The sequence below is a fragment of the Polaribacter gochangensis genome (assembly GCF_046224025.1).
In the GTDB taxonomy this organism is placed as follows: domain Bacteria; phylum Bacteroidota; class Bacteroidia; order Flavobacteriales; family Flavobacteriaceae; genus Polaribacter; species Polaribacter gochangensis.
Window position 1 is genome coordinate 57,672 of sequence record NZ_JBJXRF010000002.1, and the last position, 115,343, is coordinate 173,014.

The following is a 115,343-nucleotide window of genomic DNA, read 5'->3' on the forward strand; positions in this document are numbered from 1 at the left end:
TTTTTTATAGATGACACGAAAGAAAATACGGAAGCAGCAAAAGAGTTAGGAATACAAACTTGGCATTTAATTCCGGGTAAAGAAGATGTCGTTAATTTATTAACTAAAAAAGAATTCACAACGTGATTTATCTAGTTTTAAGCATTCTTATTTCAAGTTTAATATTTGTGGTTTTTAAGTTGTTTGATGTTTTTAAAATCAATACACAACAGGCAATTGTTGTAAACTATGCAATTGCATTATCGTTTGGTTTGGGAACTTCAAATGTATCTGTATCTATTGTAGAGATTCCACAACAACCATGGTTTTTAGGAGCCTTTTTTCTAGGTTTTTTATTTATTTCTATCTTTAATGTGATGGGAATTACGGCTCAAAAAAATGGCCTATCTGTAGCTTCAGTTGCGGGGAAAATGTCTGTGGTAATTCCAATTATTTTCGGAATTATTGTGTATAATGAAGGTGTTGGATTGGTTAAAGTTATTGGAATTTTAATGGCGTTAATTGCAGTGTATTTATCATCAGCAAAAAGCGATACAAATCCTGTAAAATTTAAAAATTTATTATTTCCGTTATTACTTTTTGTTGGGTCTGGTATTTTAGATACTGGATTAAAATATGTAGAAACTACATCGGTTTCTGAAGGAGAAGAACCGTTGTTTTTAGCAACTATTTTTGGCTGTGCTTTTGTGTTGGGTTTTTTTGTGGTTGTTTCTCAACTTATAAATGGAAAATTTCAATTTCACTGGAAAAATATTTTAGGGGGAATTGTATTGGGAGTTCCAAATTATTATTCGATGGAATTTTTACTAAAGGCTTTTAAAACCGATATAGAAAGCTCCACTTTATTTACCATTAATAACGTAGGAATTGTAATTCTTACCACCGTTTTTGCATTGTTGTTTTTCAAAGAAAAACTCATTAAAAAGAATTGGATCGGAATTGCATTAGCAGTTTTTAGTATTTTATTAGTTTCCTTTGCATAATTATGGAGTTAAAAGACAGCTACAAAACAATAGAAAAGCCATCGGAAGAAACGCTGTTTAAAGATCGAAATAGTAAGTTTTTTGGATATGCTTTTCCGGTTTTAAATGAAGATGATATTAAAAATGCTTTAGAAGAATTAAAAAAGAAGCATCATGCTGCGCGTCATTTTTGTTACGCTTGGCAATTAGGAACAGAAACAATTTCTTATAGAGCAAATGATGATGGAGAGCCTAACAATTCTGCAGGAATGCCAATTTATGGTCAGATTCAATCTTTTGAAGTAACCAATATTTTAATCGTTTCTGTGCGTTATTTTGGCGGAACAAAATTGGGAGTTGGCGGATTGATAAATGCCTATAAAAATTCTGCACAATTAGCTTTGGAAGCATCAATAATTGTTGGTAAAACCATTGATGTGCATTTTCAAATCTCATTTGGTTACGAATTGATGAATACAGTAATGCGAATTATAAAAGAGAAACAAATCAATATTGTTTCTCAAACTTTAGAACTAGATTGTCAATATATAATTTCTGTCAGAAAAAACGAAGCGGATGCTATTTTTGAAATCTTTACCAATATGTATAAAGTAGAGATTAAAAAACTAGAGTAAGTTGGTTTTTTAATTTATAAAATGTCAGTTCGACTGATTATCTTGATAATAGAGTATAGTCGAGGTTAAATAAAATTGTATCGAGAACTAATCGAATCAAAAATTATTCTAATTTCTCTAAAATATACTCTGGACAACGCATCGGTTTTTTTGTTTTTTTATTGATAAAAGCCAACATTGTACTTCCAGTTGTTAAAAGTTCGTTTTTTTGATTATAAATTTCGTACTCAAATTCAATCTTAACAGTAGGAATTTTTTTTAATGTAGTTTTTACCGTAATTTCATCGTCGAACTCAGCAGATTTTTTAAAATTACATTGTAAAGTTACAACAGGAAGCATCACATTATTTTCTTCCATTTTTTTATAAGATATGCCGAAAGACCTTAGCCAGTCTATTCTGCCGATTTCGAAAAACTGTGCGTAGTTGCCGTGATAAACAACACCCATTTGGTCTGTTTCTCCGTAACGTATTCTAAATGAGGTGGATTGTGTGAACAAGAATTGAGGTTTTTTTTTATGGGTTTGATTTTACGAAAAAAAAAGTTAATAATCAATAGCAAATTCATTTTTTTATACTGAATTTTATTCACACTTTTGTAAAGCTTTAGAAAAAGGGTGTAGTGATCCCAAAAGGAACAATTTATTAAACATTAATATCTGCTAAATTTAGAATGACTAAAACTGCTGACTCAGTTTGGAACGAGTGCCTCTCTTTTATTAAAGACAATATAAAACCGCAAGCATATAAAACTTGGTTTGAGCCTATCAAGCCGATTAAAATATTTGGCGAAGCTTTAACAATTCAGGTGCCTAGTAAATTCTTTTATGAATGGTTGGAAGAGCATTATATTAAATTACTTCGAGTTGCTCTAGTTAGAGAGTTAGGAAAAGAAGCTAAATTAATTTACGATGTGCGTATGGAAAATACGTATAGTAGTAACAGTCCGCAGACAGTAAAAATACCAAGTTCTAATAGAGATCCTTTAAAACCACAAAAAGTTACAGTTCCTTTAGAAACTAAAGACAGAGAATTAAGAAATCCATTTGTAATTCCAGGATTACAAAAAGTAAAAATAGAATCTCAACTAAATGCAAATTACAATTTTAATAATTTTGTTGAAGGAGACTCAAACCGTTTAGCGCGTTCTGCAGGTATGGCAGTTGCTAATAAACCTGGCGGAACCTCTTTTAATCCATTGTTAATTTATGGTGGAGTTGGATTAGGTAAAACACATATTGCGCATGCAATTGGTGTTGATATCAAAGACAAGTATCCTGATAAAACCGTTTTGTATATTTCGTCAGAAAAATTCACACAACAATTTATAGATTCTGTAAAATCGAATACTAGAAATGATTTTATTCATTTTTATCAAATGATAGATGTGTTGATTATTGATGATGTTCAATTTTTATCAGGTAAAACAGGTACACAAGATGTATTCTTCCATATTTTTAATCATTTACATCAAAACGGTAAACAAGTTATTTTAACTTCGGATAAAGCGCCAGTTGATATGCAAGATATCGAACAACGTTTGTTATCTCGTTTTAAATGGGGATTATCTGCAGAATTGCAAGCTCCAGATTATGAAACTAGAATTTCTATTCTTCAAAACAAATTGTATAGAGATGGTGTAGAAATGCCAGAAGATATTGTAGAATATATTGCAAAAAACATCAAATCGAACGTGCGTGAATTAGAAGGCGTAATTATTTCTATGATTGCACAAGCCTCTTTTAATAGAAGAGAATATACCTTAGAATTGGCAAGACAAATTGTAGATAAATTTGTTAAGAACACAAAGAAAGAGGTTTCTATTGATTACATTCAAAAAGTAGTTTCTAAATACTTTGATATGGATGTAGCAACATTGCAATCTAAAACGAGGAAACGTCATATTGTACAAGCGCGTCAATTAGCCATGTTTTTTGCGAAAAGAATGACCAAATCATCATTGGCAAGTATTGGTTCTCAAATTGGTCACAGAGATCACGCAACGGTTTTACACGCTTGTAAAACAGTAGATAACTTAACGGAAACTGATAAGCAATTCAGAAAATACGTAGACGATTTAACAAAGAAGTTAACATTCTAAACTTCAAAGCATGAGAATTTTAATGGTTTGCTTGGGAAACATTTGTCGTTCTCCATTAGCAGAAGGTATTTTACAATCAAAAGTAAATGCAACTATAAAAGTAGATTCTGCCGGAACAGCTGGTTATCATGTTGGTCATTTGCCAGACGATAGATCTATTGCGGTTGCTAAAAAACACGGCATTAATATTTCTGATCAGCGTTGTAGAAAATTTGCAGTTAATGATTTTGATACTTTTAATATGATTTATGTAATGGATCGTGGTAATTACCAAGAGGTGCTTTCACTTGCTAGAGATAAATATGATGAGCAAAAAGTGCAATTAATTTTAAATGAAGTTTCTCCTGGCGCAGATCAAAGTGTTCCTGACCCATATTTTGGTGGAGATGCCGGTTTTGAAAATGTATATCAACTATTAGATGAAGCTTGTGAAATCATTGCTAAAAAAATAGAAAATGATGAAAGGTAAATTATATTTAATTCCGACTACTTTAGGCGATAATGAACCGTTAGAGGTGATGCCAATTTCTGTAAAAAAAGTAATTGAGCAAGTTGATTATTTTATTGTAGAAAATGAAAAAACAGCTAGACGATTTATCAAAAAAATATCACCAAAAAAATCGCAACCATCATTAACAATTATGATGTTAGATAAGTATGCAGATGAACTAGAAACAAGATCGTATTTAGATGTTTGTAATGAAGGAATTTCTGTTGGATTATTATCAGAAGCTGGAGTTCCTGCGGTTGCAGACCCAGGAGCAACCATTGTGAAATTGGCGCACGATAAAAACATTCAGGTGGTTCCGTTAGTTGGTCCTTCATCTATTTTAATGGCAATGATGGGTTCTGGAATGAACGGACAAAGTTTTGCATTTAACGGGTATTTACCGATTGATAAATCCGACAGAAAAAAGGCAATTAAAGAATTAGAGAAGTTGTCGAAAGAAAAAAATCAATCTCAAATTTTTATCGAAACTCCTTATCGAAACGAAAAATTATTAGCCGATTTAAAAGCAACATTAACTCCTTCTACAAATTTATGTATTGCTGCCGATATTACACTACCAACAGAGTATATTAAGACAAAAGATATACGAGCTTGGAAAAATGAAAATCCAGATTTACATAAAAGACCTGCAATTTTTATCATCCATAAAGAACATTAAAAATACAAAAAGTGGAATTTAAAATTTCCGTTGCTGTTGTATTCTAAAGTCGGGGCAGGAATTTTGATAAAATTAATGGTAGAAAACACCGTTTTTAAAAACTTTGATTTCGTTTCTATCTTCGTTAAGTCTAAATCTAAACTCAAATAAAACTGCCGATAAGGATCTTGAGAAAACTGATTATTAGGATTTGTTTCTCCATATAACATTCCTTCTGCACCATAACCAAAAGCAATATTTAACCATTTCGGAAAATTACTTTCTTTAGCAAAAGACCAAATATTTGCAGAAAGCCAATAGGTTTGTCCGTTGTAATCTTTTAACGCTTGTTGTAAAAAAGTATCTCCTAAAGTATTCGGTCTAATTTCAGCGAATTCTGTTTGATGAAAAGAATATTTTAAAGTAATTCGTTGTTCTTCCCAAAGGATTTCTTGCCCGATTAACAATCCTGTTCCGCTTGCATTTGCTATAATATCACCCCAAGAAGCACCCCATTTTTTTGAAAAACCATCTAAAACTTCAACAGCAGTTAAAAAAGTAAATCCAAATGTTGCACCATAAATCAATTGATTTTTTTTAGAGACTCCTGCCCAATCCAACACTTCCATTCCAGTTTTTCCAACATAATAAGAAGTCATTAGGTGTCCCATTTTATCCATCTGTTTCCATTGCTTATTGTCATTGATAAAATGAAAACTAGAACGCGGATGTTCTGAATACCATAATTTATCCAATCCAATTAAAGCTCCGACAGCTAATGTAGATTTTGTAATAATTACAGCGTTTCTTCTTTTAATATTTAAGGTGTCAGATTTTGTGTAGAAAGTTGAAGTTTGTGCTTGAATAGTACATCCAATTAGAAAAAGTGTAAAAAAAAGATACTTTTTGATCAACATCATTATCTATTAATTCCTTGATTGCTAATCCAAAGTTGATATTTTCTTGCGTTTCTATTGTGTTGATTTAAAGTATTTGCAAATTCGTGATATCCGATCTTATCAACACTTGCACACATATAAAAATAGTTGTGTTTTTTTGAAAATAAAACAGCATCAATAGATGAAATATCTGGCATTGCAATTAATGTAGGCGGAATGCCTTTGTTTTGATATGTGTTGTAAGGAGAATTTATCGTTAAATCTTTTAATAAAACTCGTTTAACAACAAAATCTTGTCCGTGCTTTTCTTTCAGCGCATAAATAATTGTAGGATCTGCCTGTAACGGCCAACCTCGTTTTAATCTGTTTAAATACAAGCCTGCAACAATTGGTCTTTCAGAAATTTTAGCTGTTTCTTTTTGAACGATAGATGCCAAAGCAATGACTTTAGTTCTGCTTAATTTTAATTTTTTAGCTTGTCTTTCTCTTTCTTCGTTCCAAAAACGATTGTATTCTGTTAACATTCTGTCTCTAAATTGCTCGGCAGTTGAATTCCAATACAACTCGTAGCTATTCGGTACGTACATTCCTAAGGCAGATTTTGAAGTAAATTGATGTTCTTTTAAAAAAGTTTCATCTTTCATTGCATTTAAAATTGAAATACTGTCCGCTTCAATTTGAACAGCAATTCTACCGGCTAAATCTTCTAAAGAATGTTGGTTGTTAAAAATAAGTTGTACAGGTGTTTGTTTGCCACTTCTTAAAAGGTTGATTAAATCATTATTAGAAATTCCTTTCGGAATTTTAAATTTACCAGCTCTTATGTTTTTGTTATATTCTTTTCTGTTGGCTACCCAAACAAATGATTCTACACGTTTTAGAAATGGTCTTACTTCATTTTCTAAATCTTTTAAGTTGCTATTTGTTTTGATAAATACAAAGCCTTCTTTAACGGTGTTTGGTGCGTAAATTTTGTTGTAAGTGTTGAGTGTAAAAACACCTCCAATAAGAAGTATTAAGCCAATAATTACTACGATAAATCTCTTTTTATTCATTGATAATTTGATATAAAATTTCATCTTTAAAAGTAGAGTTAGAAAAAATCCAATCTTTTTTTACGCCTACTTTTACAAAGTTATGTTTTTTAAATAAAGCAATACTTTTTGTATTGTCTGAAGTGATATTTGCAAACAATTGATGCAATTGTAAATGCGTAAAACAATAGTTGATTAATAACTTTAATGCTTCTGAAGCAAACCCTTTTTCTTGATGTTTCTTGTGAATTAAAATTCCAATTCCGACTCTTTTATGTTGCGGATTAAAATCAAAAAGATCAATAATTCCAGCTGGTTGATTGTTTGTTTTTTCTTCAATAATTAGGCGCAATTGCTTGGCTTCAAAAATATCTAAATGGGCATTTTCTAAATATTGTTTTAATACAAATTTAGAAAACGGAGTTTGTGTATCGCTAACTTCCCAAAAAGATGTATCATTTTCTGTGTCAAACAAAAACTGTAAATCTTCTGGCTCTAAAGCACGTAGATTAATTTTTTGACCACATAGAGACATAGTTGACATAGCTTATTTTATTGGTAATTCATTAAAAAAATTATTCACAAAAGTTTTTTGCCCTTCTTTAAATATATTCAAACAATTAAAATTAACGATAATACCTTTTGGAGCTCTTAGTAAATGCATGTAAGTTAATAATTGAGCTTTAAAAATAGGTTTTAATTCTTGAACAGATTTTAATTCTGCAACTAAACAGTTTTCAATTAGTAAATCTGCCCTTAAATTAGCATCAACTTTAATATTTCTATAAGAAACTGGAATATTTATTTCTGTTGAAAAAGAAATCTTTTCGTATTTTAATTCTTCAATTAAACATTGATGATAAATACTTTCTAATAAGCCAGGACCTAATTCTTTATGAACATTAATGCAACAGCCTAAAAAAGAATAGGTTAAATCATCAAGAAATTGTTTAGTTATATTCATGTCAAATTTTCTGAAACAGTTAAACTATGCGTCTATGTGGTCAATATTTATAATTCCTTTAAACACAAAAGTAGCTGGTCCTTTTAGAAAAACATTTTTGTATTGGTTGTTTTCTACACTAAATGAAACTTCTAATTCTCCTCCTAAAACGGGTAATTTAATAACTCTTGAGTTGGTTTTATTGGTTTTATGCATGGCAATTGCAACGGCAGTAACTCCCGTTCCACAGGCCAATGTTTCATCTTCTACACCACGTTCGTATGTTCTAACTTTAAAAGTAGTTTCGTTTATTTGTTCTACAAAATTAATATTGCTTCCTTGGTTTCCATATTCATTTCTTAACTTTCTCCCATTTGTAACAACATCATAAGTATCAATATTTTTTACAAGTTGAACATGATGTGGAGAGCCAGTATTTACAAAAACATGATTGGTATGAACTTCGGTCTTTTTAACATCAATCATTTGCAAGGAAACCAAACCATTTTCTATGCTTGCGTGATGCAATCCGTCAACAGCATTAAAGGTGGTTTTTTCTGAAATTACGTTTAATTTGTATGCAAAAGCAACAATACATCTTCCGCCATTTCCACACATTGTTCCTTCATTTCCATCAGCATTAAAGTACACCATTTTAAAATCGGTTTCAGCATCATTTTCTAGTAGAATTAACCCGTCTGCTCCAACTCCAAAATGTCTATCACACAATTTATTGACTAGGGCAATGTTGTTTTTAGGAAATGAATTATCTCTATTATCAATCATGATAAAATCGTTTCCAGTTCCTTCGTATTTGTGAAAAGTGATATCCATAAGCCACAAAGATAACAATTTATCTGCTGAAAATAGTTTGTTAAAACACGGTTAAAAATCGTTAAAATGCAGTTAAAACATATTTGTGTAAAATGTTAAAATCGTATATTTGATAAGTTCTAAAAAATGATAAGAAAATGAAAAAAACAGCTAGTTTATTAAGTATTGCAATTTTAGGAGGAATCTTAACTCTTGGCGGTTATAAAATGTTTTTAGAAAAGCCTCAAGTTGTTATAGAACGAACGGTTGAGCCTTCTTCACAGATTGTGAAAACCAGTTTTACAAATACAAATTTACCCATAACAAATTCGCCAACTAATTTTACTGAAGCCGCAGAAAAGACCATCCATTCTGTTGTTCACGTAAAAAACACGGCAATAAAAACACAATCTGATCCTTGGGCAGAATTGTTTTACGGAAGAGGAAGTGGAACAAGAAAATACGAACAAGTAGGAACCGGAAGTGGTGTTATTATTTCTGAAGATGGTTATATCGTTACAAATAATCATGTAATTGCCGGAGCATCAGATTTAGAAGTAACCTTAAACAATCAAAAAAAATACAAAGCAGAATTGATTGGAACAGATACAGAAAATGATATTGCTTTGTTAAAAATTGATGCAGATATTAAACTGCCATACATTACTTTTTCTAATTCTGATGCGTTAAAAATTGGTGAATGGGTGTTGGCAGTCGGAAATCCTTATAATTTAACTTCTACTGTAACAGCAGGAATTGTAAGTGCTAAAGGAAGAGATTTAAGAGGAAATGGAAACATTACAGATTCATTTATACAAACGGATGCTGCTGTAAATCCTGGAAATAGTGGTGGTGCATTGGTTAATACACGTGGAGAATTGGTGGGGATAAATACAGCAATTACTTCTAAAACGGGTTCTTTTGTTGGGTATTCTTTTGCTGTTCCATCAAATATTGCTAAAAAAGTTATCGAAGATTTAATGCAGTTTGGTAGAGTACAACAATCTGTATTGGGAATTTCTATTGATTTAGAATATTCTGAAGAAGGTGTTAAGATTGGCGGTTTCCCAGACAATAGTGGCGCAAAAAAAGCGGGATTAAAATCGGGTGATATCATCACAAAAGTAAACAATATCAAGATTTCTAAATTCTCTGATTTGGCAGGGCAATTAAGAGCAAAACGACCAGGAGATTTTGTAGATGTTACTATAAATAGAAATGGTTCATTTTTAAATAAAAAAGTAAAACTTTCTAAAAAAGATGTATTTAGATCTGATAGTTATCACTTAGATCTTAAAGATTTAACAAAACCAGAAATGAATAAATTAGGAATTTCTTATGGAGTTAAAATAGTACAAGATTACGCTCAAAGGGCAGATGGTTCTAGTATAAAAGGGTTCATCATTACCAAAATAAATAATAAAAAAGTAACGAGTGCTTCTCAAGTCGCAACGTTTTTAGATTCTCAAAAAAGATATTCTGTCACCATAGAAATGTTAGATTTAAAGGGAGAAAAAGTAAAATTTTACCTCAGGTAAAATCATTTAAAAATGAATTTATACATCTCGCTTTAAACAGATAAAGCGAGATTTTTATTTTTGAAAAATAGCAATCAAATCGATAGAAATAAGTATTTTTGCACCAAATTTGAAAAACCAACAGATATAACACAACTATGTCAACAACAACAAATTATGAAGATCAAGTATCTTCTCAAGTTCAAACTCGTAGAGCTACTGTAGAATTTATCAATATTGTAAACGATTTATGGTTTGATAAATCTATCGAATTGGTCTTATTTAGAAATCAATTAATAGACAAGCAAACGAGCGAAGTTTTAAATTTAATTAGCTACGCAAAAGAATTTGTAGCAAAACCAATTACCATCTTTGATGCTTTAGACATTGCAAAAGCAATTCAGAAATTAGAGTTGCCAGCATCTAAATTAGATATTGGAAAGTTGGCATACGAATGTCAATTAAACGAAGCAGATTGTGCTGATAAGTTAGCATTTGTAAAAAATCAATTAAAAGGAGCAATTGCATCAGAAAATATTAAACCAAAAGATGTAGTTCTGTATGGTTTTGGTAGAATTGGTCGTTTATTAGCGCGTGAGTTAATGAACAAAATGGGTAAAGGTGCTCAATTGAGATTAAGAGCTGTTGTTACTCGTGGTAAAATAGATGAATCTGTTTTAGAAAAAAGAGCTTCATTATTAAGTATAGATTCTGTACACGGAGATTTTATGGGAACTGTAGAAGTTGATGTAGAAAACAATGCATTAATTATAAACGGAACAACAGTGTATATGATTTCTGCAAATCAGCCAGAAGATATCGATTATACAACTTACGGAATTAACGATGCTTTGATTATTGATAACACAGGAGCATTTAGAGATAAAGAAGCGTTAAGCAGACATTTGGTTGCAAAAGGAGCAAGTAAAGTATTGCTAACTGCGCCAGGGAAAGGTGTTCCAAATATTGTTCATGGTGTAAATCACGAAGAAAATAATCCAGACAATGTTGATATCTTTTCAGCAGCTTCTTGTACAACAAACGCAATTACACCTGTTTTAAAAGTATTAGAAGATAGTTTTGGAATCAACAAAGGGCATTTAGAAACCATTCACGCATACACAAACGATCAAAATTTGGTTGATAATATGCATAGTAAATATCGTAGAGGTAGAGCAGCAGCTTTAAATATGGTAATTACTGAGACTGGAGCTGGAGCTGCAGTTGCAAAAGCATTGCCAGCTTTGGCAGGTAAATTAACTTCAAATGCAATTCGTGTTCCTGTTCCTAACGGATCTTTGGCTATTTTGAGTTTACAATTACATACTGATGTAACTGTAGAATCTGTAAATGCAATCATGAAGAAATATGCTTTAGAAGGCGATTTAGTGGAACAAATTAAATATTCTGTTGATAATGAATTGGTTTCTTCTGATATCGTTGGCTGTTCTGCGCCATCAATTTTTGATAGCAAAGCAACAATAACAGACGGAAATAGCATTGTAATTTATGTGTGGTATGATAACGAATACGGCTATTCTCATCAAGTGATTCGTTTGGCAAAACACATTGCAAAAGTAAGACGTTTTACGTATTATTAGTAGATAGAAATCACAAAATAATTTTTAAAAACCGAAACAGATTTGTTTCGGTTTTTTATTTTGTAGCTGTTTCCTGCTTTCCGCACTCGCTTTTTTTCATTCCTCAAAAAGAGCTCAAACAAACGCTTCAATCAGGGCTAAGCATTTTTATAATTTGGAGTGTAATTTTCTAAGGTTTTTTATTATCAATAGTAATAAGAAAAACAAAAATTAGCGCAACTATTCTTCCTCGAAAAAGATAATTTTAGCTTCAAACTCTTCATTTAAAAACTCGTCTTTGCTTATCCAATAATCAGAAGTTGTCATGCTGTAATGAGTGTTCTTTTTTTGAAGTTCCCAAATTACATCATTGGCTTCATCAAAAGGATCAACGGCATTTACTTGATCTCCAAACAAACGCAATACAACCGCATGATTGTCTAAGTTTTTAGCAAAACATTTTAGCACAATTTCTTTGGTTATCGTTGCGTCTGCATTTTGTAAAGGTGTTATTTCAAAATCTACTACGGTAGCTTTTGTGTTATGAAATTTACCATTATACGCTTTGTATAATAATTGGTTGATGTTAAAAAGTTCTTTGTGTAAATTTATTTCTGGATATTCTTCAGAAATCTTATCCAACAACATTTCATGTGATAACTGCTCAATTTGTCCTTCGTTTAAATGATTAGATAATTTATAATCTAACACAATTGCAGCAGCTTCATTGGGTTCGTAATCTGTAATTGCCATAAAAAGCAATTCCCTTAATTCGGTCATATCATTACTTTCTGCATTCGGAAAATCAAATCGTTCTAAAAGTTCTTTATAATCTTTAAGGTTCCAAGAATTTTCTAGTTCTTCAACTGTAGAAATTTTATGTATTTTTATAGCGTATTTCATTTATTTAAATCATTTTTGAATGAATATAAAGGATACGAAATTTTAGCACCAAAAACAAGTTTTATTATTGATAATATGACCGTTCAAGAAAGAATACAACAACTTCGCGAAGCGTTAAATTTGCACACATATAACTATTATGTTTTAGACAATGCAACAATTTCTGATTTTGAGTTTGACATCAAATTAAAAGAATTAGAAAAGTTAGAAAGAGAAAATCCGCAGTTTTTTGATGCCAATTCGCCAACACAAAGAGTTGGCGGAGAAATCACCAAAAATTTCGAAACGGTTACGCATAAAAACCGAATGTATTCTTTGGATAATTCGTATTCTAAAGAAGATTTATTAGATTGGGAAAAACGAGTTCATAAAGGTTTGGGAACAGATGATGTAGAATTTACGTGTGAACTAAAATACGACGGGGCTTCTATCAACTTGACTTTTGAAAATGGGCAGTTTGTAAAAGCGGTTACGCGAGGCGATGGTTTTCAAGGTGATGATGTTACTGCAAATATTAGAACTATAAAGTCGATTCCTTTAGTGATAAATGGAAACTTTGTCTCCGATTTTGAAATGCGAGGAGAAATTATTTTACCGTTAGATGGATTCAATAAAATGAACCAAGAACGCGTAGAAAACGGAGAAGAAGAATACAAAAACCCAAGAAATACAGCAAGTGGAAGTTTAAAATTACAAGACAGTGCAGAAGTTGCAAAACGACCTTTAGATTGCTTGTTGTATCAAATTGTTACTTCAGGACGAAAATACAAAACACATTTTGAGAGTTTAGAAAACGCTAGAAAAGTAGGGTTTAAAGTTCCAGAAACAATGGCTTTAGCAAAAAGTATTGATGATGTTTTTGACTTTGTAAATCATTGGGATACAAAGCGTCACGATTTGCCGTATGAAACAGACGGCGTTGTTATTAAAGTAAATAATTTACAGCAACAAGAAGAATTGGGTTATACGGCAAAAGCACCACGTTGGGCAATGGCATACAAGTTTAAAGCAGAACAGGTTGCTACAATTTTACACGAAATTACGTATCAAGTTGGGCGAACAGGAGCGATTACTCCTGTTGCAAATTTAGAACCAGTGCAGTTAGCGGGAACTATTGTAAAACGGGCTTCGTTGCACAATGCAGATCAAATTGAAAAGCTAGATATAAGAATTAACGATACTGTTTTTGTTGAAAAAGGCGGAGAAATTATTCCGAAAATTATTGCAGTTGATTTTACAAAACGTCCGCAAAACTCTACACCAACAAAGTACGCAACACATTGTCCGGAATGTAATACAGAATTGGTAAGAACCAAAGGCGATGCCAAACATTATTGTCCGAATGAATTTGGTTGTGCGCCACAAATTACCGGAAGAATTCAGCATTTTATCAGTAGAAAAGCAATGGATATTGATGGTTTGGGCGGAGAAACTGTTGATTTATTGCGCAAAGAAGGATTGATAGAAAATTATGCAGATTTGTATGATTTAAAAGTGGAGCAAATTATCCCATTGGAAAGAATGGCAGAAAAATCTGCTCAAAATATGATTGACGGAATCGAAAAATCAAAAGAAATTTCGTTTGAAAAAGTATTGTTTGCCTTGGGAATCCGATTTGTAGGAGAAACCGTTGCAAAGAAGTTGGCAAAACATTTTAAATCGATTGATCATTTAATGGCGGCAGATTTTGAAACCTTAATTGCTGTGGATGAAATAGGTGATCGAATTGCACAAAGCATCATCGATTTTTCGAATGACTTAGGAAATGTTCAATTGATAAATCGATTAAAATTAAGTGGTGTGCAACTAGAAGTATCAGCAGAAAGTTTAGAAAATCAAACAAATAAATTAAACGGAAAAATATTTGTAGTTTCTGGAGTTTTTCATCAATTGTCAAGAAATGAATTGAAGAAAGCTATTGAAGATAACGGCGGAAAAGTAAGTTCGTCGATTTCTAAAAAAACAGATTTTGTAGTTGCAGGAGATCAAATGGGGCCAAGTAAAAAAACAAAAGCAGAAGATTTAGGTGTTGCAATTATTTCTGAACAAGATTTTATAGATATGATTTCGTAGAGGAGTTTGTAACATTTAGTTAACTTAAAAGTCTAAATATTAAATTTATCAAAATCAACAATGACCAAACAACTTAAAATTACTCTCGTAACTGCATTATTTTTCATTGCAGCAGTTGCAGATATTTGGGGAATTATTACCCTAAATGAAACGATAAAAACTATTGCAAAACCAATGTTGCTCACTTTGTTAGCTTTGGTGTATTTAGCATCCGTTAAAAAACCAATTTTTTGGTATGTTTTAGGAATGTTTTTTAGTTTTGTTGGCGATGTATTGTTGATGTTTAACGGTGCAAATTTTTTTATGTTTGGACTTTTGGCATTTTTATTAGCGCATGTTGTATACATTAAAGTTACTGTTGGTTTTTTGCCAGGAGATTTAACAGTTAAAATGATTTCATCTGCTTTTCCGTTTGTTGTTTTCTTCGGGGTTTTAATGTATTTAATTTACCCAAACTTAGGCGAAATGCTAATTCCTGTTGTTGTATATGGAATTACAATTTCTACCTTTGGCTCTGTGGCTTTATTGAATTATAGAAGCGAAAAATCAACAGAAAATTTATGGTTATTTATTGGAACTGTGATATTTATTTTATCAGACAGTTTAATTGCATTGAATAAATTTTATAAACCAAATGAAATTTACGGAGTTGCTATTATGATTACTTATATTTTAGCGCAATTTTTAATTTGTAAAGCACTAATTGTAAAGACAAATAGTGCAGCATAAAAAAGACGGTTTTTATTCAAAAACCGTCTTTTCATCTTAATAAAAAACTTCATTTCATAACATTTACTTTTGTCCTAAAAAAGGAATTTCTTTTTTGTTTAATATCAATAAAATAAACGCTGATAGGAATGTAATTACTGCACTAATAAATAATGCACCTCCATCACTGTTAAATTCAATTCCAAGAATTGTTAAATGTGATACAATTGCTCCGCCCATTAATCCAAGAGTTAAAAAAGCGCCTAACCACGTTTTGTTTGGAACAAATAATAAAACAGCAGCAATTAATTCTAGAACTCCAGTTCCAATCCTCATTAATGCTTCATTTTCTCCAGCAATTATAGTAAATAAATGGATGCTTTCTTGAGTGCTAGAAAATTTAAAGAACAAGGTTTGCCCCATGATAAATGCAGCAATTAGTTTTAATAGAATAGGAACTATTTTTTTCATCATCTAAAGTTTTACATGTTTAGACGCCTCCTTTTTAAACTACTTACACTAAGATGCTTTTGCTTTGGGTGGTAATGTTTTTTTCTTCGTCAAAATAGAAATCGATTCGCCCAACATTTATTCCGTAACAACCCACTTGATTGACCAACATATTTTGATGGTCCGCATTTTTCACAATCGTTGGTTTTGGTAAAAAAGTATGTGAATGACCACCAATAATTAAGTCGATGTTTTTTGTGACTTTAGCTAGGTTTAAATCAGAGATTCTTTTAGGGTTTCTTTTGTTGTAATACCCTAAATGTGATAAGCAAATTACCAAATCACATTGTTGTTCATCTTTTAAAATTCTACTCATATCTTGAGAAATTTCAACAGGATCTAGATACTTAGTTTCTTTGTACATTTTTTTACCAACCAACCCTTCTAACTCTATTCCTAAACCAAAAACTCCAATTTTAATTCCGTCTTTTTTAAAAATTTGATAAGGTTTTATATGTGTGTCTAAAACCGTATTTTTAAAATCGTAATTGGCAGAAACGAAATTAAAATTTGCATTTGGCAATTGTTTATATAAGCCTTCAATGGTATTGTCAAAATCATGGTTCCCAATTGTGGCTAAATCATATTTTAACATGCTCATTAACTTGAACTCTAGTTCTCCGCCAAAATAATTAAAGTACGGAGTACCTTGAAAAATATCACCTGCATCAAACAATAAAGTATTCGGGTTTTCCTTTCTTATATTCTCTACTAAAGTTGCTCTTCTGGCCACTCCGCCTTTATTAGCAAACTTATAATGAGAAGGTTCAAAAGGTTCAACATGACTGTGCGTGTCGTTGGTATGTAAAATGGTAATATGTTTTTTCTTTTTTGTTGTAAAAGAAGGCAAAGTTAATCCGCCAATTGCTGTTAAAGAAGCTGCAGCTGATGTTTGTAGTAAAAAATTTCTTCTATCCATTTTATTATCTTTTAAAACGATTGTCTAAAACAGTTTTGATGGTGTCTACACTTTTAAAGTAATCTACAATAGCATCACGCATTTTGTAATCTTGTTTGTAACTGTTTTTAGGATTTTTAAAAAACACCATTTTATCTCCGCCACCTTGTAAATAGTCAGTGGTTAGCACATAATAGTTTTTCTTTTTATCAAACTTTTTGCCTTGTATAAATAATCTATAACCATTTTTTGTAATCGATAATTGAATGTGCTTAGATAAAGGATGTGCCGTTTTATTTGTAATTAAATAATTGATAAGTGCTTCCATTTTATTACCAGTTAATTCAACCACAACAAACATATTATCAAAAGGCATCAATTCGAAAGCGTGTTTATTGGTGATGTTTCCTTCGGGAATCCCAGCTCTTATCCCGCCATAATTAAACATTGCAAAATCAATGTTTTTACCCGTTTCATTATAAAATATTGGATTTGCTCTTTCGTAAGATAAATCTGCCATTAAATTTCCTAAACTACTTTCTAAATCGCCATCGGTTCTAACAATATCTTTTGGGGTGTATGAAATTATGGTATTTATTTCTTTGATCATTTTCTCTTTAAACGGAGCAATCGTTTTTGTAATATTGGTGTCAGAAGCTAAGCTAGAGTCAATAGAAATGGTGTTTGCCGTAATTTTTGTGACTGCATATTTTTCATTTTTACAAGAAAAAATCAAAAAGCTTAAAAAAAATAAAAAAGCAATTCTTTTCAATGTTCTACGCATGTTTTTTTAGTTAAATTTGTAAGTAACGAATATACAATTTTAGAATATAGAATTTTATGGCTTTCGGGAAATTTAAAAAACAATCTTTGTTAAAGAGGTTTCAAAAGGAATTAAAATTAATTCCAGAAACGAGAACGCCTAATTCTAAAGAAATTCATTCTGTAGCAATCTTAACCAATAATGAGTTGTTTGAAGAAATAGATATTGCAGAGCATGTAAAAAGCAGTATAACATCTGTTAGAAATGTACATATTTATAGTTATAGAGTGTTTAAAAAATCAGATCCCATAACGTATAAACACTTTACAGAAAAAGATATTGATTGGAACGGTAAGATAAAAGATCCAAGTTTAGAAAGTTTTTTAGAAAATCCTTTTGATTTGCTCATTGGGTATTTTGACACAAACAATTTGTATTTAGAATATTGTGCATTAAAATCGAAAGCTACTTTTAAGATTGGTTTTTCTAAAGTAAATGATAAACTATTTGATTTAGTAGTTTCTGAAAACCCAAAGAATATTAATAGTTTTATTGCTGTTATCAAAAAATACTTAGCGCTACTTCATAAAATATAACAATCAGTTTTATTATTAACAACTTCGAGTAAATCAGTTATATTTCCTTTTAAAGAGTATTTTATAACCAATAATTAACGGAATCTTCTATTGAAAACTTTAAATTTGTAGAACAATTATAAAACCTAAAAGAATGCAAAAATTTGTGGGTACTGGAGTTGCTTTAATTACTCCATTTAATTCAGATCTAACGGTAGATTTTGATGCGCTTAAAAAGTTAGTTGCTTTTAATATTGATAATGGAATCAATTATCTTGTAATAAACGGAACAACAGGAGAAAGTGCAACAATAACACCTGAAGAAAAAAAAGAAATTATCAACGTTGTTGCTGAGGTAAATAAGAAAAGAGTTCCGTTAGTTCTAGGAGTTGGAGGTAACAATACTGCTCATGTTATTACTGAATTACAAGCAGCAGATTTATCGCAAATAGATGCCATTTTATCTGTAGCTCCTTATTATAGTAAACCAACTCAAGAAGGATTTTATCAGCATTTTAAAGCAATCTCTTTAGCAAGTCCAAAGCCAATTATTTTATACAATGTTCCTGGTAGAACAGCTAAAAATATGGATCCAGCAACTACAATTAGGTTGGCAACAGATTTTGAAAATATAATTGCAGTAAAGGAAGCAGGAGGTAATATTTCACAGTATTTAGACTTAATTAAAAATAAACCACACGAATTTTTAATTATTTCTGGTGATGATGATTTGGCATTAACAACTGTTTTAGCAGGAGGTTCAGGAGTTATTTCTGTAATCGGACAAGCTTTCCCAAAAGAATTTTCTACATTAATAAATTTAGGGCTAGAAGGCAAAAATAAAGAAGCGTATCAGATTCATTTTAAATTAATGGAAATCATCAATTTAATTTTTAGAGAAAATAATCCGGCAGGAATTAAAACAGTATTAAATGAATTAAAAATTACGACTGATGATGTTCGTTTACCTTTAGTGAAAACAAGTAGCGAATTGCAAAAAGAAATCGCTAATTTTGTAGCTAATTTTTAATACCATAATTATGTTAACAAGTACCATAGAAAAAGCATTAAACAACCAAGTAACAATTGAAGCAGCATCATCGCAAATTTATTTAGCAATGGCTTCTTGGGCAGAAAAACTAGGGTTTGAAGGTGTTTCTCAATTTATGTATGCACATTCTGATGAAGAAAGACAACATATGTTAAAGTTGATAAAATTTATTAATGAACGTGGCGGACATGCAAAAGTTTCTCAACTTTCTGCGCCTCCAACAGAATTTGGTTCTTTTAAAGACATGTTTCAAACATTATTTGATCATGAAGTAATGGTTTCTAAAGCGATCAACGATTTGGTTGATGTTTCTTTACAAGAAAAAGATTATGCAACGCATAATTTTTTACAATGGTATGTTTCTGAACAAATTGAAGAAGAAGCATTGGCAAGAAATATTTTAGATAAAATAAACTTAATTGGCGATGACAAAAGTGGCTTTTATTTGTTTGATAATGACATCAAACAATTAGTAGCAAACGCAACAAATCAGTAAGTTGAACATTAACAAACTTTTAGTAAAACTATAAGAATCATTTAAGGGTTTTTATACTTAATTGCGCCTAACAATTTTACTGTGTAAAAATCGTTTTAATAATCCATAATTAATCACTAATTTTGCCAAATGTTTAGAATGAAGAATTTAATATATTTTGCTTTTGTAGGATTGCTCTTTACGTCATGTAGCGAGTATCAAAAAGTATTAAACAAAGGTACTGTAGAACAGCAATATGCGATGGCTACAAAAATGTATGAAGCAAAAAAATTCAATAAAGCTTTAGATTTATTTGAAAAAATAACGCCAACATACAGAGGGAAACCTCAAATGGAACGAATCCAATTTATGGTTGCTCAATCTAATTTTAACACAAAAAATTATGATTTAGCCGGATATTATTATCACAGGTTTACTCAAAATTACCCAAATAGTTCTAAGAAAGAAGAAGCGGCCTTTTTGTCAGCATATAGTTATAAACTTGCTTCTCCTGTATTTAGTTTAGATGCTAGAGACACGTATAAAGCTTTAGACGCTTTTCAAACTTTTATTGACACCTATCCAGATTCTGAAAGAATACCTGAGGCAAATAAATATTATCAAGAGATAAGATATAAATTGCAAAAGAAAGCTTTCGAAATAGCAAAAGTATATTATACGACAGCAGATTATGATCCTAGAAGAAATTACCAAGCAGCAATTCAGGCTTTTGATAATTTGTTAGAAGATTATTTGGGGTCAGACTTTAAAGAAGAAGCATTGTATTATAGACTAAAAGCATCTCACGATTTAGCACTTAGAAGTACAACTAGAAGAAAAGAAGCGAGAATTAAGGACGCGATAAAAGCATACGAAAAATTAAAAAGAAACTTTCCTAAAACTAAATATTTAGAAGATTCTAATGAAATGTTAGCAACTTTAGAGAAAGAACAAAAACAATTAATAAAAAGTTAATAATGGATTATAAAGAAACCAATGCACCTGTAACAACTATTACATACAATAAAGATGCAATTGAAGCTCCAACACAAAATATTTATGAAGCCATCAATATTATTGCAAAAAGAGCAACTCAAATTAATGCAGATTTAAAAACAGAATTGTTAGATAAGTTAGATGAATTTGCTACTTATAATGACAGTTTAGAAGAAGTTTTTGAAAATAAAGAGCAAATTGAAGTTTCAAAATTCTACGAAAAATTACCAAAAGCGACTGCAATTGCTATTGAAGAGTGGTTAGATGGTAAAGTTTACCATAGAACTCCAGAAACAGAGTAATGTCTATTTTAAGCGGTAAAAAAGTCTTATTAGCAATTAGTGCTGGTATTGCCGCTTATAAAACGGCCAGTTTGGTTCGTTTATTTATAAAATCTGGCGCAGAAATTAAGGTCGTTATGACACCTGCGTCAAAAGATTTTATCACTCCGCTTACACTTTCCACACTTTCTAAAAATCCAGTTTCATCTACTTTTTATGATAAAGAAGAGGAGAATGAATTGTGGAACAATCATGTAGATTTAGGTCTTTGGGCAGATATGATGTTGGTTGCGCCTGCAACGGCAAATACCTTGTCTAAAATGGCAAATGGAACGTGTGATAATTTAGTTTTAGCAACGTATTTGTCTGCTAAATGTCCAATTTATTTTGCGCCTGCAATGGATTTAGACATGTATCAACATCCATCAACAAAAAATGCAATAGAAAAATTACAAAGTTTTGGAAATGTTTTAATTCCTGCTGCAAGTGGCGAATTAGCAAGTGGTTTGGTTGGTGAAGGAAGAATGGCAGAACCAGAAGATATTATTTCTTTTATAGAAAACGATATCTTATCAAAACTTCCTTTAAAAGGTAAAAAAGTATTGATTACTGCTGGCCCAACCTATGAAGCAATTGATCCAGTTCGTTTTATAGGAAATCATTCTACCGGTAAAATGGGATTTGAAATTGCAAAAGCTGCAGCAAGTCTTGGAGCAGAAGTTGTTTTAATTTCTGGTCCATCAAATCAACAAGTTCAGCATTCATTTATCAACAGAATAAATGTTACTTCAGCTTCAGAAATGTACGATGCGGTTCATAAAGAGTTTGCAAATGTTGATATTGCAATTTTATCTGCTGCCGTTGCAGATTATAAACCAAAAAATGTTGCCACTCAGAAAATAAAAAAGACCGAGAGTTCGTTAGAGATTCAGTTAGCACCCACAAAAGATATTTTAGCTTCTTTAGGAGCCATTAAAAAACACCAATTTTTAGTTGGATTTGCTTTAGAAACTAATAATGAAATTGAAAACGCAAAAGGAAAATTACAGCGAAAAAATTTAGATTTAATTGTCTTAAATTCCTTACAGGATAAAGGTGCAGGATTTGCAAAAAGTACCAATAAAATAACTATTATTGATGCTGATTTAATTGAAACGCCATTTGAATTAAAATCAAAAACTGCAGTTGCAAAAGATATTATAAACCATATTTTACAAAAAATCAATGCGTAAACTTGTTGTTTTATTTATTTTCATGTTAGCATTTACAACAACAAATGCCCAAGAATTAAACGCATTAGTAACTGTAAATTCTGATCAAATTTCGGGTTCAAACAAACAGGTTTTTACCACACTTCAAACTTCACTTACAGAGTTTATCAATCAAAAAAAGTGGACAAACAAGAATTTTAAGTCACAAGAAAGAATAAGCTGTGCGTTTACGATTACAATTAACAAACAAGTAAATTCTAATCGTTTTGAAGCGAGTATTCAAGTTCAGGCTGCTAGACCAGTGTATGGAACTTCGTACACCACGCCAATTATAAATATCAACGATTTAGATTTTAATTTTAAATACGATGAGTTTCAGCCATTTAATTATAATGAAACTGCATTTGAATCTAATTTAATTTCTACAATTGTATTTTATGTACATGTAATTTTGGGTGTTGATGCAGATACATTTAAATTAAACGGTGGAAATTCTTATTATCAAAAAGCGAAGAATGTGTTACTATTAGCACAACAAAGTGGAGGTTCTGGTTGGGCAGACGAAGTTGGTAAACAAAACCGTTACGCCCTAATAGATAATTTAACTTCTGCTAAATTAATAGGATTTAAAAATGTTTTATATACGTATCATAGACTAGGTATGGATGTGTTTTCTAAAGATGAAAACAATGCTAAATCTACGATAGAGAGAGCGGTTTTACAATTAGAAGAATTGCATAATGTAACAATTGGAAACCCTATTATTAGGTTTTTCCTAGATGCAAAGGCAGATGAGATTGCTACCATTTTTTCTGAAGGACCAAGAACCAGCAACGCTTCTAAAATGCAAAACTTGCTACAAAGAATTTCTCCAACAAATAACGATAAGTGGCAAAAAATTAAGTAATTTTATTTTTTAAAATTAGTTGAATTTGTTAACATCACTTTCCATACAAAATTACGCATTAATCAATCAGTTGTCAATTGATTTTAATAATGGTTTGTCTATTATTACGGGAGAAACTGGCGCAGGAAAATCTATTTTGTTAGGCGCTTTAGGTTTGGTTTTGGGAAACAGAGCAGATACTTCTACTTTAAAAGACACTTCTAAAAAATGTGTGGTTGAAGCTCATTTGGCAATTTCTAATTATAATTTAGAAGATTTTTTCACTTCTGTTGATTTAGATTACGAAGCACAAACAATCATTAGAAGAGAAATTTTACCTTCAGGGAAATCACGTGCTTTTGTTAACGATACACCTGTAAAGTTGTCGGTTTTAAACGAATTAAAATCAAAATTGATTGATGTACATTCTCAACATCAAACATTAGAATTATCAGATGCTGGTTTTCAGTTTCATATTTTAGATGCTTTAGCTAAAAACGGACAGAAATTAGCTTCTTATCAACGTGGATTAAAACAACTGAATTTTTATCAAAAGGAGTTACAAGAATTAGAAGAACAACAGCGTGAGGCAAATCAACAATACGATTATAATTTACATTTATTTAACGAGTTAACTGAAGCTAATTTAATAGCCGATGAACAATTAGAATTAGAAGAGAAATTAGAAAAACTAAACAATGTAGAAGAGATTGAATTAAACTTATCGGAAGCGGTGCATATTGCTTCTGCTGATGAAATTGGAATTCAGACATTGCTAAATACGTTGGAAAACAGATTGCAGAAAATTGCGCCATTTTCTAAAGAATACGAAGAAGTTTCTAACAGAATTACAAGTGTAAAAATTGAATTGGACGATATTATTTCTGAACTTGAGGACGCAACTGAATCAATAGATTCTAATCCGAATGAGTTAGAAAAACTAAACGACAGATTACAAATAATTTACAATTTACAGAAGAAACATTATGTAAGTTCTATTCCAGAATTGTTAGAAATTCAAGAAGCATTATCAATAAAAGTAGATCAAGTAGAAAATGCAGAAGGAATCATCAATCAAAAGCAAAAACAAATTAAAGAAGTTGCTACGAAATTAGACGAAGTCGCAACACTCATTTCGTCAGCTAGAAAAAAAATAATTCCGAATTTAAAAAAGGAATTAGAATATTTATTGTCAGAACTCGGAATGCCAGAAGCACGTTTTTCAATAGAATTATCAACATCTGATTCTTTTTTATCAAACGGAAAAGACAACTTGAGTTTTTTATTCTCAGCAAATAAAGGTGGTAGTTTTGGAGAATTGAAGAAAGTAGCTTCTGGTGGAGAATTGTCTAGAATAATGCTAGCAATCAAGAAAATATTATCAGATAATACACAACTACCAACTATTATTTTTGATGAAATTGATACGGGTGTTTCTGGGGAAATTTCTAATAAAATTGCTAAAATTATGCAGCAAATGTCAACACAAATGCAAGTAATTACCATTACACATTTACCACAAATTGCTGCAAAAGGAAATCAACACTACAAAGTATACAAAGAAGATGTTGCTGGTGTTACCACAACCAACTTAAAACAATTATCAGAAGATGAACGCATTGTAGAAATTGCAGAAATGTTAAGCGGAAAAGAGATTTCAGATTCTGCAATTACACACGCAAAAGAATTATTGAATTAGAATATTATTAAGGTTCTTTAATTTTTCCTGAATCAAAACTTCTTAGTTAAAATTTAATTATTTCATTTTTTTAAGTCAATTGCAAGAAAATGTATCACAATTGGATGCGGTTATTAACGAATATTTATTTATACCAAGTATAAATTAGTGTTGTAAGCTAATTTGTATTTGTTTTTGTTTCTGATATTCTGTAATTTAATCGTAACAAATATTAAATAGATAAATTATGAAAAAAGAATTACTCTTACTCATTTTCTTCTTTGTAGCCGGAATGAGTTATTCGCAAACTTTGAATCAAGCCGCAAATTGGCCAAATGCTAATTGGACCGTAACTGGTACGTATACTGCAGCTGGTTTATTGTCAAATCCAACTACAGGAGCCCAATTTAAATTTGATGATAATGCCGTTAATTCAGGAGGGGACAACAATGATATTGCTGCAGAATCTCCAGTAATAAATTTAAAACCAGCATTTGATAATGGAGAAATAGCTGTCGAAATACAGTTTAGTATTTCGTACCGAATAGAGAACACAGAAACACTAATGGTTCAGTATTATGATGCCGATGCTTCAACTTGGGTTACACCAAATGATGCTACAGCTCCAGTTAATAACGATACTAATAATGATTATAAATCATGTACCATGGGCGAAGATTCTAATGCAAAAATTGTATTTGATGTTTCTTCGTTTACAACAAATCAATTACAAAACTTTAGGTATAGATTTGTTTATAATGATAATGATACAAATGGATGGGGTTTTTGTGCTACTTCACCAACAATTACTTCTTTTAAGTGTTCAACTTCAACTAATTTAAGTGTAAGCAATTTAGAGGAATATTCTGCAGATTTAACTTGGTCGTCAACAAATGGTAGTGACACCGAATGGATTGTTGAATATGGAATTCAAGGTTTTACCTTAGGAGCAGGAACAAAAACTCAAGAAACAGGCCTAAAATTAATCACAATTGGTAATTTAACTCCAAATACTTCATATGATTTTTATGTTCAAGACAAATGTAGAAGAAGTATCGTGAGCGGTTGGGCAGGGCCATTTAATTTTACAACTAAAGTTTTAAGCATAGAAGAAAATTCTATTGAAGGGTTTACATTATTTCCAAACCCAGCAAAAAACACCTTACAATTAGATGCTCAAGAAAAAATTAGCGAAGTTGCAGTGTACAATATATTAGGACAGCAAGTGCTACTTAAATCTCCTAATAATAAGTTGTATAATCTTGATATTTCTTCATTGAATTCAGGGTTGTACGTGTTAAAAATAAAAGTTGCTGATAAAACAGGTTCTTATAGATTAATTAAAGAATAGAGAATTTCAATATTAAAAAAAAATGCAAATCAATTCGATTTGCATTTTTTGTTTACATTAGCAAAAAACAACAAATGTTAGGACTTAGAACTACAATTTATAAAGTTTCTGATTTACAAAAAGCAAAAGAATGGTATTCTAAAGCTTTTGAATCAAAAGCCTATTTTGATGAAGCTTTTTATGTTGGATTTTCAATTCAAGGATATGAGTTAGGTTTATTACCAGAAGAAGACAATACTGAAAAGACAGATAATGTGTTGAGTTATTGGGGAGTTCAAAATATTGAAAAGTCCTATCATAAATTAATAAAATTAGGAGCAACAGAACACGAAAAACCTAACAATGTTGGTAGCGATTTAATGGTTGCCTCCGTTAGAGATCCTTGGAATAATGTAATTGGATTGATTTACAATCCATATTTTAAAATCCCAGAATAATTTGAAACTCCATTTTTCTATCATAATTCCCGTATATAATCGTCCGAATGAAATCGACGAGTTACTAGAAAGTCTTACTCTGCAAGATTTTACAGATGATTTTGAAGTGTTGATTGTAGAAGATGGTTCTTCTGAGAAAAGTGAAGTTATTGTAGAGAAATACCAAAAACAACTCAATTTAAAATACTTTTTCAAAGAAAATAGTGGAGCAGGAGCAAGTCGGAATTTCGGAATGCAAACTGCTAGTGGAAACTATTTTATCATCTTAGATTCTGATGTCATCGTTCCGAAACAATATCTAACAGAAGTCAAAAAGAGATTAGAAAATAATTTTACAGATGCTTTTGGTGGGCCAGATGCTGCTCATCAAAGTTTTACTTCGTTGCAAAAAGCCATTAATTATTCGATGACTTCTGTGTTAACAACAGGAGGGATTCGTGGTAAGAAAAATGCTGTTGGAAAATTTCAACCTAGAAGTTTTAATTTAGGATTATCGAAAGCTGCTTTTGAAAAAACCAACGGTTTTGCTGATTTAAAAGTCGGTGAAGATATTGATTTAACCTTTCGTCTATGGGAAAATGGATTTGAAACTCAATTGATTGAAAAAGCATTTGTGTATCATAAACGCAGAAGTGCAATTCGACAGTTTTTTAAGCAAACGTTTGCTTTTGGTACTGCAAGACCACAATTGAATAAACGGTATCCAGAAACTGCAAAATTGACGTATTGGTTCCCGGCCTTATTTATTATAGGATTTGATATCAGTGTTATTGCTGCTCTATTTGGGTTTTGGCAATTCATTGCTTTTTATGGATTTTATTTTATTCTGATATTTTTAGATTCTCTTTTTCAAAATAAAAATATAATTGTTGCTTTTTTAAGTATGATAACTTCTTTTACACAGCATTTGGGTTACGGTTTGGGTTTTTTAGAATCGAAGCTTTTGAAGAAAAATTAGAGTTGTCATATCGAGTGAATTTATTTTTGAAAAAATAAATTTGTATCGAGATATCTTCTAAATAGTTCTTGATACAAAATTGTTCATACTTCTCAATTTCACTCGAACTGACAATTACCTTAACTGATTCAATGTTTTAATCTGTAAATCATCCAAAGAAGTTCCTTCTGATTTAAATTCAATAGTAGTCGATTCATTCGGTAACAAATCAAAGAAATTGTCAGAAAAATGACCTTTTTCTTTACTGAATAAGAAAACATCTTTTTGTAATACGTTACTTTTTAAAGTGATTGAAAATCCAGTTTTTGTTTTTGTAATTTCTTTCTGAATTTCTCCTTTTGGTAAATTCAATTCTTTTGGGCTCTCAAAGAAATGAAGTGATTTTACACCGTTAAACGTTGTGATATACAAGTGATTTTTTCTATCAATATCTACATTCGGAATGCTATATACTTGCTGACTTGCATTTTCTTTTACAGAAATATCTTTAGAGTTTGACCAAATTTCGTTTCCATTAAAATCGATAATTTTTACATTTAATTCTCCAGAAATAATATCAAAAGTGTCGTTGATAATGTGCGTAACAATGTTGAATTTATCTTCTTCGTATGTAATCAATACATTTTCAAAAGCTTTTTTTGCTTTGTACTGCAAGGCTTTCCAGTTGCCAAAATAATCTATGCTCGACCAAGAAATTGATGGCCAACAATCGTTTAATTGCCAATACAAGGTTCCCATATTGTATGGTTTTGCTCTTCTGTGCGCTTCAATTCCCATCACAATTCCTTTGGCTTGTAACAACTGACTAACATAGACATAATCTTCATCTGAGGTCGGAATGTTGTAATCACGTTGCATGTATGCATCAATCAGTTGAAAACCTCTAATGTGTTTTTGATGCGATTTGATGCCATCTGTTTTTAAATCAATTTGTTCTTTTTGATTGATGTATTTAATCGTTTCGTAAGACGGAAAAGATTGAAAACCAAATTCGCTCATAAACCTCGGAACTTGTTTTTCAAAATGTTCAAACGGTCTTGCATCATGCCAAACCCACCAATCGTGTGCATCGCCTTCAAATTCGTATTTCGGATTTCCTCTTCCAAATTTTGGAGAACTTTCCCAATAACTTGTTTCACTATATTTTGCAACAGTTTGTGGTAAAATAGTATCAAAAACTGCTAAATAATCAGACCAAATTGCTGCTTTTTCGTTTTCACTTCTTCCATCTTGCCAACCCCAACGATGCCAACCTTCAGAGTTTTCATTGTTTCCAGCCCACAATGCAATACTAGCATGATTTCGTAAACGTTTTACTTGCTCTTCTGCTTCTTGCTGTACGTTTGCTAAAAATTCATTATCACCAGGATACATCGCACAAGCAAACATAAAATCTTGCCAAACTAAAATTCCTTTTTCGTCACACAAATCGTAAAAAATGTCATTTTCGTAAATTCCGCCGCCCCAAACGCGTAACATAATCATATTAGAATTTGCCACATCAGAAAGTAATTTTTGATACTGTTGATTGGTTACTTTATTCTGAAAACTGTTTTGCGGAATGTAATTGGCACCTTTCATATAAACAGGTTTTCCGTTCAGTTCAAAATAAAATGATTCTCCAATTGAATCTTTTTCTGTAATTAATTTTATCGTTCTAATACCTTTTTTAATTGATTTTTCGTCTTTTACGATGTTGTTTTCTATCAACTTAAAATCAAAATCATACAAATGTGGTTTTCCTAAATTGTGTGTCCACCACAACATCGGGTTTTTAATATCAAACGGAACAGAATAGCTGTGTTTTCCTTTAGCAACTTTAAGGTGATTTGAAAAAGTTTGTTTGTCAGCCGTTGTAACAAGCATGATGTTTTTATCTTCATCACTGTCAATAGTAACCTCAATTTCTAAACTAGCATTATTTTCTGTAATGTTTTTTTGTTTGATAAAAATGTCATCAAACTTGATGTCGTTCCACGCTTTTAAAGAAATACTTTTCCAAATTCCAGATGTATTGAGTTTTGGCCCCCAATCCCAACCATATTGAAATTGTGCTTTTCGAGTGTAAATTCTCTTTCCTTCAGGTAAAGAATATTTTGAATTTAATTTAGCTGAATATTCAAAACCTTTTGTTGGCTGAAAAATAATTTTTAATTCATTATTCTTTGAATGTGGAATGTCTTTTAAAGAAATAGAGTACTCTCTAAATGCATTATCTGTATCTAATTGATAATTTCCATTGATGTAAATTTTCGCATAAGTATCTAAACCCTCAAAATGTAATTCAATATTTTCTTTGTTTAAGATATCTTCAGTTAATTTAAAAGTAGTTCTATAAACCCAAGTTGAATCTGATACCCATTGCACTTTTTCTTCGTTGGTTTCTACAAACGGATCTGGAATGAGTTTATGATCCAATAAATCGGTAAAAATAGTTCCAGGAACAGAAGCCGATTTCCAATCAGCATCTTTAGCGGATTTGAATTCCCAATTTTCATGAATATTGAAAACGATTGGTAATTCTGAAGTTGTTTTTTTACAACCAACAATACTTGTTATTAGTAAAAGAAAAAGAAGGCATTTATGTTTCATTCGAAATGATGTCTAAACAGGTTTTTATATGTTTAATATCTGAAGTTGCAATTTGAGTTTCATCAAAATGGGTATTGCTATTCATTGATATTGCAGGTTTTTCAATGGTTTTGTTTTGTGTAGTTGCCGATAAATGCACTTCTTTAAATCCGTTTCCCTGAAACAGTTTGATGTTCTTTTGATTGATTCCGCCGCCAGGCATCATCGTAATTTTAGAAGTTGTTTTTTGAAATTCAATCAAATTTTTGAGTCCAATTTCTGCCGAATTTTCTTGCCCCGAAGTTAAAATTCTAACCACGCCTATTGCTTCTAGATTCTTGATTTCATCCATCGGATTTAACACCCAATCAAAAGCTCTATGAAAGGTAAAATTCATAGGTTTAGCAATCTCAACAAGTTCTTTTGTTCTTTCTAAATCGATGGTGTTATCAAGATTTAAAACACCAGATACAATTCCCAAAACACCCAATTCTTTACAAATTAAAATGTCTTCTTTTAGAATTTGAAACTCAGCATCAGAATAGGTGAAATCTCCACTTCGAGGTCTTACCAAAACATGAACAGGAATTGTTAAATCGTTCATTACTTTTTTTAGCAAACCGTAAGAAGGTGTAATTCCGCCAACAGCTAATTCCGCACACAATTCAATTCTGTTTGCTCCGGCTTTTTCTGCATTCATTGCAGATTGATATGAGTTTGCACAGATTTCTAATAACATATACTTTTTTATGTGTTCTCGATACAAATTTTTTCGTTTCTCAAAAATTCACTCGAACTGACAGTTTTTTACTCCACAATAATTTCATCAATAAATATCCAAGGTTTATGTCCAGCTCCTTGTCTTCCATCAGGAATTACGCCATAGTTGATCAATTTTAATTTGATAAAACGTGTAGCTATTTTTGTTTCTAATTTTAAATCAACAATTTTTTCTTCGCTTTGCTCCAATTCGATTGGAATAAATTCATCGGTACCAGGAAAGCTCACAATAACTTGAGACGGAGCGTAAATCCAACTCCCAATTTGATTATTAAAACGTGTAGCAATAGAATTTACATCCATTTCTTTTCCTAAATCAATCGTGATTTCTACATCTTTTCCATCAAAACCTAACCATTCATTATCTCCATAACGTTTGTCACTTCCACTAATTCCGTTGATGAGTGCAGCATTTCCGCCAGCATTGTATTTTTCACTCGGAGCAACATCAAAAGTTATTTTTTTTCCAACCGCTTTGTGCATTTTAATAGTTTCATTAAAAATTCCACTTACTTGTTTTTCGGCATCAAAAGAAGCTGCGTTTACAATAACACTTTTATTAATAATTATTGGGTTTTTATAAACAGCAGAATTGATGTTCGGTGCCGTGCCGTCTAAAGTATAACGGATGGTTTTTGTGTTTGATGAAGTTTTTAAATTCATGAACAAAACACCTTCTTTTATTTCTGATTTCCCCTTAACTTCATACAAATGATTGGCATAATTTACATCTCTAGCATCTAATCTTTCTTGATAAAATTCCAATCGATTTTTAAAATTTTCGAAATCTTTGTTTTTATTTTCAGACCAAACAACCTCACTCAACGCAACCATTCTTGGAAAAGCCATGTATTCAACTTGCTTAGAATCTTTCATATATTCTGTCCACACATTTCCTTGCGCTCCCAACACATATTTTGATTCTTCTTTGGTTAATTCTTTCGGAATCGGATTAAAACTGTACACTTTTTCTAAAGGTAAAAATCCGCCAATCGCCAAAGGTTCATCTTCTTTTGTAGATTGATAATGATCAAAATAACAATAAGCGCCTGGCGTTAAAATTACATTGTGATGTTGCTGTGCAGCAGTAACTGCTCCTCCCATTCCTCGCCAAGACATTACGGTTGCGTTTGGTGCCAAACCTCCTTCTAAAATTTCATCCCAACCAATAATTTGTTTTCCTTTAGAGTTGATGTATTTCTCCATTCTGGTGATGAAATAACTCTGTAAACCGTATTCGTCTTTTAAACCTTCTTTTTTTATCAAAGCCTGACAATGCGCACAGTTTTTCCATCTCGTTTTCGGAGCTTCATCGCCACCAATATGAATGTATTTTCCAGGAAATAACGCAATAACTTCATCAATTACATCTTCTAAAAATTTAAAAGTTGCTTCTTTCGGACAATAAATATCGTCAAAAACGCCCCATTTTGTTGCAACATCAATTGGTTTTCCGGTGCAACCTAATTCTGGATATGCAGCAATTGCAGCTTGTGCATGACCTGGCATTTCTATTTCTGGAATGATGGTTACTTGTCTTTCTGAAGCATATTTTACTACGTCTTTTATTTGTTCTTGCGTGTAAAATCCGCCGTATTTTTTTCCGTCAAATTTGTGAGGTTGATCAGAATAATGACCAATCAACGTTTCTTTTCTGTAGGCAGCAACTTCTTGTAACTTTGGGTATTTTTTTATTTCGATTCTCCAACCTTGATCTTCAGTTAAATGCCAATGAAAGGTGTTCATTTTTAACATGCTCATCAAATCGATGTATTTTTTAATAAAATCAACCGGAAAAAAATGACGACCAACGTCTAAATGCATTCCTCGGTATTTGAATTGTGGCGCATCTGTAATTTCTAAATTTTGAATAGAAACAGAAGACTGTTTGAATGTTCCGTTTTCAAATGAAGCGGGCAATAATTGACGTAAAGATTGTACACCATAAAATGCTCCTTTTGCAGAACTTGCTGCAATGGTTATTTCGTTTGATGTTATGATTAAATGATATCCTTCTGGATTTGTAATAGATGTATCTTTCTTAAAACTAATAACATTTTTAGACGCTTCGGATTTTAATTTTATGTTGCTTCCATATTCGATGTAGGATTTTAAAAAATCTGCAACTTGCTTAAATTCATCATCAGAAAAAATACCAGTTGCATTGCTCACTTCAAAAACACCATCATTAATTTGTTGAAAAGATGGAGCAGGAATAATTGCTGGAATTACAGCTAGTTGCTTCTCATCTGTACAAGAATTAAAAAGTAAAACGATGCATGCGCAGAGAAATAAAAACTTAATGCGTTTAAAATTCCACATAAATAAATAGGTTGATTATTGTTATCTTGCTAATTTAGTCAAATAAATAAATCCAAACACGGAATGAAAAAATATTTTCTGCTTTTAGTTTTACTTTCAATCTTCTTAAATTCATGTAAACCGAAACCATTAATTTCTCCAGTACAAAAAGACCAACAATTAATTTCTTATGTAAATCCATTTATTGGAACTGGCGGTCACGGGCATACATATCCTGGAGCTACGAGTCCGTTTGGAATGATGCAATTGAGTCCAGATACTAGATTAGACGGTTGGGATGGTTGTTCAGGATATCATTATTCTGATACTGAAATTTTCGGATTTTCGCATACACATTTAAGCGGAACAGGAGTTTCTGATTATGGAGATATTTTATTGATGCCCACTAATAAAGTAGTGTTTAATAATGGAGCAGACGGAAAAGAAGGTTACAAATCTAAATTTTCTCATGAGAATGAAGTTGCAGAACCAGGTTATTATAAAGTGCATTTAGACGACACCAATATTGAGGTTGAATTAACAGTTACAGAACGTAGCGGAATTCACAAATATAATTTTGCAGAAGGCTCTAAACAAATTATCATTTTAGATTTAGAACATCGAGACGAAGTGTTAGACTCTAAACTAACCATCAATTCTAAAACAGCAATTTCTGGATATCGTTTTTCTAAAGCTTGGGCTACAGATCAACGATTATTTTTTGACATGTTATTTTCTAAACCCTTTACAAAGGTTACTTTTTTAGATGATAAAACAGCAGGAAAGAAAGTAAAAGCTGCATTTGAATTTGACAATACTATCGGAAACGAAATAAATGTAACTATTGGAATTTCGCCAGTAGATGAAGCTGGAGCAATGCACAATTGGCATTTAGAAATTGGTAGTAAATCTTTTGAAGAAATCAAAAAAGAAACGCAAAGTGTTTGGGAACAACAATTAGAAAAAATTGTGATAGAATCTGAGAATTCTGATTACAAAACTAATTTTTATACCGCTTTATATCACACGATGATTGCGCCAAACTTGTACCAAGATATTGATGGCCGTTATCGGGGAATGGACATGAAAATTCATAAAACTAAAGATTTTGATTATTACACAGTTTTCTCACTTTGGGATACGTATAGAGCGGCACATCCATTATATACCATTATAGAACAAGACAAAACCAACGATTTTATCAATACGTTTTTAGCAAAATATGATGAAGGTGGCATTATGCCAATTTGGGATTTATCTGCAAGTTATACAGGTTGTATGATTGGTTATCACGCGGTTCCTGTAATTGCTGATGCGTATTTAAAAGGAATCCGAAATTACGATGTAAACAAAGCTTTTGAGGCAATGAAACATTCTGCAACTAGAGATAAATTAGGATTGGATTCGTATAAAAAATATGGGTTTATTCCTGTTCAAAAAGAATCAGAATCTGTTTCTAAAACCTTAGAATATGCGTACGATGATTGGACAATTGCGCAAATGGCAAAATCGTTAGGAAAAGATGATGATTATAAAACGTACACAGAAAGAGCACAATATTATAAAAACGTATTCGATCCTTCAACACATTTTATGCGTGGACGTTTTAGAAATACATGGTTTTCGCCTTTTGATCCTTTTGAAGTAAATTTTAATTATACAGAAGCAAATTCTTGGCAATACAGTTTTTATGTGCCGCAAGATATTTCTGGTTTTATCAATTTGTTGGGTGGAAAAGAGAATTTAGAAAAGCAATTGGATAAATTATTTACCGCAAAAAATGAAACTTCGGGAAGAAATCAAGCAGATATTACAGGTTTAATTGGTCAGTATGCACATGGAAACGAACCAAGTCATCACATGGCATATTTGTATAATTTTGTAAATAAACCGCACAAAACACAAGAAAAAGTACGTCAGATTTTAACGGAATTGTACACAAATGATCCAGCGGGAATTTCAGGAAACGAAGATTGCGGACAAATGAGTGCTTGGTATATTTTGAGTTCTATGGGGTTTTATTCTGTAACACCAGGGTCTAATCAATATATCATTGGAGCGCCATTGTTTCCAAAAGCAAGCATCAATTTAGAAAGCGGAAAAACTTTTACCATTGTTGCTGATGCTATTTCTAAAACAAATAAATACATTAAATCGGTTGAGTTGAACGGTAAAAATTATCCGTACACATTTTTAAAACACAAAGATATTGTTGCTGGCGGAAGTTTGCGATTTGTAATGACAGACAAACCATCAACTTGGGGAACAAACGATGAACACATTCCAGTTACAGAAATTAAAGAACATTTAATTGTTGCTGCTCCGTTTATTGAAACTGGAGAAATCGCTTTTAAAGGGAAAACTACGGTGACGTTAAACTCAGTAAATAAAGACGCAACTATTTATTATTCTATCGGAGAAGAGTTTCAGAAATATGAAAAACCAATTGTAATTGTAGATAAAGTTGCTCTAAAAATGTATGCACAAAAAGGAGAAACAAAAAGTGCCATTATTACTACTGATTTTTTTAAGATCAATCCGAATATTAAAATCGAATTAAAAACCAAGTATGCAAATCAATACAATGCTGGCGGAGATAATGCGTTGATTGATGGAATCATAGGAGCGCAAGATTTTAGAACCGGAACTTGGCAAGGTTATGTTGATACAGATGTAATTGCGATTGTAGATTTAGGAAAACAAAAAGAAATTAATGAAGTTGCTGTTGGGTTTTTACAAGACCAACGTAGTTGGATCTTCCTACCAACAGAAGTTACTTTTTATAGTTCTAAAGATGGAGTGAATTTTTCAAAATTAAAAAAAGAATATACATTCCCGCCCAATAAAAATGAAACTGTTTTGATTAAAAGAGTTTCTTCTCCAGAAAAAATAACAGCAAGATATGTAAAAGTAGTTGCAAAAAAATTAGGCGTTTTGCCAACGTGGCATTTAGGATATAGTCATGACGGTAGAAGCTGGTTGTTTGTTGATGAAATAGAAATTAAATAAAAATTGTCATTCCTACGTAGGCAGGAATCTATATAATTAAAAAGAGACTGAACTAAAATTAGCATAAAATGAAAAGAAGAAATTTTATAAAAAGAGCTTCCTTAACTGGATTAGGTTTGGCGGTAGTACCATCCATCATTTCTTGTGAAACAGAAGCTAAAAAAGAGAACAAAGCAATTGCAACTGAAACTCCGGTTTTACCAATTGTAGTGGCAACTTGGCGTTTTCATAATGCAACAAAAGCAGCTTGGGAAGTGTTAGAAAAAGGCGGAACATCGATTGATGCCATCGAAGCGGGTTGTAGAGTAGAAGAAGCAGATTTAAAGAACACAACTGTAGGAAATGGCGGAGCGCCAGATAGAGACGGAAACGTAACCTTAGACGCTTGTATTATGAACAAAGATGGCGGTTACGGAGCAGTAGTTTGTATGGAAAATATTGCACATCCAATTTCTGTGGCTCGTAAAGTGATGGAAGAAACTCCGCATGTGTTGTTAGCCGGAAAAGGCGCAGAACAGTTTGCTGTTGAACAAGGTTTTAAAAGAGAAAATTTATTAACCGAAACGTCTAAAAAAGCGTGGTTAAAATGGAAAGTAAAATCAGAATACAAACCCATTATCAACATCGAAAATCACGATACCATTGGCATGTTAGCCATTGATAAAAATGGTGATATTTCTGGTGGTTGTACCACAAGCGGAATGGCCTATAAAATGGCTGGACGCGTTGGAGATTCTGCAATTATTGGTTCAGGATTATTTATAGATAATACAATTGGCGGAGCAACAGCAACCGGAATGGGAGAAGAGGTCTTAAAAACTGTTGGAAGTTATTTAATTGTCGAATTAATGCGTCAAGGAAGAACGCCACAAGAAGCCTGTGAAGAAGGCGTAAAAAGAATTGTAGCATCCAATCCAAATTATCAAAATTTTCAAGTAGGATATGTTGCGCTAAATAAACAAGGAGAATACGGCTGTTATTGTATTCATGGCGGATTTGGAATTAGCAAATATCAAGAAGGAGAACAAATTTATGTAGAGTCTAACGCATATACTAAAAAAGTGTAAAGAAGTTGCAAGGTCGCAAAGTTGCAAAGTTGCAGAGGTTCAAAGGTCTCAAAGTGGCAAAGAAACAAAGGTTCAGAGTTGCAAAGTTGCAGAGGTTCAGAGGCTCAAGGTGGCAAAGAAACAAAGGTTCAGAGTTGCAAAGTTGCAGAGGTTCAAAGGTTCAAAGGTCTCAAAGTTGCAAAGGTGTAAAGTTGCAAAGTGAAAAGTAATAATTTAAAAAGGTAAAATCAATGAATACATCAACGAATAAATCATACAAATCGGCATTTATATTTTTAACTTCTTTATTCTTTTTATGGGGATTTATTACCGTGTTGGTAGATTCTTTAATTCCCAGATTGAAAGATGTTTTTGAAATGTCATATGCAAAAACAGTCTTGGTGCAATTTGCCTTTTTTGTGGCGTTTTTTGTATTCTCATTACCTGCCGGATTCATCTTATCAAAAATTGGATATAAAAAAGGAATCGTATTAGGTTTGGTAACCATGGCTGTTGGTTGTTTGTTATTTTATCCTGCAGCAGAACACAGAATGTTCTCTGTTTTTTTAGTGGGTTATTTTACGTTGGCTGGCGGAATTACTATTTTACAAGTTGCAGCAAATCCGTTTGTTGCCTTGTTAGGAAGTGAAGAAGGCGCGAGTAGTAGATTGAATTTATCGCAAGCGTTTAATTCTTTAGGAACAACCATTGCGCCCGTTGTTGGCGCGTTATTTTTGCTGAGCGATTCTGTAAAATCATCCGATGAAATTGGCTTGTTAACCGAAACTCAAAAAAACGCATATTATATTTCGGAAGCGGCAACGGTACAAACGCCATTTTTACTAATTGCTGGATTTATTTTATTGTTAGCAGTGATATTTTTATTTACAAAACTGCCAAAATTGATAGAAGAAAGTCCGAAAGGTGGTTATTTTAAATTGCTAAAAAATAAATTGATGTTGATGGGCGCATTGGGAATCTTTGTGTACGTTGGCGCAGAAGTTGCCATCGGTAGTTTTTTAGTCAACTATTTTTACGATGCTGGTTTGGCACCAATTGTTGCAGAAAACGAAACCATGATGAGCATTGCAAATACCATTGCCAATACCTTTAACCAAACGTTTTCTGGAAAAGATCCAAAATCTTTATTAGGAATTTTTGTCATTTTTTATTGGGGTGGCGCCATGATTGGTCGTTTTGTGGGCGCGTATTTAACCAAAATTATGGCAGCAGGAAAAGTGTTGAGTATTTTTGCCTTGTTGGCAATTAGCATGATTGTAATTTCAATAAGCACAACTGGTTTAGTTTCTATGTGGTCTATTTTAGCCGTTGGATTGTTCAACTCTATTATGTTTCCAACTATTTTTACATTGAGTTTAGAAGGTTTGGGCGATTTAAAAGCACAAGCTTCTGGTTTGTTGTGTATGGCAATTGTTGGTGGCGCAATTATTCCGTTTTTCTTTGGAAATTTAATTGATGGTTTTGGCTTTAAAACAGCGTTTATTTTAACGATTGTGTGTTATGGGTATATTCTGTTTTATGGGAAATTTAAAACGAAGAAAGATCATTAAAACGGAATGTCTCTTCGAGCCTTGCCTGCGGCAGGCAGGCGGAGTCGAGAATTTTTTTTAATAATTGATAAAATTTAGCAGTAAGAAGCACTTTTTTTATTTGAAGCTATTTCCTGCTTTTCACTATATCTTTTTATACCTGTCATTGCGAATCACGCTTTTTCTGCGTGATGTGGCAATCTCATTATTTTAAAGAGATTACTTCGTTACACTCGTAATGACGATTCTTTAGTGGTTTTATAAAAAGGATGCCGTTTCAATCAGGGCTAAGCTTGTTTGTGGGGTTTTGTAAATAATCTAGAATCAGCAATTAATTATAAATTGTGTTGTGTATGATTATTTTATTATATCATCTAAAATTTCAATGATTTTCTGTGAATCACAAAAATACGTTTTCACACTACCAAAAGATAATTTCGGATGTCCTCCGTGAGCAAACTCGTTTCTCGCGTCATTTAGAGATTTTAATGATGAGTCAATCTGAGATTTATTAGGTTCTAAATCAAGTTTTTCTTTAAAGCTAGTATTCCAATTTTCATCAAATCTCTTTAAACTCCTGCATATATTGTCTTTACTCGGATTCATTGAGCTATTTGTAAAAGTAGAATCGATATAGTTTTTAGCTTGACTAGGTAATTTATTATGAAAATCTGCAATTACTGATTTGAATGAGTTTTCAATTGTACCACAACATTTAATTATTGCATAGTTTGTTAAAAAAGGAACAATAGAATGAGATTGTCCAAAAACATCAATTACTTTTTGAATATCTTCCAGCTCCTTAGAACAATCATCAATGCTCTGTTTTACACTTGCATTATTCATAAATGACTATTATAAAGATGTTTTAAAGCTAAATCAATTCTACCGTTAATATGTTCAATTTGCATAGTTCCTTCAGAAATGAACTTCCTAAATTCTAAATCTCGTAAAAGCTCTAGTCGTTTCTGTTCGTTACTTTGACTTATATCAATCCCCCTTTTTATTGCAATAGAAGTTGCAATCATTATTGCGTCAAAAATTGTTGGATAAAATCTTTTTCTAATAGTCGTTAGGTCGGTAGATTGAACATTATAGAAAGCATTTTCTCCAAATATATTTATTATTGAATTTATTGTGTTGTTAAAATTATTTCTAAAACCGTTTATTGAAGTCAAAGAATTATTCTCTTTACTGCCCATAAATTCATTAAGGTATTTTTTTAAAGAAATTGCAGATTTAGGAAAAGTTCTAATGCTATCTGAATTTAATCCTAAAAATCTTAAAATGAATTCTAAATCGCGCATTCTAGAGTCTTCTTGTTCTCTACCAAATAATATTCTCCATTGTTCATTTTTATTCAATTCAAAAAGAAGAGAATTAAGTTCTCCTTGATAAACACAATTTCTAATTTCTTGTGGCATTAATGTTTTACCACTTGTGTTTATTCTTTCAAAAATTTGAAAAAGGCTAGTATCACCATCCTTAGGCGATTTTTGTTCAAAAATAATAGCGTGGATTGTTGTGGTTTTAATTTTTCTTTGCTCTGTTTCAGTTAATTCCGAAAAAGCGTTTCCTTTCCAACGTTCATTAATTTTGTCAGGGATATTTGATAATTTAAATACCTTATCGTCACCAGACCAAATTCCACGCATATAATCATAAACAGTCATTAGTCTTTGATAACCATCAACAATAAGCATTTTATTGTTATCTGTTTTGGCTAAAAAAATACTTGGAATCGGAAGGCCTAAAAGTATTGAATCAATAAATCTACTTGCTTCTGGTTTTCCCCATACATATTTACGTTGAAGTTCGGGTTTTACTAAATCTCCGTCTTCATACATAGAAATCAATTCTCTAAAAGAATAATCTGCTCCCCAAGAATTTATATTATATAAATCATCATTAACATAACTATCTTCGGTTTCTTCTTTTATTTTTTCAATATAATCTTCTTCTTCTGTCATATGTTTTGTTTAATTAGGCACAACGTTAAAAATATCATTCCATTTTAATGAAAAATATTAAGCGCTAGCAAGTTAGTTTTTTTTAGAGAAACCATCAATAGGTAAAACTACCTGTTTATCAACAAAAAAAGAAGTTTGTTTTTTATGACATTCATCTTGTCATTTAGACAGAGCGAAGCATGAGCGACGAGGAATCTCATGAGATAGAACTACTGTTTATGAGATTCCTCCTCGTTCCTCGTTGGGAATGACATTCGTCTTGTCATTTCGACAGAGCGAAGTATGAGCGAGGAGAAATCTCATGAGATAAAACTACCGTTTTTTAAGATTCCTCCGCTACGGTTGGAATGATAAGTAAAAAACAAAAAAAACCAAAACGATTACGTTTTGGTTTTATTATAATTGCTTACAAGTGTTATTTGCGTTTCTTTTGTTGCGCTTGTTGTTCTTGCGCTTGTTTCATGGCGTTGTCTAAACGTTGTCTAAACTTTCCTTTTTTCTTTTCAGGACGTTTTTTGTTTTCTTCAATTTGCGCATGAATCTTATCTTCATCAATTACATAGTTTTTAATGACCAACATAATAACAATGGTTAGTAAGTTAGAAACAAAGTAATACAAACTTAAACTACTTGCATAGTTGTTAAAGAAAAACAACATCATAATTGGCGATAAATAGATCATCATCTTCATCATCTTTTGCATGTCTGGCATTCCTTCTTGCGCTGGAGCTTGCATGTTTGCTTGCTGACTTTGATTCATTTTCATATAAAAGAAAATGGCAACAGAAGCTAAGATTGGAAATAAACTAATATGACTTCCGTATAATGGAATGTGAAAAGGCAATTCGATAACAGAATCATACGATGATAAATCGGTTGCCCATAAAAATCCTTTTTGTCTTAATTCTAAATTAGATGGGAAGAAACGGAACAAAGCAAAGAAAATTGGCATTTGTAACAATGCCGGTATACAACCAGACATCATGCTAACTCCAGCTTTTCGCTGAACTGCCATGGTTTCTTGCTGACGCTTCATTGCGTTTGCTTTTCCTGGTAAACGTTCGTTAATGGCAGTTAATTCTGGGCGAATTACTTTCATTTTTGCACTAGAAACATACGATTTGTATACCAATGGCGACATGATAATTCTAACAACAATGGTCATTAAAATAATAATCAATCCGTAGTTAGACATTAATCCGCTTAACCATCCAAAGATAGGAATGAAAATAGTTCGGTTAATGGCACCGAAAATTCCCCAACCTAAATCAACCATTTCTGCTAAGTTTTTTCCTTCGTAGCTTTTTAATAATTTATAGTCTGCTGGTCCGTAAAACCAGTTCATATTGTAATTTAACTCGCCGTTGTTTAATGCTAACGGAGTGCTTAATTCGTATTTTTTTGTAAAAACGGTATCAATATTTTCGTCATCAACTAAGTTGGTAGAAATTAAAGCTGCTTTGTCAAACGGTTTGTCTGTTAATAAAACAGAAGTAAAAAAGTGTTGTTTGTAACCAACCCATTGTACATTGTCTACAACTTCGTTGTCGTTTCCACCAGCAGAAAGATAATCAGCTTCGTCTGTATAGAACTTCAACTCAGAATACATATTCTCTGTAGAAATACTTTTTTCGTTACGGAATGTTTTTAAATTCCAATCTAAATTAATAGTGTTTGAAGAATTGATGACGTTGTCTAATCCTTGAGATCGCACCGCAAAATCAACCATATAATCGTTTGGTTTCATTTCATAACGGTATTCTAAAAACTGTGTTTCAGAAACTTTCAATTTCATAGAAAGCACTTGGTTCTCTCCGTTTTTAGTAAGCGACGGTATGAACAACAAGTCTTGTGTGTTTAAAATACGATTGTCTGTAGTTCCAAAATTGATATTGAAAGAAGCGTTTTTGTCTTTTATCAAATACAATGGCAAAGAATCGTATCTTTTATACGTTTTTACCAAGGCTTCAATAATTTGTCCTCCTTTATTATCTATTGTTAATTTTAAAATTTTATTTTCTAAAACAGTTGTTCCTTCAGAAGCAGTTTGCGCTCCGTATGCAAATGCTCCTAATTTACTTTGTAGTGCAGCATTTGTTAGAGAGTCATTTGTAACTATAGAAGTGGTATTTTCTGTAAGTGTTGGTGTAGTTTTAGTTGTATCAACAATTGTTTCTGTAGTGCTTTCAGTTGGTGTAATTTCGTCTTGGTTAGAATACATAAACCAAAGCATTATTGCTCCTAATAATAATAATCCGATAAACGAATTTGCGTCAAATTTTTTCTGTTCCATTGATTGTTCTTAAGTGTCAACTTGTCATTTTGTCTTCAAGATTTGAAGATAAGCGCGACAAATGTAGCAAAACTGTATTGTTTTTAGTAGGTTTTGCTGTTATTATTTTTGATACTGATGATAGTTCAAATGCTGTTCCAAATTTATAGTGAACTTGTTTCAATATCTTATTAAAGTTGTATTTAACTTTTTTCAGATTAATTAGACTCGGCTTCTTACTATTTGTTACAGTATTATTTTTTAGAATGCTGTAACGCTGCTTTTACAAAACTCACAAATAAAGGATGCGGATTTAACACCGTACTTTTGTATTCTGGGTGATATTGCACACCGACAAACCAAGGATGCGAAGGGATTTCAACAATCTCAACCAAACCTGTCTTAGGGTTGATCCCAGTTGCTTTCATTCCGGCTGCTTCAATTTGTTTTAAATAACCGCTATTAAATTCGTAACGATGTCTGTGACGTTCGCTAATCAATTCTGATTTGTAAGCATCAAAAACTTTAGAATCTTTTTTGATTTCACAATCCCAAGCTCCCAAACGCATGGTTCCGCCTTTTTCTGTTACGTTTTTCTGACTTTCCATCAAGTTAATCACAGGATGTTTTGTGCTTTTATTCATTTCTGTTGAACTTGCATTTTCTAGATGTAGAACATTTCTAGCAAATTCTATTACAGCCATTTGCATTCCTAAACAAATTCCGAAAAACGGAATGTTTTGTTCTCGTGCATATTTTACAGCTTTAATTTTTCCTTCAATTCCACGATCACCAAAACCAGGCGCTACTAAAATTCCGTCTAAACCTTCTAGCTTTTTCTCTACATTTTTAGGAGTTAAACTTTCAGAATGAATCCAGCGCACTTTTACTTTTGTTTCGTTTGTAGATCCTGCGTGGATAAATGCTTCTGTAATTGATTTGTAAGAATCGTGTAATTCTATGTATTTACCAATCAAACCAATTTCTACTGTAGAAGTTGGATTTTTGTGTTTTCTGATAAAATTATTCCACTCGAGTAATTGTGGTTGTTTTTCTGAAGATAATTTAAGTTTGCTTAATACAACTTGATCCAAACCTTCATCAAACATTAAATTGGGAACGTCATAAATAGTTTCCGCATCAATAGATTGTATTACATCTTCTTGTTTTACATTGCAAAATAAGGCTAGTTTCCGTTTGATGTCGTCAGAGATTTCATGTTCTGTTCTACAGACTAATATGTCTGGACTTACTCCACTTTGCATCAACATTTTTACAGAATGTTGTGTTGGTTTTGTTTTTAATTCTCCGGCAGCAGCCAAATAAGGAACCAAGGTTAAATGAATCACAATTACATTTTCTCTTCCTTTTTCCCACAACATTTGACGAACAGATTCTACATAAGGCAATGATTCTATATCTCCAACCGTTCCACCAATTTCTGTAATGACGATATCATAATCGCCAGTTTCACCTAAAATCTGAATTCTGTGTTTAATTTCATCGGTAATATGCGGAATTACCTGAACCGTTTTCCCTAAAAACTCACCTTTTCGTTCTTTATTAATAACAGATTGATAAATTCTGCCCGTTGTAACATTGTTAGCTTGACTTGTTGGAATGTTTAAAAAACGCTCGTAATGCCCTAAATCTAAATCGGTTTCTGCGCCATCATCTGTAACATAACACTCACCATGTTCATACGGATTTAATGTTCCAGGGTCAATATTAATGTAAGGATCTAATTTTTGAATAGTTACAGAATAGCCTCTTTCTTGTAAGAGTTTTGCTAAAGATGCAGCAATAATTCCTTTTCCTAGTGATGATGTTACGCCTCCAGTTACAAAAACGTATTTGGTATTTTTCATGGTGATTAGGTTTGGACAAAAGTACTAACTCTAGAAGATTTGACAAATAAAAAAGCAATAAAAAGCACAATAAAATTTGCGAATTTGAACTTCAAAAAAATAATTTATTTTTTTTTAAAATTGTATTTGTCAAAAACAAAAGTAGTTGTATATTTGCACACGCTTTTAGCAGATGAAAACTCATAAAAAGCAAAACAGAATAAAGACGATATTTAAAAATACAAGTAATGCCGAAAAGAACGTACCAACCATCGAATAGAAAGAGAAGAAACAAACACGGTTTCAGAGATAGAATGGCTTCTGCTAATGGTCGTAAGGTTTTAGCTAGAAGAAGAGCAAAAGGAAGAAAGAAATTATCTGTTTCTACAGAAACAAGACATAAGAAATAATGATTAACAATTGTTAATAATTAAGGTGTTACTATTTTTAGTAACACCTTTTTTTATACCCAAGCAATTTTTACTTTTACCAACTATATTACAACACACACTAAAATGCCAAAAAAACAAGATCTAAAATCTATTTTAATAATCGGATCAGGACCAATTGTTATTGGTCAAGCTTGTGAATTTGACTATTCGGGTTCACAGTCTTTAAGATCTTTAAGAGAAGACGGAATTGAAACCATCTTAATTAATTCGAACCCAGCAACAATCATGACAGACCCATCGATGGCAGATCATGTGTACTTGTTGCCGTTAACCACCAAATCAATCATACAAATTTTAAAAGAACATCCACAAATTGATGCTGTTTTGCCAACAATGGGTGGTCAAACTGCATTGAATTTATGTATTGAAGCAGATGATAAAGGAATTTGGAAAGATTTTGATGTAGAATTAATAGGAGTTGATATTGATGCAATAAACATTACTGAAGATAGAGAATTGTTTCGAGAATTGATGTTGAAAATTGATGTACCAATGGCGCCACAAGCTACAGCAACATCATTTTTAAAAGGAAAAGAAATTGCACAAGAATTTGGATTTCCTTTGGTAATTAGATCATCTTATACATTAGGTGGAGCAGGGGCTTCCATAGTATACGATCCAAAAGATTTTGATGAATTATTAAGTAGAGGTTTAGAAGCATCCCCAATTCATGAAGTGATGATTGATAAAGCCATGATGGGATGGAAAGAATACGAATTAGAATTGTTGCGTGATAGAAATGACAACGTTGTAATTATCTGTTCTATCGAGAACATGGATCCGATGGGAATTCATACAGGAGATTCAATTACCGTTGCACCCGCAATGACACTTTCTGACAAAACATTTCAGAAAATGCGTGACATGTCTATTAAAATGATGCGTTCAATCGGAGATTTTGAAGGTGGATGTAATGTTCAGTTTGCAGTTTCTCCAGATGAAAAAGAAGATATTATTGCTATTGAAATTAATCCACGTGTTTCGCGTTCATCCGCTTTAGCGAGTAAAGCAACGGGGTATCCGATTGCAAAAATTGCTACAAAATTAGCGATTGGTTACACATTGGATGAATTAGACAATCAGATTACAAAATCAACTTCAGCTTTATTTGAACCAACTTTAGATTATGTTATTGTAAAAATTCCACGTTGGAACTTTGATAAATTTGAAGGTTCTGACAGAACCTTAGGGTTACAAATGAAATCTGTTGGAGAAGTAATGGGAATTGGACGTTCGTTTCAAGAAGCATTGCACAAAGCAACACAATCGTTAGAAATTAAACGCAATGGTTTAGGAGCAGATGGAAAAGGATATACAGATTACAATCAAATTATAGACAAATTAACCAATGCAAGTTGGGATCGTGTTTTTGCTATCTACGACGCCATTGCAATGGGAATACCACTAAGTCAGATTTACGAAATCACGAAAATTGACATGTGGTATTTAAAACAATATGAAGAGCTGTTCTTATTAGAAAAAGAAATTTCAACGTTTACGATTGATACCATTCAACGTGATTTATTACTAGAAGCAAAACAAAAAGGATACGGAGATAGACAAATTGCGCACATGCTTAAATGTTTAGAAAGTCAAGTATATTCCAAACGTGAAGAATTAAACATCAACAGAGTTTTTAAATTGGTGGATACCTGTGCAGCAGAATTTAAAGCAATGACACCATATTATTATTCTACTTTTGAAAACGATGTAGTAACTGCAGACGGAAAAAGATATGTAGATAACGAAAGTATTGTTTCTGATAAGAAAAAAATCATCGTTTTAGGTTCTGGTCCAAATAGAATAGGGCAAGGAATTGAGTTTGATTATTGTTGTGTTCATGGAGTTTTAGCAGCTGCAGAATGTGGTTACGAAACCATTATGATTAACTGTAATCCAGAAACGGTTTCTACCGATTTTGATACAGCAGATAAATTATATTTTGAACCTGTTTTCTGGGAACATATTTATGACATTATCAAACATGAAAAACCAGAAGGAGTGATTGTTCAGTTAGGTGGACAAACGGCTTTGAAGTTAGCAGAAAAATTAACGAAATACGGGATTAAAATTATCGGAACTTCTTTTGAAGCATTAGATTTAGCTGAAGATAGAGGAAGTTTTTCAGAATTATTAAAAAGAAATAACATTCCATATCCAGAATTTGGAATTGCAGAATCTGCAGATGAAGCATTGGCTTTAGCTGATAAATTAGATTTTCCGATTTTGGTAAGACCGTCTTATGTTTTAGGTGGACAAGGAATGAAAATTGTGATCAATAAAGAAGAATTGATTGAGCATGTTGTTGATTTATTGAAAGGAATGCCAGGAAATAAATTGTTGTTAGATCATTATTTAGACGGAGCAATTGAAGCGGAAGCAGATGCAATTTGTGATGCTGACGGAAATGTGTATATCATCGGAATCATGGAACATATTGAGCCTTGTGGAGTGCATTCTGGAGATTCAAATGCAACATTGCCAGTATTTAATATTGGAGATTTAGTCTTACAACAAATTAAAGATCATACGCATACCATTGCAAGAGAGTTAAAAACAGTTGGATTGATCAACGTTCAGTTTGCTATAAAAGATGATGTTGTTTATATTATTGAAGCAAACCCAAGAGCATCTAGAACCGTTCCTTTTATTGCAAAAGCATACAAAGAACCGTATGTAAATTACGCAACAAAAGTAATGTTGGGAGTAAAAAAAGTAACTGATTTTAATTTCAATCCACAATTAGATGGATATGCAATTAAGCAACCAGTGTTTTCTTTTAACAAATTCCCGAATGTAAATAAAAACTTAGGTCCTGAGATGAAGAGTACAGGAGAAAGTATCTTATTTATTGATAGCTTAAAAGACGATGACTTTTACGATTTATACGCAAGACGTAAAATGTATTTGAGTAAGTAAATTGATTTATAATAATAAAAAAAGCCTCAATTAAATTGAGGCTTTTTTATAGTTTCGTTTTATTTTTTCTTGAGTTCAAAATGGAAAGAAACATCTACCTTTTTAGCTATTTTTTTTCTAACAATATTTGGAATTTTAATATTGAAATCTTCTGGTGTTACCGAAAAATCAGCACTTAAGTAAATGCTGTTACCTACAATCTTTATTTTACTATCAATAGTAACTTCTTTTTTAATACCTCTAATCAAGAGCGTTCCTTTAATTTTAAAAATTTTATCTGTTGATGAAAGGTTATTGGTATTAAAATCAATTATTTTTCCAGAAAAAGTAGCTTTCGGAAAGGTATTAGATTCAATATAGTTTTCATTAAAGTGCTCTTCCATTAGTGCAATCTTAAAACGAAACCCTTTCGTTAAAGCTAAAGAAGCAATCGTTCCGTCTGATTTTAAAATAGCAGTAACTTTATTGTTTGTTGCCTTTACTTCTTCAAAAGATGGCACAGAAGATTCAAATGTGATTGTTCCAGATTTTGTGTAATACTTATCTTGCGCAAAGGAAATTGCTGATAATAGAAATGCGAGTAATAATAGTGTATATTTCATAAAGTTGATTTATTATTCTATATATCCTTGATCCCTCCAGTTTTTAATAATCTGAATTGAAGTATTTGGCAAATTACCACTTGCTGGCATAGGGTTACTTGTGCTCTCCATTCTTACTAAAGCACTTCTATTTTCAAAAGCATTTTTAACTTGGATATAGGTTTCTAATGTTAAACCCCCAGAATTACCTGTTGCATTATGACAACCACTAGTTGCACAACTTTGATCTATTATGGTTTTTACATTAACAGTGTAGGTAATAGAATTTGGTGTTGGCACCGTTAAATCCTCAGTGCTAACAGATGTGCAATTAGTAAATAAAATAGCAAGTAAAAGTAGTGCTGATAGTTTCTTCATTTCCGTTTTTTTTTGGTGATATGACTATAGTTTCCTGAAAATTAATTATTTATAATGATTAAAAATAGTAAAAACTTATTATATTAGCTACATGAACAAGCGTAAGATTTTAATTTTTGCTTCTTTCTTAATTCTTTTTGTAGGAATATTTGGTTACAATTATATCTATAAAGAGCATAGGAATATTTCAGAAGAAAAAGCAGCGTTCACCTTAATAACGAATGATTTTATTACTGAATTCAATACAAATCCAAAAATAGCAATCACTAAATATTTAGATAAAACAATTCAGTTAAAAGGAAAAGTAACAGAGCTAGAGCAAAGTAATTTTATGTTAAATGATGTTATTGTTTGTTACACAGACAGTTTAACTTTAAGTCAAGTTCAAGAAAGTTCAGTAATTATTGTAAAAGGAAGAAGTATCGGTTATGACGAACTTTTAGAAGTTATAAAATTAGATCAAGTAACGATTATTAACAATTAAATGAACAGGCATGAAAAAAAACTACATTTTTAAAACATTTTTATTCTTAATTCCTTTAACTGCTTTTGTCCTAATGGCAGTTTCTAGTGGTAGAGATGGAGGTTATTCTGGGTCACCCGGAGATTCCTCGAACACATGTACAAGTTGTCATAGTGGTGGTAACTTCGGAGCATCAGTTGCTATACAAACAGAATTGCCAACTGGTGGATATGCATTAAACACTTCTTATGGAATTCAGGTTGATGTTACAGGGTCATCTGCAACCAAACATGGATTTCAAATTACCGCAGAACGTGTAAGCGATAATTCTAAAGTAGGTACTTTTGCTGTAAGCGGATCAGACAATAAACTTGTAAATGGTGGAACTCATGTTACACATACTTCAACAGGAAACACAAAAAGTACTTGGAATTTTAATTGGACTTCACCCACAACAGATGTAGGAGAGGTGAAATTTTATGTGGCAGCTTTAGCAGCAAATGCAAATGGAAGCACTAGTGGTGATCAGGTTGTAACTGCAACTTCTGGGAATTTTAATGTACTAAGTTTGGGAAAAGAAAATCAATTAGATTTTACTGTGTATCCAAACCCAGTTAGTGATAACTTAAACATTCAATTACCAACAGGAACTACAAATGCAGAAGTTAATGTGTTTGATATGACTGGTAAATTAATTAGAAATGTATATATTTCTGCTCAGAACAATACAATAAATGTTTCTGAATTAAGCACAGGAGTTTATATCTTAAAATTAAACGCTGAAGGAAAATTAGGTTCAAGACAATTTATTAAAGAATAAGTTAAAGTCAACTTTCTAAAAGTCAATCATTTATTTGGTTGGCTTTTTAATATCAATAAATATGAAAAAAATTGGATTATTATTAATTGTATTCTTTATCAATGCTTCTTTAGTAGCGCAAGAAGATTTACTGGACGAATTAAATGACGATGTAAAGATTGATAATAAAACTTCATCGGTATTTAAAGGGCTGAAAATAATCAATATGGAATCTACCAAATTGGCAGCCAAAAAGGATTTCTATTTTGTGATTTCACATCGATTTGGTTCTGTAAAATCTGGGATTAAAGATCTTTTTGGATTGGATAATTCTAATATTAGATTCAGTTTTGTTTATGGTTTTAATGATTGGTTAAATGTAGGTTTATCTAGAAGTTCATCAAATAAAACGTATGATGCTCATTTAAAATACAGATTAATGCATCAAGAAGAAGGCAAGTTTCCTTTTACAATAGTTGGTTTAAATAGTATAGAATTTAATACAGGTTTAGATAAGGTTAATTATCCATTATTAGAATCTAAACACAGGTATACCTATGCTCATGAAATCTTAATTTCTAGGAAGTTTAATGAGAAATTATCTTTAGAAGTTGCACCAATTTATTTGCATCAAAATTTTGTAGAAAATGATTTGCAAGAAAATACACAATATATTGTAGGTTTTGGAGGAAGATATAAAATAAGCAAACGTGTAACTTTAAATGCAGAATATCATGTGCATATGAATCGTGTTGCAAATAGTAAATTTAAAAACCCATTATCATTAGGAGTTGATATAGAAACTGGAGGACACGTTTTTCAATTACATATAACGAATGCTCAATTAATGAATGAATCTGGCTATATGACTAAGGCAATAGGAGATTGGGGATCTGGAAATGTTTATTTAGGATTTAATATTTGGAGAGTTTTTTAAAGTATTTCACCTTTTTACAATCTAAAAAAGTCGAAGTCTACTGAAATAAATTCAGCACAAGTGCTTCGACTTTTTTGCTTTATATTTGTAAAAAGCTTTACAAAAAATGAACTACATTTTATTTGATAGCGATGTTAGAAATGCATTGTTACCTTTCACATATACAAGACCTGTTTCAGATATTAGAGTTGGTATTTTAACCATTAGAGAAAAATGGGAAAAGCAACTAGGATTGACAACCACTACAATTACTGAGGAATATTTAGAAGAAAAATATCCGATGGTAGAAATGGCGCAAAATATCTTAATAAATGCTTCTTATATTCCAACTAAAAACTTGGTAGAAAAAGTAAAAAAATTATCAGAAAATGAAGCTATTTTTAAAGGAGATAATGTCATTGCTTTTTACACCACAGACACACAAGAAGAAGTAGATTTTTCATCGTACAAACAAATTGAGTTTGAGGAAGAAATTTTACAAATTAAAAATACTTGGGATATTTTCTCACTAAACGATAAAGCAATTCAGTTAGATTTTGATTTGCTGACTGAAGATAGAACATCACAAGAAATTCCGAAAGATGTTCATACAATTAACAAAGAAAATATTTTTATTGAAGAAGGCGCAACTGTGTTGTATGCTTCTTTAAATGCTTCTGAAGGACCCATTTATATCGGTAAAGATGCGCAAGTTTTAGAAGGAAGTTTAATTCGCGGCCCGTTTGCAATGTGTGAAAATGCGGTGGTTAAAATGGGCGCAAAAATTTACGGAGCTACAACTTTGGGTCCGTATTGTAAAGTAGCAGGAGAACTCAATAATTCGGTTTTATTTGGGTATTCTAATAAAGGACATGAAGGATTTTTAGGAAATGCTGTGCTTGGAGAATGGTGTAATATTGGAGCGGACACAAACAATTCTAACTTAAAAAACAATTATGCTGAGGTTAGAATTTGGAGTTACGAAACCCAACGATTTGCAAAAACTGGTTTGCAGTTTTGTGGATTAATTATGGGAGATCATTCTAAATGTGGAATTAATACGATGTTTAATACGGGAACTGTAGTTGGCGTTTCTGCCAATATTTTTGGTAGCGGATTTCCAAGAAATTTTATTCCGTCTTTTAGTTGGGGTGGCGCATCTGGATTTACAACCTATCAATTACCAAAGGTTTTTGAAGTTGCAGAAGTTGTTTTAAAACGTAGAAGTTTAGTATTTGAAGAACAAGACAAAAAAATACTAGAAAAAGTATTTGAATTGTCTTCTCAATATAGAAAAGATTAAAACAAAAAAAGCCTCAAGTTACTGAACTAAATTCAGCATAAACGAGGCTTTTTAAATACGTTAATGTTACAATTAATTTCTGCTAACTACGCTTCCAGAGCCAAGAGATTTACTCTCAATTTTATCAGGATTTCCTTTGTAATAAATATTTCCAGAACCTACAACTTTCGCAACTATTTTATCAGAAACAGAAGTTCTAATATTTCCAGATCCTGCAATTTTAGCAGAAGTAGAAGTTGCTTTTAAACCGTAAGCATTAATATCTCCAGAACCAGCAATATTACAGCTTAAATCCATTGTTTTACCGTCTACTTTAATGTTTCCAGAGCCAGCTATATTTGTTTTTACTTCACTTGCATCAACAGTTACATTCATGTCACCAGAACCAGCAATAGAAAAAGACAATTTATCAGCTTTTATCGTTCCGTTGCTTGTTACATCTCCAGAACCACTCAAAGAAACTTTTTCGATGTCTTTATAAGGAACAGTAACAACTAATTTTCTTGTTGTTCTAATATTTATTCCTTTTTGAACTTGAATTTTTAAGATGCCTCTTTTAACATCCACTTCAATATATTTTAATAAATTTTCTTCTCCTTTAAGTGTAATTTTTCCTTCTTTTCCTTTTACTAATTCTACATCAAAATTTCCACCGAAACTGACGCCATCATAATCTGATGTTTTTCTAGTTTCTGTTGTAACATTTCCGTTTCCTCTTACTTTTTTGGTATTCCACCAGCTTTGAGCATTTACAGAGAAACTCAATGTTAAGATGATACTTGTTATGATTATTTTTTTCATGATTGTTTGCTTTTATTTTTTAGATTATAGTTCTTTTAAATTTACTCCGCCGTATTGCGATTTGATAATTAATCTTGAATTCGATTTTCCTTTTCCGTAAACTCCTTCGTAATGCTTTTTAGAACCTTTTTCTATGCTTTTATACATCTCTACATTGTCGTCGTTATATCTAAAACTAGAATAGTGTAGGTCCATTTCAAAATTAAAATTGTTGCTTGTTTTTGTTCCAATTGTAATGCCAGCATATTCACTAGTAATTTCTGCTTTGTTAAATCCTCTTGCTAATTCACTTATTCTAATTGATCCGTAATCAGCTTTAATATTTAAGTTTTTAGAAACAGTCCCTAATCGGATGCTTACATAATCAGAATTCCCATTAATACTATTAACATCATCAACAGTAATGCTTCCGTAATCTGCATTGTAAGAAACTGTGTTTGCTGTTCCGATATTTATGTTAGAATAATCTGAATTGATTTTTACTTCATCCGTTTTATCAACAGTAAGTTTAGAATAATCTGCATTGATAGAGCCAGATTTCATAAAGTTGATTGTAGAACTATTACAATAATCAATATTGATATCATTATTAGAACTATTTAAGTCTCCGATAATCAATTTCCCATAATCGCAATTGATAGTTGCCGTTCCGTTAATTTCATTGATTAAAATATTTCCGTAATCGTTGTCTAACTTTACGTTGTTAGAAACCGGCATTTTTATGGTGTAATTTACTTTATAACTAGTGTTGTTAGATTTTCCCCAGAAACTCCAACTGCTAGAAGAATTTTCGAATCTTGTTTTTGCAGAAACTAAATTAGAATTTGCGTTAAAATCGACAGTAATTCCGTTTAATTTTTTTTCAACAGTTCTTAAATCGTTTCCTTTTACCGTAATTATCACCGTAATTTCAACGCTGTTTTTATTCCAAGTAACAATATTTATATTTCCGTATTTATTATCAATATCTACCGTAGCATTTCTGTCAACAGCATATTGTTTTTTAATTGTCTTGCTTTTTTCTTGCTTCAGATTTGTATCATTATTAGCAAAACCCACCAAAGGGATTAAAAAAAGTAGGAGTACTATTTTAAATGTAGATTTCATCATTGCTGTTTACTTTTAGGTTTTTTATTTCATCAATTTGTGTTAAGACATCTTGTAAAATTTCTATTCTGTTCTGATAATTGCTTATCATGGCATACACAACACGTCTGTCGTTATTGCTTTTATTTAGTGCTTTTACTAAGTCTTGGTATTTATCATCCAATTTCTCTAACTGATTAAGTGCATCTTCAATTACACGTTCAGTTGTTGGATTTCTAAATTTTTCTATTGTTTTTAATTCTTGTTTTATGGTAGATACAAAGAACATTTCTGCTTCTTGCATTTCTGGCGAAACATCAGCTAGTACTAAGGTCTTGTTGGTAAGGTTTGCTCCTAACCAGAAACCGACAATTAATATTACTGATGCTGCAACGCTCATCCATTTATATGAAAAAGATTTTTTCTTTTTTGCTGGATTTTTTAATCTATCCTGAAATCTTTCTAGATGACCAAATCTTGGCTCTTCTATGTCGAAGTCGGTATTTTTAAAAAATTGATTAAACTGATCTTTCATTACTTGGTTTTTTTATGCTGTTTCTAAAACTAATTGTTGTTTTAATTTCTTTTTCGCTCTCGAAATAGTGGTTCTCACATTTTCGTTCGTATACCCTAATATCTGTGCGATTTCTTCATAATCGTACCCTTCAATTAAGTTTAGCGTTAATACAACTCTATAATTATCTTTTAAAGAATTTAATCTTTCTAACACCTTGCTGGCATGTAATGTCGTGTAATCTATAGCGTCTTCAGTTTCTATAGAAGTGTCTTTAATTACTTCCATTTTTACATCTTGGTACTTGTTATTTTTTTTTAGCTGCGTTAAACTTTTGTTGATAACAATTCGTTTTAACCAAGCTCCAAAAGTAACTTCTCCAATAAATGTATCCAACTTTGTAAAGGCAGTTAAAAATGCTTCTTGCATGATGTCTTCTGCCTCAAACTCATCTTTAAGTATTCTTAACGATGTGTTGTACATAGCTCTGTAATAGTCTTTGTAAATCTGCATTTGAGCAGTATTATCACCTTTTTTACAGCGTTCTAATAGTTGGTTGATATGTAGATTATTTTCCTTCAATGAAACGTTTCTATACTATAGACAAAATGCTTTTCGATTTGTGACAGTTAAACACAATAAAAATACATTTTTTTAAGGAAGTATTTTTTTTAACCTTGTTTTAACTGACATTGTTGCTGATTGGGTTATTCTACATAAAATTATGTTTGATAAAATTCTAAAATAGAATGACCATTTGGAAAGGGGCGCAGTGCAGTTTCTATCTCTTTACAGGACACCTATTTTGAATTTTATACTCTTTATTTTCATTTTTTAGTTTCTTGGCTTGGTTTTCGCGGCTATTGTTTGAGTAAGTTTAAATTAAAATATTTGCTGTGTAAGAGTTATGCAAAGAATATTTTTTAAAATTAGAACATATCATATGAATCAAGTTAAAGAAAACAACACGATTAAAGTTAATTACACAGGAAAGTTACCTGACGGACAAATTTTTGACAGTTCTGAAGGAAAAGAGCCATTAGAATTTACTTTAGGAGAAGGCCAGTTAATTCCTGGTTTTGAAAAGGGTGTAATTGACATGAAAATAAATGAAAAAAAAACGATTACAGTTGCTAAAGAAGAAGCATATGGAGAAATTCATAAGCATCTAATTCAAGAAGTAAAAAGAACAGAACTTCCTAAAGATCTAGAACCAGAAGTTGGTATGGGACTTGTTTCTAAATCTCCAGACGGACAAGAAATGAATTTACGAGTTGTAGAAGTTGGGGAGGAAAGTATTGTTATAGATGGAAATCATCCTTTAGCAGGTAAAGATCTTATTTTTGATCTAGAAGTGGTTGCAATTAATGATACCGAAATTATAAAATAAAGGTCTTATTTTTATAGAATTGCAAAAATAGCCTTTGCTACATATGTAACAAAGGCTATTTAATTATTTTGAGCTTATTTATAAGGTAAAAATGTTAGTCTTTCTTTTTTTGTATTTCTAGTTCATTAAAATCTACATCAAGTAAATTTTCTTGATCTATAGAAAACCCTAGTATTTCTCTTTTTGCATTAAAATTAAAGGTTAAAAATCCGTTCGGAACTCTAATGTCGTACCAATCAATTTCAAACGTATCAAAATGCCAATGTTTTAATTTTCCTCTAAAAACAGTAGAATGAGAAAATGAAATTTCTAATTCGCCACCTTCAATCTCATTTATCAGAATATCTCCATACATGTTGTCTGAATATTTTCCTGCATATTTTGTAATTGACAATGATGGTTTTGTGTTAGCAATTTTTACAATCTGTTTCGGTGAATCTTTTTTTCGCTGTAAGTTTTTATCTCTATTTTTCTTCACTCGGTTATAGATATTATAAGATGGATCATTAAGAAATTTCTCTAATAATATGGAAGTTAATAAAGATATTACAGGCTCGTTACCTTCATTTGTGAGGATTATAAAACCAAGATTCATGTCTTTTACCATTACAAGATTTGCTCTCATACCGTCAATTCCGCCACTATGTTCAATTATTTTATGACCATTTTTGAGCGTTAGCCACCAACCAAAACCATAAGATGTAAATTCGTTGTAAAAAGGTGCTCCTCCTCGTGGATAAAGAATTTGTGGTTTGAAAATTTCGTTGACTATTTTTGGATTCACTATTTTTTCATTATTAAAAGTTCCATCATTCAATAAGAGCCTCATGTAATTAGACATTTCTTTTGCGGATGAATAGATAAATCCACCTGGAGAAAGGTTGTCTCCTTTTTCCTGTTTTATGGTGACTTTTTCATATTTCTCATTCCAAATATGAGGTTGCGCTAAGTTTACAGTTGCTTCTCTATCTGCAGCTAAAGAAGTGCTATTAGACATTTTTAGTTTGTCGAACACTCTTGTTTTAAGAAAGGTATCCCAAGTCATTCCAGCAACTTTTTTAACAATTTCAGAAGCCACCACAAACATTACATTTTGATACGCAGGTTTTTCTCTAAATCCAGATACTGGTTTTAAATATTTGAGTCCTTTTATAATATCAACTCTAGATTTGTCTGAGTGATACCAAAGGGTTCCGCCGCTAACACTTTTTAAGCCACTTCTGTGTGTTAGTAAATCTCTTATGGTAAAGTTATTGGTAACATATGGCGCGTACAATTCAAAATAAGGTAAATGAGAAGTTACTTTATCATCCCAATTTATTTTTCCTTCGTCAACCAAAATACCTAAAGTTAGAGCGGTAAAAGATTTTGAAATTGAACCTATTCCGAAGATGGTATTTTCATCAACTTTTGTTTTTTTGTGGATTGCTAAATTTCCAAACCCTTTCGAAAATAAAACAGCATCATTTTGCACAATACCGATAGAAAGACCAGGGACGTCAAAGTCTTTCATAAGTTTGTGAATTTGTTGTTCAAGATAACCTAATTCAATTTTTTGAGCAAATGAATTAGAAAAGGATAAAAATCCAATGACTGAGAAGAGTAAAATTCTGTTTTTCATATGGTGTAATGTTGATGAATTTTTAGATGATCACACGTTTTTTTCAATGAAAAAAGTGAAACATATGTAGCGAAGTTACAAAAAAGGCTTTAGAAGTAAACGGAACCGAGTAGCCTAAACGTATTGGCACAACAATTGTCTTAATAGAGTAGAAGTTAAAAAGTAATTATACTTATAATATTGATTATCAATTAAATAAGTATAAGTTTGTAGCTTTTTTAAAATTAGAAATAAAAGATTAAATGTCAACTTGACAGATATAAATACTATGAGTAACGCTAAAATATTAGGATTAGACAGTTTGTCGCTTCACAACATGTTAGATGAAGATTCGGAATTAATTCCGTTGATGACACCAGAAGATGAGGAAATTATAAACAAAGAAGAAATTCCGTCCGTTTTACCAATTTTACCTTTAAGAAATACCGTGTTATTTCCTGGAGTTGTAATTCCGATTACAGCAGGAAGAGATGCCTCCATTCAATTGATAAAAGATGCAAATGCCGGTGATAAAATTTTAGGTGTTGTTGCACAAAAAAACCCAGAAGTAGAAAACCCTACAGAAAACGACATTCATAAAATTGGTGTTGTAGCACAAATTTTACGAGTGTTAAAAATGCCTGACGGAAATACAACAGTAATTATCCAAGGGAAAAAACGTTTTGAAATTGATCAAGTTGTTCAAACAGAACCGTATTTAAAAGCAACTACAAAAGCAGCAGTAGAAGATAAAACAGACGAAAAAAATAAAGAGTTTGACGCAATTATCGATTCAATAAAAGAACAAGCATTGCAAATTATTAAAGTAAATCCGATGTTGCCTTCGGAAGCATCTTTTGCAATTAAAAACATTCAATCGAATTCGTTTTTGGTGAATTTTATTTCATCAAACATGGATTTATCCGTAAAAGAAAAGCAAGAATTATTAGCGCAAGATAACTTAAAAGAACGTGCTTTATTAACGTTAAAACGTTTAAATAAAGAACTGCAACGTTTAGAGTTGAAGAATGATATTCAGTCGAAAACGCGAACTGATATGGATCAACAACAACGCGAATATTATTTGCATCAGCAATTAAAAACCATTCAAGAAGAATTAGGTGGTGTTTCTAACGACGAAGAATTAGAAGAAATGCGTAAAAAATCTAAAACGAAGAAATGGGCGAAAGAAGTTGCTGAAACATTTGATAAGGAATTAGCTCGTTTGCGCAGAATGAATCCGCAAATGGCAGAATATGGTGTTCAGAGAAGTTATTTGGAATTGCTATTAGAATTACCTTGGGGAGAATATTCTGAGGACAAATTCGATCTAAAAAGAGCTCAAAAGATTTTAGATAGAGATCATTTTGGATTGGAAAAAGTTAAAGAAAGAATCATAGAACATTTGGCGGTTTTAAAACTGAGAAATGATATGAAATCTCCAATTATCTGTTTATACGGACCTCCTGGAGTTGGAAAAACGTCGCTAGGAAAATCGGTTGCAGAATCGTTGGGAAGAAAATATGTTAGAATGTCTTTAGGTGGTTTGCGAGACGAAGCAGAAATCAGAGGGCACAGAAAAACATATATTGGCGCAATGCCAGGAAGATTGATTCAGAATTTGAAAAAAGCAGGAACTGCTAACCCAGTTTTTGTATTGGATGAAATTGATAAATTGAGTAATAGTCATCAAGGAGATCCATCTTCTGCAATGTTAGAAGTGTTAGACCCTGAGCAGAATACAGAGTTTTATGATAATTATTTAGAAGTTGGTTTCGATTTGTCTAAAGTATTGTTTATCGCCACAGCTAACAATTTAGGAGAAATTCCTTGGGCGTTAAGAGACAGAATGGAGATTATCAATGTTTCTGGTTATACCATCGAAGAAAAAACAGAAATTGCAAAAAGACACTTGTTGCCAAAACAATTAAAAGAACACGGTTTAACAAAAGAACATTTAAAGTTAGGGAAAGCGCAAATAGAAAAGGTTGTTGAAGGATATACACGTGAATCTGGAGTTCGTGGATTGGAAAAACAAATTGCGAAAGTGGTGCGTTTTGCTGCAAAATCTATTGCAATGGAAGAAACTTATGAAATTGCATTAACCAATGATGATATTGAAAAAATATTAGGACCTGCAAGATTAGAACGTGACAAATATGAAACAAATGATGTTGCTGGAGTTGTTACAGGTTTGGCTTGGACAGCTGTTGGGGGAGATATTTTATTTATTGAATCTATTTTATCGAAGGGTAAAGGAAATTTAACAATTACAGGAAACTTAGGAAAAGTAATGAAAGAATCTGCAACCATTGCGATGGAATATATCAAAGCAAATGCAGAAGATTTTGGAGTAAATCCTGAGATTTTAGATAAATACAATGTGCATATTCACGTGCCAGAAGGTGCAACGCCAAAAGATGGACCAAGTGCTGGAGTAACGATGTTAACGTCGTTGGTTTCTGTGTTTACACAGCGTAAGGTGAAAAACAAGTTAGCAATGACTGGAGAAATTACGTTACGTGGTAAAGTGTTGCCTGTAGGCGGAATCAAAGAAAAAATATTAGCAGCAAAAAGAGCAAATATTAAAGAAATTATTCTGTGTAAAGAAAACGAAAAAGACATTTTAGAAATTAAAGAATCTTATTTAAAAGGATTGACGTTTCATTATGTTTCAGATATGAGCGAAGTAATAGAACTTGCGCTCACAAAACAAAAAGTAAAAAATGCTAAGAAATTAGCATAATAAAAAAAGCAGCTATTTGGCTGCTTTTTTTATTCTATATATTTTATATTATTGTAAAACAACCAGGAATAATTTTTAGAATCATCTGCATGTGGTTCTATATATTTCCCGTTAGAGTAAGAGTTTTCTGTCCAAGTTCTTCCACCATCATCAGTTCTAATAAAATAATGTGGGATTTGCCAACCACCGAAGATTAATAATATACCAATATCTTTGGTTAAAAAACGAACACCAGAAAACTTACCTTCATAAACTTTAGTCCATGTGTTGCCATAATCAACAGATTTGTGGATTTCATCACCAACCCTAACATAACCAATATTGTCTAAGAATTGTGGAGCAGAAGCTTGCCTTTGGAATTGTGAATACGAAACTTGACCATTGTCTATTTTAATAAGATATGGAGAGTTGTTTGATGCTAAGAAAATTAGATTTTCATTGATGGCTGTAAAATCATAAACATCTATTTTTCCAAAAGGCAAGGAGTTTAAATTAGGAAAATGATCATAGATGTTTTTAGGAGTATTGTTGTTATTAACAAAAAACATTTCTTGATTTCCAGTCATAAAATAACCATTATTATTAGAGAAATATTTAATTTTTGTTGTACTGTCAATAGAATAATTTCCTTTAATAGGATATTTAAAAGTGAAGTTTTTTCCACCATCACTTGAATGATACATACTTATATAAGGACCTTTGTATGTATCGTCTATTAAAGAAATCCAAATATTAGTATCATCTAAATAATATATTGAAGAAATGTAGTGTTTTTCAGGTGCAGTATATATATCTTCCCAATTATAATATCCATTAGTAGATTTATATAACTTACCTCTATCTATTGCATAAGCTGTGTTTTTATCAATTACCTGATAATCATTAAACCACAAGTCATGTTTTAGTTTAATTACACCATGATATTTCATGTTTAATTTATTGTCTGTTGATGTAGTTAGTAATATATCTTCATGAATTAATTCTGGTACCTTAAAGGTTGCTTTTATATCTGACCCATAAATAAAATCCCAATATTGTATAGTTCGGTTATAGTTAATGTAAGCTTTATTAAGATAACTAAAATTTGCATTAATTCCTTTGTGTAAGTTTTTCCCGGTTATGGTAATTGTGTCACCATATTTAACTCTTTTTGGAGAAATATTAGTAATTAAAGTTTCTGTACTTGGGAGTTCTTCTTCGCTTTTTGAACAAGCAGCAAGTAAAATGAATAGTAGTAAAGCAATTTTTTTCATTTGAAGGATTTATTTAATGCAAATATAGACAGAAATTAAAACTGTGTGAAACAATAATATTTTGAATTTACGAACTAAAAAGTTTCAATTGATTCTACATATTTTTTAAAGTTTTCTAAAATAGATTGCCAACCAGCTCTTTGTTGTTCATCAGAATTTGTACCTTCAGTTTCAAATTCTTCTGTTATTTGAATTCCGTTTTCTTGAGCTGAAAATGTAATATTTGCAATTCGCCCGTCCTCCATTTTATATGAAATAAACTCATTAATTATTACAGTTTGATAAGTTCCTATAAAATCAAATCCTATACTGCCATCTTTTGCTTCCATTCGCCAAACAAAGTCTCCATTTGGTTTTAAATCATTGATTGCAGTTGGACAACACCATTCGTTTGATGCAAAATTCCACTGTGTAATATGTTTTGGGTTGGTCCATAATTCCCAAACTTTTTCTAAAGAAGCATTAATTGTAGTTTCTACTTTAATTGTCATTTTTCACCTTTTTAAATAATTGTTTATAATTGTTTATGAGAGCCATCACAATTTGGCATTCTTTTAGATAATCCGCAGATGCAATCATGTAAACCATTGCCGTTTAAAATCCGTGCAGTATTTTTTTCAATTCTTGAAATTCGAGTTTTAACTTGTTTTGGTTGAGAAAAATGTAATAAATAGCCTCGTTGTCTTCCCTCTGTTAAATTTTTAAAAGCAGCTTTAAAGTCAACGTTTTCTTTAAATTTTTGTTCCAATTCAACTGGTATTTCAAAATCTGATGTTTTTTTCTTAGTTACTTTTAAACCTGCTTTTTCTACCTCAATAGCTTCGTAAATATAATCTTTAATGGTTGTTTTTAGTGCTTCAATTTCTGAAAGAGTTGTAAATCGGATTTGCCGAGCAGATTGTGTGTTTTCTGTTTGTTGAATTAAAATATTTTTCGAGTCGTTTAATAAAACGCCTTTTGGAAAAAGAATTGCACAGTAATTTTTAAACCCGTGAATGATAACAATATTTTTTTCTTTAAAAGTGTAGCAAGGATGTTTCCATTTATAAGTTGTGACCAATCCACAATCAGCAATTAGGTAATGCAAACGTGTTAATTCATGTTTCCATTTGCTAAGATTGCTAAGATATTTTTCTACTTCTAAATTCATGTATTGCTTCCTATCAGAGATGAACGAAGTTATCGAAAAACGAGTTTAGAATCAAATTATATTTTTCTAATATCAACAATATCACCATTTTCTAATTGATTTAAAGTATCAATTTCATAAATTTTATTTGCAACAAATTCTGATGAAAATAATTCGTTGTTGTTTTTTAAATCTTTAAAACGTTGCACATTTTTAAATTGAGCTTCAGAAGTTTTTCTGATTGCTGTTTGCATATTAGTATCTACAACTCCAGGGTAAATTGCTACACATTTTACACCGTTTTTAACATCGTCTTGTTCCGTTGCAATGGCTTTGGTTGTCATATCTAAAGCTGCTTTAGAAGTACAATACACAGACCAACCTGCATACGGATTTGTTGCTGCGCCAGAAGAAATATTGATAATTTGTTTTTTGCAATCCAGTTTTTGTGTCAGTTTTATAAATTCATTTGACAAGACTAATGGAGTAGTGGTATTTAACTGAATGGTTTGCTGAATTTTTGCAGAATCTAAATTACCAAGCGTATTTATTTCTCCTAAATTTCCTGCGTTGTTTAATAAAGTAATAGCAGAAATTGTGTTTAGATTTATTTCAGAAAACACTGAGTTAATTGCATTGACAGCTTCAGTTGTATTGCTTAAATCTGCAGTAAATTGATGAAAAGAAACATTGGTGGCTTTGCTTCTAGAAATTGAAAAAACTTTATGGTTTTCTAAAGCATATTTTTGGGCAGTGGCTTTTCCGATACCGTTAGATCCGCCAGTAATTATAAGTACGTTCATAAAAGTAAAGATACAAAATGAATTATCATTTCGTACTTGATCTAAAATCCATTTTTAAAAATAAATAGATTATATCTGTTCATATTGTCTTGCCACAAAACAAATCAAAAAGTCAAGTTGATTCCTGTGAAATTACTGAGTAGCGTTTCTTTTCATAATTCGATGTTTAAAGCTACACTTTTCCTTTATTTCGGGAACTATTTTTGGAATTGGACGAGAATTCGTTATTTGAAAAACTTTTTAGACTCGTTCCAATAAACATCCATTTCTGTCAAGGACATATTAGAAAGTTCTTTGCCTTCTTTTTTAGCTGCTTTTTCTAAGAATTGAAAACGTTTAATGAATTTTTTATTGGTTTTTTCCAACGCGTTTTCTGGGTTTACCCCGATAAAACGTGCGTAATTAACCATTGAAAATAATACATCTCCAAATTCAGATTCTATATTTTCTTTATTGTTGTTTTTTACTTCTTCGTTCAATTCAGACAATTCTTCTTGAACTTTTTCCCAAACTTGTTGCGGTTTTTCCCAATCAAAACCAACGCCAGCAACCTTATCTTGAATTCGGTTTGCTTTTACAACTGCGGGTAAACTTTTAGGAACGCCTTCTAAAACCGAATTTTTTCCTTCTTTGAGTTTTAGTTTTTCCCAGTTTTGTTTTACTTCTTTTTCGTCTTTTACAACAACATCGCCGTAAATATGCGGATGTCTATCAATCAATTTATCAGAAATGGCATTGGCAACATCACCAATATCAAACGCTTTTTTCTCGCTCCCAATTTTTGCGTAAAAAACGATGTGTAACAACACATCGCCTAGCTCTTTTTTAATTTCTTCTAAATCGTTGTCTAAAATTGCATCAGCCAATTCGTAGGTTTCTTCAATCGTTAAGTGTCGTAACGATTCTAAGGTTTGTTTTTGATCCCACGGGCATTTCTCTCGAAGCTCGTCCATGATATCTAACAACCTACCAAAAGCCTCTAATTGCTGAGCTCTAGAATTCATTTATGCTTCTTCGGTTGTTTCTGCTGACAATTCTACTTTAGAAAAATCAAACCCTACAGCAATTAACATATTGTACCATTGTACAATTTTTTTGATGTTTGATGTATATACACGTTCTTGGTCAAAATCTGGTAAAATTTCAGCAAAAAATGATGTTAATTTTGCGCCACTTTCTTTATGACTAATGGTTTCTTTTCCTTCTTCTTTTTCAAAGATTGATTTGAAAACAGTTAATAATGGTACTTCTTCTTCGTAGGTGAAAATGGCAATATTTTCTAGCAAACTCACATTTTGAGTAGAAAGAATTGGAAAGCGTTTTTTGTCTGATAAAGACTCAACAACAATTCCTGTTTTTGTTTGTGAAACGACATGAAACAAACCTGGTTTACCGGTAACGGCAATAATTTTATTAAACTCCATAAATTTTATTTTTTTGTGTTTGCCTGAGCAAACATTATTTTTTATTCTTTTTTAACTTCGGGAAACGCATTCTGTAATCTGCTTTTATTTTCCCTTTTGAGATGTTTTCTAATTTCTTTTTAATCAATCTTTTCTTTAATGATGATAATTTATCAGTAAATAAAATTCCTTCTATATGATCATATTCGTGTTGAAAAACTCTTGCAGCCAAACCATTTAAAGTTTTACTGTGCTTTTTAAAGTCTTCATCTAAATATTCAATTTTAATTTCTTCTTGTCTAAACACATCTTCTCTAACATCCGGAATGCTTAAACACCCTTCGTTAAAAGCCCATTCATCTCCATGTTCTTCAATAATTTTTGGATTGATAAATACGTGTTTAAAATCTGCTAATATTTTTCTTTCTTCCTCGTCTAATGCTTCATCTTCTGCAAAAGGAGAAGTGTCGACCATAAATAATCGGATTGCTTTACCAATTTGTGGCGCAGCCAAACCAACACCATGAGCATTGTACATGGTTTCTTTCATGTTGGCAATTAAAATATCTAACTCTGGATACTCTTTGTCGATTTCTATTCCTACTTTTCTTAAAACAGGATCACCGTAAGCTACTATTGGTAATATCATTTATTGTAAAATTTGGTTGCAAAAATACAATTTAGAATTACGAATTACGAATTTTTGAATTACGAATTTTAAGGATGTGCTTTTTTTTTAATTACACAAGATTGCTTCACTTGGATTTCAAAGATGGTTTTACTCTTCTCTTTTTAACTTTGTGCCTTTTAATCTTTGAACTACAAGGAAAAATGGTATCAATTTATTTGTTATATAAATATGATTGTAAAATAATTGTGGCACTAATTTCGTCAATCAAACTTTTATTTTGGCGTTGTTTTTTTTTCATTCCGCCATCTAACATTGTTTGAAAAGCCATTTTTGAGGTAAAGCGTTCATCAACTCTTTGAACTGGAATTGTTGGAAATTGTTTCTTTAATTTTTCTAAAAAAGGCGTAATAAATACTTCACTTTCGCTATCTGTATTGTCCATTTGTTTTGGCAACCCTACCAAAAAAAGTGCTACATTTTCTTGTTGAGTATACGTTTTTAAAAACGAAATTAATTCAGTCGTAGCAACCGTTGTTAAACCAGAAGCAATAATTTGTAGTTCGTCTGTAACTGCGATACCTGTTCTTACTTTACCAAAATCGATGGCTAAAATTCTACTCATTAAAAAACTTTTTGCAAAAATAAGGATTTTAAACAGGATAAAAATATCTGTTTAAAAAATGTATCTTCGCTTAGATTTTTACAGATAGATTTATATTTGCAGAAAGATACTTTACAAAATGGAAAACTTAAGAGAAACAATAGAAAATGCTTGGAATAACAGAGCATTGCTTACAGAAGAAAACACAATTTTAGCAATTCGAAAAGTAATCGATTTATTAGATGCAGGAACTTTAAGAGTTGCTGAACCTACTTCTGATGGATGGCAAGTAAATGAATGGATTAAAAAAGGCGTTGTTTTATATTTTCCAATTCAGAAAATGGAAACGTTAGAAGCCGGTATTTTTGAATATCACGATAAAATTCCACTAAAAAGAAATTATGCAGAAAAAGGAATTCGAGTGGTGCCAAATGCGGTTGCTCGTCACGGAGCTTATATTTCTTCCGGAACTATTTTAATGCCAAGTTATGTGAATATTGGCGCGTATGTAGACGAAGGAACGATGGTTGATACTTGGGCAACTGTTGGTAGTTGCGCACAAATTGGAAAGAATGTACATTTATCTGGTGGTGTTGGAATTGGCGGAGTTTTAGAACCATTACAAGCATCGCCAGTGATTATAGAAGATGGGGCTTTTATTGGCTCTCGTTGCATTGTTGTAGAAGGTGTTAAGATAGAGAAAGAAGCTGTTTTAGGAGCAAATGTTGTCTTAACAATGAGTACTAAAATTATAGATGTTACAGGTGATAAACCGATTGAAATGAAAGGAATTGTTCCTGCTCGTTCTGTAGTAATTCCAGGAAGTTATACCAAAAAATTTGCTGCAGGAGAATTTAATGTTCCGTGTGCATTAATCATTGGAAAAAGAAAAGAAAGTACAGATAAAAAAACATCTTTAAATGACGCATTGCGCGAATATGATGTAGCCGTTTAGTTTTATGACAAAAATTACAGCAATCATTCCAACTTTTAACGAAGAATCTAATATTCAAAGAGCATTAGATTCTGTTAGTTTTGCGGATGAAATTATTGTAATTGATTCTTTTAGTACTGATAAAACGGTAGCAATAGTAAATGAATCTAGTGCCATTTTAATCCAAAGAATTTTTGATAATTTTTCGAGTCAAAAGAATTTTGCCATAGAAAAGGCAAGTAACGATTGGGTTTTTCTTTTAGATGCCGATGAAACAGTTCCAGAAAATTTAAAAAACGAAATTTTACAAACTGTAATTTCTACGTCTAGTTTTGATGCTTTTTATATTTACAGAAGCTTTTTCTATAAAAATAAAAAACTAAATTTTAGTGGTTGGAGAAGAGATAAAGTAATTCGATTATTTCGAAAAGATTCTTGTAGGTATGTTGGGAAAGTTCATGAAGAAATTTCAACAAATGGTAAAATAGGGTTCTTTAAAGGAAAGCTAAATCACTATTCGTATAAAAATTACCATCAATATAAAAATAAGCTCAAAAAATATGCAAAATTACAAGCAATAGAGCTTTTAGAAAAAGGCTTGTTTGTAACACCATTTCACTTGTTCTTAAAACCTTTTATTCGTTTTTTTATTCAGTTCATAATTCAGCTTGGGGTTATTGATGGGTATCGAGGATTTGTGATTTCTTGGCTACATGCCTTTGGAGTTTGGAGAAGATATGTTGAAGTATTAAACTTAAAATATAAAACCTCAAAAACTGTAAAAAATCCGATTGAAGACTTTGAAATAAGTAGCACAGAAAAAGATGTATCAATCATCATTGTAAATTATAAAAGCTGGAGACATTTAAAAGATTGTTTAGATGCGATTTTACATTTTAAACAAGAAAGATTTACTTTTGAAGTTGTGGTGGTTGATAACAATTCTAACGACGGAAAATTAAAAGAGTTTTCTAAAGAATACACGCAGTTTAAATTTATAGAAAACACAGGAAACAATGGTTTTGCTAACGGATGTAATTTTGGTGCAATGCACTGTGTTGGAAAAAACATGTTGTTTTTAAATCCAGATACCATTGCTAGTGAAGATGCAATTCATAAGATGTTAATCAATTTAAATAACAATGAAAATTTCGGAATTGTTTCTTGTAATCAATTAAATAATAATGGCTCTTTTGAAGCTACAAATAGAATATTTCCTGGACCGTTTACTTTATTCGGAATAACCAGAGCAATTTATAGATCCGTTTCAAAAGAAACAAAACAAGATGATGAGAAGATTTTTCCAGATTGGGTTTCTGGTTCGGTTGTTTTTATTTCTAGAAAATGGTTTCAAAAAATAAATGGATGGAGCGAAGACTATTGGATGTATTTTGAAGATGTAGATTTGTGTAAAAAAGTAAGAAACAAGAATGGTGAAATTGTGTTGCTTAAAAATGTAAACATTATTCATAATCATGGAGGAGCATCAAGAATTAACATTCACACATCGAAAATTACCAAATCAGAAGTATTGGTTTCTAAACATGTATATATTCGAAATCATTTTAAAGGATTGACACGTTTTTTATTATTGCGTTTACTTATTTTTATGAGCATAGTTTCTAAAACAATTTCAGCAATTATCGGAATATGTTTCTTTTTTATTCCTAAATTAAAATTAAATCTATATTTGTTTATAGAATTGATTAATTATTATAATCATTCGTTGAAAAAAGGAACTTGGTTGAGCAAAAGATCAATGAATTTACCATTTAAAAAAGAGCAATAAACTCAAAATAGTATGGATATTAAAGAAGCAGGATATTATAAAAATGTAAGACCAGAAATGTTAGGTTTTATACCAAAAACGGCAAAAACTATTTTAGAAATTGGCTGTGGTGCTGGTAATTTTTCTGCTCAATTGGTGCAGGAAGGAGTTGAAACTTGGGGAGTTGAGCCGTTTGAAGCATCTGCAAAAGAAGCAAAGCAAAAATTGACAAAAGTACTTTTAGGAACTTTAGATGAAGTGTTAAATGACTTGCCAGATAATTATTTTGATGCCATTGTAATGAACGATGTGATTGAGCATTTGTTAGAGCCTTGGGATGACATTGTAAGTTTAAAATCAAAATTAAAAAAAGACGGAGTTTTAGTAACTTCAATTCCGAATGTTCGGTATTCTAAAAACCTATTTAAACTCATTTTCAATAGAGATTGGAAATATACAGACGACTTAATTTTAGACAGAACACATTATCGTTTTTTTACAAAGAAAAGTATTAAAAGAATGTATAAAGAATGTGGTTATAACATTCAAACAATCAAAGGGATAAATACCACAAAATCATTCTTATATTTTCCGTTTGCAGTGTTGTTCAACATTGTTTTATTGGGTTCTCAGTTAGATATGTTTTTTATGCAACATGCAACGGTAGCTAAGAAAAAAGAATAAAATTAACGGTTTTGAAATCAGAAGAAATTCAGCGTTTTGCAACAGCTTTAAAAGAAGGAAAAACACTTTTATATCCAACCGATACCGTATGGGGAATTGGTTGCGATGCTACTAATTTTAGTGCCGTTTCTGAAATTTATAAAATCAAACAACGCGCAGAAAGTAAAAGTCTCATCATTTTGGTTGATTCTTTTGCAATGCTTTCTGAGTTTGTAGAAAACATTCCAGATAAAGCAATTGAAGAACTAGAAAAAGCAACAAAACCAACCACAATTATTTATGACAATCCGAAAGGTTTGGCGCAAAATGTGATTGCGTCAGATAATTCCATCGCGATCAGAATTGTTCAAAATGATTTTTGTAAAACTTTAATTAAAGCTCTCGGAAAACCAATTGTTTCTACTTCAGCAAATATCAGCGGAGAACCAACACCAAAATCATTTTCAGAAATACATGCAACTATTTTGGATAGCGTTGATTATATAGTAAATTTGCAGCTTGAAGAATTTTCAACATCACCATCAAGAATTTTAAAAATTGATACAACGGGTGCTATTGTAATTCTAAGAGAGTAGCAAATATAGCATGAACACAAAGAAAATTTTCAGAAAAGAATTGTTTATAGGTTTTTTATTAAACTTAGTTATTGTGTTTTATATTGCTAGGACTTATGTAAAATACATAGAAAGTTCTGAGTATTTGTTGGCTAATTTATACAGTATTTTTTCTACAATTAGTCATTTTATTTTACTCTTTTTGCCAACACTTTTTATTAGTTATTTGATTTATTTTATCACAAAAAGTAAAAAGGTTTCAAGAATTGTATTTGCAACTTTATCGTTATGCTCTCTTTTACTTTTAGGATTAGATAGTATGATTTTTAGTCAGTTTCGATATCATTTATCTCCATTTGTCTTTAAACTTGTTTTTGGGAAAAATGCTACGGATGTGTTTCAGTTTTCTGGCACAACTATTTTCTTAGTTTTTTTAAAAATTATGGGGCTTTTAGTATTGCAAATTCTTATTCTATATATTGCAAAAAAGATTGTCACAAAAAACGTTCGCTTAAGAACAAAATTGCTTTCCTGGGTTTTTATTGTTTCGCTTTTGTTTACACATGTTGTGTACGCTTGGGCAGACGCAAGTTATTATAGACCAATTACACAAATTAGTCATGTATATCCGTTATTTCATCCGCTAACAGCAAAAAGGTTTTTAACAGAGAATGGTTTTGTTGATCCAGAAAAAGCAAGAAAAAACAGAGATTTATATAAAATTAGTTATACAAATACGGTAAAATATCCTTTAGAGGAAATCATTTCAGAGAAACCAGATACCCAGAAAAACATATTGTTTTTAACTATAGATTCTTGGAGATTTGATTGTATGGATAGTATTGTTACTCCAAATATTTATAAATTATCAAAAAAATCGCAACATTTTACAAATCATTATAGCGGTTCTAACGGAACAGATGGTGGAATTTTTTCTATGTTTTACGGATTTTCTGGTTTGTACTGGGAACAATTTACACAGATAGAAAAGTCGCCAGTTTTTATTGATAAAATGTTACAGCAAAACTATTCGTTTCATATTCTTGCGAGCGCAACACTTCAAAATCCGCCTTTTGATAAAAATGTATTTTCAGCAATTCCTAGCTTAAGATTATCCTCTAAAGCAAAAACGGTAATTGGTAAAGATATTGAGATAACAAATGAACTGTTAGGTTCGATAAGTTCATCGAACACAAAACCTTTTTTTAGCTTTCTTTTTTATGATGCAGCACATGCTTATGAATATCCAGAAGATTATAAGTTACCTTTTAAACCATCTTTAGAAGTTGTTAATTATTTAGATTTAGATGATGATTATGATCCAACATTGTTTTTTAATCGCTACAGAAATTCCGTTCACTTTATTGATAACGAAATCGGAAAAATCATTGAGAAATTAAAAAGCGAAAACCTACTAGAATCTACCATAATTGTAATTACAGGAGATCACGGACAAGAATTTAACGACAATAAAAAAGGGTATTGGCAGCACGGAGGAAATTATTCAAAATATCAAATAAAAGTCCCGATGATATTATTTGATGCTTCTAAAGAACCAAAAAAATACGATAAACTTTCTTTACATTATGATATTGTTCCGACATTAATGAGCAATTATTTGGGTGTAAAATCGCCAATGAATACCTATAGTTTTGGTCAAAATTTATTTGATCTACAACCTAGAGAATGGTTTGTAAGTGGCTATAATAACAATTATGCAATTATAGAAAAAGATAGAATTACCAAAGTGTTTGCAACTGGTTTGTTTGACATTACTGATTTAGATTTGAATCCGATTAAAGAAGCAGAATTAAATTACGATGTTTTAAAAAACGCGCTTACAGAAATTAATAAATTCTATATTAAAAAAGAATAAAAGTACATGCAACAGCAATTTTATAAAGACGCAATTTCTGCATCCATTTTTAGTTATATTTCTAAAGCTTCAGAAGTATTAGGAGTTAAAAGTTATGTAATTGGAGGTTTTGTACGTGATTATTTATTAGAAAGAGGAAATGCAAAAGATGTAGACGTTGTTGCTGTTGGTAGCGGAATTGAACTAGCAGAAAAAGTTGCAGAATTATTGCCAACAAAACCCAAAGTACAAGTTTTTAAAACGTACGGAACAGCAATGTTGCGTTATAAAGACATCGAAATTGAATTTGTAGGAGCAAGAAAAGAGTCGTATTCTGAAGAAAGTAGAAATCCAGAAGTAGAAGAAGGAACTTTACAAGACGATCAAAACAGAAGAGATTTTACAATTAATGCATTGGCGTTAAGTTTAAATACAAAAGATTTTGGATTGTTGTTAGATCCATTTAATGGTGTTGAAGATCTAGAATCTAAAATCATAAGAACGCCATTAGAACCAAATATCACCTATTCTGATGATCCTTTACGAATGATGCGCGCTATCCGATTTGCAAGTCAATTGCATTTTACAATTGAACCAAAATCTTTAGCTGCAATTTCTAAAAATGCAGATCGATTAAAAATCATTACCAAAGAACGTATTGTGGATGAATTGCATAAAATAATGCTTTCTGCAAAACCTTCAGTCGGATTTTTATTATTAGAATCAACGCAATTATTACCGCAAATTTTACCAGAACTGATTGCTTTAAAAGGCGTAGAAGAAGTAGAAGGGCAAAAGCATAAAGATAATTTTTACCATACCTTAGAAGTAGTTGATAATATTTCTGAAAACACTGATGATCTTTGGTTGCGTTGGGCTGCTTTGTTACACGATATCGGAAAAGCACCAACAAAAAAGTTTCATAAAAAAATAGGTTGGACATTTCATGCACACGAATTTGTGGGCTCAAAAATGGTTTTTAAATTGTTTAAACGATTAAAAATGCCGTTGAATAACAAAATGAAGTTTGTTCAGAAAATGGTCTTGTTAAGTTCTCGTCCAATTGTGCTAGCAAGCGAAGTTACAGATTCTGCAGTTAGACGTTTGGTTTTTGATGCAGGCGATGATATTGAATCGTTAATGACGTTATGTGAAGCAGATATTACGACTAAAAACCCATCGAAATTTAAACGATATCACAAGAATTTTGAGTTGGTAAGAGCAAAAATAAAAGAAGTAGAAGAACGCGATCATGTGCGTAATTTTCAACCTCCAATTTCTGGTGAATTGATTATGAAAACCTTTAATTTAGAACCTTGTAGAGAAATAGGTCAATTAAAAGAAGCCATAAAAGAAGCTATTTTAGAAGGCGTAATTCCGAATGAATACGAAGCTTCGTATCAATTTATGTTAGAAAAAGGAAAAGCTTTAGGGTTGAAAAAAGAATAGCAATTTTATAAAGATTGCATAGAAACTAACTTGTAATAATCTCCTTCTGCTTGCATTAAATCTTCGTGTTTTCCTTGCTCAATTATTTTACCTTTTTTTAATACGACAATGGTATCAGCTTTTTGAATGGTTGATAAACGATGCGCAATTACTAACGAAGTTCTGTTTTGCATCATCTTTTCTAAAGCTACCTGAACCAGTTGTTCAGATTCTGTGTCTAAAGCAGAAGTAGCTTCATCTAATACCATAATTGGTGGATTTTTCAAAACAGCTCTTGCAATGCTCAATCGTTGTTTTTGCCCGCCAGAAAGCATGTTTCCACTATCGCCAATATTAGTGTCGTAGGTATTTGGTAAGTCTTTGATAAATTCATGCGCATTCGCAATTTCTGCAGCTTCTCTAATTTGGGCTTCTGTTGCATTTTCTAATCCCAGAGTTAAATTATTAGCAACAGTATCATTAAATAAAATAGAGTCTTGTGTTACAATTCCCATTAAATTCCGTAATGCTCTTTTTTTTAGGTCTTTAATGTTGATACCATCAATAAAAATTGCACCTTCATTTACATCATAAAAACGAGTAATTAAATTTGCTAAAGTTGATTTACCACTTCCAGATTGTCCAACCAAAGCAACGGTCTTTCCTTTAGGAATTGTCAATGAAAAGTTTTTAAGCACATATTCATCATCATATTTAAAAGAGATATTATCAAAAATAATTTCACGATCAAAGCTGCTTTTTGTTAGCGCATTTTCTTCTTCAACAATTTCATTCTCTGCACTCAACACTTCAACAATTCTTTCTGCAGAAGCATTTCCTTTTTGAATGTTATAATACGCCGTAGTAATTGCTTTAACCGGATTTAAAACGGTGTAAAACAACATGATGTACGTCAAAAATTCTTCTGGTTTTAAAGGACTATTATTTTCTAAAACTAATTTTCCTCCGTACCATAAAATGGCAATTATGGTTGCAGAACCTAGAAACTCACTCATTGGTGAAGCGAGTGTTTGTCTATGCAAAACACTCGTCATTAATTGTTTGAATTTTTTTGTAGAATCTTTAAATTTTCTACCAATAATGTTTTCTGCATTGAACCCTTTTATAACTCTTAAGCCTGTCAATGTTTCTTCAATAAAAGATAAAAAGTTTCCTGTTTCTTTTTGTGCTTTTAAAGAATTTGCTTTTAATTTTTTACTAATTGCAGAAATGATAAAGCCCGAAACAGGCAATAGAATAAATACAAAAAGTGTTAGTTTTAGACTAATCACAATCATCATTGTAAGCGAAATAACCACCGTTAAAGGTTCTCTTACAATAGCTTCTAAAGAAGTAAGAAAAGAAATTTCAATTTCTTGAACATCAGAAGTCATCCTTGCAATAATATCTCCTTTTTTCTTTTTTGAAAAATAAGCAATTGGTAGTTCAACAATTTTTTGATACAAACTATCTCTGATGTCTTTTACAGTTCCGTTTCGTAAAAAAACCAACACATAAGACGCTAAATAGCGGAATAAATTTTTAAGAAAAAACAACGCAAATGTGACTAAACAAATAAATAAGAGCACTTGAATAACACCTTCATTTTCTATCTTTTGAGAAATATAAAAATAAAAACTTTCTTTTATATAAGAACCAGCAGAGCTAATTCCGTTATAAATAGGTTGAGAAGTAATTTTGTTTTCCTGCTTAAAAAGAATGTTTAAAACAGGAATAAAAGCCAATACTGAAAGTACATTAAAAATAGCATACAAGATGTTAAACAATATGTTTAAAAACACATATTTTCTGTAAGGTCTAGCAAATCGTAATATTTGTTTAAAGTAATTCATTATAGATCTAATTCTTTTATAATACGTTCAATTTTAGCATCCAATTGATTTTCTATTGCAACAGCATTTTCAACAACATCTAATTTAGATTTTACGCTAAAGTAGAACTTTATTTTCGGTTCCGTTCCGCTTGGTCTAGCAGCAACTTTGGTTCCGTCTTCTGTTTGATAAATTAATACGTTTGATTTTGGAATATCTATTACTGCTTCTTCACCAGTGATTAGGTTTTTTTTGATTGACGATTGATAATCATATAAGAATTCAACCTTAGAGCCATCAATTTGTGTCAAAGGGTTTTTGCGTAAATCAACCATCATTTGTTTGATTTGAGCAGCGCCGTCCATTCCTTTTTTTACAATAGAAATTAAATGCTCTTTGTAAAAATGATTTTTGATATATAATGCTAATAAATCTTTATAAAAAGTACTTCCGTTTGATTTTGCGTTTGCAGCAATTTCGCAAGCTAATAAGGTTGCTGTAACGGCATCTTTATCTCGTACAAAATCACCCACCATATACCCAAAACTTTCTTCTCCGCCACCAATAAATTCTTGATTCGGAAAATCTTGTATCATTTTAGCAATCCATTTAAAACCAGTTAAACCAACTTTGGTTTCAACTCCATAGGAATTGGCAATTTCGTTTACCAAATTGGTTGATACAATCGTAGAACCTACAAATTGTTTCCCATTTAATTTTCCGCTTATTTTCCATTGATTGATTAAAAAATCGGTCATCATACTCATCGTTTGATTTCCGTTTAGCAACTTCATACTTCCTTCTAAATCTCTTACTGCAATTCCTAATCTGTCTGAATCTGGATCGGTTCCAATGACAATATCAGCATCTACATCATTGGCTAAATGGATAGCCATTTTTAAGGCTTCTGGCTCTTCTGGATTTGGTGATTGTACCGTTGGGAAATCTCCATTTGGTTCTGCTTGTTCTTTTACAATATGCACATTGGTGTAACCAGCGCGTTTTAATGCTTCCGGAATTAATGTAATTGAGGTTCCGTGTAAAGACGTAAAAACAATTTTTAAATCTGCTCTGTTTTTAACATCAAATGTTCCGTTTTTAATGGATGCTTCCCAAAAAGCTTCATCTACTTTTGATCCAATTTTTGTAATTAAATCTTTGTTGGCTTTAAAGTTGATTTCAGAAAACTCTAATGAATTTACTTCGTCAATAATTTTTTTGTCGTGCGGAGGAACAATTTGTCCGCCGTCATTCCAATACACTTTGTATCCGTTGTATTCTGGCGGATTGTGAGATGCAGTTAATACAATTCCTGCATCACAGTCTAAGTGATTTACAGCAAAAGACAATTCTGGAGTTGGACGTAAATCTTCAAATAAAAACACCTGAATATTATTTGCAGAAAGTACATCTGCCACCAATTTTGAAAACGCTGCGCTGTTGTGTCTGCAATCAAATGCAATGGCAACTTTTAAATCTTTGTTAGGAAAACATCGCTGTAAATAATTGCTCAACCCTTGTGTTGCTTTTCCCAACGTATATTTATTAATTCGGTTGGTTCCTGCGCCCATAATTCCACGCATTCCGCCAGTTCCGAATTCCATATTTTTATAAAATCGATCTGCTAAATCATCAGAATTTGTATCGATTAATTGTTGAATTTCTGTTCTTGTTTCTGAATCAAACGTGTCAGAAAGCCAAAGTGTTGCTTGTGCTAAAGTCTCTTTCATGTAAAAAATTCTATCCGCAAAGATACGGATTTAGATATTTAAGGTTTCTTTAATGGTGTAATGCTTTTCGTGGCTTTTCGTTTTAATTAAAAGCTCACCAAGAAAACCAGCTAAAAATAATTGTGTTCCTAAAATCATAGCTGTTAATGCAATATAAAACCAAGGATTGTCTGTTATTAAAATTGTTTTTAATCCGGCAGATAATTTATAAATTTTAAGAACTCCAATAAAGGCTGCAGACATAAATCCGCAAATAAACATCAACGTGCCCCAAAGTCCGAATATGTGCATAGGTCGTTTACCAAATTTTGATAAAAATGAAATGGTAATTAAATCTAGAAATCCATTTATAAAACGGCTCATACCAAACTTTGTAACGCCGTATTTTCTTGCTTGATGTTGTACCACTTTTTCACCTATTTTAGTAAAACCTTCGTTTTTGGCTAATACAGGAATGTAACGATGCATTTCTCCGCTAACTTTTACGCTTTTTACAACTTCATTTTTATATGCTTTTAATCCGCAGTTAAAATCGTGTAATTTTAATCCAGAAGTTTTTCTTGCGGCAAAATTAAACAGTTTAGAAGGAATGTTTTTAGTTACAACATTGTCGTAACGTTTCTTTTTCCAACCAGAAATTAGATCGTAATTTTCGTTGCTAATTAAATCGAATAATTCAGGGATTTCGTCCGGATTGTCTTGTAAATCCGCATCCATTGTAATTACAACATTTCCTTCTGCGAGCTCAAAACCTGCATCTAAAGCCTGACTTTTACCGTAGTTTTTTTGAAAGCGAATTCCTTTTACTTCAGCATGCTTATTAGATAATTTTTCGATGACATTCCAAGAAGTATCTGTGCTACCATCATCAATAAAAATAACTTCAAAAACATAAGAATTGGATTGCATTACGTTTGCAATCCAACGGTATAATTCTTCTAAAGATTCTTCTTCGTTTAATAAAGGTATAACTACCGATATATCCATTCGTTTTTAAATTATAAGGTTGTGTAAAAGCGTAAAGGTAAAACATCCGAAGATATTTTACCTTTATATCGTTTAAATTTTTCTTAAAACCTAGTATTGCTCCTCTTCAGATTTTTTCATGATTGCTGCGGCAATTGCAGAAACAATAAAACCGATAACTGCAAATAAAATTAAACCTAAAGCAGAGGCAAACAAAGGGTTTTGATTTCTTTGTTTTTCTAATTGAGCATCAATAACATCTTGATTCATACCCCAATTTTCTAAAGCTGTTCTTGTAACTTGTAATTTTTGTTCAATTAATCCGGGATCAATTACGTTTTCTAATATGAATTGAAAACCTAATGCCAAAACACCCCAAACTAAAGCAATACCAACTCCAACTTTTACTCCTTGGCCCCAAGACATAAATCCGTTATTAGTTGTTTTGAATTTTTTTATTCCTAGAACTAAAAGAATTAAGGGAGCTACAAAGCTCACAATTCCCATTGCAATACCTGGATTTGCCGACATTCCGAGGGCATATAAAATTACAGCAATTAAAATACTTAATATTCCTGTATAAAGACCATAATTTAAAATAATACTTTTACTAGGTGCTTGATTTTCCATTGAGTTTTGATATTTAGTTAGTTATACAAATATATGTTTTTCGTTTTTGTTAATGATAAAATAAATCAAATTTGAATTATTTACGATTAACTATTTGATTAGTAACTAAAGTATACTTTTTGTTACAAAATAGATGAAAAAATATTGCGCAACTTTAAAAATCATTGTAAATTTGCAGCGGCAAGTCCTACACAACTAGCTCCCTTTGAATCCCCCAGGGCGGGAACGCAGCAAGGGTATTAGGTTGTAGCAGTGTGATGTAGATAGCTTGCCATTTTTTATGCGCTAAATTTAGATTTCTCCATTTTCTTTTAAGATATTTGTAAACGAATTAAAAGATTAAAAATTAAAAGATTAAATGGGATTTTTTAATTTTTGAATACTTCAATTTTTTAATAAACTATGCCAAAAGTTGTTCTTATTACTGGTGCTTCCTCAGGGATTGGGAAATCGATAGCAAACTTTCTTTCTGAAAAAGGAATGGTAGTTTACGGAACAAGTAGAACTCAAAAAGAAGCCGATTCTTTACCTTACAAAATGCTTGCTTTAGATGTTTTGAATGTTAATTCTATTCAAAAAGCGGTTGCTGAAATTATTAAAAATGAAGAAAGAATTGATGTATTGATAAATAATGCAGGAATGGGAATTACAGGTGCTATTGAAGACACACCAACCGAAGAAATGAAAAGGGCTTTTAATACCAATTTATTTGGAGCTGTTGATGTAATGAAAGCAGTTTTGCCGCAAATGCGTAAACAAAAAAGCGGAAAAATAATTAATGTGACATCAATTGCTGGTTATATGGGATTGCCTTTTCGCGGCGTGTATTCTGCAACAAAAGGAGCCTTAGAATTGATTACGGAAGCAGCACGAATGGAAGTAATGCAATTTGGAATTCAGATGGTAAATGTGGCTCCTGGAGATTTTGCTACAAACATCGCCGCCGGAAGATATCACACACCAGTTTTTGAAAATTCTGCCTATAAAAAAAGTTATCAAGAAAATTTAGATTTGATGGATGCCCATGTTGATGGCGGAATGAATCCGATAGAAATGGCAAAGGCAGTTTATAGCATTATTGAAAATAAAAACCCGAAGATTCATTATAAAGTTGGCGGATTTATGGAGAAATTCTCTATTTTTTTAAAGCGAATTTTATCAGATAAAATGTACGAAAAACTACTAATGAATCATTATAAATTATAATTTTACAGAACTAAATTTAAGAATATGAAATTTTTTATAGACACAGCAAATTTATCACAAATAGAAGAAGCGCAAGCTTTGGGAATTTTAGATGGCGTTACTACAAATCCGTCTTTAATGGCAAAAGAAGGCATTACGGGAGCAGCAAATATTATCAACCATTACAAAGCAATTTGTAACTTGGTAGAAGGCGATGTTTCTGCAGAGGTTATTGCTACAGATTTTGCAGGTATGATTAAAGAAGGAGAAGCATTGGCAGCCTTAAATCCGCAAATTGTGGTAAAATTACCAATGATAAAAGATGGTATAAAAGCGTGTAAATATTTCTCTTCAAAAGGCATCAAAACCAATGTAACCTTAGTGTTTTCTGCCGGACAAGCGTTGTTAGCCGCAAAAGCTGGTGCAACCTATGTTTCTCCGTTTATTGGTCGTTTAGATGATATTTCTACAGACGGATTAAATCTAATTGCAGAAATTCGTCAGATTTATGACAATTACGGATTTGAAACTCAAATTTTAGCAGCTTCTGTACGTCACACCATGCACATTATAGATTGTGCAAAACTAGGATCTGACGTAATGACTGGACCTTTAAGTGCCATTGAAGGGTTGTTAAAACATCCTTTAACAGATATTGGTTTGGCGAAGTTTTTAGAAGATTATAAAAAAGGAAATTAAAGAAATAAGTTACAAAGTCGCAAAGTTCAGAATAGTTGCAAAGTAGTCTTTGTAAACGCTTTGTGCCTTTGCAACTTTGAACCTTTGTAGCTCAAAAAAATGTATCCAAAAAAAGAACTCGCACAACTTGTAATTTCAGCTTGTCATCAATTTAATATTGATACCGTTGTAATTTCTCCAGGTTCACGTAACGCTCCGTTAACGGTTGGTTTTTCTAATCATCCAACAATAAATGCACTGAGCATTGTGGATGAGCGTTGTGCTGCTTTTTTTGCATTGGGAATTGCGCAACAAACTCAAAAACCTGTTGCCATTGTGTGTACTTCTGGTTCTGCTTTATTGAATTATTATCCGGCAATTGCAGAAGCTTTTTACAGTAATATTCCGTTAGTTGTTATTTCTGCAGACAGACCAAAACATTTGATTGATATTGGCGACGGACAAACAATTCGTCAAGAAAATGTGTTTCAAAATCATATTTTATTTTCTGCAAACCTGATTGAAAGTGAAGCTAAAAAAGAATTCAATATTAATTTGATTTCAGAAGCTTTACAAATTGCAATCACTAAAAAAGGACCCATTCATATCAATGTTCCGTTTGACGAACCTTTATATGAAACGATTGATGAACTTGAAGAATTTACTTTTCCGATTGTCACTTCGAGTGAATCAAAGCAATCTGTTGATTATGTAGAAATTGCTGAAACTTGGAACGCATCAACCAAAAAAATGATTTTAGTTGGAGCACATTTTCCAGATGAAGAGCTTCAAGGTTTAATTCAGCAGTTTAAGAATGATTCTTCTGTAATTGTTTTAACAGAAACCACCTCAAATATTGCATCAGAAACCACCATTAACTCTATTGATAAATTGATTTTTCCGTTATCAGAAGAGGAGTTTCCTGAGTTAAAACCAGAAGTTTTGTTAACCTTTGGCGGAATGGTGGTTTCTAAAAAAATAAAACAGTTTTTAAGAAAACATCAACCAACTCATCATTGGCATATTGACGAGCAAAAAGCAATGAATACGTTTCATTGTTTGACAGAATTTATTCAAGAGAAACCAGTAACCTTTTTATCAGCATTAGTTATAAAAAGCAAAATAATTGAAAGTAATTATCAGCAAAAATGGTTGCGTGAAAAAGAAAAACGAGCAGAAAAACATCAACTTTATTTAAGTGAAATTCCACATGCTGATTTAAAAGTTTTTGAACAAGTTTTAGAAAGTATTCCTGCAAATTCTCAATTACAATTAGGAAATAGTTCAGTAGTGAGATACGCACAATTATTTGATGTTAAAGATTCGCTTAAAGTGTTTTGTAATCGAGGAACAAGCGGAATTGACGGAAGTACAAGCACTGCAATTGGAGCTGCTTTTGCGAATAAAAATCAAACGGTTTTTATCACTGGAGATTTGAGTTTCTTTTACGACAGTAATGCCTTGTGGAATAATTACATCCCGAAGAATTTTAGAATTATCATCATCAATAATAATGGTGGCGGAATTTTTAGATTTATTCCTGGGCCAAAATCAACAAATGCGTTGGAGTATTTTGAAACACCGCACCAATTAACGGCAGCACATTTGTGTAAAATGTATCAATTAGAGTATATTTCGGTTTCAGAAACAGCAAAGGTAGTAGCGGCATTAAAAAGTTTTTATCAAGATTCAAATGCGCCAAAAGTGTTGGAAATTTTTACGGATAAAGAAATCAACGAAACAATATTAAAAGCATATTTTAATCATTTAAAATAACATATTATGGATTTAGAAGTAGGAGATAAAGTATCGTTAATTATTGAAGCAGAAACACATTTAGGGTTTTCGGTTTTAATTGATGAGGAATATGAAGGCTTGTTATATAGAAATGAAGTTTTTCAGGAATTAAGAGAAAATCAACGAATAGCAGGTTACATCAAAAACATTAGAGAAGATGGTAAAATTGATGTTTCATTACAACCACAAGGTTTTAGAAATGCAATTTCTTTGGACACCGAAAAAGTGGTTGAAGCAATTTACGATCACGATGGTTTTTTACCATTGACAGATAAAAGTTCTCCTGAAGAAATTAAACGTAAATTATTGATGAGTAAAAAAGCGTTTAAAAGGGCTGTAGGTACTTTGTATAAAGAAAAAACAATCTTGATTAAAGAAGATGGTTTAGAATTGGTAAACTAAATCTTTATCCTTTTCTAAGCATTCGTTGTACATTTTGATAAAATTTATCTGCATTTGGATCTGCCGGATCCATTTTTCCGTAACCCAATCGATATTGTTCTAAAGCTTTCGAATAATTTTGACCAGCTTCGTAATATCTTCCAAGATAATAATGTCCTAATGGGGAAAATGGATATAAATTTAAAATCATTTCGCCATAATCTTTTAAATAATCGCCATTTTCTTTTTCAATAATTATGCTTTCAATGGCGATAATATCTATTTCTCTTATTCCTAAATTAGAGCCAAATAAATAATCAATTTCTATGTACTTATTTTCTAAATAGGTGATGGCATCAAGCGGAGATAAATTTTTTATTTTTGTTTCAAACTCTTCTTTGTTAATTCCAGAATAAATTTCAAAGATCTTGTCAAAAGCTCTCGAAATCCCTTCTCCAATTGCAGAAACGTTACTTGGTGAGTTGTCTATAAAATCATATTTAACATTAAAATTTTTAATTGATAAAGAATTTAAATATGCTTTTAATAAACCAATTCGTTGTTGCTTTTCGTTGCTAATAAATGTACCGTCGTTATAATAAAAGTAATAGGTGTTATCAATTGAACTCAGTTTGTCTAAATCATACGATTCCATTTGAATACTTATATCTGGACTAAACGTTGGGTTTAGGCAAACATAAGCGTTAAAAATTGGCGTTTCGTCTTTTAAAAAGTGAGTAATTAAATTTGCTGTAATTCCGTTTCCAACAATGGTTAAAAAAGGTGATGTTTTATAATTTCCTTCTATATAAGGTAATACTTCTTCTTTGATAAACTTGATAAAACTTCTACTATCTGCAGTTAAAGCACTATTTCTAGTTCCGTCAAAAGAAGCATCTCTTAAGCGTGTGTTTGCCATTTCAATTCCAACTACAATTTGTTTTGGAGCTTTGTCTGTATGAGAAAACAATTGCGAATTTCCAACATACAAATCGAAGAGGTATTCTGAATCTAACACAATTGTTAAAGGGTAATTTGAAATTGTATCTCTTTCGTAGCCTTTAGGGAGATGAATTTGTAATGTTCTAATATCTTGTAATTCTTCAGATTCGTATTTTTTGGTAACTAATTTTTGACCAACAGCAGAAATGCTAAAAATAAAAAGGAATATAAGTGGAAGAATTTTTCTCATAAAATGTAAAAATATTGAGGATAAAAATACTATTTTTTTCAGATAAATGGTGCTATTTACAAACCTTCTATAAAATTGTAAATAATAGTTCTTAATATGCTATTTTTGTAATTAGAAATTTAAAGTTCTTTTAGATTTTAAATCATAACGATAAAAAACAGCTATTATGATAAAAGCAGACTGGAAAACTGTCAAAGAATACGAAGATATTACCTATAAGAAATCAAACGGAGTTGCAAGAATTGCGTTTAACAGACCAAATGTAAGAAATGCTTTTCGTCCCAAAACTACTTCAGAATTATACGACGCATTTTACGATGCAGGTGAAGATACTTCAATCGGAGTAGTTCTATTATCTGCTGAAGGACCAAGTACAAAAGACGGAGTGTATTCGTTTTGTTCTGGTGGCGACCAAAAAGCACGTGGACATCAAGGTTATGTTGGTGAAGATGGGTATCACCGATTAAATATTTTAGAAGTTCAGCGATTAATTCGTTTTATGCCAAAAGCAGTTATTTGCGTTGTTCCAGGTTGGGCAGTTGGTGGCGGACATAGTTTACATGTTGTTTGTGATTTAACATTAGCATCTAAAGAACACGCAATTTTTAAACAAACCGATGCCGATGTAACGTCTTTTGATGGCGGTTACGGATCAGCATATTTAGCAAAAATGGTTGGCCAGAAAAGAGCGAGAGAAATTTTCTTTTTAGGAAGAAATTATTCTGCTCAAGAAGCGTATGAAATGGGAATGGTAAATGCCGTTGTTCCGCATGATGAATTAGAAGATACAGCTTTTCAATGGGCGCAAGAAATTTTAGAGAAATCGCCAACATCCATAAAAATGCTAAAGTTTGCCATGAATTTAACCGATGACGGAATGGTTGGGCAACAAGTGTTTGCTGGTGAAGCAACACGTTTAGCCTACATGACAGATGAAGCAAAAGAAGGAAGAGATGCGTTTTTAGAAAAACGTAAACCGAATTTCCCTAAAGTTTGGATTCCGTAATTTCAGTAATCAGTGAACAATTATCAATAAACAATTTTCAATTACGAATAAAGCTAAACGGCAAATTTGTAATTCGTAATTTATAATTCGTAATTATTTATGAAAATAATTTGTATTGGGCGCAATTACGCAAAACACATCGAAGAATTAGCAAATGGAAAACCAGAAAATCCAATTATTTTTCTGAAACCAGATTCTGCTATTTTACCACGTAAAAATCCATTTTTTATTCCGCCTTTTTCTAATGATGTTCATTATGAAGTGGAGGTTTTAGTAAAAATCAATAAAGTAGGAAAACATATAGAATCAAAATTTGCACATAAATATTATGATGAAATCGGTTTAGGAATCGATTTTACCGCAAGAGATGTGCAGCAACATTGTAAAGAAAATGGTTTTCCTTGGGAAAAAGCAAAAGCTTTTGACGGAAGTGCAGTTATTGGTGAGTTTTATCCGAAAGAACAGTTTAATTTAGAAAATTTAAAATTTCAATTAGATAAAAACGGAGAAATTGTTCAAGACGGAAATACAAATGCAATGCTTTGGAAAACAGACGAATTGATATCTTATGTTTCACAGTTTTTTACACTCAAAAAAGGAGATATTATTTTTACAGGAACTCCGGCTGGAGTAGGAAAAGTTGTAGAAAACGATGTGTTAACTGGAACCATTGAAGGGAAACAAGCGTTTCAGATTAGAGTAAAGTAGTTATCAGTTATCAGTTATCAGTGAGCAATGAACAGTTATCAATGAACACTTAATAGTTATCAGTAAATAGTTTGTCCGTTCGAGTGTCGCGCCTTTTAGCGTGATGTATCGAGAACACTTAAGTCAAACAGAGAAAATAAATCACAAAAAGTTAAAAGTAAAACTTTTGAGCCTTTGCAACTTTGAATCTTTGCAACTAAAAAAAATGAAAGCAGAAATTATTACTATTGGAGACGAAATTCTTATCGGACAAATTGTAGATACCAATTCGCAATGGATTGGAGTTGAGTTGAATAAAATCGGAGTTTCTGTGTATCAAATTTCATCGATTCAAGATGACGAGCAACATATTTTAAATGCCTTAAAAGAAGCGCAAGAACGAGTAGATATTGTGATTCTAACTGGAGGGTTAGGTCCAACTAAAGACGACATCACAAAGAAAACAATTGCAGCATATTTTAATGACACAGAACTGATAGAGTATCCAGAAGTTGTAGAACATATTAAAGCATTGTTTCAAAAAATCAATCATCCATTTAAAGAAATCCAAAGATATCAAGCACAATTGCCATCAAAAGCGATTTACTTAAAAAATGAATTTGGAACAGCACCAGGAATGTGGTTCAATGAAAATAATACCGTTTTTGTATCGCTACCAGGTGTTCCTTATGAAATGAAAGGATTGATGACGCGTGAAGTTCTACCAAGAATACAAAAAGAATTTAAACTGCCTTTTATCAGTCATAAAACGATTATGACCTATGGACAAGGAGAAAGTGTGATTGCAGAACGAATTGAAGATGTTGAAAATGCATTGCCAAAACATATTAAGTTAGCCTATTTGCCCTCTTTTGGAAAAGTAAGATTGCGTTTGTCTGGAAACGGAAATGATAAAGATATTTTAGAAAAAGAATTGCAAGAAAAAGTTTCAGAAATTCAATCTTTAATTTCTGATGTAATTGTTGGAGTAGAAGATGGTGATTCCATCGAAAAAAGTGTTGGGGAATTGTTAATTCAACATAAGAAAACAGTGGCAACAGCAGAAAGTGTTACTGGCGGGACCATTGCTTCAACATTGGTATCTGTTCCAGGAGCATCAGCCTATTTTAAAGGAAGCATTGTCAGTTATTCTGCCGAAACTAAAAAAAGCATGTTAGGTGTTTCTGAAGATACATTAGCAAAATTTACAGTTGTAAGTAAAGAAGTAACAGAAGAAATGGCAATTGCTGCAAGAAAAAAATTAGATACAGATTATGCAATTGCGGTAACCGGAAATGCGGGTCCAACTACCGATAAAACCGATAAAACAGTTGGAGTGGTTTTTATTGCATTAGCTACAAAAACAGCAGTTTATGTAAGCGAATTTAATTTTGGTCAACCCAGAGAAAAAGTGATAAATAGAACGGTAAATAAATCCTTAGAAATTTTACAAAAAGAAATTATAAAAAATAGTTGAAATTGTTTTGTTGTATGTGTAAAAATTACTTAAATTTGCACCTCGTTTAGAAATAACACTAAAATACTGTCAGAAGATGTCTAGAGTTTGTGAACTTACAGGAAAAAAAGCAATGGTTGGAAACAATGTTTCTCACGCATTGAACAGAACCAAAAGAAAATTTGATGCTAACCTAATGGTGAAGCGTTTTTATATTCCAGAAGAAGATAAATGGATTACATTAAAAATTTCTGCTTCTGCGTTAAAAAATATTAATAGAAAAGGAATCTCTGCTGTCTTAAAAGAAGCTAGAGCTAATGGATTTTTAACTAAATAATCCAACCTTAAAAAAGTAAACCGAGATGGCAAAAAAAGGAAATAGAGTTCAGGTAATTTTAGAATGTACAGAGCATAAAGCTTCAGGAGAAAGAGGTACTTCTAGATATATTACAACAAAAAATAAAAAGAACACTCCAGATAGATTAGAGATTAAGAAATTTAATCCAATCTTGAAGAAAATGACCGTTCATAAAGAAATTAAATAATAAGATAAGGACATGGCAAAGAAATCAGTAGCATCGTTACAGACAGGATCAAAAAGATTATCAAAAGCTATCAAAATGGTAAGATCTCCAAAAACAGGAGCTTATACATTTGTTGAAGCAATCATGGATCCATCTAAAGTAAATGACTTTTTAGCAAAAAAGTAATCACTTTACACCAAAAACATACAAAGCTACTTTCTATTGAGAGTAGCTTTTTTGTTGTTTATTAAAACCGTATTTTTGGGCGTTACCTTTTCAGGTCGGGCTTTACGCACTACACGGTAGTTTGCTTCAATCCCTAACGCAGATAGTAAATAGAATGACAATTTGACCAAACATTAAAAATGATATAATTTCTAACACTATTATATCAGTATAAAATAAAGAAAATGAGCTTTTTAAAAAATATATTTTCAAAAGAAAAAAAAGAAACCTTAGACAAAGGATTGGAAAAAACCAAATCGAGTTTCTTTACTAAATTATCAAAAGCAGTTGCCGGAAAAGCAACCGTAGATGATGATGTGTTAGATAATTTAGAAGAAGTATTAGTTACTTCTGATGTTGGTGTAGATACAACACTAAAAATTATTGACAGAATTGAAGCACGTGTTGCAAAAGATAAATACTTAGGAACCGAAGAGTTAAATCAGATTTTAAGAGAAGAAATTGCGGGTCTATTGTCTGAAACAAATGTTGATGATCAAACAGATTTTTCAATTCCAGCAGATAAAAAGCCATATGTAATTATGGTTGTTGGTGTAAATGGAGTTGGAAAAACAACTACGATTGGTAAGTTAGCTTCTCAGTTTAAAAAGAAAGGCCTAAAAGTTGTTTTAGGAGCTGGAGATACATTTAGAGCAGCTGCAATCGATCAATTGCAAGTTTGGGCTGATAGAGTAGATGTGCCAATTGTACGTCAAGAAATGGGTTCAGATCCAGCTTCTGTGGCATTTGATACGCTACAATCTGCAAAAGCACAAAATGCTGATGTGGTGATTATTGATACGGCAGGAAGATTACATAACAAAATCAATTTAATGAACGAGTTGGTAAAGATTAAAACTGTAATGCAAAAAGTAGTTGCAGATGCACCACACGATGTGTTGTTGGTTTTGGATGGTTCAACCGGACAAAATGCTTTTGAACAAGCAAAACAATTTACAAAAGCTACAGAAGTAACAAGTTTAGCGGTTACCAAATTAGACGGAACAGCAAAAGGAGGCGTTGTCATCGGAATTTCAGATCAGTTTCAAATTCCTGTAAAATATATTGGAGTAGGAGAAGGAATCGACGATTTACAAGTCTTTAACAAACACGAGTTTGTAGATAGTTTTTTTAAATAGTGTACTATTGTCTGGTCGAGCGGAGTCGAGACTTCTATAATTTTAAGTAATTAAAAACTTCTTATAAGCTGCACTTTTATCTTCAAATTAAAAAACATTTCAATTTTTAATAGTAATCGAGGAAACATTATATGAAATTCCATGTTATTTTTTTAACATGGAGTTTTCTTTTATAAAAAGAATTATATTTGATTCTCAAATGACCAACCAATGAAAAAAATATTTTTCCTTTTCGCAATTACTTTGCTGATTATTTCTTGTAAAGAAGCATCTCCAGCAGTCAATTTTAAAAAATATGACGAAACCGCCGAATTAGCAGCACAGCAAAAACATCCACGTAAAAGAATGCAATTCAAACTCATGCAATCTAAATACTTAGATATGAATGACGTTTTTGCACCTTTTCAGAAAGAACTTTCTCAATTTTCAGAAGAAGAATACAATACCTTAAAGCCACTAATTTTGGAACGTGATATTCCAACGTTGCAAGCGCATATTGGAAATGGGGATTTATCTTATGAAAAACTGACTTTATTTTATTTATACCGAATTAGAAAGTTTGAAAGCGATAGCACAAAATCGTTAAACTCAATCATTGCATTAAATCCGAATGTATTAAAAGAAGCGCGTCAAAAAGACAAAGAAAAAGGCGCCAATTCTGAATATTCTATTTACGGGATGCCGATTTTATTAAAAGACAATATCAATACCAATGACATGCCAACAACAGCAGGAGCAATTGCGTTGGTTGAGAATAAAAATACAGAAGATGCTTTTATAGTTGAAAAACTAAGGGCTCATGGCGCATTGATTTTAGGAAAAGTAAACCTAAGTGAATGGGCATACTTTTTCTGTTCTGGTTGCCCGTTAGGATATTCAGCCGTTGGCGGACAAACCTTAAATCCGTACGGAAGAGGAAAATTTGAAACGGGTGGAAGTTCTGCCGGAAGTGGTGTAACCGTTGCAGCAAATTTTGCAGTGGCAGCCGTTGGAACAGAAACTTCGGGTTCTATTACTTCTCCTTCAAGTTTAAATTCTGTTGTGGGATTAAAACCAACAATTGGTGTGTTAAGTAGAACGGGAATTGTGCCAATTTCAAGTACATTAGATACGCCTGGACCAATGACAAAAAGCATTATTGACAATGCAATTTTCTTAGAAGCAATGTTTGGCTACGATGCAAAAGATGCTGCTTCCATTGATAAAAACTTAAAAGAAAACGAATTCCAAAATGCAATTTTAGCATCAAGTATAAAAGGCAAACGTTTTGGTGTTTTAAAAAGTTTGTTAACCGATTCTATTTACAATGCAACTGTTCAGAAAATGAAAAATGCTGGTGCAGAAATGATAGAAATCAATCCAGAAAGAGCACAATTTAAAGGTTTTACAACCTTGTTAAATATTGATATGAAACATGATTTACCAAGCTATTTAGCAAATAATGCAGATAAAGATGTAAGTGTAAAATCAGTAAAAGATGTTACCCTTTTTAATTTAAAAGATTCAGTTTTACGCGCTCCGTACGGACAACAATTATTTGACGGAATTGTAAAAGACAAAACCACCTTAGAAGAATTAGAACTAATAAAAGATGGCTTAAGTGCTGTTGGAAAGGAATTTTTTATTGACTTATTTGATAAAGAATTAGATGCTGTTTTGTCCATCAATAATCGTCATTCTGGTGTTGCGGCTGTTGCAAAATATCCAACGTTAACAGTGCCGATGGGATACAAGAAAAACGGAGAACCCATTAGTTTAACCTTTGTTGGAAAACCATTTTCTGAAAGAACTTTATTAAAAGCTGGTTATGCTTTTGAACAATTGACTAAAGCGAGAAAAACGCCTGAAAATTATAAATAAATTTTATGTCTGGTCGAGCGGTGTCGAGACCTATAAAATAATTACCAAAATAAAAACTCCTTTCTAAATCTAGAAAGGAGTTTTTTATAATTGGTTACTAACCACTAATTACTTATAAACCCGTTTTAAATCTAAGTCTTGAAAATCAAAACTAAAATCGATGTTTGGAGAAATTCCTCTCATTTTTATACCAACAGCTTTTCCTTCTTCATCCAAGGTAAACATTGCTAATGCATCAGCAGGCATGTCTTGATACTTCCATTTGATGGCAAACGTATTTGCTTTGTAGAAAAACATTTCGCCAGTTAATTTTGGAGAACGAACAGATGCAAACCACAGTTTCTTATTTTTCTCGTAAATCTTTATTTTCCCAAACCAATTGTCTTTGTAAGTTCCAATATAATCGGAATTTTTAATATGATTTGATTTTGCTTTCGCAACAGTATTCCAAACAGCTTTTGTTACGGCATCGCTTTGAGAAGCATTTTGTTTCAATCTGGTTTCCATAAATGAAATCCAATCTGTTTTTTGAACACCTAAATATCCATCCATAATTAAATTCGGAATGGTCCAATAACTATTTCCTCCAGGAGCCGTGTTTGTAAGTGTAACAATTCCTACATTTAACTCAGGAATTAAAATGGTTCTAGACAACATTCCTGGTAAACCTCCAGTATGTTCAATCGTAACATAACCTCCTTTATCACTAATTCGCCAACCTAAACCATACGCATTAAAGTGTGTTTTGTAGGGAGCATTTGGAGTTACATTAAACCCAATATTTGTGTGAGGTTTCCAAAGTTCGTCATGGTTTTTTTTAGAAATCATGGTCTTCTTAAAACCGTTGCCATATTTTCCATTGTTCAAATTCATCATCAACCATTTACTTAAATCGTTTACACTTGCGTAAATTCCGCCAGCAGCTCCTAAAGATTCATCATTTTTAATATAATGTCCAAGTTGTTTGAGCTTTCCATTTTCTACAGAATGCGGAAAAGCCACATTGCTTTTGTCTTTTAAACGTTGATATACACCAACAGAACGTTGCATTCCTAAAGGTTTCATAATGTTGGTTTCTACAAACTGCGCCCAACTCATTCCGCTTATTCTAGCAACAACTTCTCCAGCAACAACATACAATAAATTGTCATAATCATATTTTGTTCTAAAAGCTGATGTTGGTTTTTGATATTGAAAACTATTTAAAACATCTTTAATTTTAAAATCTGATCCATCAGGAAAAAACATTAAATCTCCTGCGCCCAAACCAAGTCCGCTCCTGTGTGTTAGTAAATCTTGAATGTTAAAGTTTTCTGTTACATAAGAATCATACATTTTAAATTCTGGAATATAATCGACTACTTTATCTAACCAATTTAATTTTCCTTGATCTACCAACATTGCCAAAGCAGCGGTTGTAAATGCTTTAGAATTGGATGCAATGGCAAACAATGTATTTTCATTTACCTTTTCTTTGGTGTTTGCAGAAGTAACTCCGTAGCCTTTTAAATGCACTATTTTATTGTCTTTAAAAACGGCAACTGCAACTCCTGCATTGGGTCCAATTGACATGGCTTTTTTTACAATAGAATCTATTTGACTTGAAGTATATGCTTGACTAAATGTAGATTGTGCTATACATAAACACAGAACTGTGAAGAATAGTAATTTTATTTTTTTCATGAGTTTGGTTTTGAAAATAATACGCTTAGATAGCTAAGTTACTGAAAATGGATGAATAAGGAAACAGCAAAGTTCTTGTTAACAAGAGTTTTTATTTTTATTTCAATGATAAATAATAATCTTTTGTTTGTCTATCAAATTTTTCAATTGCATATCTTAAAGTTATTCTTGGCATTGAAACAGCGTATTTGTTCAGAAATGTTTTAAGTTTATCTACATCTCTTTTTCCTGCTTCTCTAATCCAACTCCCAACAGCTTTTTGAACATATTCGTCTTTATCATTTATTAGAATTTCAGCAATATTAAAAGTGTCTTCTATTTCATTTTTGCGAATAAAAAAGTAGGTGCTTACAATTGCTGTTCTTCTTTCCATCGGATTTTTAGATTTTGCCAAATCATATAAAGGTTTTCTTTTTTTTTCGTACAAATATCCACCAACAACATAAGGTGCAGCTCGATCTACCAAACCCCAATCATCAATCCATTTGTGATTTTCAATATATGCGTGAAAAATTTCTTTCTTTTCTTGAGGTGAAGTTTTCTTATTTCGTGCTTTCCAATCTAAAATAGAAACAGCTCCAAGTCTATGATCTTGGTTTTTGTCTCTTAGCAACTTTACAACTTCATGTACAGGAATATGCTGATATTCTTTTGCTAAAGAAAAAATTTCTCTTTTTGGAATACTTTTTAAATATTCTTGACCAATTATATGTAAAGTTTCAATAAATTCTTTAGCTGTCATTTTTTTCTACTTGGTGCTAACTTATGTTAAATCGAAGATTTCAATATTATATATTATTCGTACCCAAAGTTACCAAAAAATCAGCATCAAATCATCTAAAGTTTTTCCTTCATTATTAACATTCTAATATGTTTAAAAACGTAGATTAAGATTGTATCTTTGCATTTTAAAATAAAAATATGCGTACAAAAACCATCAAGCAAAATAAGATCAATGTAGTTACATTGGGCTGTTCTAAAAATGTGTATGATAGTGAAGTGTTAATGGGACAATTAAAAGCCAACGGAAAAGATGTGGTTCATGAAGATGAAAATGACGAAGGAAATATTGTGGTGATTAATACCTGTGGATTTATTGGTAAAGCCAAAGAAGAATCTATTGATACTATTTTGCATCACGCGCAACGTAAAGAAGCTGGAGAAATTGATAAGGTTTTTGTAACGGGTTGTTTAAGTGAACGCTACAAACCAGATTTAGAAAGAGAAATTAAAAATGTAGATCAGTATTTTGGTACGCACGATTTGCCAAACTTATTAAAGGTTTTAGAAGCAGATTATAAACACGAATTGATCGGTGAACGTTTAACAACAACTCCAAAACATTACGCCTATTTAAAGATTGCAGAAGGTTGCGATCGTCCGTGTTCGTTTTGTGCGATTCCGTTAATGCGTGGAAAACACGTTTCTACTCCGATTGAAGATATTATTACAGAAGCTACAAAACTAGCCGAAAAAGGAATCAAAGAAGTGATGTTAATCGCCCAAGATTTAACGTATTACGGATTAGATATTTATAAAAAACGTGCTTTAGCAGATTTGTTACTTGCATTGACAAAAGTAGAAGGCATTGAATGGATTCGAATGCATTATGCGTTTCCAACTGGTTTTCCGATGGATGTGTTGGAAGTGATGAAAAACGAACCAAAAGTGTGTAATTATTTAGACATTCCGTTGCAACACATCAACACCGAATTGTTAAAATCGATGAAACGTGGTACGACACATGAAAAAACAACTGCGTTAATTCATAAGTTCAGAGAAACGGTTCCAGAAATGGCCATTAGAACTACGTTGATTGTTGGGTATCCTGGAGAAACAGAAGAAATGTTTCAAGAATTAAAAGATTGGGTAGAAGAAATGCGTTTTGAACGTTTGGGTGCTTTTGAATATTCTCACGAAGAAAATACAGGCGCTTATGTGTTAGAAGATGATGTTCCTGAAGAGGTAAAGTTTAAAAGAGTCAACGAAATCATGGAAGTTCAATCTCAGATTTCTTGGGAACTGAATCAAGCTAAAGTTGGTAAAACCTTCCGTTGTTTGTTCGATAGAAAAGACGGAGCATATTTTTACGGACGTACAGAATTTGATTCGCCAGATGTAGATAACGATGTTATTGTTGATGCAACCAAGCATTATATAAAAATTGGAGAGTTTATTGATATAAAAATTCATGAAGCTGGAGATTACGATTTATACGGAACTCCGGTAAATAAGTAATTCGTCGTATTTTATGGCTTTTAAATAGTTGGTACTATTGTTTAATTAATTTTTAAACAACTAGTTATGAAACTTAAAAAAGTACTTTTCATTTTTGCAATTTGTATTTCTACACTTTCTTATTCGCAACAAAAGGGAGATTTTTCTGCCTTTTTTGGTGCTTCTTATCAGCTGACAAATAATGCTGATATGGGAATTAACGCTGGATTTGAATATGTGTTTTTAGGAAATACTGCATTTGCTCCAAGTTTTTCGTATTACTTTTCAGCAAACGGAATTACTACCTATTCCATCAATTTAGACATGCGTTATTATTTAACATATGGAGCAAAAATAAAATATTACGGAATAGGAGGTTTTAATTATTTAACGGTGAAATCAGGTGGAGTCACATCAAATAACATCGGTTTTAATGCTGGTGGTGGAGTTATTTTTGAACTCAACGATAAAGTCGGAATTCTTGGCCAATTGAAATATGATTCAGCCGGAGCAACTTCAATTGAACCCATGATTGGAGTTACGTATTCATTTTAGAAAATAAAAAAGCCTGCAGGTACTGAAATAAATTCAGCACAAGCAGGCTTTTTGTTTGTCATTTCAAGCGGAGTCGAGAGGTAAATATAGTTCTCGACTCCGCTCGAACGGACAATTATAATTTCTTCATGCTCGGATTTGTATAGAACAATGCATTTGCGAAAAACAATTTTCCATTGTCCCAAAATGCTCTAAACAAAGGATTGTCAATCATATAAACAACGCTTCCTCTGCCAACATTTTCTTCACCAAAAATTAATGATTTGGCTAAGTTTTTATCAGCTCTGCTTCCAACAAAACCAGAAAAAGCAATATTGTCTTCTAGACGAACAACATTGTATCCGTTTTCTAAATAATCATAAGATCTTGTCCCTTGTTTTAAAGTGAAATAAGCATCACCATAACCAAAACCTAAAGGATGAGAATTATCAATTTTTGTTTTAAAAATGGCACCAGTAATACTTCCTTGAATACGATCTCTTTCTAAATCTTTGTAATTGATCAATTCAACTTCTTTATCAGATTTATCATTGTCTTTTGAAGATTTTGTTTTTAAACCAAATCCGCTTTTATTTGCAAAAATGCTATTGGCACCACCAATTGCAATCACTTTTCCTCCGCTTCTAATCCAAGAAGTTAATTTGGTTAATTCGCTTTTAGAAAATACGCCGCCGTAATATCCATTCGGAATTACCAATGTGTGATAATTATCTAACATGCTAACAGAAAAATTGTCTGTATCAATTGCTGTAAAAGGATATTTAAGATCTTGTTCGAAAAAATATTGTACTTCTCCATAACTTAAAGATGAAGTTCCATTTCCAGAAAGCACAGCTATTTTTTGATTTTTAAGTTCTCTAACATCAGAAGATCCCATGTCTGGACCTCTATCAGAAAAACCTGTGTTTATTGAATTTGCATTTTTGTTATGTTTGTTTGCTATTGCAACAAGTGTGTTGTCAAAATCTTTGATGTGTTTATTATCTCCACGAGTAATAATTAAACTTCCAGTTTTTAATTTTTTACCAGAATTAATCATTTCTTTTCTATTAAAACGAACTCTAAAATCTTGCTTTAAGATATCAGCTAATAAAGCTGCATCAGAAATATGATTCCATTCAAATGTATAAGCGTACGCATTAAAATTTGGAGTAGAACTTATAACTTTTGTTGTGTTATTTGTTGTAGCAACCAATCTTTCGCTAGCAATTGCTTTAAACCCGTATGCATAAGGTAAAGACCAAGCCGTAATATCATAAGTAATAGAATCACTTAATTTTGCAACTGGTTCAAACAATGCTTTTACCAATCTTGCTTTAGGTTGATTTGTAGAAATAACCAAATCATTAACAGAAGTTTTCATACTTCCTTTAGATCTTGTATCATAATTGTAACCAGAAACTGATTTTCCTTGTGCAAAACCATATGTAATTTCGTGTCTATTTAACAACTCAATTAATTTATTGGTTTTATTATTGTTTCCTTGTAATACATAACTTTTATATTTAAAGTTATTATTATTAAAATACTTTTTAAACTCAGTATTAAGTTTTCCAGAGTTTTTAGAAGCCATTTCTACCGTAGAAATACCAGAAGTTGTATGATGAATTAAACGATCCCAAAGCGTTAATACTTCTCCGTCTGCTTTTGTAATTCCTAAACCAGCACGTCCGTGTCCAGCTTGTTCATACGTCATTCCAATTCCTCCAACATAGGTTGGATAGGTATCTCCATAACTTGGATATAATAAATCAAAACTTTCTTTTGTAAAATAATACCAGCCATTTTTATCGAAATATTTTGCATTGTTTTTTCCAATCTGCGTTTGAAAATCACGTTGCCAATCAGTTATAACTTCGTGATAAGGTTCTACAGCAGGAGCAAAATAATAGGGATTGTTAATTCCTTGTTCATGAAAATCTACATGAATATGAGGCAACCATTTATTATATACTTTTAAACGTTGTTGTGTTTCAACTTGTGTTGCCCAAGCCCAATCTCTATTCAAATCAAATAAATAATGATTTGGTCTTCCTCCAGGCCAAGGTTCTCTGTGTTCTCTAGCATCTGGATTTACATTATTTGGCAAAGCCATAACTTGATTGTACCAATTTGCATACCGATCTCTTCCATCAGGATTGATACAAGGATCCATAATTACAAGCGTATTTTCTAAATAACTGCTGTTTTCTGTTACCAGTTTATATAAAGTAAGCATGGATGCTTCTGTAGAAGAAGCTTCGTTTCCGTGTACATTATAACTCAACCAAACTATCGATTTATCTTTTAATTCAGTAGTGTTTTCGATACCAACATTTGTTAAATGTTGTTTGCGAATAGTTTCTAAATTTTTAATATTATTTGCTGAAGAAACATAAGCAATTGCCAAGGTTCTTAGCTCGTTTGTTTTTCCGTATTCTTCAAATTTTACTTTGTCAGTATTTTCAGAAATGTATTTAAAGTAATCAACTACTTTGTGGTGTCTTGTAAAACGAGAACCTAATTTATAACCTAAAAACTCATCTGGAGTTTGAAGTTTTTGAGCAGTTAATTGAAAAGAAATAACTGAAATGAAAAGAAAGAGAATCGACTTGTGTTTCATTTTATTTTGATGTTTTTTTGATTAGCTTTTTCAAATCTACTTGTAATTATTTAAATAAAAAATTTTACAACTAAGAAAGCGTTAAAAAATTGTTAGATTGATATGTCAATTTCGACCAACCACCAAAAATTCGTATTTTTATAAAATTAATACTAAAAGATTTCTAATATGAAAAGTGACTGTGATTGTTTAAGGTTTAATACTACTTTAAATATATTGTTTAACCAATGTAAAGTGAGTAAGTTATAGATGAAAGCAACACAAATTCCTTTTCAAAAAACAGGTTTTTTTTCTAAAACCATGCTCGATTATGTAGAGCAAAAAGAATCTATCAAGCCGTTTTATAATCGTTTTTCAGATGTTAACGGATTTAAAAATCAATTAGAAGAAAAACGAACTTCTTTTTCTTTAGAAACCAGAAAAGTATTGGTTTCTGCATTAAAAAATCAATATAAAAATGTTGCTTTTTCTGAAGAAACACAAGCGAACATTAATGCACTTTCGCAAGCAAATACATTTACAGTAACAACGGGTCATCAGTTGAATTTGTTTACTGGACCTCTATATTTTTTATATAAAATTATTTCTACCATAAATTTAGCAGAAGAATTACAAGAGCAATTTCCTGCGGATCATTTTGTGCCTATTTATTGGATGGCAACTGAAGATCATGATTTTGATGAAATCAATTATTTTAATTTCAAAAACAAAAAAGTACAGTGGAATAGAAGTGATGGTGGAGCAGTAGGACAATTTTCTACTGAAGGATTGAAAGAAGTTTTCGAGCAATTTTCAGCACAATTAGGAACCACCAGAAATGCTGATTTTTTAAGAGATTTATTCACAAAAGGATATGTAGAACATAACACTTTAGCAGAAGCAACAAGATATATTGCCAATCAATTATTTACAAAATACGGTTTGGTAATTGTTGATGGAGACGACCAACAATTAAAAGAAGTATTTGCACCATTTGTTGTGCAAGAATTAGAAGAACAAGTTTCTTTTAAAACGGTTACAAAAACCATAAAAGAAATAGAAGAAAATTATAAAGTACAAGTAAATCCTCGAGAAATTAACTTGTTTTATTTAAGTAAAAACTCAAGAGAACGCATTGTTTTTGAAAACGGAATTTACAAAGTAAACAACACAGAGATTGCTTTTTCTAAAGAAGAAATTCTAATTGAAGTAAAAGAAAACCCACAATTATTTTCGCCAAATGTAATCATGCGACCTTTATATCAGGAAGTTATTTTACCAAATCTAGCCTATATTGGTGGCGGCGGAGAATTAGCATATTGGTTGCAATTAAAAGCTTATTTTAATACAGTTTCTGTTCCTTTTCCGATTTTAGTGTTGCGAAATTCTGTACAAGTAATTTCTGCCAAACAACAAAAAAAGCTAAACAGTTTAAGTATTTCTACAGAGGAAATGTTCTTCAATATTTATGATTTATTGAAAACAAAAATCAATGAGAATTCAGATATTTCATTTAATTTTTTAGATGCAAAAACATTGTTGGAACAACAGTTTTTAGCATTAAGAAGAGTTGCTAGCGAAACGGATGTTTCTTTTATTGGCGCTGTTGACGCGCAAGAGAAAAAGCAACTAAATGGATTAGAGAATCTTGAAAAGCGATTGTTAAGAGCCGAAAAAAGACGTCAACATGATTTGGTAAATCGAATTACTGAATTAAAGATGCAATTATTTCCAAATGAAAGTTTAGAAGAACGTCAGCGTAATTTTTCTGAATACTATTTAGAATATGGCGATGCATTTATCGACGCTTTAAAATCAACTTTAAAACCATTGGATTTAGAGTTTACTGTTCTGGAATTATAAGAATTAATATTGTCTGTCATTGCGAGGAAGAATGACATGGCAATCTCATTTAAATTTGTGATTTTATTAAAAGATTGCTTCGTTCCTCGCAATGACAACAGATATGAAAGAAAAAGGACTTCATCCCAACAATAAATTTAATAAAGGATATAATTTTGATGAGTTAATCAATAAGAATCCTCAGCTAAAAGAGTTTGTTACTAAAAATAAATTTGATGCAATTACAATTGATTTTTCAAATCCAAATGCAGTAAAAGAACTAAACAAAGCATTATTATTTACCTATGATAAAATTTCTGTTTGGGAATTCCCAGACGAAAATTTATGTCCGCCAATTCCTGGAAGAGTAGATTATATTCATCATTTAAATGATTTGTTAAAAGATGAAAAAGAGGTTTCAATTTTAGATATCGGAACAGGTGCAACATGTATTTATCCGTTGTTAGGAAATGCGGTTTATGGTTGGAGTTTTGTCGGTACAGACATCGATTTAGATTCTTTAGATGCTGCTCAAGATATTATTGATGATAATAAGTTAGATCCACAGATTTTATTACGTCAACAATTTGATGAAAACAATATTTTAACTGGAATTATAGAACCTGAAGATGCTTTTTCAGCAGCAATGTGTAATCCGCCATTTTATAAATCTGCCGAAGAAGCGAGAGGAGCAAACAGAAGAAAAACTAGAAACCTAGGGACTAATGCTGTTCGGAATTTTGCAGGAAATAATAACGAATTGTGGTATGTTGGCGGTGAAAAAGCTTTTTTGCACAATTATTTGTATCAAAGTTCTTTGTATAAACAGCAAGTAATTTGGTTTACAAGTTTGGTTTCTAAAAAAGAAAATGTAGAAAGTTTACAAAAGTCTGCTAAGAAATTGGGCGCAACATCTTTTAAAGTAATTCCGATGCATCAAGGAAACAAAGTAACAAGAATTGTTGCTTGGAGTTATCAATAAATTATGTGTCATTACGAAATGAGGTTACGATTGAGAAATCTTTCAAAAGGATAACTGAAGTTATTTTAATTTTTTCCAGAAACAAAAACAGGATCGTTTATTTTTTTCTTTTTCACCCAAATACTCAATATAAAGTTGATTCCCATATGCAAAGCAACCAAACAAAGCACAGCGTATAACGGAACGCCTAAAAATTGATAGGGCCAAGAATAGGTCCAAACTCCTAAGTTTATGGTTATCACTTCTCCGTATGCCGGAAAAAATGCAGTAATAAAAACAGCTAACCAGGTTTTGTGACTCATCTTTTGTAGCCCTAGAGAATGAATTAACTTTGTTTCTAATACATAAATAAATCGAAATGCAAACATCCAAGCAAATGGCAACCAATAAGGTAATTGTCTGTTGTTTGTCAAATCGTGATATTCCCAATACCCATTAGATACACCCCAAATTTCTGCACAAATTCCAAGGATTCCCGTGATAACCATTCCTGCTATAAGAATCCAGTTTTTAGAAGTTGTATTAAAATAATTCTTGTATAAAAACACTAACAGGTAACAAAATAGCAACAAGCCAACCCAAAAATCGTATTCGTGAAAAATACCAATAATAATGCCCGGTATTGTTATTTTTACCAAAGCAATTAACAGCGCATTAAAAGTTTCTTTTTTCTGATTTTTGGTGAATGCCATTATTTAAATTGTTGCTGTAATTCTACAAATTTTTCTATTGTTCCGCTTGTAAACGGAATTAAATAAAAAGAATACGAATGTTTTTCAGCACTTTTCAATTGATATTTATTTTGCGGTTTTGAACCCCAGCTATCATCACCCCCTAAACCACGTTGTGCTAAATCGATATTTAACTGTACTAAATTTTGCTCTTTAATATCAGTAGTGTGCTTGCTAAAATTGGCGTTTTTATTTTCTTTAGAATAATCTAAATCATTGGTAATGTCAAAATCTTCATTTGGCATATGCAACGCAGAAATGCTCAATCCTTTTTGTGAAGGAGAAGAAATTAGTAGGCCGTTTGCTTCAGAATTCATCAATGCCATCCAACGTACCTCTGTTCTGTTTCCGTTTTCTTGCGGACGCACATATGGAACATAAAAATTAGAAACTGTCGATTTAAAAACATCTATAAAAGTAGACGATTTTCTGTCTTGATAATTTTCCCAAGGTCCACGACCATAATAGGTTACAGAGCTAAAACCTTTCGGAATTTGCATGCGCATTCCAATTCTTGGAATATCTCCTTTATACGTAGATTCGTTAAGTGTGTTTTCAATTTTCACAACACCATTTCCATTTACTGTATAAATAGTTGTATGAGTTGTTTTTACTGTTGGCAGTTGATAGTTTACAATAACTTGCATTACATTATTATCTAATTTTTTAAACTCAAAATTAGAAACTGTTGCATTTAGAGATGCATTTTTCCAACCTAAATTTCTTTCCTGCATTCTACTACCTAAATCATTATCTGTTGGTGCTCTCCAAAAATTAATTTGTGGCCCTTTTTTAGAATTTATATATTCTTGTTTCTTGAAAACATAAGAAGTAATATTTCCTTTCTTCTTGTCAAAAGCTACCTTTATGTAATTGTTAAAAATGGTAAAACTAGAGTTGTTTTCTGTAGATTTTAAATACCAACCATTGTCAACTTTAATTGCTTTTTTCTTGAATTTATCACTTAAATAGATTTGTTCTTTTGCTACTTCATAGTTTTTTGGTAACAAACTCCATTTGTTTTTTGTGGTTGCAGCAATTTCTAAAAAGTATTCTGTGTTTTCTTTAAAATTGATATCATTTAAAGAAATTAAAATGTCTTTATTCTCGTGAGCTTCTACATTAATATCGATTTGATTGATGGTTTTTAAAACAACACCATTTGCTTTAATTACTGCTTTAAAATCAAACTGATTTAAGTTTGTGAAATCGTATAAGTTTTCAATATTGATAATTTGCTCATTGGTATCATTTGTGCCAACATCTTTAAAATTGATGAATTCATGCGCTTTTTTAACTTCGTATAAAGCTGGTTGTGGCGTTCTGTCCGGAAACACAATCCCGTTATTTAAAAAAGTATTATCACTTGGCATATTTTCACCGAAATCTCCTCCATACGCATAAAAGCGTTCACCTTTTTTATTGGTTTTCCAAATGGCTTGATCTACCCAATCCCAAATAAAACCTCCTTGTAAATGATCGTGTTTTTCTATGATTTCCCAATAATCTGCAAAATTCCCTGTACTATTTCCCATCGAATGTGCATACTCACTCGGAATAAATGGTCGGTCGGTTTTTGTTTTTCCAATTCTTTCAAAAGTTGCTGGCGATGGATATTGCGGAACAATAATATCTGTGTTCCAATCCATATTAAACAAGTTATTATCAGATTTGTAAGTTCTTTCGTATTGAACGGGTCTTTTACTTTTGTCTAGTTTTTTGATAGCTTCATATCCATCATAAAAAACAATCCCATTTCCAGCTTCATTACCCATCGACCAAATAATTACGGATGGATGATTTTTATCACGCTCAACCATTCGTAACATTCTGTCAATATGCGCTTTTTTCCAATTCTCTTTTTTTGCCAAAGAATATTTTCCATAATACATTCCGTGCGATTCTATATTGGCCTCATCAACCACATAAATTCCGTACAAATCACATAATTCGTAAAAACGTCTTCCTCTTGGGTAATGCGCTAAACGAACAGCATTGATGTTGTTTTCTTTCCATAATTTAATGTCTTTTAACATTAATTCTTCACTCATTACATGACCAGTTTCTGGAGCTGCTTCATGCGCATTTACACCTTTTAACGTAATTCGTTGTCCGTTAACTAATAACAAACCATTTTTGATTTCAACTTTTCTAAAACCGATTTTTCGTTCTGTAATTTCAATTAAATTTTGACGAGCATCTTTAGTAATAATTCGTAAAGTATATAAATTAGGATGTTCTGCGCTCCATTTTTTTGGACTAATAACATTCGTTGAAAAACTTGAAGTTTTACGAAATTTTGGAGAAACCGCAGTGTTATTCTGTTGTTCTGCAATTAGATGATTATCTGCATCAAATAACTGGTAAGAAACAAAAAGTTCTTTATTATATTTTCCGTGATTTTGAAAATCTATGCTTACATCTAAAAACCCTTCAGTAAACGTATTGTCTAATGTTGCATGAATATCTATATCTTGAATTCTAACTTTTGGTTGCGCATAAATATATACATCTCGCTCAATACCGCTAATTCTCCAAAAATCTTGTGCTTCTAAATAACTTCCGTCTGTCCATCTAAAAATCTGAATTGCAATCGTGTTTTTTCCTTTTTTAGCAGCTTTAGTAATGTTAAACTCACTCGGTAATTTACTTCCTTGAGAATACCCAATATATCTGCCATTTAACCAAACAAATCCACCTGATTTTAACGCACCAATATGTAAGAAAATTTCTTTTTCTGTCCATGTACTATCAATTTCAAAGTCTCTGCGATACGAACCAACAGGATTGTATGTATGCGGAACTTTCCCTGGACTCTTCGGATAAATTTTATCTACCAATTCCATATCATCAGCAACCATTGCTTTGTAATCTAAAAACTCGTATTGATGATTTACATAAATGGGTGTACCAAAACCTTCAACTTCCCAATTAGACGGAACTTTAATCTCTTTCCAATCATTTAAAATAAAAGTTGGTTTCATAAAGTTTTTTGGTCTGTTCTCTGGGTTTTTCACCCAATTAAACTTCCAAATTCCGTTTAAAGATTTTTTATAATCAGGAGTGTTTTTTAGAAAATTTGCAAAAGTTGAAAACGAAGTAAAACTGGCATGTGCGTCTTCTTTATTTTCTGCTATTACTTGCTCATTTTCTATATAATGCCAAATATTTTTTTGTTGACTATATCCAACATTAAAAATTAAAAGAAAGAGTAGAAGCGAAGCGTGTTTTTTCATAAAAGATTATTGAAGTTTCAAATATAAAAAAACCGAAGCAGTAAAACTTCGGTTTTTGATAAATATATTTTTTCTAAAATCTTACAAATGAATCACTTCATCATACGCATCCGCAACAGCTTCCATCACTGCTTCACTCATTGTTGGATGTGGGTGAATTGTTTTTAGTACTTCATGTCCTGTAGTTTCTAGTTTTCTCCCTAAAACAGCTTCAGCAATCATGTCTGTAACTCCAGCACCAATCATATGACACCCTAACCATTCACCATATTTAGCATCAAAAATTACTTTTACAAATCCATCTGGTGTTCCAGCTGCTTTTGCTTTTCCAGAAGCAGAAAACGGGAATTTACCAACTTTTAATTCGTATCCAGCTTCCTTTGCTTGTTCTTCTGTCATTCCAACTGAAGCAATTTCTGGAGTTGCATAGGTACAACCAGGGATGTTTCCGTAATCAATTGCTTCAGTATCTAAGCCTGCAATTTTCTCTACACAAGTAATTCCTTCTGCTGATGCAACGTGTGCCAATGCTGGCCCAGGAACTACATCACCAATTGCATAGTAACCAGGTAAATTAGTTTGGTAAAAATCGTTTACTAAAATTTTATCTCTATCCGTTACAATTCCAACATCTTCCAATCCGATGTTTTCAATATTTGTTTTAATTCCGACTGCTGATAAAACGATATCCGCTTCTAGAATTTCTTCTCCTTTTTTAGTTTTTACAGTTGCTTTTACGCCTTTACCAGAAACATCAACAGACTCTACAGAAGAATTTGTCATCACTTTAATTCCTGCTTTCTTAATAGAGCGTTCAAATTGTTTAGAAACGTCTTTGTCTTCTAACGGAACTACATTTGGCAAAAACTCTACAATAGTTACATCGGTTCCCATTGAATTATAAAAATGCGCAAATTCAACTCCAATAGCTCCAGAACCTACAACAATCATAGATTTTGGTTGTGTTGGTAAACTCATTGCTTCTCTATAACCAATTACTTTTTTACCATCTTGTGGTAAGTTTGGCAATTCTCTAGAACGCGCTCCAGTTGCAATAATAATATGATCAGCAGCATATTCTGTTACTTTTCCGTCAGCGTCAGTAACAGCTACTTTTTTACCTGTTTTTATCTTTCCAAAACCGTCAATAATATCGATTTTGTTTTTCTTCATTAAAAAAGCAACACCTTTACTCATTCCTTCTGCAACACCACGACTTCTTTTAATAACTGCTTCAAAGTCTTTATCAATTGCTTCTGCTTTTAAACCATAAGCATCAACATGTTTTAAATAATCATACACTTGTGCAGATTTTAACAATGCTTTTGTTGGAATACAACCCCAATTTAAACAGATTCCTCCTAAGTTTTCTTTTTCAACTACAGCAACTTTAAAGCCTAATTGTGAAGCTCTAATTGCTGTAACATAACCTCCAGGTCCACTTCCTATAATAATGATGTCGTATTTCATGTTTCTTTATTTAATGATTTAAAATTAAAAGATTCAATAAGTTTTCAATCTTTTAATTCTTTAATTTTTGAATTCTTTGGGCGTTCGAGCGGCTTTCACTACTCGCTTTTTTTCGTTTTGTTCTCGATACATCACGCTAAAGCGTGACACTCGAACTGACAACTAAAAAAGAGCTCAAACATACCGTTCAATCCCTAACGCTGGCAAATTTACTAACTTTTGTGCTTACTGCCAACTGCAACTGTTTACTAATTTCTACATTCTCTCAGGAACGTTAATTCCCAATAAGGTAAAAGCAGATTTGATGATATCACTTACCTTTTTTGATAATTGTACTCGAATTATTTTTTTATCTTGATTTTCTTCACCTAAAATAGATACATTTTGATAGAAAGAATTGAACTCTTTTACCAAATCATACGTGTAATTTGCAATGATTGCTGGCGAATGGTTTGCAGCTGCTTGCTGAATGATTTCAGGGTAATTTTCAATAATTTTTATCAATTCTTTTTCCTTTGGATGCAATTCTAAATCAGTTGTTTTTTTAGAAAAATCAAACGTAGCTTTTCTTAAAATCGACTGAATTCTTGCATAGGTATATTGAATAAAAGGGCCTGTGTTTCCTTGAAAATCTACCGATTCTTTTGGGTCAAATAAAATACGCTTTCTAGGATCTACTTTTAAAATATAATATTTCAGCGCTCCTAATCCGATTGTATTGTACAAAGCTTCCTTTTCTTCTTCAGAATAGCCTTCTAATTTCCCTAATTCTTGCGATAAACTTCTTGCAGTATCTGTCATTTCAACCATCAATTCATCAGCATCTACAACGGTTCCTTCTCTAGATTTCATTTTTCCAGAAGGTAAATCTACCATTCCGTAACTCAAATGATACAATTGATCTGCCCAAGAATATCCTAATTTTTGTAAGATTAAAAACAATACTTTAAAATGATATTCTTGCTCATTTCCAACCGTATACACCATTCCGTTTACATCTGGATAATCTTTAGAACGTTGTACGGCAGTTCCAATATCTTGCGTCATATACACCGCTGTTCCGTCAGAACGCAATACAATTTTTTCGTCCAATCCGTCTTCGGTTAAATCAATCCAAACAGAACCGTCTTGTTTTTTATAGAAAACGCCATTTTTCAACCCTTCTTCAATATTATCTTTTCCTAATAAATACGTTTTGCTTTCGTAATAATACGAATCAAAATCTACCCCTAAATTTTTATAAGTAGTGTCAAAACCTGCATATACCCACGCATTCATTGTTTTCCAAAGTGCAACAATTTCTTCATCGCCAGCTTCCCATTTTTGTAGCATTTCTTGAGCTTCTAGCAACAACGGAGCTTGTTTTTTTGCGTCTTCTTCAGATACTCCTGAAGCTATTAAATTGGTAATTTCTTTTTTATATTCTTGGTCAAATTTTACATAATAATTACCAACCAATTTGTCGCCTTTTAATCCTGTTGAAGTTGGTGTTTCTCCATTACCGAATTTTTGCCAAGCCAACATCGACTTACAAATATGGATTCCTCTATCATTAATAATCTGAGTTTTATACACTTTTTTTCCGGATGCTTTTAAAATTTCAGCAACAGAATAGCCTAATAAATTATTACGAACATGTCCTAAATGCAATGGTTTGTTGGTGTTTGGTGAAGAATATTCTACCAAAACTGCATCGTTTTCTGAGGGCGTTACAAATCCGAAAGTTGCATTGTTATAAATGGTATCAAATGATTTTAAATATAATGAGTCATCAATCACCAAATTTAAAAACCCTTTTACTACGTTAAAACGAGTTACTTCTTGCACGTTTTCTACAATGTAATTTCCTAAATCGTTTCCAATCTGAACTGGATTTCCTTTCTTGTATCGCAACATTGGAAAAACAACTACTGTAATATCTCCTTCAAATTCTTTACGTGTTGCTTGAAATTCTACAGATGGAATTTCGGCATCATATAAAGTTAAAAATCCTTTTTTTACTGCAGCTTCTATATGGTTTTGAATACTCATTGGTTTCTTAAAATTGAAGTGCAAAATTACATATTTTATTTCATTTTTTCTTTCAAATTTTAAAGATGAAAATTTAAAGGCTTCTTCTTATAAATACCCTTATTTTTGTATTTGTATGAAAGACATGAATAAACGTTTAGAAGAACTGCCAAAATTAGCCCAGGAAGCAAAAAAAGAGAGTAAAAAGTATTTTTTAAATCTAAAGAAAAGAACACCTAAAAATTTAGATTATGTAATGCAAGAATTACATGATGCTGAGTTTAAGAAAACAGATTGCTTGTCTTGTGGTAACTGTTGTAAAACTACGAGTCCGATTTTTACCGAGAAAGATGTAGAGCGAATCGCAAAGCATTTAAAAATGAAAGTTGCCAACTTTGAAAGTCAATACTTAGAACGAGACGAAGATGATTTTATGGTTTTAAAATCTGCGCCATGTACATTTTTTGATGAAAAAGACAATACGTGTTTTATATACGATGTGCGTCCAAAAGCCTGTTCAGAATATCCGCATACCAACCGAAAAAAGTTTATTCAGCTAGCAGATTTAACCTTAAGTAATACCGAAGTTTGTCCTGCTGCTTATGCTATTGTAGAAGAATTAAAGAAACGTTTGCCTTTAGTGTCAAAAGTTAAAAAAAGAAGAAGTTAGGGTGTGCTTATTAAGAACTTGTAGGTTTTCCTTTTAAGCGCTTTTCTACTTTTTGTTTTATCAAAGTTAATTCTTTCATTAGGTCCATAATAGCGGGGTCTTTTTCTTCTTTATAGATTTCATTTAGCCCTAATATTAATTCTTTAGCTTCTCTTGAAATAATTATTCTTTGATTTGTAGTTAATGCTTTTAAGCTTGTTTCTTTGAATTTTATAGCTCTTTCTATCACCGTGCTCATTGTTTTCTGAAATTTTATAGTTACTTAATTCTACTTTAACTTTAGATTACGCAAATCTAGTTTTTTGTAGTGTAAAATCAACCTAATTAGGTAAATTTCCCAAGTATTTCAGTAAACATACAAAATGTTTCATAAACTTTATAAAAAAAAATCGAAATTTTACATCAAATTTATGATAGCTATAGAGTTGTTTAATTTTCTTATTTTTAGTGAAAATATATTTCTTTGGAAACAATCATACACTATTTCGATACCATTCCGTCTTTACACAGAAGTTTACTACTTGTTGGCGGAATTATTTTATTTTGGATTTTAGAAGGAGCATTGCCGCTTTTTAAATTCAACTATAAAAAATGGAAACACGCTTTTCCTAACTTATTTTTTACTGCAACAACCATTGTAATTAATTTTTCGTTGGCTTTTTTGCTGTTGCAATCTGCGGATTGGGTGCAGACCAATAATTTCGGAATTATCAATTGGTTACCTGCAATGCCATTATGGCTGTATGTGGTTTTAGGAGTTGTATTGTTGGATTTTTTCGGAGCGTATTTGGCGCATTTTGTTGAACATAAAATAAAACCTTTATGGATGATTCATTTGGTGCATCATACAGATCATAAAGTAGATACAACAACAGCAAATAGACATCATCCGTTAGAAAGTATGATTCGTTTTGCGTTTACGTTATTTGGTGTTTTTGTAGTTGGTGCTCCAATTGCAATTGTAATGATTTACCAATCGATGTCGTTAATTTTCACACAGTTTACACACGCAAATATAAAAATGAATAAAAGGGTTGATAAAGTGTTGAGCTATTTTATTATTTCTCCTGATATGCATAAAATTCATCATCATCATATGTTACCATTTACAGATTCTAATTACGGAAATATTTTTTCTCTTTGGGACAGAATTTTTGGAACCTATAGGTATTTAGATCGCGAAAAAATTGTGTACGGAGTTGATACTTTTCCGGATGAAAAATTAAACTCCTCTTTAATGGAATTATTAAAACAACCTTTTCAAGGATATCGGAAACCAACAAATACGTGATTTTTATTCAATAAAAACAGCTTCCAATTCACTAACTATTTTTCTAATATTGACACTCGATAAATTGGTTAAAATAGAAATTACCAACTCTTTTTCTGGATACATTAATAAATAGGCAGTTGCGCCCATTCCGCCACCAGAATGACTATAGCGTAACGTGTTATTTTTTACGTTTGCTACGCCAATTCCGATTCCGTATTTGGTGTTTTTCCCTGCTGTGGTTTGCTGTGGTTTTACCAATTCTGCAATAACAGTTTTAGAAACTGTTTTCGGATTTAAAATCTCATTTCCAAATAGAATTAAATCTTCTGAAGTAGAAACAAACCCGCCACCAGCAGCTTTAAATTCATTACTAACAGCTGGACCAATTTTTATTTTTCCGTTCTCTTTTACGTAAAACAACGTTCTGTTTGGCATTTCTTTATCAGAATAACCTAACGAGGTGTTTTTCATTTGTAAAGGAGAAAAAACAACTTTTTTCATGTATTCATTATAATCTTCTCCAGCAGCATTCTGAACAACTACACTTAATAAATTCCAACCATACGTACTGTATTTATAGTTTGTTCCAGGTTCAAATTCTAAAGAATCATTTTTAAAAATATCTAAACCTTCTACAATGGACATTTTTTTATTTAATAGAAATTCATTTCCATTATAATGTCTAATTCCGGCAATATGACCACCAATTTGTCTTACTGTAAAATCGTATTTCTTTTTAGGAAAATCTGGAACATACGTATACAAACTAGCATCAAAATCTAACTTATTATCATCAACCAATTTTGCCATTGCCAATGCAGTTAATGTTTTAGAAATACTTGCAACTCTAAACTGTGTGGTTCTTGCGTTTACTTTCTTTTTGGAAGCAACATCAGCAAAACCAAAACCTTCTGACCAAATCATTTTTCCTTTTTGAGAAACAGAAATTGACATCCCTGGAATTTGTTCTGATTTTAAAAATTTCTCAGCAACTTCTTTTGCTGCGTTTATTTTTTCTTGATGAGGATTTTGCGCAGTATTACAAGAATTAATAATAAATAGGACTCCGAATAGTAAAAGATTTATTTTTTTCATGTTAGTTGTAGATTAAATAGTTAGCTCTTGTTTTTTTAAAGTCTGACAATCCTTTTTGCCAAGATTTTCTAATTTCTTTTTCTGAGACTCCAGTTTCAATTTGTTCACGAAGTTTTTTTGTTCCTGCAAGTTTTGTGAAAAATGAATTAAAAAAACTTCCAGCAGTATGAGTTTGATTATTGGCTTTTATCAACCAGCTTAAATTAAGTTGGCTTAATTTTTTTGTGTTTCTTAAATCTTCACCAAAGCATTTTTTGTTTCTATGTTTTGGGTTTTTTGCTCCTTCGTTAGATTGAGGTGTAAAATGAAATGCTGTTCTTTCTAAATAAGGTGAACCATAAATTTGGAATTGCATTTCTGTTCCACGTCCTGCTGAAACAGAAGTTCCTTCAAAAAAGCATAAGCTTGGGTATAAATTAATAGCTTGGTCATTAGGTAAATTTGGTGACGGTTTTATGGGCAAGCTGTAGGTGGAATTGTGTGTGTAGTTTTTTAACGGAATTACAGTTAAATCACATTGAATTCCGTTTTTTAGCCATTTTTCTCCATTTATCATTTGTCCGTATTCCCCAATGGTCATTCCATATACTACCGGAACAGGGTGCATTCCCACAAAACTTGTCTGCTCCATTTCTAAAATGGGTCCATCAATATAATGTCCGTTTGGATTTGGCCTGTCTAAAACTATAACAGGAATTCCAGATTCTGCAGCAGCTTCCATCACATAATGTAACGAAGAAATATAGGTGTAAAAACGAGCACCAACATCTTGAATATCAAAAACAATCACCTCAATTCCTTTTAATTGTTCAACGGATGGTTTTTTGTTTTTTCCATAGAGCGAAATAATTGGTAAACCAGTTTTGGTGTCAAATCCGTCTTTTACAAGTTCGCCAGCATCAGCTTTTCCTCTAAAACCGTGTTCTGGAGCAAATACTTTTTTAATGTTGATGTTTAAAGAAAGTAAACTATCAACTAAATGTACAAACTCTCTTTTCTCTTTTCTCTTTTCTCTTTTCTCAATAACGGATGTTTGGTTTGCAACAACAGCAATGTTTTTTCCTTCTAATAAGTTTAAATACAATTCTGTTTGCTCAGCGGCGACTTTAATTTCTGTTGATTCTTGCGCACAAGAAGTCAAGGGAAAACAAATGCCTAAAAATAAGATTAAATATGTACTTTTGAAACGAACTAATGGAATCATAAAATTGAATTACGAGTTATTTATTGCCAAACGTATTATTGCTGGTAAAGAGTATAAAAATAGCATTTCATCTCCAATAATAAAAATTGCGATCACTGCAATTGCATTAGGAATCATTATTATGATGATTTCTGTTGCAACCGGAAGTGGGATGCAACATAAAATTAGAGATAAAATTTCTGGTTTTAAAGGTCATATTCAAATTACAAATTATGATGACAATAACTCAGAAGTTTCTATAACTCCGATTGATAAAAACCAAGGTTTTTATCCTGAATTTCAAAATATTGATGGCATTAAAAACGTGCAAATTTTTGCAAACAAAGCAGGGTTGATAAGAACTGCAACCGATTTTGAAGGTGTTGTTTTTAAAGGAGTTTCTACAGATTACGATTGGTCTTTCTTTACAGAATATTTGGTTGAAGGAACGTTGCCAAATTTTAATCAGCAAAGAGTTAGAGACGTTTTATTATCTAAAACATTGGTTAATAGATTGAACTTAAAGTTGAATGATACCATCAATGTGTTTTTTTTAAAATCAACCAAAAATAAATTACCAAGCAGGTATAAATTGGTCGTAGTCGGAATTTACGATACTGGTTTTAATCAGTTTGATAAAAATATGATGATTGGCGATATTAAAGAAATTCAACGTTTAAATAAATGGGAAGACAATCAAATTGGCGGATTTGAAGTATTGATTGATAATTTTGACGATATCAAGCTCAAAGGAGACGAAGTATATGCAGCAATCGGATCTACCCTAAACAGCAATACCATTGAAGATAATTATCAATTTATTTTTGAATGGATAGAATTGTTTGATAATAATGTGTGGTTTATCATCGGAATTATGATTTTAGTTGCTAGTATTAATATGATTACTGCTTTGTTGGTTTTGATTTTAGAACGTGTGCAAATGGTCGGAATTTTAAAAGCATTAGGAAGTGATAATTGGAGCATCCGTAAAATCTTTTTATACAACGCTAGTTATTTAATTTTAAAAGGATTGTTTTGGGGGAATTTAATAGGGATTACGTTCTTAGTTTTACAACAACAATTTGGATTTATCACGCTAGATCCAACAACCTATTATGTTTCTACAGTTCCTGTTGATATCAATGTTTTTGCAATTTTAGCATTAAATATCGGTACATTAATCCTGTGTTTTTTAATGTTGATTATTCCTTCTTACATCATCACAAAAATAAATCCGTCTAAATCTATTCAGTTTGCATAAATCTGTTCTTTTTAAAACAGATGTCTTATTAAATCATTTCTCTTAAATATTTTGTTTCTTTGCACATTAATTTAAGAAGATGAAACTTCCATAACGAGAGTTTAGTACCATACGGAATGACTACTTGGAAGCTACATGTGACTAATAAAAGATAAGTAAAATAGATACATGAAATACGCAAAAAATATATTAGAAACCATTGGTAATACACCTTTAGTTCAATTAAATTCAGTAGCAAAAGAAGTAGATGCTTTGGTGTTGGCTAAAGTAGAAACCTTTAATCCAGGAAATTCTGTAAAAGATAGAATGGCGTTAAAAATGGTTGAAGATGCAGAAGCTGACGGAAGGTTAAAGCCAGGCGGAACAATCATTGAAGGAACTTCTGGAAATACAGGAATGGGATTGGCTTTGGCTGCAATCATAAAAGGTTACAAATGTATTTTTGTGATTTCTGACAAACAATCAAAAGAGAAAATGGATATTTTACGTGCAGTTGGGGCAGAAGTAGTTGTGTGTCCAACCAACGTAGAGCCAGACGATCCACGTTCTTATTATTCAGTTTCTAAACGATTAGGAGCAGAAACGCCAAATTCTTGGTATGTAAATCAATATGACAATCCAAGTAACGCTTTGGCGCATTATGAGCAAACTGGACCAGAAATTTGGGAACAAACAGAAGGAAAAATTACTCATTTTGTGGTTGGAGTAGGAACTGGAGGAACGATTTCAGGAATCGGAAAATATTTAAAAGAAAAGAACCCAAATATTAAAATTTGGGGAATTGATACCTATGGATCGGTATTTAAAAAATATCACGAAACTGGTGTTTTTGATGAAAATGAAATTTATCCGTACATCACAGAAGGAATTGGAGAAGATATTTTGCCAAAAAATGTTGACTTTTCTATCATAGACGGATTTACGAAAGTAACTGATAAAGATGCCGCTGTTTATACACGTAAAATTGCAAAAGAAGAAGGAATTTTTGTTGGGAATTCTGCGGGTTCTGCCATCAAAGGATTGTTGCAATTAAAAGAACATTTTACAAAGGACGATGTTGTGGTGGTTTTATTCCACGATCACGGAAGTAGATATGTTGGAAAAATGTTTAACGACGAATGGATGCGTGAACGCGGATTTTTAGAAGAAGAAATTACAACGGCTGCAGATTTAATTAAAAACCATGCAGACAAACCATTAGTTTCGGTAAAAACAGAAGAATTGGTTTCGCATGCTATTGAGCGCATGAAGGAATTTAAAATTTCACAAATTCCGGTGGAAGATGTAAACGGATTTGTAGGTTCTTTAGATGAAACTGATTTATTAAGAAGTTATTTACAAGACACTAATATTGCCGATAAACCAATAAAAGAAGTAATGGGAGCGAAGTATCCTGTTGTAAAAATGTCTGCATCAATTGTAGAAGTTTCTAAGTTGATTACCAAAGAAAATCAAGCGGTTTTAGTAGCTTTAGAAAACGGAAAATATAGTATTATTACAAAACACGATATTATCAATGCTATTTAATTAGGATTTAATATAAA

The 115,343-nt window shown here is 31.7% G+C and carries 105 protein-coding genes and 1 other RNA gene (1 of these 106 only partly in view); 59 read left to right on the forward strand and 47 right to left on the reverse strand.

The genetic code is table 11. The annotated features are described in order from the left end of the window. The 3 genes in view from ACEWL1_RS05575 to ACEWL1_RS05585 are tightly spaced (at most 2 nt apart) and all read left to right on the forward strand, a layout consistent with a single transcriptional unit that may run on beyond the window. Positions 1 to 126, forward strand: partial view of an HAD family hydrolase gene (locus ACEWL1_RS05575; RefSeq protein ID WP_409232310.1) — the 3' portion only. Its footprint begins 486 nt before the window's first position; only the last 126 of its 612 coding nucleotides appear in the window; its start codon lies beyond the left edge, outside the window; the stop codon is at positions 124 to 126. Further along, positions 123 to 983, forward strand: coding sequence for an EamA/RhaT family transporter (locus tag ACEWL1_RS05580; protein ID WP_409232311.1), 861 nt, complete (start codon positions 123 to 125; stop codon positions 981 to 983). Before ACEWL1_RS05575 ends, ACEWL1_RS05580 begins: the two co-directional genes overlap by 4 nt. Positions 984 to 985: 2 nt before the next feature. Continuing rightward, the gene (locus ACEWL1_RS05585) at positions 986 to 1,597 is read left to right on the forward strand and encodes an IMPACT family protein (RefSeq protein ID WP_409232312.1); all 612 of its coding nucleotides are present in this window, start codon (positions 986 to 988) and stop codon (positions 1,595 to 1,597) included. A gap of 103 nt (positions 1,598 to 1,700) precedes the next feature. Here the strand turns inward: ACEWL1_RS05585 and ACEWL1_RS05590 are convergent, their stop codons facing one another. Next, entirely contained in the window at positions 1,701 to 2,096 is a 396-nt protein-coding gene (locus ACEWL1_RS05590; protein ID WP_409232313.1) for an acyl-CoA thioesterase, read from the reverse strand. A 173-nt stretch (positions 2,097 to 2,269) separates the two neighbouring features. Here ACEWL1_RS05590 and dnaA point away from each other — a divergent pair, with 173 nt between their 5' ends. From dnaA to ACEWL1_RS05605, 3 genes are read left to right on the forward strand one after another with little or no spacing between them, the layout of a single operon-like run. Further along, positions 2,270 to 3,697, forward strand: a complete 1,428-nt coding sequence (dnaA, locus tag ACEWL1_RS05595; RefSeq protein WP_409232314.1) for a chromosomal replication initiator protein DnaA — start codon at positions 2,270 to 2,272, stop codon at positions 3,695 to 3,697. Between the two features lie 10 nt (positions 3,698 to 3,707). After that, a complete protein-coding gene (locus tag ACEWL1_RS05600; protein ID WP_409232315.1) occupies positions 3,708 to 4,166 on the forward strand; it encodes a low molecular weight protein-tyrosine-phosphatase in 459 nt (152 codons plus the stop codon). Continuing rightward, positions 4,156 to 4,866, forward strand: a complete 711-nt coding sequence (locus ACEWL1_RS05605; protein WP_409233034.1) for an SAM-dependent methyltransferase — start codon at positions 4,156 to 4,158, stop codon at positions 4,864 to 4,866. Before ACEWL1_RS05600 ends, ACEWL1_RS05605 begins: the two co-directional genes overlap by 11 nt. On the opposite strand, the gene ACEWL1_RS05610 is transcribed toward ACEWL1_RS05605, so the two are convergent. Genes ACEWL1_RS05610 through dapF form a run of 5 tightly spaced genes read right to left on the reverse strand, consistent with a single transcriptional unit; the run spans position 4,863 to position 8,555 of the window. Continuing rightward, positions 4,863 to 5,765, reverse strand: a complete 903-nt coding sequence (locus ACEWL1_RS05610) for a DUF2279 domain-containing protein (protein ID WP_409232316.1) — start codon at positions 5,763 to 5,765, stop codon at positions 4,863 to 4,865. The two genes, ACEWL1_RS05605 and ACEWL1_RS05610, sit on opposite strands and share 4 nt — an antisense overlap. Next, on the reverse strand, positions 5,765 to 6,799 hold the full coding sequence (mltG, locus tag ACEWL1_RS05615; RefSeq protein WP_409232317.1) for an endolytic transglycosylase MltG: 1,035 nt from the start codon (positions 6,797 to 6,799) through the stop codon (positions 5,765 to 5,767). The genes ACEWL1_RS05610 and mltG overlap by 1 nt, the downstream gene beginning before the upstream one ends. Next, the gene (locus tag ACEWL1_RS05620; protein WP_409233035.1) at positions 6,792 to 7,313 is read right to left on the reverse strand and encodes a GNAT family N-acetyltransferase; all 522 of its coding nucleotides are present in this window, start codon (positions 7,311 to 7,313) and stop codon (positions 6,792 to 6,794) included. The genes mltG and ACEWL1_RS05620 overlap by 8 nt, the downstream gene beginning before the upstream one ends. A 12-nt stretch (positions 7,314 to 7,325) precedes the next feature. Continuing rightward, positions 7,326 to 7,742: a GxxExxY protein gene (locus tag ACEWL1_RS05625; RefSeq protein ID WP_409232318.1), complete on the reverse strand. Its 417-nt coding sequence runs from the start codon at positions 7,740 to 7,742 to the stop codon at positions 7,326 to 7,328. 24 nt (positions 7,743 to 7,766) lie between these two features. After that, entirely contained in the window at positions 7,767 to 8,555 is a 789-nt protein-coding gene (dapF, locus tag ACEWL1_RS05630; protein ID WP_409232319.1) for a diaminopimelate epimerase, read from the reverse strand. A 137-nt stretch (positions 8,556 to 8,692) separates the two neighbouring features. Between dapF and ACEWL1_RS05635 the strand changes: the two genes are divergently transcribed. Together ACEWL1_RS05635 and ACEWL1_RS05640 are read left to right on the forward strand one after the other, a co-directional pair. Further along, entirely contained in the window at positions 8,693 to 10,072 is a 1,380-nt protein-coding gene (locus ACEWL1_RS05635) for a trypsin-like peptidase domain-containing protein (protein ID WP_409232320.1), read from the forward strand. Positions 10,073 to 10,209: 137 nt separating this feature from the next. Beyond that, a complete protein-coding gene (locus ACEWL1_RS05640; protein WP_409232321.1) occupies positions 10,210 to 11,652 on the forward strand; it encodes a glyceraldehyde-3-phosphate dehydrogenase in 1,443 nt (480 codons plus the stop codon). Between the two features lie 219 nt (positions 11,653 to 11,871). Here ACEWL1_RS05640 and ACEWL1_RS05645 read toward each other — a convergent pair whose 3' ends face one another. Continuing rightward, positions 11,872 to 12,534, reverse strand: a complete 663-nt coding sequence (locus ACEWL1_RS05645; protein ID WP_409232322.1) for a hypothetical protein — start codon at positions 12,532 to 12,534, stop codon at positions 11,872 to 11,874. Between the two features lie 75 nt (positions 12,535 to 12,609). Here ACEWL1_RS05645 and ligA point away from each other — a divergent pair, with 75 nt between their 5' ends. Both ligA and ACEWL1_RS05655 read left to right on the forward strand, forming a co-directional pair. Next, a complete protein-coding gene (gene ligA, locus ACEWL1_RS05650) occupies positions 12,610 to 14,607 on the forward strand; it encodes an NAD-dependent DNA ligase LigA (RefSeq protein ID WP_409233036.1) in 1,998 nt (665 codons plus the stop codon). Positions 14,608 to 14,667: 60 nt separating this feature from the next. Further along, positions 14,668 to 15,336 (forward strand): lysoplasmalogenase, encoded by a 669-nt coding sequence (locus ACEWL1_RS05655; protein ID WP_409232323.1) that lies wholly within the window; start codon positions 14,668 to 14,670, stop codon positions 15,334 to 15,336. A 63-nt stretch (positions 15,337 to 15,399) separates the two neighbouring features. Here ACEWL1_RS05655 and ACEWL1_RS05660 read toward each other — a convergent pair whose 3' ends face one another. From ACEWL1_RS05660 to ACEWL1_RS05670, 3 genes are read right to left on the reverse strand one after another with little or no spacing between them, the layout of a single operon-like run. Beyond that, a complete protein-coding gene (locus ACEWL1_RS05660; protein WP_409232324.1) occupies positions 15,400 to 15,789 on the reverse strand; it encodes a DoxX family protein in 390 nt (129 codons plus the stop codon). A gap of 40 nt (positions 15,790 to 15,829) precedes the next feature. Continuing rightward, positions 15,830 to 16,744 carry a bifunctional metallophosphatase/5'-nucleotidase gene (locus ACEWL1_RS05665; protein WP_409232325.1) on the reverse strand — a complete coding sequence of 305 codons (915 nt, stop codon included), beginning with the start codon at positions 16,742 to 16,744 and terminating at the stop codon, positions 15,830 to 15,832. A gap of 4 nt (positions 16,745 to 16,748) precedes the next feature. Then, on the reverse strand, positions 16,749 to 17,507 hold the full coding sequence (locus ACEWL1_RS05670) for a 5'-nucleotidase C-terminal domain-containing protein (RefSeq protein WP_409232326.1): 759 nt from the start codon (positions 17,505 to 17,507) through the stop codon (positions 16,749 to 16,751). Positions 17,508 to 17,563: 56 nt separating this feature from the next. Between ACEWL1_RS05670 and ACEWL1_RS05675 the strand changes: the two genes are divergently transcribed. The 11 genes from ACEWL1_RS05675 (at position 17,564) to ACEWL1_RS05725 (ending at position 27,385) form a co-directional block, all read left to right on the forward strand. Then, entirely contained in the window at positions 17,564 to 18,082 is a 519-nt protein-coding gene (locus tag ACEWL1_RS05675; RefSeq protein WP_409232327.1) for a DUF6913 domain-containing protein, read from the forward strand. Positions 18,083 to 18,215: 133 nt separating this feature from the next. Next, entirely contained in the window at positions 18,216 to 19,091 is an 876-nt protein-coding gene (gene dapA / locus ACEWL1_RS05680; RefSeq protein WP_409232328.1) for a 4-hydroxy-tetrahydrodipicolinate synthase, read from the forward strand. 10 nt (positions 19,092 to 19,101) lie between these two features. Beyond that, positions 19,102 to 19,608: a ferritin gene (locus tag ACEWL1_RS05685; protein WP_409232329.1), complete on the forward strand. Its 507-nt coding sequence runs from the start codon at positions 19,102 to 19,104 to the stop codon at positions 19,606 to 19,608. Positions 19,609 to 19,746: 138 nt separating this feature from the next. Then, the gene (locus ACEWL1_RS05690) at positions 19,747 to 20,562 is read left to right on the forward strand and encodes an outer membrane protein assembly factor BamD (RefSeq protein ID WP_409232330.1); all 816 of its coding nucleotides are present in this window, start codon (positions 19,747 to 19,749) and stop codon (positions 20,560 to 20,562) included. Between the two features lie 2 nt (positions 20,563 to 20,564). Further along, entirely contained in the window at positions 20,565 to 20,885 is a 321-nt protein-coding gene (locus ACEWL1_RS05695; RefSeq protein ID WP_409232331.1) for a DNA-directed RNA polymerase subunit omega, read from the forward strand. Continuing rightward, complete coding sequence (coaBC, locus tag ACEWL1_RS05700; protein ID WP_409232332.1) at positions 20,885 to 22,096, forward strand: bifunctional phosphopantothenoylcysteine decarboxylase/phosphopantothenate--cysteine ligase CoaBC; 1,212 nt, start codon at positions 20,885 to 20,887, stop codon at positions 22,094 to 22,096. Before ACEWL1_RS05695 ends, coaBC begins: the two co-directional genes overlap by 1 nt. Then, positions 22,089 to 22,982 (forward strand): type IX secretion system protein PorD, encoded by an 894-nt coding sequence (gene porD / locus ACEWL1_RS05705; RefSeq protein ID WP_409232333.1) that lies wholly within the window; start codon positions 22,089 to 22,091, stop codon positions 22,980 to 22,982. The genes coaBC and porD overlap by 8 nt, the downstream gene beginning before the upstream one ends. Positions 22,983 to 23,007: 25 nt before the next feature. After that, positions 23,008 to 24,660, forward strand: coding sequence for a DNA repair protein RecN (gene recN, locus ACEWL1_RS05710; RefSeq protein WP_409232334.1), 1,653 nt, complete (start codon positions 23,008 to 23,010; stop codon positions 24,658 to 24,660). 226 nt (positions 24,661 to 24,886) lie between these two features. Next, the gene (locus tag ACEWL1_RS05715; protein ID WP_409232335.1) at positions 24,887 to 25,990 is read left to right on the forward strand and encodes a T9SS type A sorting domain-containing protein; all 1,104 of its coding nucleotides are present in this window, start codon (positions 24,887 to 24,889) and stop codon (positions 25,988 to 25,990) included. Between the two features lie 74 nt (positions 25,991 to 26,064). Further along, positions 26,065 to 26,427 (forward strand): VOC family protein, encoded by a 363-nt coding sequence (locus tag ACEWL1_RS05720; RefSeq protein ID WP_409232336.1) that lies wholly within the window; start codon positions 26,065 to 26,067, stop codon positions 26,425 to 26,427. 1 nt (position 26,428) lies between these two features. Continuing rightward, positions 26,429 to 27,385 (forward strand): glycosyltransferase, encoded by a 957-nt coding sequence (locus tag ACEWL1_RS05725; protein ID WP_409232337.1) that lies wholly within the window; start codon positions 26,429 to 26,431, stop codon positions 27,383 to 27,385. A gap of 114 nt (positions 27,386 to 27,499) precedes the next feature. Here the strand turns inward: ACEWL1_RS05725 and ACEWL1_RS05730 are convergent, their stop codons facing one another. From ACEWL1_RS05730 to ACEWL1_RS05740, 3 genes are all read right to left on the reverse strand, one after another. Further along, the gene (locus ACEWL1_RS05730; RefSeq protein ID WP_409232338.1) at positions 27,500 to 29,977 is read right to left on the reverse strand and encodes a beta-mannosidase; all 2,478 of its coding nucleotides are present in this window, start codon (positions 29,975 to 29,977) and stop codon (positions 27,500 to 27,502) included. Further along, the gene (locus tag ACEWL1_RS05735; RefSeq protein ID WP_409232339.1) at positions 29,967 to 30,695 is read right to left on the reverse strand and encodes a copper homeostasis protein CutC; all 729 of its coding nucleotides are present in this window, start codon (positions 30,693 to 30,695) and stop codon (positions 29,967 to 29,969) included. The genes ACEWL1_RS05730 and ACEWL1_RS05735 overlap by 11 nt, the downstream gene beginning before the upstream one ends. A gap of 68 nt (positions 30,696 to 30,763) precedes the next feature. After that, positions 30,764 to 33,058: a beta-N-acetylhexosaminidase gene (locus ACEWL1_RS05740; RefSeq protein WP_409232340.1), complete on the reverse strand. Its 2,295-nt coding sequence runs from the start codon at positions 33,056 to 33,058 to the stop codon at positions 30,764 to 30,766. 63 nt (positions 33,059 to 33,121) lie between these two features. Here ACEWL1_RS05740 and ACEWL1_RS05745 point away from each other — a divergent pair, with 63 nt between their 5' ends. The 3 genes from ACEWL1_RS05745 (at position 33,122) to ACEWL1_RS05755 (ending at position 38,663) form a co-directional block, all read left to right on the forward strand. Continuing rightward, positions 33,122 to 36,046, forward strand: a complete 2,925-nt coding sequence (locus ACEWL1_RS05745; protein ID WP_409232341.1) for a GH92 family glycosyl hydrolase — start codon at positions 33,122 to 33,124, stop codon at positions 36,044 to 36,046. A 68-nt stretch (positions 36,047 to 36,114) separates the two neighbouring features. Beyond that, a complete protein-coding gene (locus tag ACEWL1_RS05750) occupies positions 36,115 to 37,113 on the forward strand; it encodes a N(4)-(beta-N-acetylglucosaminyl)-L-asparaginase (RefSeq protein WP_409232342.1) in 999 nt (332 codons plus the stop codon). 230 nt (positions 37,114 to 37,343) lie between these two features. Continuing rightward, positions 37,344 to 38,663 (forward strand): sugar MFS transporter, encoded by a 1,320-nt coding sequence (locus ACEWL1_RS05755; protein WP_409232343.1) that lies wholly within the window; start codon positions 37,344 to 37,346, stop codon positions 38,661 to 38,663. Positions 38,664 to 38,999: 336 nt separating this feature from the next. Here ACEWL1_RS05755 and ACEWL1_RS05760 read toward each other — a convergent pair whose 3' ends face one another. The 4 genes from ACEWL1_RS05760 to ACEWL1_RS05775 form a co-directional block, all read right to left on the reverse strand. After that, positions 39,000 to 39,488, reverse strand: a complete 489-nt coding sequence (locus tag ACEWL1_RS05760) for a HEPN domain-containing protein (RefSeq protein WP_409232344.1) — start codon at positions 39,486 to 39,488, stop codon at positions 39,000 to 39,002. Beyond that, positions 39,485 to 40,612 (reverse strand): DUF262 domain-containing protein, encoded by a 1,128-nt coding sequence (locus ACEWL1_RS05765; RefSeq protein WP_409232345.1) that lies wholly within the window; start codon positions 40,610 to 40,612, stop codon positions 39,485 to 39,487. Before ACEWL1_RS05765 ends, ACEWL1_RS05760 begins: the two co-directional genes overlap by 4 nt. A gap of 415 nt (positions 40,613 to 41,027) precedes the next feature. Beyond that, positions 41,028 to 42,905, reverse strand: a complete 1,878-nt coding sequence (yidC, locus tag ACEWL1_RS05770) for a membrane protein insertase YidC (RefSeq protein ID WP_409232346.1) — start codon at positions 42,903 to 42,905, stop codon at positions 41,028 to 41,030. Positions 42,906 to 43,138: 233 nt separating this feature from the next. Continuing rightward, positions 43,139 to 44,752, reverse strand: coding sequence for a CTP synthase (locus tag ACEWL1_RS05775; protein ID WP_409232347.1), 1,614 nt, complete (start codon positions 44,750 to 44,752; stop codon positions 43,139 to 43,141). Positions 44,753 to 44,979: 227 nt separating this feature from the next. On the opposite strand from ACEWL1_RS05775, the gene rpmH reads away from it, so the two are divergent. Beyond that, positions 44,980 to 45,141, forward strand: coding sequence for a 50S ribosomal protein L34 (gene rpmH / locus ACEWL1_RS05780; protein WP_301400877.1), 162 nt, complete (start codon positions 44,980 to 44,982; stop codon positions 45,139 to 45,141). Between the two features lie 105 nt (positions 45,142 to 45,246). After that, the gene (gene carB / locus ACEWL1_RS05785; RefSeq protein ID WP_409232348.1) at positions 45,247 to 48,102 is read left to right on the forward strand and encodes a carbamoyl-phosphate synthase large subunit; all 2,856 of its coding nucleotides are present in this window, start codon (positions 45,247 to 45,249) and stop codon (positions 48,100 to 48,102) included. Between the two features lie 59 nt (positions 48,103 to 48,161). On the opposite strand, the gene ACEWL1_RS05790 is transcribed toward carB, so the two are convergent. Together ACEWL1_RS05790 and ACEWL1_RS05795 are read right to left on the reverse strand one after the other, a co-directional pair. After that, positions 48,162 to 48,704, reverse strand: a complete 543-nt coding sequence (locus ACEWL1_RS05790; RefSeq protein ID WP_409232349.1) for a YceI family protein — start codon at positions 48,702 to 48,704, stop codon at positions 48,162 to 48,164. A gap of 12 nt (positions 48,705 to 48,716) precedes the next feature. Continuing rightward, a complete protein-coding gene (locus ACEWL1_RS05795; protein ID WP_409232350.1) occupies positions 48,717 to 49,061 on the reverse strand; it encodes a hypothetical protein in 345 nt (114 codons plus the stop codon). A 91-nt stretch (positions 49,062 to 49,152) separates the two neighbouring features. Between ACEWL1_RS05795 and ACEWL1_RS05800 the strand changes: the two genes are divergently transcribed. The 4 genes from ACEWL1_RS05800 (at position 49,153) to ACEWL1_RS05815 (ending at position 52,542) form a co-directional block, all read left to right on the forward strand. Continuing rightward, positions 49,153 to 49,545, forward strand: coding sequence for an OB-fold protein (locus ACEWL1_RS05800; protein ID WP_409232351.1), 393 nt, complete (start codon positions 49,153 to 49,155; stop codon positions 49,543 to 49,545). Between the two features lie 10 nt (positions 49,546 to 49,555). After that, positions 49,556 to 50,344 (forward strand): T9SS type A sorting domain-containing protein, encoded by a 789-nt coding sequence (locus ACEWL1_RS05805; RefSeq protein WP_409232352.1) that lies wholly within the window; start codon positions 49,556 to 49,558, stop codon positions 50,342 to 50,344. A 61-nt stretch (positions 50,345 to 50,405) separates the two neighbouring features. After that, on the forward strand, positions 50,406 to 51,260 hold the full coding sequence (locus ACEWL1_RS05810; protein ID WP_409232353.1) for a DUF5777 family beta-barrel protein: 855 nt from the start codon (positions 50,406 to 50,408) through the stop codon (positions 51,258 to 51,260). 106 nt (positions 51,261 to 51,366) lie between these two features. Next, a complete protein-coding gene (locus ACEWL1_RS05815; protein WP_409232354.1) occupies positions 51,367 to 52,542 on the forward strand; it encodes a GlmU family protein in 1,176 nt (391 codons plus the stop codon). A gap of 72 nt (positions 52,543 to 52,614) precedes the next feature. Here ACEWL1_RS05815 and ACEWL1_RS05820 read toward each other — a convergent pair whose 3' ends face one another. Genes ACEWL1_RS05820 through ACEWL1_RS05835 form a run of 4 tightly spaced genes read right to left on the reverse strand, consistent with a single transcriptional unit; the run spans position 52,615 to position 55,525 of the window. Further along, positions 52,615 to 53,343 carry a head GIN domain-containing protein gene (locus ACEWL1_RS05820; RefSeq protein WP_409232355.1) on the reverse strand — a complete coding sequence of 243 codons (729 nt, stop codon included), beginning with the start codon at positions 53,341 to 53,343 and terminating at the stop codon, positions 52,615 to 52,617. 24 nt (positions 53,344 to 53,367) lie between these two features. Beyond that, positions 53,368 to 54,453, reverse strand: a complete 1,086-nt coding sequence (locus tag ACEWL1_RS05825; protein ID WP_409232356.1) for a DUF4097 family beta strand repeat-containing protein — start codon at positions 54,451 to 54,453, stop codon at positions 53,368 to 53,370. After that, positions 54,434 to 54,964 (reverse strand): hypothetical protein, encoded by a 531-nt coding sequence (locus ACEWL1_RS05830; protein WP_409232357.1) that lies wholly within the window; start codon positions 54,962 to 54,964, stop codon positions 54,434 to 54,436. Before ACEWL1_RS05830 ends, ACEWL1_RS05825 begins: the two co-directional genes overlap by 20 nt. A 12-nt stretch (positions 54,965 to 54,976) precedes the next feature. Continuing rightward, a complete protein-coding gene (locus ACEWL1_RS05835; protein WP_409232358.1) occupies positions 54,977 to 55,525 on the reverse strand; it encodes an RNA polymerase sigma factor in 549 nt (182 codons plus the stop codon). Between the two features lie 361 nt (positions 55,526 to 55,886). Here ACEWL1_RS05835 and ACEWL1_RS05840 point away from each other — a divergent pair, with 361 nt between their 5' ends. Beyond that, complete coding sequence (locus tag ACEWL1_RS05840) at positions 55,887 to 56,333, forward strand: FKBP-type peptidyl-prolyl cis-trans isomerase (protein WP_409232359.1); 447 nt, start codon at positions 55,887 to 55,889, stop codon at positions 56,331 to 56,333. A 94-nt stretch (positions 56,334 to 56,427) separates the two neighbouring features. Here the strand turns inward: ACEWL1_RS05840 and ACEWL1_RS05845 are convergent, their stop codons facing one another. After that, positions 56,428 to 57,954, reverse strand: coding sequence for a serine hydrolase (locus ACEWL1_RS05845; protein ID WP_409232360.1), 1,527 nt, complete (start codon positions 57,952 to 57,954; stop codon positions 56,428 to 56,430). Between the two features lie 268 nt (positions 57,955 to 58,222). On the opposite strand from ACEWL1_RS05845, the gene lon reads away from it, so the two are divergent. Beyond that, a complete protein-coding gene (gene lon / locus ACEWL1_RS05850) occupies positions 58,223 to 60,679 on the forward strand; it encodes an endopeptidase La (protein WP_409232361.1) in 2,457 nt (818 codons plus the stop codon). A gap of 29 nt (positions 60,680 to 60,708) precedes the next feature. On the opposite strand, the gene ACEWL1_RS05855 is transcribed toward lon, so the two are convergent. From ACEWL1_RS05855 to ruvX, 8 genes are all read right to left on the reverse strand, one after another. Continuing rightward, entirely contained in the window at positions 60,709 to 61,932 is a 1,224-nt protein-coding gene (locus ACEWL1_RS05855) for a WD40/YVTN/BNR-like repeat-containing protein (RefSeq protein WP_409232362.1), read from the reverse strand. 74 nt (positions 61,933 to 62,006) lie between these two features. Then, on the reverse strand, positions 62,007 to 62,423 hold the full coding sequence (locus tag ACEWL1_RS05860) for an SRPBCC domain-containing protein (RefSeq protein ID WP_409232363.1): 417 nt from the start codon (positions 62,421 to 62,423) through the stop codon (positions 62,007 to 62,009). Between the two features lie 23 nt (positions 62,424 to 62,446). Then, positions 62,447 to 63,082, reverse strand: coding sequence for a DUF1801 domain-containing protein (locus ACEWL1_RS05865; RefSeq protein WP_409232364.1), 636 nt, complete (start codon positions 63,080 to 63,082; stop codon positions 62,447 to 62,449). A gap of 56 nt (positions 63,083 to 63,138) precedes the next feature. After that, positions 63,139 to 63,864 (reverse strand): SDR family NAD(P)-dependent oxidoreductase, encoded by a 726-nt coding sequence (locus ACEWL1_RS05870; protein WP_409232365.1) that lies wholly within the window; start codon positions 63,862 to 63,864, stop codon positions 63,139 to 63,141. A gap of 224 nt (positions 63,865 to 64,088) precedes the next feature. Beyond that, on the reverse strand, positions 64,089 to 64,868 hold the full coding sequence (gene mazG / locus ACEWL1_RS05875) for a nucleoside triphosphate pyrophosphohydrolase (RefSeq protein ID WP_409232366.1): 780 nt from the start codon (positions 64,866 to 64,868) through the stop codon (positions 64,089 to 64,091). Then, the gene (locus tag ACEWL1_RS05880; RefSeq protein WP_409232367.1) at positions 64,869 to 65,288 is read right to left on the reverse strand and encodes a DUF5606 family protein; all 420 of its coding nucleotides are present in this window, start codon (positions 65,286 to 65,288) and stop codon (positions 64,869 to 64,871) included. 34 nt (positions 65,289 to 65,322) lie between these two features. Then, complete coding sequence (def, locus tag ACEWL1_RS05885) at positions 65,323 to 65,916, reverse strand: peptide deformylase (protein ID WP_409232368.1); 594 nt, start codon at positions 65,914 to 65,916, stop codon at positions 65,323 to 65,325. A gap of 193 nt (positions 65,917 to 66,109) precedes the next feature. Then, positions 66,110 to 66,520 (reverse strand): Holliday junction resolvase RuvX, encoded by a 411-nt coding sequence (gene ruvX, locus ACEWL1_RS05890; protein WP_409232369.1) that lies wholly within the window; start codon positions 66,518 to 66,520, stop codon positions 66,110 to 66,112. 118 nt (positions 66,521 to 66,638) lie between these two features. Here ruvX and ACEWL1_RS05895 point away from each other — a divergent pair, with 118 nt between their 5' ends. The 6 genes from ACEWL1_RS05895 to ACEWL1_RS05920 are packed head-to-tail and all read left to right on the forward strand — an operon-like array spanning position 66,639 to position 73,743. Then, complete coding sequence (locus tag ACEWL1_RS05895; RefSeq protein WP_409232370.1) at positions 66,639 to 67,454, forward strand: 2,3,4,5-tetrahydropyridine-2,6-dicarboxylate N-succinyltransferase; 816 nt, start codon at positions 66,639 to 66,641, stop codon at positions 67,452 to 67,454. Between the two features lie 4 nt (positions 67,455 to 67,458). After that, positions 67,459 to 69,222, forward strand: coding sequence for a glycosyltransferase (locus ACEWL1_RS05900; RefSeq protein ID WP_409232371.1), 1,764 nt, complete (start codon positions 67,459 to 67,461; stop codon positions 69,220 to 69,222). A 12-nt stretch (positions 69,223 to 69,234) separates the two neighbouring features. Then, positions 69,235 to 69,885, forward strand: a complete 651-nt coding sequence (locus ACEWL1_RS05905) for a class I SAM-dependent methyltransferase (protein WP_409232372.1) — start codon at positions 69,235 to 69,237, stop codon at positions 69,883 to 69,885. A gap of 11 nt (positions 69,886 to 69,896) precedes the next feature. Continuing rightward, positions 69,897 to 70,460, forward strand: a complete 564-nt coding sequence (locus ACEWL1_RS05910) for an L-threonylcarbamoyladenylate synthase (RefSeq protein WP_409232373.1) — start codon at positions 69,897 to 69,899, stop codon at positions 70,458 to 70,460. Positions 70,461 to 70,470: 10 nt separating this feature from the next. Continuing rightward, complete coding sequence (locus tag ACEWL1_RS05915; protein ID WP_409232374.1) at positions 70,471 to 72,315, forward strand: DUF3413 domain-containing protein; 1,845 nt, start codon at positions 70,471 to 70,473, stop codon at positions 72,313 to 72,315. A gap of 6 nt (positions 72,316 to 72,321) precedes the next feature. Further along, positions 72,322 to 73,743, forward strand: a complete 1,422-nt coding sequence (locus tag ACEWL1_RS05920; RefSeq protein ID WP_409232375.1) for a CCA tRNA nucleotidyltransferase — start codon at positions 72,322 to 72,324, stop codon at positions 73,741 to 73,743. A 5-nt stretch (positions 73,744 to 73,748) separates the two neighbouring features. Here ACEWL1_RS05920 and ACEWL1_RS05925 read toward each other — a convergent pair whose 3' ends face one another. The 4 genes from ACEWL1_RS05925 to ACEWL1_RS05940 form a co-directional block, all read right to left on the reverse strand. Then, entirely contained in the window at positions 73,749 to 75,575 is a 1,827-nt protein-coding gene (locus ACEWL1_RS05925; protein ID WP_409232376.1) for an ABC transporter ATP-binding protein, read from the reverse strand. After that, positions 75,575 to 77,284: a phospho-sugar mutase gene (locus ACEWL1_RS05930; protein ID WP_409232377.1), complete on the reverse strand. Its 1,710-nt coding sequence runs from the start codon at positions 77,282 to 77,284 to the stop codon at positions 75,575 to 75,577. Before ACEWL1_RS05930 ends, ACEWL1_RS05925 begins: the two co-directional genes overlap by 1 nt. Before the next feature lie 30 nt (positions 77,285 to 77,314). Next, entirely contained in the window at positions 77,315 to 78,271 is a 957-nt protein-coding gene (locus ACEWL1_RS05935; RefSeq protein WP_409232378.1) for a glycosyltransferase family 2 protein, read from the reverse strand. 90 nt (positions 78,272 to 78,361) lie between these two features. Further along, positions 78,362 to 78,880, reverse strand: a complete 519-nt coding sequence (locus ACEWL1_RS05940; RefSeq protein WP_409232379.1) for a DUF4199 domain-containing protein — start codon at positions 78,878 to 78,880, stop codon at positions 78,362 to 78,364. A 178-nt stretch (positions 78,881 to 79,058) separates the two neighbouring features. Here ACEWL1_RS05940 and ffs point away from each other — a divergent pair. The 5 genes from ffs to ACEWL1_RS05965 all read left to right on the forward strand — a co-directional run bounded on the left by ffs (position 79,059) and on the right by ACEWL1_RS05965 (position 82,942). After that, positions 79,059 to 79,157, forward strand: an RNA gene (ffs, locus tag ACEWL1_RS05945) — signal recognition particle sRNA small type. Positions 79,158 to 79,282: 125 nt separating this feature from the next. Next, positions 79,283 to 80,086 carry an SDR family oxidoreductase gene (locus ACEWL1_RS05950; RefSeq protein WP_409232380.1) on the forward strand — a complete coding sequence of 268 codons (804 nt, stop codon included), beginning with the start codon at positions 79,283 to 79,285 and terminating at the stop codon, positions 80,084 to 80,086. 24 nt (positions 80,087 to 80,110) lie between these two features. After that, positions 80,111 to 80,764, forward strand: coding sequence for a fructose-6-phosphate aldolase (fsa, locus tag ACEWL1_RS05955; RefSeq protein WP_301400833.1), 654 nt, complete (start codon positions 80,111 to 80,113; stop codon positions 80,762 to 80,764). A 99-nt stretch (positions 80,765 to 80,863) separates the two neighbouring features. Then, complete coding sequence (gene menD, locus ACEWL1_RS05960; protein WP_409232381.1) at positions 80,864 to 82,519, forward strand: 2-succinyl-5-enolpyruvyl-6-hydroxy-3-cyclohexene-1-carboxylic-acid synthase; 1,656 nt, start codon at positions 80,864 to 80,866, stop codon at positions 82,517 to 82,519. Positions 82,520 to 82,525: 6 nt separating this feature from the next. Then, positions 82,526 to 82,942: a S1 RNA-binding domain-containing protein gene (locus tag ACEWL1_RS05965; protein ID WP_409232382.1), complete on the forward strand. Its 417-nt coding sequence runs from the start codon at positions 82,526 to 82,528 to the stop codon at positions 82,940 to 82,942. 4 nt (positions 82,943 to 82,946) lie between these two features. Here ACEWL1_RS05965 and ACEWL1_RS05970 read toward each other — a convergent pair whose 3' ends face one another. Further along, positions 82,947 to 84,113: an alpha/beta hydrolase-fold protein gene (locus ACEWL1_RS05970; protein WP_409232383.1), complete on the reverse strand. Its 1,167-nt coding sequence runs from the start codon at positions 84,111 to 84,113 to the stop codon at positions 82,947 to 82,949. A gap of 166 nt (positions 84,114 to 84,279) precedes the next feature. Between ACEWL1_RS05970 and ACEWL1_RS05975 the strand changes: the two genes are divergently transcribed. The 8 genes from ACEWL1_RS05975 (at position 84,280) to ACEWL1_RS06010 (ending at position 91,010) form a co-directional block, all read left to right on the forward strand. Then, positions 84,280 to 85,119 (forward strand): 1,4-dihydroxy-2-naphthoyl-CoA synthase, encoded by an 840-nt coding sequence (locus ACEWL1_RS05975; protein WP_409232384.1) that lies wholly within the window; start codon positions 84,280 to 84,282, stop codon positions 85,117 to 85,119. A gap of 99 nt (positions 85,120 to 85,218) precedes the next feature. Further along, complete coding sequence (locus ACEWL1_RS05980) at positions 85,219 to 85,827, forward strand: fumarylacetoacetate hydrolase family protein (protein WP_409232385.1); 609 nt, start codon at positions 85,219 to 85,221, stop codon at positions 85,825 to 85,827. Positions 85,828 to 86,032: 205 nt separating this feature from the next. After that, positions 86,033 to 87,283, forward strand: a complete 1,251-nt coding sequence (locus tag ACEWL1_RS05985; RefSeq protein WP_409232386.1) for a competence/damage-inducible protein A — start codon at positions 86,033 to 86,035, stop codon at positions 87,281 to 87,283. Between the two features lie 76 nt (positions 87,284 to 87,359). Then, positions 87,360 to 87,599, forward strand: coding sequence for a 50S ribosomal protein L28 (gene rpmB, locus ACEWL1_RS05990; protein WP_409232387.1), 240 nt, complete (start codon positions 87,360 to 87,362; stop codon positions 87,597 to 87,599). A 25-nt stretch (positions 87,600 to 87,624) separates the two neighbouring features. Next, positions 87,625 to 87,807 carry a 50S ribosomal protein L33 gene (gene rpmG / locus ACEWL1_RS05995; RefSeq protein ID WP_188599328.1) on the forward strand — a complete coding sequence of 61 codons (183 nt, stop codon included), beginning with the start codon at positions 87,625 to 87,627 and terminating at the stop codon, positions 87,805 to 87,807. A gap of 12 nt (positions 87,808 to 87,819) precedes the next feature. Beyond that, the gene (locus ACEWL1_RS06000) at positions 87,820 to 87,972 is read left to right on the forward strand and encodes a DUF4295 domain-containing protein (protein ID WP_409232388.1); all 153 of its coding nucleotides are present in this window, start codon (positions 87,820 to 87,822) and stop codon (positions 87,970 to 87,972) included. A 224-nt stretch (positions 87,973 to 88,196) separates the two neighbouring features. Further along, positions 88,197 to 89,150, forward strand: coding sequence for a signal recognition particle-docking protein FtsY (gene ftsY / locus ACEWL1_RS06005; RefSeq protein ID WP_409232389.1), 954 nt, complete (start codon positions 88,197 to 88,199; stop codon positions 89,148 to 89,150). A gap of 210 nt (positions 89,151 to 89,360) precedes the next feature. Then, positions 89,361 to 91,010, forward strand: a complete 1,650-nt coding sequence (locus tag ACEWL1_RS06010; RefSeq protein ID WP_409232390.1) for an amidase family protein — start codon at positions 89,361 to 89,363, stop codon at positions 91,008 to 91,010. 108 nt (positions 91,011 to 91,118) lie between these two features. On the opposite strand, the gene ACEWL1_RS06015 is transcribed toward ACEWL1_RS06010, so the two are convergent. Next, positions 91,119 to 92,693, reverse strand: a complete 1,575-nt coding sequence (locus ACEWL1_RS06015; RefSeq protein ID WP_409232391.1) for a serine hydrolase — start codon at positions 92,691 to 92,693, stop codon at positions 91,119 to 91,121. Between the two features lie 97 nt (positions 92,694 to 92,790). Then, positions 92,791 to 93,435 carry a DNA alkylation repair protein gene (locus ACEWL1_RS06020; protein WP_409232392.1) on the reverse strand — a complete coding sequence of 215 codons (645 nt, stop codon included), beginning with the start codon at positions 93,433 to 93,435 and terminating at the stop codon, positions 92,791 to 92,793. A gap of 179 nt (positions 93,436 to 93,614) precedes the next feature. Between ACEWL1_RS06020 and rimO the strand changes: the two genes are divergently transcribed. Both rimO and ACEWL1_RS06030 read left to right on the forward strand, forming a co-directional pair. After that, positions 93,615 to 94,931, forward strand: a complete 1,317-nt coding sequence (gene rimO, locus ACEWL1_RS06025) for a 30S ribosomal protein S12 methylthiotransferase RimO (RefSeq protein WP_409232393.1) — start codon at positions 93,615 to 93,617, stop codon at positions 94,929 to 94,931. Positions 94,932 to 94,997: 66 nt separating this feature from the next. Further along, complete coding sequence (locus tag ACEWL1_RS06030; RefSeq protein ID WP_409232394.1) at positions 94,998 to 95,465, forward strand: hypothetical protein; 468 nt, start codon at positions 94,998 to 95,000, stop codon at positions 95,463 to 95,465. Positions 95,466 to 95,580: 115 nt separating this feature from the next. On the opposite strand, the gene ACEWL1_RS06035 is transcribed toward ACEWL1_RS06030, so the two are convergent. Further along, the gene (locus tag ACEWL1_RS06035) at positions 95,581 to 98,067 is read right to left on the reverse strand and encodes a M14 metallopeptidase family protein (RefSeq protein ID WP_409232395.1); all 2,487 of its coding nucleotides are present in this window, start codon (positions 98,065 to 98,067) and stop codon (positions 95,581 to 95,583) included. A 249-nt stretch (positions 98,068 to 98,316) separates the two neighbouring features. On the opposite strand from ACEWL1_RS06035, the gene bshC reads away from it, so the two are divergent. Beyond that, entirely contained in the window at positions 98,317 to 99,909 is a 1,593-nt protein-coding gene (gene bshC / locus ACEWL1_RS06040) for a bacillithiol biosynthesis cysteine-adding enzyme BshC (RefSeq protein WP_409232396.1), read from the forward strand. A gap of 103 nt (positions 99,910 to 100,012) precedes the next feature. Beyond that, positions 100,013 to 100,870: a 23S rRNA (adenine(1618)-N(6))-methyltransferase RlmF gene (rlmF, locus tag ACEWL1_RS06045; protein WP_409233037.1), complete on the forward strand. Its 858-nt coding sequence runs from the start codon at positions 100,013 to 100,015 to the stop codon at positions 100,868 to 100,870. A gap of 65 nt (positions 100,871 to 100,935) precedes the next feature. On the opposite strand, the gene ACEWL1_RS06050 is transcribed toward rlmF, so the two are convergent. From ACEWL1_RS06050 to argS, 4 genes are all read right to left on the reverse strand, one after another. Beyond that, positions 100,936 to 101,562 (reverse strand): hypothetical protein, encoded by a 627-nt coding sequence (locus tag ACEWL1_RS06050; RefSeq protein WP_409232397.1) that lies wholly within the window; start codon positions 101,560 to 101,562, stop codon positions 100,936 to 100,938. Then, entirely contained in the window at positions 101,562 to 104,837 is a 3,276-nt protein-coding gene (locus tag ACEWL1_RS06055; protein WP_409232398.1) for a glycoside hydrolase family 2 TIM barrel-domain containing protein, read from the reverse strand. The genes ACEWL1_RS06050 and ACEWL1_RS06055 overlap by 1 nt, the downstream gene beginning before the upstream one ends. An 81-nt stretch (positions 104,838 to 104,918) precedes the next feature. Further along, positions 104,919 to 106,307, reverse strand: coding sequence for a dihydrolipoyl dehydrogenase (gene lpdA, locus ACEWL1_RS06060; RefSeq protein ID WP_409232399.1), 1,389 nt, complete (start codon positions 106,305 to 106,307; stop codon positions 104,919 to 104,921). Between the two features lie 255 nt (positions 106,308 to 106,562). Next, positions 106,563 to 108,338, reverse strand: a complete 1,776-nt coding sequence (gene argS, locus ACEWL1_RS06065) for an arginine--tRNA ligase (protein WP_409232400.1) — start codon at positions 108,336 to 108,338, stop codon at positions 106,563 to 106,565. A gap of 124 nt (positions 108,339 to 108,462) precedes the next feature. Here argS and ACEWL1_RS06070 point away from each other — a divergent pair, with 124 nt between their 5' ends. Further along, positions 108,463 to 108,987, forward strand: coding sequence for a YkgJ family cysteine cluster protein (locus tag ACEWL1_RS06070; RefSeq protein ID WP_409232401.1), 525 nt, complete (start codon positions 108,463 to 108,465; stop codon positions 108,985 to 108,987). Between the two features lie 10 nt (positions 108,988 to 108,997). On the opposite strand, the gene ACEWL1_RS06075 is transcribed toward ACEWL1_RS06070, so the two are convergent. Further along, complete coding sequence (locus tag ACEWL1_RS06075) at positions 108,998 to 109,225, reverse strand: hypothetical protein (RefSeq protein WP_347174637.1); 228 nt, start codon at positions 109,223 to 109,225, stop codon at positions 108,998 to 109,000. A gap of 225 nt (positions 109,226 to 109,450) precedes the next feature. On the opposite strand from ACEWL1_RS06075, the gene ACEWL1_RS06080 reads away from it, so the two are divergent. Beyond that, positions 109,451 to 110,278: a sterol desaturase family protein gene (locus ACEWL1_RS06080; RefSeq protein WP_409232402.1), complete on the forward strand. Its 828-nt coding sequence runs from the start codon at positions 109,451 to 109,453 to the stop codon at positions 110,276 to 110,278. A 3-nt stretch (positions 110,279 to 110,281) separates the two neighbouring features. Here ACEWL1_RS06080 and ACEWL1_RS06085 read toward each other — a convergent pair whose 3' ends face one another. Continuing rightward, positions 110,282 to 111,355: a serine hydrolase domain-containing protein gene (locus ACEWL1_RS06085; protein ID WP_409232403.1), complete on the reverse strand. Its 1,074-nt coding sequence runs from the start codon at positions 111,353 to 111,355 to the stop codon at positions 110,282 to 110,284. Position 111,356: 1 nt separating this feature from the next. Then, positions 111,357 to 112,559, reverse strand: coding sequence for an exo-beta-N-acetylmuramidase NamZ family protein (locus ACEWL1_RS06090; protein ID WP_409232404.1), 1,203 nt, complete (start codon positions 112,557 to 112,559; stop codon positions 111,357 to 111,359). Positions 112,560 to 112,563: 4 nt separating this feature from the next. On the opposite strand from ACEWL1_RS06090, the gene ACEWL1_RS06095 reads away from it, so the two are divergent. Both ACEWL1_RS06095 and ACEWL1_RS06100 read left to right on the forward strand, forming a co-directional pair. Then, entirely contained in the window at positions 112,564 to 113,799 is a 1,236-nt protein-coding gene (locus ACEWL1_RS06095) for an ABC transporter permease (RefSeq protein ID WP_409233038.1), read from the forward strand. Between the two features lie 168 nt (positions 113,800 to 113,967). Further along, positions 113,968 to 115,326 carry a pyridoxal-phosphate dependent enzyme gene (locus ACEWL1_RS06100; protein ID WP_409232405.1) on the forward strand — a complete coding sequence of 453 codons (1,359 nt, stop codon included), beginning with the start codon at positions 113,968 to 113,970 and terminating at the stop codon, positions 115,324 to 115,326. Positions 115,327 to 115,343 lie beyond the last annotated feature (17 nt).

Excerpts from the sequence above, each read along its gene's own strand:
- ACEWL1_RS05900 (WP_409232371.1), top strand. The coding sequence starts at position 67,459 with ATGACAAAAATTACAGCAATCATTCCAACTTTTAACGAAGAATCTAAT.
- rlmF (WP_409233037.1), top strand. The coding sequence starts at position 100,013 with ATGAAAGAAAAAGGACTTCATCCCAACAATAAATTTAATAAAGGATAT.
- ACEWL1_RS05915 (WP_409232374.1), top strand. The coding sequence starts at position 70,471 with ATGAACACAAAGAAAATTTTCAGAAAAGAATTGTTTATAGGTTTTTTA.
- ACEWL1_RS05980 (WP_409232385.1), top strand. The coding sequence starts at position 85,219 with ATGAAAATAATTTGTATTGGGCGCAATTACGCAAAACACATCGAAGAA.
- ACEWL1_RS05720 (WP_409232336.1), top strand. The coding sequence starts at position 26,065 with ATGTTAGGACTTAGAACTACAATTTATAAAGTTTCTGATTTACAAAAA.
- ACEWL1_RS06090 (WP_409232404.1), bottom strand. The coding sequence starts at position 112,559 with ATGATTCCATTAGTTCGTTTCAAAAGTACATATTTAATCTTATTTTTA.
- fsa (WP_301400833.1), top strand. The coding sequence starts at position 80,111 with ATGAAATTTTTTATAGACACAGCAAATTTATCACAAATAGAAGAAGCG.
- coaBC (WP_409232332.1), top strand. The coding sequence starts at position 20,885 with ATGTCTATTTTAAGCGGTAAAAAAGTCTTATTAGCAATTAGTGCTGGT.
- ACEWL1_RS06085 (WP_409232403.1), bottom strand. The coding sequence starts at position 111,355 with ATGAAAAAAATAAATCTTTTACTATTCGGAGTCCTATTTATTATTAAT.
- ACEWL1_RS05860 (WP_409232363.1), bottom strand. The coding sequence starts at position 62,423 with ATGACAATTAAAGTAGAAACTACAATTAATGCTTCTTTAGAAAAAGTT.
- ACEWL1_RS05950 (WP_409232380.1), top strand. The coding sequence starts at position 79,283 with ATGCCAAAAGTTGTTCTTATTACTGGTGCTTCCTCAGGGATTGGGAAA.
- ACEWL1_RS05895 (WP_409232370.1), top strand. The coding sequence starts at position 66,639 with ATGGAAAACTTAAGAGAAACAATAGAAAATGCTTGGAATAACAGAGCA.
- ACEWL1_RS05870 (WP_409232365.1), bottom strand. The coding sequence starts at position 63,864 with ATGAACGTACTTATAATTACTGGCGGATCTAACGGTATCGGAAAAGCC.
- mazG (WP_409232366.1), bottom strand. The coding sequence starts at position 64,868 with ATGAATTCTAGAGCTCAGCAATTAGAGGCTTTTGGTAGGTTGTTAGAT.
- ACEWL1_RS05610 (WP_409232316.1), bottom strand. The coding sequence starts at position 5,765 with ATGATGTTGATCAAAAAGTATCTTTTTTTTACACTTTTTCTAATTGGA.
- ACEWL1_RS06035 (WP_409232395.1), bottom strand. The coding sequence starts at position 98,067 with ATGAAACACAAGTCGATTCTCTTTCTTTTCATTTCAGTTATTTCTTTT.
- ACEWL1_RS05790 (WP_409232349.1), bottom strand. The coding sequence starts at position 48,704 with ATGAAATATACACTATTATTACTCGCATTTCTATTATCAGCAATTTCC.
- rpmB (WP_409232387.1), top strand. The coding sequence starts at position 87,360 with ATGTCTAGAGTTTGTGAACTTACAGGAAAAAAAGCAATGGTTGGAAAC.
- ACEWL1_RS05935 (WP_409232378.1), bottom strand. The coding sequence starts at position 78,271 with ATGGATATATCGGTAGTTATACCTTTATTAAACGAAGAAGAATCTTTA.
- ACEWL1_RS05685 (WP_409232329.1), top strand. The coding sequence starts at position 19,102 with ATGTTAACAAGTACCATAGAAAAAGCATTAAACAACCAAGTAACAATT.
- bshC (WP_409232396.1), top strand. The coding sequence starts at position 98,317 with ATGAAAGCAACACAAATTCCTTTTCAAAAAACAGGTTTTTTTTCTAAA.
- ACEWL1_RS05600 (WP_409232315.1), top strand. The coding sequence starts at position 3,708 with ATGAGAATTTTAATGGTTTGCTTGGGAAACATTTGTCGTTCTCCATTA.
- ACEWL1_RS05830 (WP_409232357.1), bottom strand. The coding sequence starts at position 54,964 with ATGAAAGATCAGTTTAATCAATTTTTTAAAAATACCGACTTCGACATA.
- yidC (WP_409232346.1), bottom strand. The coding sequence starts at position 42,905 with ATGGAACAGAAAAAATTTGACGCAAATTCGTTTATCGGATTATTATTA.
- dapA (WP_409232328.1), top strand. The coding sequence starts at position 18,216 with ATGCAAAAATTTGTGGGTACTGGAGTTGCTTTAATTACTCCATTTAAT.
- ACEWL1_RS05645 (WP_409232322.1), bottom strand. The coding sequence starts at position 12,534 with ATGAAATACGCTATAAAAATACATAAAATTTCTACAGTTGAAGAACTA.
- ACEWL1_RS05940 (WP_409232379.1), bottom strand. The coding sequence starts at position 78,880 with ATGGAAAATCAAGCACCTAGTAAAAGTATTATTTTAAATTATGGTCTT.
- ACEWL1_RS05665 (WP_409232325.1), bottom strand. The coding sequence starts at position 16,744 with ATGGATAGAAGAAATTTTTTACTACAAACATCAGCTGCAGCTTCTTTA.
- ACEWL1_RS05820 (WP_409232355.1), bottom strand. The coding sequence starts at position 53,343 with ATGAAAAAAATAATCATAACAAGTATCATCTTAACATTGAGTTTCTCT.
- ACEWL1_RS06050 (WP_409232397.1), bottom strand. The coding sequence starts at position 101,562 with ATGGCATTCACCAAAAATCAGAAAAAAGAAACTTTTAATGCGCTGTTA.
- ACEWL1_RS05825 (WP_409232356.1), bottom strand. The coding sequence starts at position 54,453 with ATGATGAAATCTACATTTAAAATAGTACTCCTACTTTTTTTAATCCCT.
- ACEWL1_RS05805 (WP_409232352.1), top strand. The coding sequence starts at position 49,556 with ATGAAAAAAAACTACATTTTTAAAACATTTTTATTCTTAATTCCTTTA.
- ACEWL1_RS05795 (WP_409232350.1), bottom strand. The coding sequence starts at position 49,061 with ATGAAGAAACTATCAGCACTACTTTTACTTGCTATTTTATTTACTAAT.
- ACEWL1_RS05715 (WP_409232335.1), top strand. The coding sequence starts at position 24,887 with ATGAAAAAAGAATTACTCTTACTCATTTTCTTCTTTGTAGCCGGAATG.
- ACEWL1_RS05965 (WP_409232382.1), top strand. The coding sequence starts at position 82,526 with ATGGATTTAGAAGTAGGAGATAAAGTATCGTTAATTATTGAAGCAGAA.
- ACEWL1_RS05740 (WP_409232340.1), bottom strand. The coding sequence starts at position 33,058 with ATGTGGAATTTTAAACGCATTAAGTTTTTATTTCTCTGCGCATGCATC.
- ACEWL1_RS05930 (WP_409232377.1), bottom strand. The coding sequence starts at position 77,284 with ATGAAAGAGACTTTAGCACAAGCAACACTTTGGCTTTCTGACACGTTT.
- porD (WP_409232333.1), top strand. The coding sequence starts at position 22,089 with ATGCGTAAACTTGTTGTTTTATTTATTTTCATGTTAGCATTTACAACA.
- rimO (WP_409232393.1), top strand. The coding sequence starts at position 93,615 with ATGCGTACAAAAACCATCAAGCAAAATAAGATCAATGTAGTTACATTG.
- ACEWL1_RS05775 (WP_409232347.1), bottom strand. The coding sequence starts at position 44,752 with ATGAAAAATACCAAATACGTTTTTGTAACTGGAGGCGTAACATCATCA.
- carB (WP_409232348.1), top strand. The coding sequence starts at position 45,247 with ATGCCAAAAAAACAAGATCTAAAATCTATTTTAATAATCGGATCAGGA.
- ACEWL1_RS06015 (WP_409232391.1), bottom strand. The coding sequence starts at position 92,693 with ATGAAAAAAATAAAATTACTATTCTTCACAGTTCTGTGTTTATGTATA.
- menD (WP_409232381.1), top strand. The coding sequence starts at position 80,864 with ATGTATCCAAAAAAAGAACTCGCACAACTTGTAATTTCAGCTTGTCAT.
- ACEWL1_RS05925 (WP_409232376.1), bottom strand. The coding sequence starts at position 75,575 with ATGAATTACTTTAAACAAATATTACGATTTGCTAGACCTTACAGAAAA.
- ACEWL1_RS05755 (WP_409232343.1), top strand. The coding sequence starts at position 37,344 with ATGAATACATCAACGAATAAATCATACAAATCGGCATTTATATTTTTA.
- dnaA (WP_409232314.1), top strand. The coding sequence starts at position 2,270 with ATGACTAAAACTGCTGACTCAGTTTGGAACGAGTGCCTCTCTTTTATT.
- dapF (WP_409232319.1), bottom strand. The coding sequence starts at position 8,555 with ATGGATATCACTTTTCACAAATACGAAGGAACTGGAAACGATTTTATC.
- ACEWL1_RS05840 (WP_409232359.1), top strand. The coding sequence starts at position 55,887 with ATGAATCAAGTTAAAGAAAACAACACGATTAAAGTTAATTACACAGGA.
- ACEWL1_RS05660 (WP_409232324.1), bottom strand. The coding sequence starts at position 15,789 with ATGATGAAAAAAATAGTTCCTATTCTATTAAAACTAATTGCTGCATTT.
- ACEWL1_RS05620 (WP_409233035.1), bottom strand. The coding sequence starts at position 7,313 with ATGTCTCTATGTGGTCAAAAAATTAATCTACGTGCTTTAGAGCCAGAA.
- ACEWL1_RS05690 (WP_409232330.1), top strand. The coding sequence starts at position 19,747 with ATGAAGAATTTAATATATTTTGCTTTTGTAGGATTGCTCTTTACGTCA.
- ACEWL1_RS05920 (WP_409232375.1), top strand. The coding sequence starts at position 72,322 with ATGCAACAGCAATTTTATAAAGACGCAATTTCTGCATCCATTTTTAGT.
- ACEWL1_RS05670 (WP_409232326.1), bottom strand. The coding sequence starts at position 17,507 with ATGCGTAGAACATTGAAAAGAATTGCTTTTTTATTTTTTTTAAGCTTT.
- ACEWL1_RS05800 (WP_409232351.1), top strand. The coding sequence starts at position 49,153 with ATGAACAAGCGTAAGATTTTAATTTTTGCTTCTTTCTTAATTCTTTTT.
- argS (WP_409232400.1), bottom strand. The coding sequence starts at position 108,338 with ATGAGTATTCAAAACCATATAGAAGCTGCAGTAAAAAAAGGATTTTTA.
- ACEWL1_RS06030 (WP_409232394.1), top strand. The coding sequence starts at position 94,998 with ATGAAACTTAAAAAAGTACTTTTCATTTTTGCAATTTGTATTTCTACA.
- ACEWL1_RS06100 (WP_409232405.1), top strand. The coding sequence starts at position 113,968 with ATGAAATACGCAAAAAATATATTAGAAACCATTGGTAATACACCTTTA.
- ACEWL1_RS05970 (WP_409232383.1), bottom strand. The coding sequence starts at position 84,113 with ATGAGAAAAATTCTTCCACTTATATTCCTTTTTATTTTTAGCATTTCT.
- ACEWL1_RS05735 (WP_409232339.1), bottom strand. The coding sequence starts at position 30,695 with ATGTTATTAGAAATCTGTGCAAACTCATATCAATCTGCAATGAATGCA.
- ACEWL1_RS06000 (WP_409232388.1), top strand. The coding sequence starts at position 87,820 with ATGGCAAAGAAATCAGTAGCATCGTTACAGACAGGATCAAAAAGATTA.
- ruvX (WP_409232369.1), bottom strand. The coding sequence starts at position 66,520 with ATGAGTAGAATTTTAGCCATCGATTTTGGTAAAGTAAGAACAGGTATC.
- ACEWL1_RS05750 (WP_409232342.1), top strand. The coding sequence starts at position 36,115 with ATGAAAAGAAGAAATTTTATAAAAAGAGCTTCCTTAACTGGATTAGGT.
- ACEWL1_RS05880 (WP_409232367.1), bottom strand. The coding sequence starts at position 65,288 with ATGGAGTTTAATAAAATTATTGCCGTTACCGGTAAACCAGGTTTGTTT.
- ACEWL1_RS05675 (WP_409232327.1), top strand. The coding sequence starts at position 17,564 with ATGGCTTTCGGGAAATTTAAAAAACAATCTTTGTTAAAGAGGTTTCAA.
- ACEWL1_RS05765 (WP_409232345.1), bottom strand. The coding sequence starts at position 40,612 with ATGACAGAAGAAGAAGATTATATTGAAAAAATAAAAGAAGAAACCGAA.
- ACEWL1_RS05985 (WP_409232386.1), top strand. The coding sequence starts at position 86,033 with ATGAAAGCAGAAATTATTACTATTGGAGACGAAATTCTTATCGGACAA.
- ACEWL1_RS05865 (WP_409232364.1), bottom strand. The coding sequence starts at position 63,082 with ATGAATTTAGAAGTAGAAAAATATCTTAGCAATCTTAGCAAATGGAAA.
- ACEWL1_RS05605 (WP_409233034.1), top strand. The coding sequence starts at position 4,156 with ATGAAAGGTAAATTATATTTAATTCCGACTACTTTAGGCGATAATGAA.
- rpmG (WP_188599328.1), top strand. The coding sequence starts at position 87,625 with ATGGCAAAAAAAGGAAATAGAGTTCAGGTAATTTTAGAATGTACAGAG.
- lpdA (WP_409232399.1), bottom strand. The coding sequence starts at position 106,307 with ATGAAATACGACATCATTATTATAGGAAGTGGACCTGGAGGTTATGTT.
- ACEWL1_RS05635 (WP_409232320.1), top strand. The coding sequence starts at position 8,693 with ATGAAAAAAACAGCTAGTTTATTAAGTATTGCAATTTTAGGAGGAATC.
- ACEWL1_RS05695 (WP_409232331.1), top strand. The coding sequence starts at position 20,565 with ATGGATTATAAAGAAACCAATGCACCTGTAACAACTATTACATACAAT.
- ACEWL1_RS05625 (WP_409232318.1), bottom strand. The coding sequence starts at position 7,742 with ATGAATATAACTAAACAATTTCTTGATGATTTAACCTATTCTTTTTTA.
- ACEWL1_RS05640 (WP_409232321.1), top strand. The coding sequence starts at position 10,210 with ATGTCAACAACAACAAATTATGAAGATCAAGTATCTTCTCAAGTTCAA.
- ACEWL1_RS05855 (WP_409232362.1), bottom strand. The coding sequence starts at position 61,932 with ATGAAAAAAATTGCTTTACTACTATTCATTTTACTTGCTGCTTGTTCA.
- ACEWL1_RS06075 (WP_347174637.1), bottom strand. The coding sequence starts at position 109,225 with ATGAGCACGGTGATAGAAAGAGCTATAAAATTCAAAGAAACAAGCTTA.
- rpmH (WP_301400877.1), top strand. The coding sequence starts at position 44,980 with ATGCCGAAAAGAACGTACCAACCATCGAATAGAAAGAGAAGAAACAAA.
- def (WP_409232368.1), bottom strand. The coding sequence starts at position 65,916 with ATGATATTACCAATAGTAGCTTACGGTGATCCTGTTTTAAGAAAAGTA.
- ACEWL1_RS05905 (WP_409232372.1), top strand. The coding sequence starts at position 69,235 with ATGGATATTAAAGAAGCAGGATATTATAAAAATGTAAGACCAGAAATG.
- ACEWL1_RS05730 (WP_409232338.1), bottom strand. The coding sequence starts at position 29,977 with ATGAAACATAAATGCCTTCTTTTTCTTTTACTAATAACAAGTATTGTT.
- ACEWL1_RS05845 (WP_409232360.1), bottom strand. The coding sequence starts at position 57,954 with ATGAAAAACAGAATTTTACTCTTCTCAGTCATTGGATTTTTATCCTTT.
- mltG (WP_409232317.1), bottom strand. The coding sequence starts at position 6,799 with ATGAATAAAAAGAGATTTATCGTAGTAATTATTGGCTTAATACTTCTT.
- ACEWL1_RS05975 (WP_409232384.1), top strand. The coding sequence starts at position 84,280 with ATGATAAAAGCAGACTGGAAAACTGTCAAAGAATACGAAGATATTACC.
- ACEWL1_RS05655 (WP_409232323.1), top strand. The coding sequence starts at position 14,668 with ATGACCAAACAACTTAAAATTACTCTCGTAACTGCATTATTTTTCATT.
- ligA (WP_409233036.1), top strand. The coding sequence starts at position 12,610 with ATGACCGTTCAAGAAAGAATACAACAACTTCGCGAAGCGTTAAATTTG.
- ACEWL1_RS05815 (WP_409232354.1), top strand. The coding sequence starts at position 51,367 with ATGAACTACATTTTATTTGATAGCGATGTTAGAAATGCATTGTTACCT.
- ACEWL1_RS06020 (WP_409232392.1), bottom strand. The coding sequence starts at position 93,435 with ATGACAGCTAAAGAATTTATTGAAACTTTACATATAATTGGTCAAGAA.
- ACEWL1_RS05585 (WP_409232312.1), top strand. The coding sequence starts at position 986 with ATGGAGTTAAAAGACAGCTACAAAACAATAGAAAAGCCATCGGAAGAA.
- ACEWL1_RS05760 (WP_409232344.1), bottom strand. The coding sequence starts at position 39,488 with ATGAATAATGCAAGTGTAAAACAGAGCATTGATGATTGTTCTAAGGAG.
- ACEWL1_RS05745 (WP_409232341.1), top strand. The coding sequence starts at position 33,122 with ATGAAAAAATATTTTCTGCTTTTAGTTTTACTTTCAATCTTCTTAAAT.
- ACEWL1_RS06010 (WP_409232390.1), top strand. The coding sequence starts at position 89,361 with ATGAAAAAAATATTTTTCCTTTTCGCAATTACTTTGCTGATTATTTCT.
- ACEWL1_RS06055 (WP_409232398.1), bottom strand. The coding sequence starts at position 104,837 with ATGAAAAAACACGCTTCGCTTCTACTCTTTCTTTTAATTTTTAATGTT.
- ftsY (WP_409232389.1), top strand. The coding sequence starts at position 88,197 with ATGAGCTTTTTAAAAAATATATTTTCAAAAGAAAAAAAAGAAACCTTA.
- ACEWL1_RS06070 (WP_409232401.1), top strand. The coding sequence starts at position 108,463 with ATGAATAAACGTTTAGAAGAACTGCCAAAATTAGCCCAGGAAGCAAAA.
- ACEWL1_RS05810 (WP_409232353.1), top strand. The coding sequence starts at position 50,406 with ATGAAAAAAATTGGATTATTATTAATTGTATTCTTTATCAATGCTTCT.
- lon (WP_409232361.1), top strand. The coding sequence starts at position 58,223 with ATGAGTAACGCTAAAATATTAGGATTAGACAGTTTGTCGCTTCACAAC.